105 protein-coding genes, 2 tRNA genes and 7 pseudogenes (2 of these 114 cut by a window edge) are annotated in these 112,667 nt (G+C 61.9%); 59 read left to right on the top strand and 55 right to left on the bottom strand.

Features of this window, described 5'->3' with window-relative positions:
* From V1283_RS15920 to V1283_RS15910, 3 genes are all read left to right on the top strand, one after another.
* Positions 1 to 585 carry the end of a tyrosine-type recombinase/integrase gene (locus tag V1283_RS15920; protein WP_334387406.1) on the top strand. 648 nt of this gene lie to the left of the window's left edge, so 585 of the gene's 1,233 nt are visible here — the last part of the coding sequence; its start codon lies off the left edge, out of view; it ends in the stop codon at positions 583 to 585.
* Positions 586 to 663: 78 nt separating this feature from the next.
* Positions 664 to 753: transfer RNA gene (locus V1283_RS15915), tRNA-Ser, on the top strand.
* Positions 726 to 1,073 (top strand): hypothetical protein, encoded by a 348-nt coding sequence (locus V1283_RS15910; RefSeq protein ID WP_334387405.1) that lies wholly within the window; start codon positions 726 to 728, stop codon positions 1,071 to 1,073. Before V1283_RS15915 ends, V1283_RS15910 begins: the two co-directional genes overlap by 28 nt.
* Before the next feature lie 63 nt (positions 1,074 to 1,136).
* On the opposite strand, the gene V1283_RS15905 is transcribed toward V1283_RS15910, so the two are convergent.
* The 4 genes from V1283_RS15905 to V1283_RS15890 form a co-directional block, all read right to left on the bottom strand.
* Positions 1,137 to 3,830 (bottom strand): bifunctional acetate--CoA ligase family protein/GNAT family N-acetyltransferase, encoded by a 2,694-nt coding sequence (locus V1283_RS15905; protein ID WP_334387404.1) that lies wholly within the window; start codon positions 3,828 to 3,830, stop codon positions 1,137 to 1,139.
* A 176-nt stretch (positions 3,831 to 4,006) separates the two neighbouring features.
* The gene (locus tag V1283_RS15900; RefSeq protein ID WP_334387403.1) at positions 4,007 to 4,375 is read right to left on the bottom strand and encodes a hypothetical protein; all 369 of its coding nucleotides are present in this window, start codon (positions 4,373 to 4,375) and stop codon (positions 4,007 to 4,009) included.
* A gap of 164 nt (positions 4,376 to 4,539) precedes the next feature.
* Positions 4,540 to 5,373 carry a universal stress protein gene (locus V1283_RS15895; RefSeq protein WP_334387402.1) on the bottom strand — a complete coding sequence of 278 codons (834 nt, stop codon included), beginning with the start codon at positions 5,371 to 5,373 and terminating at the stop codon, positions 4,540 to 4,542.
* 134 nt (positions 5,374 to 5,507) lie between these two features.
* Positions 5,508 to 6,410 (bottom strand): CHAD domain-containing protein, encoded by a 903-nt coding sequence (locus tag V1283_RS15890; protein ID WP_334387401.1) that lies wholly within the window; start codon positions 6,408 to 6,410, stop codon positions 5,508 to 5,510.
* Between the two features lie 319 nt (positions 6,411 to 6,729).
* Between V1283_RS15890 and V1283_RS15885 the strand changes: the two are divergent.
* Both V1283_RS15885 and V1283_RS15880 read left to right on the top strand, forming a co-directional pair.
* Positions 6,730 to 6,885 (top strand): annotated as a pseudogene (locus V1283_RS15885) (helix-turn-helix domain-containing protein); the annotation flags it as partial.
* A 44-nt stretch (positions 6,886 to 6,929) separates the two neighbouring features.
* Positions 6,930 to 7,187 carry a hypothetical protein gene (locus V1283_RS15880; protein ID WP_334387400.1) on the top strand — a complete coding sequence of 86 codons (258 nt, stop codon included), beginning with the start codon at positions 6,930 to 6,932 and terminating at the stop codon, positions 7,185 to 7,187.
* Between the two features lie 96 nt (positions 7,188 to 7,283).
* On the opposite strand, the gene V1283_RS15875 is transcribed toward V1283_RS15880, so the two are convergent.
* Complete coding sequence (locus tag V1283_RS15875; RefSeq protein ID WP_334387399.1) at positions 7,284 to 8,546, bottom strand: aminotransferase class III-fold pyridoxal phosphate-dependent enzyme; 1,263 nt, start codon at positions 8,544 to 8,546, stop codon at positions 7,284 to 7,286.
* Positions 8,547 to 8,731: 185 nt separating this feature from the next.
* Here V1283_RS15875 and V1283_RS15870 point away from each other — a divergent pair, with 185 nt between their 5' ends.
* Together V1283_RS15870 and V1283_RS15865 are read left to right on the top strand one after the other, a co-directional pair.
* Complete coding sequence (locus V1283_RS15870) at positions 8,732 to 9,367, top strand: DsbA family protein (protein ID WP_334387398.1); 636 nt, start codon at positions 8,732 to 8,734, stop codon at positions 9,365 to 9,367.
* 83 nt (positions 9,368 to 9,450) lie between these two features.
* The gene (locus V1283_RS15865) at positions 9,451 to 10,419 is read left to right on the top strand and encodes a Bug family tripartite tricarboxylate transporter substrate binding protein (RefSeq protein WP_334387397.1); all 969 of its coding nucleotides are present in this window, start codon (positions 9,451 to 9,453) and stop codon (positions 10,417 to 10,419) included.
* A 65-nt stretch (positions 10,420 to 10,484) separates the two neighbouring features.
* Here the strand turns inward: V1283_RS15865 and V1283_RS15860 are convergent, their stop codons facing one another.
* Positions 10,485 to 10,739, bottom strand: coding sequence for a PilZ domain-containing protein (locus tag V1283_RS15860; RefSeq protein WP_334387396.1), 255 nt, complete (start codon positions 10,737 to 10,739; stop codon positions 10,485 to 10,487).
* A 321-nt stretch (positions 10,740 to 11,060) separates the two neighbouring features.
* On the opposite strand from V1283_RS15860, the gene V1283_RS15855 reads away from it, so the two are divergent.
* Genes V1283_RS15855 through V1283_RS15845 form a run of 3 tightly spaced genes read left to right on the top strand, consistent with a single transcriptional unit; the run spans position 11,061 to position 14,077 of the window.
* On the top strand, positions 11,061 to 12,464 hold the full coding sequence (locus V1283_RS15855; protein ID WP_334387395.1) for an MFS transporter: 1,404 nt from the start codon (positions 11,061 to 11,063) through the stop codon (positions 12,462 to 12,464).
* An 11-nt stretch (positions 12,465 to 12,475) separates the two neighbouring features.
* The gene (locus V1283_RS15850) at positions 12,476 to 13,663 is read left to right on the top strand and encodes an acyl-CoA dehydrogenase family protein (RefSeq protein WP_334393081.1); all 1,188 of its coding nucleotides are present in this window, start codon (positions 12,476 to 12,478) and stop codon (positions 13,661 to 13,663) included.
* Between the two features lie 12 nt (positions 13,664 to 13,675).
* Positions 13,676 to 14,077, top strand: coding sequence for a VOC family protein (locus V1283_RS15845; RefSeq protein ID WP_334387394.1), 402 nt, complete (start codon positions 13,676 to 13,678; stop codon positions 14,075 to 14,077).
* 300 nt (positions 14,078 to 14,377) lie between these two features.
* Here the strand turns inward: V1283_RS15845 and V1283_RS15840 are convergent, their stop codons facing one another.
* The gene (locus V1283_RS15840; RefSeq protein WP_334387393.1) at positions 14,378 to 15,175 is read right to left on the bottom strand and encodes a Spy/CpxP family protein refolding chaperone; all 798 of its coding nucleotides are present in this window, start codon (positions 15,173 to 15,175) and stop codon (positions 14,378 to 14,380) included.
* 471 nt (positions 15,176 to 15,646) lie between these two features.
* On the opposite strand from V1283_RS15840, the gene V1283_RS15835 reads away from it, so the two are divergent.
* The 7 genes from V1283_RS15835 (at position 15,647) to V1283_RS15805 (ending at position 23,123) form a co-directional block, all read left to right on the top strand.
* Positions 15,647 to 16,987 (top strand): ABC transporter substrate-binding protein, encoded by a 1,341-nt coding sequence (locus tag V1283_RS15835; RefSeq protein ID WP_334387392.1) that lies wholly within the window; start codon positions 15,647 to 15,649, stop codon positions 16,985 to 16,987.
* A gap of 125 nt (positions 16,988 to 17,112) precedes the next feature.
* A complete protein-coding gene (locus V1283_RS15830) occupies positions 17,113 to 18,048 on the top strand; it encodes a carbohydrate ABC transporter permease (protein WP_334387391.1) in 936 nt (311 codons plus the stop codon).
* Positions 18,048 to 18,962 (top strand): carbohydrate ABC transporter permease, encoded by a 915-nt coding sequence (locus V1283_RS15825; protein WP_334387390.1) that lies wholly within the window; start codon positions 18,048 to 18,050, stop codon positions 18,960 to 18,962. Before V1283_RS15830 ends, V1283_RS15825 begins: the two co-directional genes overlap by 1 nt.
* A gap of 4 nt (positions 18,963 to 18,966) precedes the next feature.
* Positions 18,967 to 20,067, top strand: coding sequence for an ABC transporter ATP-binding protein (locus tag V1283_RS15820; RefSeq protein WP_334387389.1), 1,101 nt, complete (start codon positions 18,967 to 18,969; stop codon positions 20,065 to 20,067).
* A 31-nt stretch (positions 20,068 to 20,098) separates the two neighbouring features.
* A complete protein-coding gene (locus V1283_RS15815) occupies positions 20,099 to 21,088 on the top strand; it encodes a hydroxyacid dehydrogenase (RefSeq protein WP_334387388.1) in 990 nt (329 codons plus the stop codon).
* 66 nt (positions 21,089 to 21,154) lie between these two features.
* Positions 21,155 to 22,579: an amidase gene (locus tag V1283_RS15810; RefSeq protein WP_334387387.1), complete on the top strand. Its 1,425-nt coding sequence runs from the start codon at positions 21,155 to 21,157 to the stop codon at positions 22,577 to 22,579.
* A gap of 118 nt (positions 22,580 to 22,697) precedes the next feature.
* Entirely contained in the window at positions 22,698 to 23,123 is a 426-nt protein-coding gene (locus V1283_RS15805) for a hypothetical protein (RefSeq protein WP_334387386.1), read from the top strand.
* An 18-nt stretch (positions 23,124 to 23,141) separates the two neighbouring features.
* Here the strand turns inward: V1283_RS15805 and V1283_RS15800 are convergent, their stop codons facing one another.
* Positions 23,142 to 23,654, bottom strand: coding sequence for a DUF1993 domain-containing protein (locus tag V1283_RS15800; RefSeq protein ID WP_334387385.1), 513 nt, complete (start codon positions 23,652 to 23,654; stop codon positions 23,142 to 23,144).
* 96 nt (positions 23,655 to 23,750) lie between these two features.
* Between V1283_RS15800 and V1283_RS15795 the strand changes: the two genes are divergently transcribed.
* The 3 genes from V1283_RS15795 to V1283_RS15785 all read left to right on the top strand — a co-directional run bounded on the left by V1283_RS15795 (position 23,751) and on the right by V1283_RS15785 (position 26,053).
* Positions 23,751 to 24,527: a transporter substrate-binding domain-containing protein gene (locus tag V1283_RS15795; protein ID WP_334387384.1), complete on the top strand. Its 777-nt coding sequence runs from the start codon at positions 23,751 to 23,753 to the stop codon at positions 24,525 to 24,527.
* A 195-nt stretch (positions 24,528 to 24,722) separates the two neighbouring features.
* A complete protein-coding gene (locus V1283_RS15790) occupies positions 24,723 to 25,559 on the top strand; it encodes a DUF2147 domain-containing protein (RefSeq protein WP_334387383.1) in 837 nt (278 codons plus the stop codon).
* Positions 25,560 to 25,699: 140 nt separating this feature from the next.
* Positions 25,700 to 26,053 (top strand): hypothetical protein, encoded by a 354-nt coding sequence (locus V1283_RS15785; RefSeq protein ID WP_334387382.1) that lies wholly within the window; start codon positions 25,700 to 25,702, stop codon positions 26,051 to 26,053.
* Here the strand turns inward: V1283_RS15785 and V1283_RS15780 are convergent.
* On the bottom strand, positions 26,050 to 26,454 hold the full coding sequence (locus tag V1283_RS15780; protein WP_334387381.1) for a (R)-mandelonitrile lyase: 405 nt from the start codon (positions 26,452 to 26,454) through the stop codon (positions 26,050 to 26,052). The genes V1283_RS15785 and V1283_RS15780 overlap by 4 nt on opposite strands.
* A gap of 24 nt (positions 26,455 to 26,478) precedes the next feature.
* Positions 26,479 to 27,177 carry a ribonuclease activity regulator RraA gene (locus V1283_RS15775; protein WP_334387380.1) on the bottom strand — a complete coding sequence of 233 codons (699 nt, stop codon included), beginning with the start codon at positions 27,175 to 27,177 and terminating at the stop codon, positions 26,479 to 26,481.
* Between the two features lie 226 nt (positions 27,178 to 27,403).
* Between V1283_RS15775 and pxpB the strand changes: the two genes are divergently transcribed.
* From pxpB to V1283_RS15755, 4 genes are all read left to right on the top strand, one after another.
* Complete coding sequence (gene pxpB, locus V1283_RS15770) at positions 27,404 to 28,135, top strand: 5-oxoprolinase subunit PxpB (RefSeq protein WP_334387379.1); 732 nt, start codon at positions 27,404 to 27,406, stop codon at positions 28,133 to 28,135.
* Entirely contained in the window at positions 28,132 to 29,187 is a 1,056-nt protein-coding gene (locus tag V1283_RS15765; RefSeq protein ID WP_334387378.1) for a biotin-dependent carboxyltransferase family protein, read from the top strand. The genes pxpB and V1283_RS15765 overlap by 4 nt, the downstream gene beginning before the upstream one ends.
* A 35-nt stretch (positions 29,188 to 29,222) precedes the next feature.
* A complete protein-coding gene (locus V1283_RS15760) occupies positions 29,223 to 29,996 on the top strand; it encodes a LamB/YcsF family protein (RefSeq protein WP_334387377.1) in 774 nt (257 codons plus the stop codon).
* Between the two features lie 158 nt (positions 29,997 to 30,154).
* Entirely contained in the window at positions 30,155 to 31,492 is a 1,338-nt protein-coding gene (locus V1283_RS15755) for a metal-dependent hydrolase family protein (protein WP_334393080.1), read from the top strand.
* Between the two features lie 39 nt (positions 31,493 to 31,531).
* Here V1283_RS15755 and V1283_RS15750 read toward each other — a convergent pair whose 3' ends face one another.
* The 5 genes from V1283_RS15750 to V1283_RS15730 all read right to left on the bottom strand — a co-directional run bounded on the left by V1283_RS15750 (position 31,532) and on the right by V1283_RS15730 (position 37,364).
* Positions 31,532 to 31,684 (bottom strand): hypothetical protein, encoded by a 153-nt coding sequence (locus tag V1283_RS15750; protein WP_247777853.1) that lies wholly within the window; start codon positions 31,682 to 31,684, stop codon positions 31,532 to 31,534.
* Positions 31,685 to 31,864: 180 nt separating this feature from the next.
* Positions 31,865 to 33,457 carry a sulfite reductase subunit alpha gene (locus tag V1283_RS15745; protein WP_334387376.1) on the bottom strand — a complete coding sequence of 531 codons (1,593 nt, stop codon included), beginning with the start codon at positions 33,455 to 33,457 and terminating at the stop codon, positions 31,865 to 31,867.
* Positions 33,454 to 35,256 (bottom strand): NirA family protein, encoded by a 1,803-nt coding sequence (locus tag V1283_RS15740; protein ID WP_334387375.1) that lies wholly within the window; start codon positions 35,254 to 35,256, stop codon positions 33,454 to 33,456. The genes V1283_RS15745 and V1283_RS15740 overlap by 4 nt, the downstream gene beginning before the upstream one ends.
* Before the next feature lie 354 nt (positions 35,257 to 35,610).
* A complete protein-coding gene (locus V1283_RS15735; protein ID WP_334387374.1) occupies positions 35,611 to 36,777 on the bottom strand; it encodes a CmpA/NrtA family ABC transporter substrate-binding protein in 1,167 nt (388 codons plus the stop codon).
* Positions 36,774 to 37,364: an ANTAR domain-containing response regulator gene (locus tag V1283_RS15730; protein ID WP_057852587.1), complete on the bottom strand. Its 591-nt coding sequence runs from the start codon at positions 37,362 to 37,364 to the stop codon at positions 36,774 to 36,776. The genes V1283_RS15735 and V1283_RS15730 overlap by 4 nt, the downstream gene beginning before the upstream one ends.
* A gap of 323 nt (positions 37,365 to 37,687) precedes the next feature.
* Between V1283_RS15730 and V1283_RS15725 the strand changes: the two genes are divergently transcribed.
* Together V1283_RS15725 and rimO are read left to right on the top strand one after the other, a co-directional pair.
* The gene (locus V1283_RS15725) at positions 37,688 to 38,146 is read left to right on the top strand and encodes a hypothetical protein (RefSeq protein WP_334387373.1); all 459 of its coding nucleotides are present in this window, start codon (positions 37,688 to 37,690) and stop codon (positions 38,144 to 38,146) included.
* An 845-nt stretch (positions 38,147 to 38,991) separates the two neighbouring features.
* Positions 38,992 to 40,311: a 30S ribosomal protein S12 methylthiotransferase RimO gene (gene rimO / locus V1283_RS15720; RefSeq protein WP_334387372.1), complete on the top strand. Its 1,320-nt coding sequence runs from the start codon at positions 38,992 to 38,994 to the stop codon at positions 40,309 to 40,311.
* A 27-nt stretch (positions 40,312 to 40,338) separates the two neighbouring features.
* On the opposite strand, the gene V1283_RS15715 is transcribed toward rimO, so the two are convergent.
* Positions 40,339 to 41,250: a hypothetical protein gene (locus V1283_RS15715; RefSeq protein ID WP_334387371.1), complete on the bottom strand. Its 912-nt coding sequence runs from the start codon at positions 41,248 to 41,250 to the stop codon at positions 40,339 to 40,341.
* Between the two features lie 314 nt (positions 41,251 to 41,564).
* Between V1283_RS15715 and V1283_RS15710 the strand changes: the two genes are divergently transcribed.
* On the top strand, positions 41,565 to 42,761 hold the full coding sequence (locus V1283_RS15710) for an acetylornithine transaminase (RefSeq protein ID WP_334387370.1): 1,197 nt from the start codon (positions 41,565 to 41,567) through the stop codon (positions 42,759 to 42,761).
* Between the two features lie 64 nt (positions 42,762 to 42,825).
* A complete protein-coding gene (locus tag V1283_RS15705) occupies positions 42,826 to 43,353 on the top strand; it encodes a GNAT family N-acetyltransferase (protein WP_334387369.1) in 528 nt (175 codons plus the stop codon).
* 129 nt (positions 43,354 to 43,482) lie between these two features.
* On the opposite strand, the pseudogene V1283_RS15700 reads toward V1283_RS15705, so the two are convergent.
* The 5 genes and pseudogenes from V1283_RS15700 to pcsA form a co-directional block, all read right to left on the bottom strand.
* Positions 43,483 to 43,674, bottom strand: a pseudogene (locus V1283_RS15700) (zinc-binding dehydrogenase); the annotation flags it as partial.
* Positions 43,675 to 43,764: 90 nt separating this feature from the next.
* Positions 43,765 to 45,564 (bottom strand): AAA family ATPase, encoded by a 1,800-nt coding sequence (locus V1283_RS15695; protein ID WP_334387368.1) that lies wholly within the window; start codon positions 45,562 to 45,564, stop codon positions 43,765 to 43,767.
* A 457-nt stretch (positions 45,565 to 46,021) separates the two neighbouring features.
* Complete coding sequence (locus tag V1283_RS15690) at positions 46,022 to 46,996, bottom strand: quinone oxidoreductase family protein (RefSeq protein ID WP_334387367.1); 975 nt, start codon at positions 46,994 to 46,996, stop codon at positions 46,022 to 46,024.
* A gap of 94 nt (positions 46,997 to 47,090) precedes the next feature.
* A complete protein-coding gene (locus V1283_RS15685) occupies positions 47,091 to 47,816 on the bottom strand; it encodes a TerC family protein (RefSeq protein WP_334387366.1) in 726 nt (241 codons plus the stop codon).
* Positions 47,813 to 48,547, bottom strand: coding sequence for a phosphatidylcholine synthase (gene pcsA / locus V1283_RS15680; protein WP_442895751.1), 735 nt, complete (start codon positions 48,545 to 48,547; stop codon positions 47,813 to 47,815). Before pcsA ends, V1283_RS15685 begins: the two co-directional genes overlap by 4 nt.
* 134 nt (positions 48,548 to 48,681) lie before the next feature.
* Between pcsA and V1283_RS15675 the strand changes: the two genes are divergently transcribed.
* Positions 48,682 to 49,872 (top strand): UbiH/UbiF family hydroxylase, encoded by a 1,191-nt coding sequence (locus V1283_RS15675; protein WP_334387364.1) that lies wholly within the window; start codon positions 48,682 to 48,684, stop codon positions 49,870 to 49,872.
* 194 nt (positions 49,873 to 50,066) lie between these two features.
* Here V1283_RS15675 and V1283_RS15670 read toward each other — a convergent pair whose 3' ends face one another.
* On the bottom strand, positions 50,067 to 51,020 hold the full coding sequence (locus V1283_RS15670; protein WP_334387363.1) for an AEC family transporter: 954 nt from the start codon (positions 51,018 to 51,020) through the stop codon (positions 50,067 to 50,069).
* Between the two features lie 123 nt (positions 51,021 to 51,143).
* Here V1283_RS15670 and hspQ point away from each other — a divergent pair, with 123 nt between their 5' ends.
* Positions 51,144 to 51,476, top strand: a complete 333-nt coding sequence (gene hspQ, locus V1283_RS15665; protein WP_334387362.1) for a heat shock protein HspQ — start codon at positions 51,144 to 51,146, stop codon at positions 51,474 to 51,476.
* 70 nt (positions 51,477 to 51,546) lie between these two features.
* On the opposite strand, the gene V1283_RS15660 is transcribed toward hspQ, so the two are convergent.
* Positions 51,547 to 52,329: an invasion associated locus B family protein gene (locus V1283_RS15660; RefSeq protein WP_334387361.1), complete on the bottom strand. Its 783-nt coding sequence runs from the start codon at positions 52,327 to 52,329 to the stop codon at positions 51,547 to 51,549.
* Positions 52,330 to 52,589: 260 nt separating this feature from the next.
* On the opposite strand from V1283_RS15660, the gene V1283_RS15655 reads away from it, so the two are divergent.
* The 3 genes from V1283_RS15655 to V1283_RS15645 all read left to right on the top strand — a co-directional run bounded on the left by V1283_RS15655 (position 52,590) and on the right by V1283_RS15645 (position 57,303).
* Positions 52,590 to 54,416 carry an extracellular solute-binding protein gene (locus V1283_RS15655; RefSeq protein ID WP_334387360.1) on the top strand — a complete coding sequence of 609 codons (1,827 nt, stop codon included), beginning with the start codon at positions 52,590 to 52,592 and terminating at the stop codon, positions 54,414 to 54,416.
* A gap of 44 nt (positions 54,417 to 54,460) precedes the next feature.
* The gene (locus V1283_RS15650; RefSeq protein WP_334387359.1) at positions 54,461 to 55,966 is read left to right on the top strand and encodes a class I adenylate-forming enzyme family protein; all 1,506 of its coding nucleotides are present in this window, start codon (positions 54,461 to 54,463) and stop codon (positions 55,964 to 55,966) included.
* A gap of 92 nt (positions 55,967 to 56,058) precedes the next feature.
* A complete protein-coding gene (locus tag V1283_RS15645) occupies positions 56,059 to 57,303 on the top strand; it encodes a GGDEF domain-containing protein (protein ID WP_334387358.1) in 1,245 nt (414 codons plus the stop codon).
* A 133-nt stretch (positions 57,304 to 57,436) separates the two neighbouring features.
* Here the strand turns inward: V1283_RS15645 and mfd are convergent.
* Together mfd and V1283_RS15635 are read right to left on the bottom strand one after the other, a co-directional pair.
* Positions 57,437 to 60,956, bottom strand: a pseudogene (gene mfd, locus V1283_RS15640) (transcription-repair coupling factor).
* Positions 60,953 to 61,243 carry an FAD assembly factor SdhE gene (locus tag V1283_RS15635; protein WP_334387357.1) on the bottom strand — a complete coding sequence of 97 codons (291 nt, stop codon included), beginning with the start codon at positions 61,241 to 61,243 and terminating at the stop codon, positions 60,953 to 60,955. Before V1283_RS15635 ends, mfd begins: the two are co-directional and overlap by 4 nt.
* Before the next feature lie 204 nt (positions 61,244 to 61,447).
* Here V1283_RS15635 and recG point away from each other — a divergent pair, with 204 nt between their 5' ends.
* Positions 61,448 to 63,556, top strand: coding sequence for an ATP-dependent DNA helicase RecG (gene recG / locus V1283_RS15630; protein WP_334387356.1), 2,109 nt, complete (start codon positions 61,448 to 61,450; stop codon positions 63,554 to 63,556).
* A 2-nt stretch (positions 63,557 to 63,558) separates the two neighbouring features.
* Here the strand turns inward: recG and V1283_RS15625 are convergent, their stop codons facing one another.
* On the bottom strand, positions 63,559 to 64,347 hold the full coding sequence (locus V1283_RS15625; RefSeq protein WP_334387355.1) for a DUF502 domain-containing protein: 789 nt from the start codon (positions 64,345 to 64,347) through the stop codon (positions 63,559 to 63,561).
* A 192-nt stretch (positions 64,348 to 64,539) separates the two neighbouring features.
* Positions 64,540 to 66,366 (bottom strand): glutamine--fructose-6-phosphate transaminase (isomerizing), encoded by a 1,827-nt coding sequence (gene glmS, locus V1283_RS15620; protein ID WP_334387354.1) that lies wholly within the window; start codon positions 66,364 to 66,366, stop codon positions 64,540 to 64,542.
* A 1,001-nt stretch (positions 66,367 to 67,367) separates the two neighbouring features.
* On the opposite strand from glmS, the gene V1283_RS15615 reads away from it, so the two are divergent.
* The gene (locus V1283_RS15615; protein ID WP_334387353.1) at positions 67,368 to 67,610 is read left to right on the top strand and encodes a hypothetical protein; all 243 of its coding nucleotides are present in this window, start codon (positions 67,368 to 67,370) and stop codon (positions 67,608 to 67,610) included.
* 63 nt (positions 67,611 to 67,673) lie between these two features.
* A complete protein-coding gene (locus tag V1283_RS15610; protein ID WP_334387352.1) occupies positions 67,674 to 67,931 on the top strand; it encodes a DUF3551 domain-containing protein in 258 nt (85 codons plus the stop codon).
* A 523-nt stretch (positions 67,932 to 68,454) separates the two neighbouring features.
* On the opposite strand, the gene V1283_RS15605 is transcribed toward V1283_RS15610, so the two are convergent.
* The 3 genes and pseudogenes from V1283_RS15605 to V1283_RS15595 all read right to left on the bottom strand — a co-directional run bounded on the left by V1283_RS15605 (position 68,455) and on the right by V1283_RS15595 (position 70,136).
* Positions 68,455 to 69,033: a hypothetical protein gene (locus V1283_RS15605; RefSeq protein WP_334387351.1), complete on the bottom strand. Its 579-nt coding sequence runs from the start codon at positions 69,031 to 69,033 to the stop codon at positions 68,455 to 68,457.
* Positions 69,034 to 69,313: 280 nt separating this feature from the next.
* A pseudogene (locus tag V1283_RS15600) lies at positions 69,314 to 69,475 on the bottom strand (GMC oxidoreductase); the annotation flags it as partial.
* Positions 69,476 to 69,761: 286 nt separating this feature from the next.
* Entirely contained in the window at positions 69,762 to 70,136 is a 375-nt protein-coding gene (locus tag V1283_RS15595) for a hypothetical protein (protein ID WP_334387350.1), read from the bottom strand.
* A 284-nt stretch (positions 70,137 to 70,420) separates the two neighbouring features.
* Between V1283_RS15595 and V1283_RS15590 the strand changes: the two genes are divergently transcribed.
* Positions 70,421 to 71,239, top strand: a complete 819-nt coding sequence (locus tag V1283_RS15590) for a class I SAM-dependent methyltransferase (RefSeq protein WP_334387349.1) — start codon at positions 70,421 to 70,423, stop codon at positions 71,237 to 71,239.
* A 492-nt stretch (positions 71,240 to 71,731) separates the two neighbouring features.
* Here V1283_RS15590 and V1283_RS15585 read toward each other — a convergent pair whose 3' ends face one another.
* Positions 71,732 to 72,145, bottom strand: a complete 414-nt coding sequence (locus V1283_RS15585) for a hypothetical protein (RefSeq protein ID WP_334387348.1) — start codon at positions 72,143 to 72,145, stop codon at positions 71,732 to 71,734.
* Positions 72,146 to 72,165: 20 nt separating this feature from the next.
* On the bottom strand, positions 72,166 to 72,765 hold the full coding sequence (locus V1283_RS15580) for a TetR/AcrR family transcriptional regulator (RefSeq protein ID WP_334387347.1): 600 nt from the start codon (positions 72,763 to 72,765) through the stop codon (positions 72,166 to 72,168).
* A 99-nt stretch (positions 72,766 to 72,864) separates the two neighbouring features.
* Here V1283_RS15580 and V1283_RS15575 point away from each other — a divergent pair, with 99 nt between their 5' ends.
* Together V1283_RS15575 and V1283_RS15570 are read left to right on the top strand one after the other, a co-directional pair.
* Positions 72,865 to 73,602 carry an SDR family oxidoreductase gene (locus V1283_RS15575; protein WP_334387346.1) on the top strand — a complete coding sequence of 246 codons (738 nt, stop codon included), beginning with the start codon at positions 72,865 to 72,867 and terminating at the stop codon, positions 73,600 to 73,602.
* A 181-nt stretch (positions 73,603 to 73,783) separates the two neighbouring features.
* The gene (locus tag V1283_RS15570; protein ID WP_334387345.1) at positions 73,784 to 74,563 is read left to right on the top strand and encodes a 2-keto-4-pentenoate hydratase; all 780 of its coding nucleotides are present in this window, start codon (positions 73,784 to 73,786) and stop codon (positions 74,561 to 74,563) included.
* A gap of 17 nt (positions 74,564 to 74,580) precedes the next feature.
* Here the strand turns inward: V1283_RS15570 and glmU are convergent, their stop codons facing one another.
* A complete protein-coding gene (gene glmU / locus V1283_RS15565) occupies positions 74,581 to 75,939 on the bottom strand; it encodes a bifunctional UDP-N-acetylglucosamine diphosphorylase/glucosamine-1-phosphate N-acetyltransferase GlmU (protein ID WP_334387344.1) in 1,359 nt (452 codons plus the stop codon).
* Positions 75,940 to 76,106: 167 nt separating this feature from the next.
* On the opposite strand from glmU, the gene V1283_RS15560 reads away from it, so the two are divergent.
* Together V1283_RS15560 and V1283_RS15555 are read left to right on the top strand one after the other, a co-directional pair.
* Positions 76,107 to 77,435, top strand: coding sequence for a hypothetical protein (locus V1283_RS15560; protein ID WP_334387343.1), 1,329 nt, complete (start codon positions 76,107 to 76,109; stop codon positions 77,433 to 77,435).
* Between the two features lie 96 nt (positions 77,436 to 77,531).
* Entirely contained in the window at positions 77,532 to 77,912 is a 381-nt protein-coding gene (locus V1283_RS15555) for a hypothetical protein (RefSeq protein ID WP_334387342.1), read from the top strand.
* Here the strand turns inward: V1283_RS15555 and V1283_RS15550 are convergent.
* Positions 77,872 to 79,497 (bottom strand): glycoside hydrolase family 17 protein, encoded by a 1,626-nt coding sequence (locus tag V1283_RS15550; RefSeq protein ID WP_334387341.1) that lies wholly within the window; start codon positions 79,495 to 79,497, stop codon positions 77,872 to 77,874. The genes V1283_RS15555 and V1283_RS15550 overlap by 41 nt on opposite strands.
* A 247-nt stretch (positions 79,498 to 79,744) precedes the next feature.
* Here V1283_RS15550 and V1283_RS15545 point away from each other — a divergent pair, with 247 nt between their 5' ends.
* The 6 genes from V1283_RS15545 (at position 79,745) to V1283_RS15520 (ending at position 85,727) form a co-directional block, all read left to right on the top strand.
* Positions 79,745 to 80,311, top strand: a complete 567-nt coding sequence (locus tag V1283_RS15545; protein WP_334387340.1) for a beta-1-3, beta-1-6-glucan biosynthesis protein — start codon at positions 79,745 to 79,747, stop codon at positions 80,309 to 80,311.
* A 215-nt stretch (positions 80,312 to 80,526) separates the two neighbouring features.
* Positions 80,527 to 83,355 (top strand): glycosyltransferase, encoded by a 2,829-nt coding sequence (locus V1283_RS15540; protein WP_334387339.1) that lies wholly within the window; start codon positions 80,527 to 80,529, stop codon positions 83,353 to 83,355.
* 144 nt (positions 83,356 to 83,499) lie between these two features.
* A tRNA-Lys gene (locus V1283_RS15535) sits at positions 83,500 to 83,575 on the top strand.
* 200 nt (positions 83,576 to 83,775) lie between these two features.
* Complete coding sequence (locus tag V1283_RS15530; protein WP_334387338.1) at positions 83,776 to 83,916, top strand: hypothetical protein; 141 nt, start codon at positions 83,776 to 83,778, stop codon at positions 83,914 to 83,916.
* A 483-nt stretch (positions 83,917 to 84,399) separates the two neighbouring features.
* A complete protein-coding gene (locus V1283_RS15525) occupies positions 84,400 to 84,930 on the top strand; it encodes a hypothetical protein (protein WP_334387337.1) in 531 nt (176 codons plus the stop codon).
* A 572-nt stretch (positions 84,931 to 85,502) separates the two neighbouring features.
* Positions 85,503 to 85,727, top strand: a complete 225-nt coding sequence (locus V1283_RS15520; RefSeq protein WP_334387336.1) for a hypothetical protein — start codon at positions 85,503 to 85,505, stop codon at positions 85,725 to 85,727.
* 170 nt (positions 85,728 to 85,897) lie between these two features.
* Here the strand turns inward: V1283_RS15520 and V1283_RS15515 are convergent, their stop codons facing one another.
* The 5 genes from V1283_RS15515 to V1283_RS15495 form a co-directional block, all read right to left on the bottom strand.
* A complete protein-coding gene (locus V1283_RS15515) occupies positions 85,898 to 87,598 on the bottom strand; it encodes an amidohydrolase (protein ID WP_334387335.1) in 1,701 nt (566 codons plus the stop codon).
* A 227-nt stretch (positions 87,599 to 87,825) separates the two neighbouring features.
* On the bottom strand, positions 87,826 to 88,548 hold the full coding sequence (locus tag V1283_RS15510; protein WP_334387334.1) for a GntR family transcriptional regulator: 723 nt from the start codon (positions 88,546 to 88,548) through the stop codon (positions 87,826 to 87,828).
* Between the two features lie 14 nt (positions 88,549 to 88,562).
* The gene (locus V1283_RS15505; RefSeq protein ID WP_334387333.1) at positions 88,563 to 90,158 is read right to left on the bottom strand and encodes a GMC family oxidoreductase; all 1,596 of its coding nucleotides are present in this window, start codon (positions 90,156 to 90,158) and stop codon (positions 88,563 to 88,565) included.
* 1 nt (position 90,159) lies between these two features.
* The gene (locus V1283_RS15500; RefSeq protein WP_334387332.1) at positions 90,160 to 90,336 is read right to left on the bottom strand and encodes a hypothetical protein; all 177 of its coding nucleotides are present in this window, start codon (positions 90,334 to 90,336) and stop codon (positions 90,160 to 90,162) included.
* Positions 90,290 to 91,288 (bottom strand): mandelate racemase/muconate lactonizing enzyme family protein, encoded by a 999-nt coding sequence (locus V1283_RS15495; RefSeq protein WP_334387331.1) that lies wholly within the window; start codon positions 91,286 to 91,288, stop codon positions 90,290 to 90,292. Before V1283_RS15495 ends, V1283_RS15500 begins: the two co-directional genes overlap by 47 nt.
* Positions 91,289 to 91,381: 93 nt before the next feature.
* Here V1283_RS15495 and V1283_RS15490 point away from each other — a divergent pair, with 93 nt between their 5' ends.
* Genes V1283_RS15490 through V1283_RS15480 form a run of 3 tightly spaced genes read left to right on the top strand, consistent with a single transcriptional unit; the run spans position 91,382 to position 93,990 of the window.
* The gene (locus V1283_RS15490) at positions 91,382 to 92,152 is read left to right on the top strand and encodes an ABC transporter permease (protein WP_334387330.1); all 771 of its coding nucleotides are present in this window, start codon (positions 91,382 to 91,384) and stop codon (positions 92,150 to 92,152) included.
* Positions 92,149 to 92,967: an ABC transporter ATP-binding protein gene (locus V1283_RS15485; protein WP_334387329.1), complete on the top strand. Its 819-nt coding sequence runs from the start codon at positions 92,149 to 92,151 to the stop codon at positions 92,965 to 92,967. The genes V1283_RS15490 and V1283_RS15485 overlap by 4 nt, the downstream gene beginning before the upstream one ends.
* A gap of 27 nt (positions 92,968 to 92,994) precedes the next feature.
* The gene (locus V1283_RS15480; protein ID WP_334387328.1) at positions 92,995 to 93,990 is read left to right on the top strand and encodes an ABC transporter substrate-binding protein; all 996 of its coding nucleotides are present in this window, start codon (positions 92,995 to 92,997) and stop codon (positions 93,988 to 93,990) included.
* A gap of 200 nt (positions 93,991 to 94,190) precedes the next feature.
* On the opposite strand, the gene V1283_RS15475 is transcribed toward V1283_RS15480, so the two are convergent.
* From V1283_RS15475 to V1283_RS15465, 3 genes are all read right to left on the bottom strand, one after another.
* The gene (locus V1283_RS15475; protein WP_334387327.1) at positions 94,191 to 94,430 is read right to left on the bottom strand and encodes a hypothetical protein; all 240 of its coding nucleotides are present in this window, start codon (positions 94,428 to 94,430) and stop codon (positions 94,191 to 94,193) included.
* 318 nt (positions 94,431 to 94,748) lie between these two features.
* Entirely contained in the window at positions 94,749 to 94,985 is a 237-nt protein-coding gene (locus V1283_RS15470) for a hypothetical protein (RefSeq protein WP_334387326.1), read from the bottom strand.
* A gap of 71 nt (positions 94,986 to 95,056) precedes the next feature.
* Entirely contained in the window at positions 95,057 to 95,428 is a 372-nt protein-coding gene (locus V1283_RS15465; protein ID WP_334387325.1) for a DUF4118 domain-containing protein, read from the bottom strand.
* A gap of 265 nt (positions 95,429 to 95,693) precedes the next feature.
* Here V1283_RS15465 and V1283_RS15460 point away from each other — a divergent pair, with 265 nt between their 5' ends.
* Positions 95,694 to 96,059, top strand: a complete 366-nt coding sequence (locus tag V1283_RS15460; RefSeq protein ID WP_334387324.1) for a hypothetical protein — start codon at positions 95,694 to 95,696, stop codon at positions 96,057 to 96,059.
* 110 nt (positions 96,060 to 96,169) lie between these two features.
* On the opposite strand, the gene V1283_RS15455 is transcribed toward V1283_RS15460, so the two are convergent.
* Together V1283_RS15455 and V1283_RS15450 are read right to left on the bottom strand one after the other, a co-directional pair.
* Complete coding sequence (locus tag V1283_RS15455; protein WP_334387323.1) at positions 96,170 to 96,403, bottom strand: DUF2171 domain-containing protein; 234 nt, start codon at positions 96,401 to 96,403, stop codon at positions 96,170 to 96,172.
* Between the two features lie 937 nt (positions 96,404 to 97,340).
* Positions 97,341 to 97,643: an H-NS histone family protein gene (locus V1283_RS15450; RefSeq protein ID WP_334387322.1), complete on the bottom strand. Its 303-nt coding sequence runs from the start codon at positions 97,641 to 97,643 to the stop codon at positions 97,341 to 97,343.
* A gap of 678 nt (positions 97,644 to 98,321) precedes the next feature.
* Here V1283_RS15450 and V1283_RS15445 point away from each other — a divergent pair.
* Positions 98,322 to 98,907, top strand: a pseudogene (locus V1283_RS15445) (3'-5' exonuclease); the annotation flags it as partial.
* A 1,038-nt stretch (positions 98,908 to 99,945) separates the two neighbouring features.
* Positions 99,946 to 100,203 (top strand): PilZ domain-containing protein, encoded by a 258-nt coding sequence (locus tag V1283_RS15440; RefSeq protein WP_334387321.1) that lies wholly within the window; start codon positions 99,946 to 99,948, stop codon positions 100,201 to 100,203.
* Between the two features lie 48 nt (positions 100,204 to 100,251).
* On the opposite strand, the gene V1283_RS15435 is transcribed toward V1283_RS15440, so the two are convergent.
* The 3 genes from V1283_RS15435 to V1283_RS15425 form a co-directional block, all read right to left on the bottom strand.
* Entirely contained in the window at positions 100,252 to 100,800 is a 549-nt protein-coding gene (locus tag V1283_RS15435) for a methyltransferase, TIGR04325 family (RefSeq protein ID WP_334393079.1), read from the bottom strand.
* Between the two features lie 21 nt (positions 100,801 to 100,821).
* Positions 100,822 to 101,118, bottom strand: a complete 297-nt coding sequence (locus V1283_RS15430; protein WP_334387320.1) for a hypothetical protein — start codon at positions 101,116 to 101,118, stop codon at positions 100,822 to 100,824.
* 382 nt (positions 101,119 to 101,500) lie between these two features.
* The gene (locus tag V1283_RS15425) at positions 101,501 to 101,734 is read right to left on the bottom strand and encodes a hypothetical protein (RefSeq protein WP_334387319.1); all 234 of its coding nucleotides are present in this window, start codon (positions 101,732 to 101,734) and stop codon (positions 101,501 to 101,503) included.
* A 154-nt stretch (positions 101,735 to 101,888) separates the two neighbouring features.
* Here V1283_RS15425 and V1283_RS15420 point away from each other — a divergent pair, with 154 nt between their 5' ends.
* Positions 101,889 to 102,071: a hypothetical protein gene (locus V1283_RS15420; RefSeq protein ID WP_334387318.1), complete on the top strand. Its 183-nt coding sequence runs from the start codon at positions 101,889 to 101,891 to the stop codon at positions 102,069 to 102,071.
* A gap of 17 nt (positions 102,072 to 102,088) precedes the next feature.
* Here V1283_RS15420 and V1283_RS15415 read toward each other — a convergent pair whose 3' ends face one another.
* Both V1283_RS15415 and V1283_RS15410 read right to left on the bottom strand, forming a co-directional pair.
* The gene (locus tag V1283_RS15415; protein WP_334387317.1) at positions 102,089 to 102,292 is read right to left on the bottom strand and encodes a cold-shock protein; all 204 of its coding nucleotides are present in this window, start codon (positions 102,290 to 102,292) and stop codon (positions 102,089 to 102,091) included.
* A 154-nt stretch (positions 102,293 to 102,446) separates the two neighbouring features.
* Complete coding sequence (locus V1283_RS15410) at positions 102,447 to 103,487, bottom strand: Spy/CpxP family protein refolding chaperone (RefSeq protein WP_334387316.1); 1,041 nt, start codon at positions 103,485 to 103,487, stop codon at positions 102,447 to 102,449.
* Between the two features lie 2,086 nt (positions 103,488 to 105,573).
* Between V1283_RS15410 and V1283_RS15405 the strand changes: the two genes are divergently transcribed.
* Together V1283_RS15405 and V1283_RS15400 are read left to right on the top strand one after the other, a co-directional pair.
* The gene (locus V1283_RS15405) at positions 105,574 to 105,951 is read left to right on the top strand and encodes a hypothetical protein (protein WP_334387315.1); all 378 of its coding nucleotides are present in this window, start codon (positions 105,574 to 105,576) and stop codon (positions 105,949 to 105,951) included.
* Between the two features lie 217 nt (positions 105,952 to 106,168).
* Positions 106,169 to 106,579: a hypothetical protein gene (locus tag V1283_RS15400; RefSeq protein ID WP_334387314.1), complete on the top strand. Its 411-nt coding sequence runs from the start codon at positions 106,169 to 106,171 to the stop codon at positions 106,577 to 106,579.
* 1 nt (position 106,580) lies between these two features.
* On the opposite strand, the gene V1283_RS15395 is transcribed toward V1283_RS15400, so the two are convergent.
* The 6 genes and pseudogenes from V1283_RS15395 to V1283_RS15380 form a co-directional block, all read right to left on the bottom strand.
* The gene (locus V1283_RS15395) at positions 106,581 to 107,060 is read right to left on the bottom strand and encodes a response regulator (protein WP_334387313.1); all 480 of its coding nucleotides are present in this window, start codon (positions 107,058 to 107,060) and stop codon (positions 106,581 to 106,583) included.
* Positions 107,061 to 107,071: 11 nt separating this feature from the next.
* The gene (locus tag V1283_RS44740; RefSeq protein WP_442895863.1) at positions 107,072 to 107,701 is read right to left on the bottom strand and encodes a sensor histidine kinase; all 630 of its coding nucleotides are present in this window, start codon (positions 107,699 to 107,701) and stop codon (positions 107,072 to 107,074) included.
* A pseudogene (locus V1283_RS44735) lies at positions 107,675 to 108,427 on the bottom strand (PAS domain-containing protein); the annotation flags it as partial. The gene V1283_RS44740 and the pseudogene V1283_RS44735, both read right to left, overlap by 27 nt.
* A 48-nt stretch (positions 108,428 to 108,475) precedes the next feature.
* A pseudogene (locus tag V1283_RS44730) lies at positions 108,476 to 109,405 on the bottom strand (PAS domain S-box protein); the annotation flags it as partial.
* Positions 109,406 to 109,601: 196 nt separating this feature from the next.
* Entirely contained in the window at positions 109,602 to 110,003 is a 402-nt protein-coding gene (locus V1283_RS15385; protein WP_334387311.1) for a hypothetical protein, read from the bottom strand.
* Positions 110,004 to 110,278: 275 nt separating this feature from the next.
* Positions 110,279 to 110,824, bottom strand: a complete 546-nt coding sequence (locus tag V1283_RS15380) for a DUF5413 family protein (protein ID WP_334387310.1) — start codon at positions 110,822 to 110,824, stop codon at positions 110,279 to 110,281.
* Positions 110,825 to 111,134: 310 nt separating this feature from the next.
* Here V1283_RS15380 and V1283_RS15375 point away from each other — a divergent pair, with 310 nt between their 5' ends.
* The 3 genes from V1283_RS15375 to V1283_RS15365 all read left to right on the top strand — a co-directional run.
* Complete coding sequence (locus V1283_RS15375; protein ID WP_334387309.1) at positions 111,135 to 111,734, top strand: formyltransferase family protein; 600 nt, start codon at positions 111,135 to 111,137, stop codon at positions 111,732 to 111,734.
* A gap of 201 nt (positions 111,735 to 111,935) precedes the next feature.
* The gene (locus V1283_RS15370; RefSeq protein ID WP_334387308.1) at positions 111,936 to 112,289 is read left to right on the top strand and encodes a hypothetical protein; all 354 of its coding nucleotides are present in this window, start codon (positions 111,936 to 111,938) and stop codon (positions 112,287 to 112,289) included.
* Positions 112,234 to 112,667: the 5' portion of a hypothetical protein gene (locus tag V1283_RS15365; RefSeq protein ID WP_442895750.1), read on the top strand. Its footprint extends 121 nt past the window's final position; only the first 434 of its 555 coding nucleotides appear in the window; it begins with the start codon at positions 112,234 to 112,236; its stop codon lies off the right edge, out of view. Before V1283_RS15370 ends, V1283_RS15365 begins: the two co-directional genes overlap by 56 nt.

Genomic DNA, 112,667 nt, shown 5'->3' with positions numbered 1-112,667 from the left:
CGCCGGAACGAGCTGTTGGCGCTGCGCTGGGTCGACCTTGATGTCGAGAAGAAAACGCTTCGGATCGAGTGGACACTCGAGCAAACGAAGAAGCATGGTGTCCGGCGGAAGCGCCCCAAGACGGCCCGCGGCCGCCGCACGGTCGATCTGGACGACACCACGCTCGCGCTACTGCTCGCCGAGAAGAATCGCCACCTGCGCATCGTGGCCGGCGTTCCCGACGGCGCCGACATCATACCGGCACTGGTGCGGCTGCCGGAGGGCGCGCTGATGTTCCCGGCCGTCCCCTCGCCCGGCTCAGATTATTCATTCACGGCGTGGCGTAACCCTCGGAACTTCTCCAAGGAATTCGCTCGCCGGGCCGGCGTGATCGGCTTTGGCAGCACACGCTTCCATGATCTGCGGGGAATTCATGCGACGGCCTTGCTCGACGCCGGCATTCCAGTGCATACCGTGGCGCAGCGCATCGGCGACGATCCGGCGGTGCTGTTGAGAAACTACACGAAGCGTAGACGGACGAAGCAGGCCAACGACGCCCTCGCCGCGGCCATCAGCGCACTCGCGTCAGGTTTTCTCGGTTCGTGACGTGTTGGGTCCAACCTGGGTCCATGTTCGCATTGCGTTCGGCACCATCGCCGGCTAAGTGCTTGATTTCGCGGTAACGGAAGGGTGGCCGAGTGGTTTAAGGCTCCGGTCTTGAAAACCGGCGTGCCCGCAAGGGTACCGTGGGTTCGAATCCCACCCCTTCCGCCAAAACATTAGTTAAAGCACTGATTTTGCTTGATATTGTCGTGAGACGATTAAGCCTGCATCAATCGAACGCGCGCACCGATTGGGACGATACGGACAGCGCTGGATTGTTCGTTCTCGTGTTCGCGGTCGCAATTATTTTTTTGTCACAGCCGAGCCGGCCCGGTTGGTCCGCCGAGTCATTGCGCTTTGCCTATCTCGCATTTTGTGTGTGGGTATCCTTGCGAATGTGGACGCACATTGAAAAGCCGATGATCGCTTTGGGGCGCCGACTTGCCGCAGCTCGGCCATACCAAACCGCCGATCGCAGCGCGGCCGGTTGAACCAGATTTGCAAACGCAAAAGCGACGTCCGCTGCATCCGTGGAGAATGGCGTCTCGATTGACTCAAAGCCCCAGCCTGACATTGCAGATGTCGTGTTCGACCGGGTCCAACTTCACCTCGAAGCCGAGGCTTCGGCACATCGCGAGCATCACCGTGTTCTCGGCCAGAACGTCACCGGAGATGGCTTTCAACCCTTCCGATTTCGCGTATTCGATGATCATCTGCATCAGGGTCCAGCCGAGCCCCCTGCCCTTGAGGTCTGATCGCAGCAGGATCGCATATTCGCCGCTCTCATAGATCGAGTCCGAATGAATCCTGACCACGCCGACCAGTTCGCTGGTCGCCTCGTCGAATGCGACAAAGGCCATCGCCCTGGCATAATCGAGCTGGGTCAGGCGGGCGATGAATTCGTGGGAAAACTCCTTCATCGGGGCGAAGAACCGCAGCCGCAGATCCTGCATCGTGACGTGCTTCAGCATCTCGTGGATCAGCGGCTCGTCCTCGGGCCGGATCGGACGAACGTATACGCGCCAGCCGTCCTTGACCTCGATGTGACGCTGCCATTGCGAGGGATAAGGCCGCACGGCGAAATTCGCCGGGCCCGAACCGCGAAACTTCCGCGCCACGCGCCCGATCACGACGCGGGCGTCGACAGCGAGCACGCCGGCTTCATCGGCCAGCAACGGGTTGATATCGAGCCCGCGGATTTCGGGAATGTCGGCTGCCATCTGCGCCAGTTTGACCAGAACCATCGCGACGGCGTCTTCCTTCACCGCCGGAACGTCGCGATAGGCGCGGAGCAGCCGCGAGACGCGGGTGTGCTCGATCAGGCTGCGCGCCAGTTGCAGATCGAGCGGCGGCAATGCCAGCGCCTTGTCGTTGATGATCTCGACCGCCGTTCCGCCGCGGCCGAACACGACGACGGTGCCGAAGGTCGGATCGTCGGCGAGGCCGAGAATGAGCTCGCGCGCCTTCGCCCGCACCACCATCGCCTGCACCATCACGCCCGAAATCCGCGCCTCCGGCCGTAACGTTTCTGCGCGCGCGAGAATCTCGGCGGTTGCCTTGCGCACCGCGTCGGCGCTGGTGAGATTGAGCACGACGCCGCCGACATCGGATTTGTGCACGATGTCGCGCGACATGATCTTAAGCACGACCGTCGAACCCTGCGCAAACAGTGCATTGGCACGGGCGACCGCCTCTTCGGCATCGGCGGCGGCGAAGGTCGGCACAACGGCGATCTCATAGGCATCGAGCAGCCGTTTGACTTCGATCGGATCGAGCCAAGAGCGGCCATCGGCCAGCGCCGCGGTAACGATCTGCCGCGCCGTGTCCGTATCGGGCGCAAACTCGCTTGGCATCGCCGGCGGAACCTGCGCCAGCGCCTCCACCACCTCGCGATGGCGCACCAGATGCATAAAGCCGAGGACGGCGTCGCCGCCGGTCTGATAGTTCGGGATTCCCGCCCCGCTCAGCAAGTCGCTGATCGACTGGTCCGCCCCGACCCAGACCCCCAGCACGGGCTTTTGCAACATCCGGCGCTCGGCGCGATATTTCCCGACCACGCCGATCACGGCCGCTGCAATGTCATCGGCACGGGCGATCGCCGTCTGGACATTCATCGCCAGCACGGCGTCATTGCTCGCGTCGGCCAGCAACGCTTCGAGGGCCGCGGCGTAGCGCGCGGGATCGGCGTCGCCAACGATATCGACCGGGTTCGATTTCGACCATGTCGGAGGCAACACCGCATCGAGCTTCTCGCGGGCCGCAGTGGAGATGTCGGCGGGAGTGCCGCCCAACTCGACCAGCCGGTCAACCGCCAGTACGCCGATGCCGCCGCCATTGGTCAGGATCGCCAGCCGCTTTCCGGGCGGCGATTTGACCCGTCCCAGCGTCTCGGCGCAGTCGAACAATTCGCGCAAGTCCGACACGCGCAGGATGCCGGCGCGCTGAAACGCCGCGTCGTAGACGGCGTCAGCCCCGGCCAGCGCGCCGGTATGGGTTGCAGCCGCCCGCGCGCCCTGCGCCATCCGGCCTGACTTGACGACCACGACGGGCTTGATCCTGGCGGCGGCGCGCGCCGCCGACATGAACTTGCGGGCATCCTTGATCGCCTCGATGTAAAGCAGGATGGCATGGGTTCTTTCATCGAGCGCGAAGTAATCGAGCAGGTCGGCGATATCGACATCGAGCTGGTCGCCGATCGAAACAATGCCGGAAAAGCCGACGGCCCGCTGGGCCGCCCAGTCCACCATGCCCGCGGCAATGGCGCCGGACTGCGAGATCAGCGCCAGATTTCCCGCGGCGGGCATGTGTGCGGAAAAGCTCGCGTTGAGACTGACGCCCGGCATCATGATGCCCAGGCAATTCGGGCCGATCAGCCGCATGCCGTATTTTTGCGCGGCGCGCTCCGCTTCATCCGCCGGCGAACCCGGACCATGGCCGAGCCCGGCGCTGACAATGACGGCGCCCGCCGCACCGCGGCGGCCCGCCTCATCGATCAGGCCTGCGATGGTGCGGGCCGGCGCGGTGAGGACAACGAGTTCCGGCGCAAAAGCCAGTTTTGCGATGCTGCCGACGGTCGCGACGCCGTCGATCTCGTGATAGCGCGGATTGACGAGGCCGAATTCGCCCTTGAATCGGGTTTTGCGAATATTGTTGAGAATGGCGCGGCCGACCGAGCCATGGCGCGGACTGGCCCCGACCAGCGCGACGGAATGCGGCGAAAGCAAATTCTTCAGGCGATAGGTGGACATCGTTCTCCGGTACGCAGGTCGCGGCCTTCTGTGAGCCCCCAGGCAGTTGTTCAGCGCAACGTGACCCCTGCGCGACAGGTTAGCGTCGGAACGGTCCCCGCGCGTGAGAAATCGTGCCCCGGCCGGGGAACTCGTCGGGATCAGTGACGAATGTAATCGCCTGACTATTTGGCCGATCAGTTCGGAACGCGGCCACTGATCAGGTTCGACGTGGCCGCGATCACCCGCTCGCCATGCCTGAACAGCCGTTCGGTGTCGCGGCGCAAAAAGTCGAGCTGATGCTGGCCGCATTCCTGGCACATCGCCCTGATGTCCCTGACGGATTGCGCGCCGGCCATCTTCGTGACGAACTCCGTGAACAGATGCGTTTCGGTCCGCGTACGCTCCAGCATCTCATCGCCGAAGAACACCAGTTCCTCGAGCATCATCTTCTGCGCGCCAAGCATGAACTCCAGCGCGCTTTGGTTCAGTTTGGTGGCTTCCGCTTCTGCATTCGCGGCTGTTGGAAAGGAACCGGAAGCAGCCCGCTCAGACAGCTCTGACATGACAATCTCCGATTTCCGAGTTTCCGCCGAAAGGATATCGACCGGCGTCGGGCCGAACATTGAGGTGCATCAAACTGGCGTCATTGCGACCGCAGCCGCAGCCAAAGAACTGCAGCGCAAGGAACTCCCCGGGACGAAAGGTCACATCCCCTGCGCACCCGCGATCAGTGCGACATCAGCACCGGCACGGTCATGCTGTCGAACATGCTGCGCGTGACACCGCCCAGAATGCGCTCCTGCAATCGCGAATGGCCGTATCCCCCCATCACCAGGAGGCCCATATTGCTTTCCGCCGCGACTGACAAAATGGCGCCCTGAATCTTGCTGCGATCCGTCGTCAGCCGCTGCACCCGGGCTGCAATGCCGCGCCGGCCCAGATGCGCGACGAGTTGGTCGGAGGAAGCTTCACTCGCCTCCTCATTGGCCGCGATCACGGTCACGGCCTTCGCGCCCATCAGAAACGGTATCGCATCGCGCAACGCGCGAGCCGCAAGGCGGCTGCCGTCCCAGGCGATGCCGACATGGTTGGCGTCGAGCGGTCCTTTCTGGATATAGGGAACCATCAGCATCGGCCCACCGGAATTGAACAGGATGTGCTGCGGGACCTCATTGTCGTAGCTCGCCCTCGAGGATTCCGGCTGCAGCACGATCGTCATGTCATATAGCCGGGCAAGCGCGCTGATGGTCTGCCCGGCCTCGGCGGGGATTGCCGCGAAGATCCTGGTGCCGTAGGCGATTTTGGCGAGCTTGGCCTCGATCTCGAACACGGCGATCGCGGCGCTCGCGCTCCTTTGCGCGCGCTCCTGTTCGGCGCCCATCACGGCGGCAACGCCGGCGCCGGCACCCTCGACAAGCATCCCGGCGGCGCTCATCGATTCATAGCCGATGGCTATGGCATCGAGATGCGACCGGCGCGCAATGGTCAGCGCGACAGCGACGTCAATTACCGGCTTGGCCGGACGCTCGGAGGGAATATGAACCAGAATGTTCCTGAACATCGCCATTCTCCCAAATGTTCGAGGGGATTTGCTGCCGGCTTGCTCCCGGCGAAGGTAACCGACGGACGGCTGGCCGAAATTGAGGCATGTCAAACTCGGACAATGCCGGGCGGCTGCGTAAGCAAACGGCGACGTCAGCAGGCTCGGGCGTGCTTGAGGTCACGATGAGCCGCGATGGCGCCGTCGAGCAGCTTTTCCCTTCGATGGCGATAGCCCGGCGGATGCTTCCTATCGCGCTTGCCATTTTCGACCTGTGGCGGTCCGCTGGCAAGACCGGCGAAGCGCTCGATATCGCGCATGTCGCCCAATGCACGCTGCAATCGCTTTGCCGGCCGGTGCAGGCGATGGAATTCGCCCAGGCTCCGCAGCGAGACGGTTTCCCTCAGGGCTTCCAGCATGTAGCGGAAGCGTTTGGCCTTGATCCGTAGCCCGTGACGGCGTGATGCACCCAAAGTCTTCAGGCGCCTGCCCTTGCGCACCAACCGCCTGTGCCACCGGCTGAGTTCGCCCGCGCAATAGGCTCGCAGAGCCTCCGCATCCTTGCGCCGCTTGTAGCGCTCCAGCCACAGTCCTTGCCTGATCCAGCCCGTCATTGCCGTGATCAGGCATTGCGTACGAACGGAGCGCAGGCATCGCACCAGGCGGCGGTGGTCCCGTATCTGGCGCTGATCGAGGCGCTCACCGATCATGCGCTGCGACCATGCGAGGTATCGCTTGCGGCGCGCGTATTCCACAACGACATCGCTGTCACGCGCGGGGCCGAGCGAGCCATTCAGCCAGGCGATTTCCTGCTTCAGGCGCCGCCATTCCGCATCGACCACGATCGGCGCGAAGAACGCCACGGCGGCACGCAACCGCGTGATCGCGACCCGGATCTGGTGCACGGCCTCGGCATCGCCCGCGCACGCGCTGCTGTGATGGGCCTTGATAGCCGCGACGCAATCGAGCGCCATCTTCTGGAATGCGGCGGCACAATCAAGGCCCGCCACTTCGGCGGCCTTGCGCCGGCTGGAGGTTCTGGCTGGACTTGCGCTCATCGTCAGGACTCGCCCGGCCTCAAGCAACGAAACACGGGCGCCACGCAGCGACTGTTCCGATGTCCACAAGGCATCGATCATATGCAGTTTACCGCGCCGATCGCGAAAGTCTCTTCTGCAGACGCGACATATCGTGTCGCATCGGCCATTCTGCCACTTCTTGATGGCACGGAACAGAAGATCGCCCAATGCGTGCCGATCTGCTATAGACGCAACCTAACCGAGCGTGCTCTCGGCCAACGCGCGCATGATGTCCTCCTGCGCAACGCCGACGATGTCATCGCCTTCTCGCACCGGATAGCCCACCGCCTGACCGGCGATATGCCGCCGCGACATCGGCGACTATCTCGGCCTGACACTGGAAACCGCTTCACAGGCGCTTTCACAGCTTAGCGACCGGGGTATCCTGGTGTTTTCGAGCGCTCGTCAAATTGTGTTGCATGACCGCCAGCGGCTGGCAGACATGGACGCATGAGAGTAAGCTCGGTGAAAAGAATATCGGAAGGACGGGAGGGCTAGATGAATAATTATCGCGTCTCCTTCTACAAGGACCTCTGTAACTCCGACGGCCACAGCTTCAAGTGCCTGCAACGCCAGATCGAGGTGCAATCGGTCGGCCCCTCCCAGGCGCTGGTGTTGGCGGAGCGGTTGGTCGACAACGCACGCCTGAATGCCGATTGCGTCGAGGTCACGCACCTGGCGGGCCATCCCGAGTTCGAACATCCCGCGTGCTACACGCCCGCCCCCGGCAAGCACGCATGGAACCGCGTCGCGTGATCAACTGACGACGTGAATCGAAGCCTGAGGCGTCGTGCACCTGCGCGGTCGCCTGTTCGGCCGCGCTCATTCTCGGCTCCGGTCGATGCCGACGACCTATCGATTGGATATTGCTTCCATTTCGCGGACGGCTTCGAAGCCGTGCGAAGCCGCCTGCAGCGCCTCGTCGATATCGGCTGGGCGATGCGCCAAGGACAGGAACATATTGTGCTGGGGGTGAAAGAACGCGCCGTGGCGTAGCGCGGCCGAGCAGAACGCCCTGCCCTTGCGTACCTCCGGGTCAGCCTCGAACAGCATCAGCGGCATCTGCGGCGGGCCGCTCTGGCGGATCGCGAGGCCATGGTCGTTCGCCAGCGACGCCAGTCCCTCGCGCAACCGCAAGCCCATCGCGCGGATATGCGCAGGTACATCGGTCTCGCGCGCGATCCGCAACGTCGCCCGCGCAGCCGCCATCGCCACCGTGCCGCACCAGAACGACCCGGTGACGAAGACTTTGGTGGCGGCTTCGCGAAAGCGATCGTTGCCGGTAACGGCAGCCAGCGCATAGCCATTGGCGATCGCTTTGCTCCAGGCGCACAGGTCCGGACGCACGCCGAGCGCTTCCCAGCTCCCCCTGACATCGAGGCGGAGGCCGGCCCGCACTTCATCGACAATCAAGGCGGCGTCGGCCGCGTCGCATGCCGCACGCGCGGCCGCCGCGAATTCCTTCGCCGGCAACTCGAGATCGCGTCCCATGTCGTGGCGGAAGGCCGTCACCAGTATCGCCGCGAGATCCTTGCCCGCCTCTTCGACGGCCGCCCGCAGGCTCTGCACGTCGTTGTACTCGAAGTGCAGGAGATGCGCGCGGTCTTCGGCCGTCACCCCGGCAACACTTGGCGAACACCATGGCAGCGCGCCGTGATAGCTGCCGCGCGCGACCAGCACCTTGCGGCGGCCGGTGCCGGCGCGGGCAATTGTCACGCAGCTGGTGGTCGCATCGCTGCCGTTTTTCTGAAACATCGCCCAATCTGCATGCGGCAGCATGGCGACGAGGTCTTCGGCGAGTTCCACCATGACCTCCCCCGGGCCATTGAAGCAATCTCCTTTGGCAGCCTGCGCCTCAGCCGCCGCCTGAACTTCGGGATGCCGATGGCCAAGCACAATCGGGCCCCAGCTGCACATGAAATCGATATATTCGCGCCCATCGACGTCGCGCACGCGGCAACCTTCCGCGGAGGCAAAGAATTGCGGATAGCGTTCCGGGAGCCGCGCCGCGTTGAGATGGCCCCACATGCCGCCTGGAACCACCAACCGCGCCCTTGCGCGCAACATGGCATCCGCGGTGTGCGTTTCGCTCAACAGCGCCGTGTGCTGGCTCATCACGTTCTCTTGTCTGGTTTGCAGGGTTTGCCTTGCGCTTCCTGTCGCCGCCCATGATTGGATCGCCAACAACTCACGGTCAACTCCGATCGCAGTCAGGTTAGGTGGCTTTTGGTTCGCAAAACCAGTAGAATTGGCGGACATGACGGCTTGCCACTTCTCGCCAGTTCGTTTCGGAGTAACCGTTGAACGTTCGTCACTGCATCGCCTTCATCGTCCTCTTCGCTTTCGCATCGCCGGCTTTCCCAGGTTCAGCCATCGCGCAAAGCGCGATCGCCGCAGCGGTCGCCAAACCGGTATCGCTGCCGGACATTGCAATCGGATCTGCGAAGGCGCCGATCACCCTCACCGAATATTCGTCGATGAGTTGCCCGCATTGCGCAGCCTTCGGCCAGAATGTGTTCCCGATGCTGCGGTCGAAATATATCGATACCGGCAAGGTGCGTTTCGTGTTCCGCGAATTTCCGCTCGACATCAAGGCCGCCGCCGCTTCGATACTGGCGCGCTGCATCGGCAACGGCGATTCCGAAAAATACCTCAGCGCGGTCGAGACCCTGTTCAAGCTGCAGGACCGCCTGATGGCGCAAACCAAGGATACGCTGATCTATGTCGGCAAGCAGCACGGAATGAACGAACGGGACGTTGAGACCTGCGAGCAAGACCAGGCACAGTTCGACAAGCTGACCGCCGACCAGCAATACGCCGTTCAGGAATTGAAGGTCACCTCGACGCCGACCTTCTTTCTTAACGGTGTGCGGGTGCAGGGCTCGATGCCGTTCGAGGAGCTGGAAGAGCGGATCAAGCCGCTGTTGAAGAAGTAACGGGCGAGCGGCGCTGCTTTTCTCTTGTCCGGCGCGGCGCAGTCGCCGAAGATGGTGCCAACAAACATATTGGGGGGAATGCCATGGCCGCCGTCTTGCGCGTATTGCTCGCAGCCATGGGGGTGGTGGCCTGGGTCACAGCGTCTACGGCGCAAGGTTATCCGAACAAGCCGGTGCGCGTCGTGGTCGGGTTCCCGGCCGGCGGACCGACCGATGTAATCGCGCGTCTCGTCGCGCAGAAACTCTCCGATAATCTCGGCCATCAGTTCTTTGTTGAAAATATCGGCGGCGCGGGCGGCAACACCGCGGCCGGCCAGGTCGCGCGCGTGACGCCCGACGGCTACACCATCATGGTGATCAGTACCGGCTTCGTCGTAAACCCCAGTCTTTACGCCAAGGTGCCGTACGACCCGATCAAGGACTTCACGCCGGTCACCTTGGTCGCGGTTTCTCCGAATGTCGTCGTGGTCAATCCGCAGGTGCCGGCGAAAACGATACCGGAGCTGGTTCAGCTCATCCGGGACAATCCTGGCAAATACAGCTTTGCCGGTCCCGGTGTCGGTTCGACGCCGCATCTGGGAGGCGAACTGTTCCGGCTGGCTTTCAAGCTCGACCTGGTGCACGTGCCGTTCACGGGCGCCGCGCCGGCGATCCAGGCAACGATCGGCGGGCATACGCCGATCGCCTTCACGGCGCTGCCGCCTGCCCTTTCAGCGGTGCAGAGCGGACAACTGCGGGCGCTTGGTGTCGCCTCAGCCGAGCGCGCCGCCGGGATGCCTGACGTGCCGACCTTCGCCGAACAGGGCATCAAGGATCAGGAGGCCGACACGCTCACCGGCATTGTGGCGCCGGCTGGGACGCCGAAGGAAATCGTAGACCTGCTGTATCGCGAAATAGCCAAGGCCGTCACCCAGCCCGACGTGAAGGAGCGTCTCGCAGGGCTCGGCTTCAAGGCAGTTGCGAATACGCCGGATCAGTTCGGCGCACGCATCAAGCTGGAAATCGAAAAGTGGGGCAAGGTGGTAAGCGATGCGAAGCTGAGGATCGAGTAATCCGGGCAAGCGCCGTCGTCTCCATCCCTGCCGGATTGCGCTCAGCGTCCCTCGTTCGATTGCGGTTATTCCGCGACGTTTATGAAGGTCAGACCGATACGGTTTTTCTGGATCCAGGCGATCCTGCATTCATGCACGACCGAGGAATTCTTTGCCATCACCAGGCGAAAGCGCTGTGGGACGAAGGCGACGTTCTCGACATCGATCGCCGCGCCCTCGTGCGAGATATTTCGAACCACGCAGCGCATCACGGAACCGCCTGACGAAACATAGGCCGGCTCTTCGATCTCCGTTCGTGGATATTTTCGCTTCTCTTCCATCCCGTCCCGTCCCGGATGCTGCCCAAACGGCAACAGCTAACAACAAAACCTTAAATAAGTCGGGCGTGTGCACTGCAGAAACCAGAACAAAGGTGCGGCCTGCAGAATGGTTGCATATGATTTAAGCAGCTCGCGCAATTGTTTTCGCGCTCCGGTTTGTGCGGGGCGGCATGACCTTCTCCATCGCTTCTGCGCAGACGTGCCCCGCGTCTCCCTGGGCTTGTCGTTCGCGGCGGCCACGATACCCTTAGCGGATAGGCGGTGCGCAGGCGCGACGCCCGCTCGGAATGATCAAAACAAACAGGCGCCGGGGGGAACGCCATGTTCGAGATACTCGATCGCCGGACGAGTTTGACCGGCAACCAGATCAAGATCCTTATGGCCGCCATCATCGGCGATGCGCTCGAATTCTTCGATTACTTCCTGATTGGCTTTGTGCTGGCTTTCCTGATTGGACCCTGGAAACTGACCTTCGGGCAATCGGCCTTCGTGCTGATGAGTTCCGGCATCGGCGCTATCATCGGCGCCTATGTCTGGGGCTGGCTCGCCGATCGGATCGGCCGGCGCATGGTGTTCATCGGCACCGTACTGAACTTCTCGATCGCCACCGGCCTGCTGTACTTCACGCCTGACAATGGCTGGATCTATCTTGCCGTCATGCGTTTCTTTGTCGGCACCGGCGTCGGCGGGCTCTATTGCGTCGACCTTCCGCTGGTGCAGGAATTCATGCCCTCTTCCAAGCGCGGTTGGGTCGGCGGTATCGTGACCTGCGTCATCCCGCTTGGCGTCGGACTCGGCGCCGTGATGGGAGCCTTGATGGGCAGCGATCAGTGGCGGCTGTTGTTTGCGATCGGCGTGCTTCCGGCGCTTTTGGTCCTGCTGGTCCGGCTTTGGGTGCCGGAGAGCCCGCGCTGGCTGTGCCGCCAGGGCCGTTACGAGGAAGCGCGCAAGTCGCTGGCTTGGGCGCTGCAGATGGAACCGTCCGCGCTGCCGCTGCCGACCGCGGCCGATGCCGGCCCGATCATCAAAACGAGCTGGTTCGATCTGTTCAAATATCCGCGCAGCCTTCTGGTCTCCTGGCTGGGCAACGCCGGCGCGCAAACCGGCGTCTACGGCATCACGCTCTGGGCGCCGTCGCTGTTCGTGCTGCTGTTGAAGGTGACGCCGCAGGAAGCCGCCAAGATGATGATCCTGCTCAGCGTGTCCGGCTTCATCGGCCGCCTCTCCTTCTCCTATTTCTCGGAGTTGCTCGGACGCCGCACCTCGGGCGGGCTGTTAGGCATCGGCGCGGGCGTCCTCACCATCGTGGCCGGATACAATTACGATGCGACACTGTTCGGCCTGTCGGCGTTCTGGCTGATCCTCGCGGTGACCTTCTTCTTTGCCGATGGCGGCTTTGCCATTGTCGGCCCTTATGCGGCCGAGGTCTGGCCTTCGCATCTGCGAACCACCGGTATGGGTTCGGCCTATGGCTTTGGCGGCATTGGCAAGATCATCGGACCTGTCGGGCTTGCCTTGATCGTGGGCTCCAACAACTACCTCAAGCCTGACGTGCCGCTGACGCAGATTCCGGCAGCCTTCGTCTATCTCGGTTGCTGGTTCCTGATGGCCGGGATCGTGTATTATTTCATCGGCTTCGAAACCAGGGGCAAGTCGATCGAGCAGATCGACCGGGAACTGGCGGACGGGCTGGATCTATCGACAGCGAGAGTTCGGCAGGCATAATCTTGAATACAATGATTGCCACTTCTGCCGATCTGGCGGGCGACCTGACGGTGATCGCCCGCGCCGAAGCCGTTCGCGCCGACGTCGCGGCGGCTTCCGACGACATCGAGAATACGCGCCGGCTGCCGCCGGCGGTGCTCGACAGACTGCACGAGGCGCAGCTGTTCCGTCTGCTATTGCCGCGCTCGGCCAACGGGATCGAGACCGATCCCCTGACCTTCTTCCACGTCATCGAGACCATCGCCAAAGCCGATGCCTCCACCGCGTGGTGCCTTAGCCAGGCCGGCGGCTGCGCGATGTCGGCGGCCTACCTCGACCTGCCGGTGGCGCAGGCGATCTTCGGCGATCCGCGCGCGGTGCTGGCGTGGGGCCCCGGCCCCAAGGTTCGCGCGGTCGAATGCGAGGGCGGCTACAGGGTAACCGGGGTGTGGTCCTTTGCATCCGGTGGCCGACATGCGACCTGGCTGGGAGCGCACTGCCCGATCTACACAGCCGACGGTTCGCCCAAATCCGACGCCAACGGCGCGCCGCTCGAGCGCACCATGCTGGTGCGATCCGAGGACGTCGAATGGACCGACATATGGAACACCGTCGGGTTGCGCGGCACCGCCAGCGATCAGTTCGCGTTGAACGATTTCTTCGTTCGCTCCGATCATTCGATCACCCGGGAGTTCGACCGCGAATGCCGCGAGAACGGTCCGCTCTACCGCATGAGTAACCACACCTGTTACCAGCTGGGCTTTGCCGGCGTCGCCTGCGGGATCGCCCGCACCGCGCTCGACAACTTCGTCGAGACGATGCGCAACAAGGTGCCGCGTGGCGCAAGGCTGTCGTTGCGCGACAATGCCGTGGTTCAGAGCAACCTCGCCCAGGCGGAAGTCAACCTCCGCGCCGCGCGCGGTTACGTGCTGCAGTCGATGGCCGACACCTGGAAGGATCTTAACGCCGGCGCGACCATCACCGTGGCGCAGCGCATGAACATCCGCATGGCCTCGACCAACGCCATTCACAAGGCGCGTGAGGCGGTCGACTTTGCCTACAACGCCGCAGGCGCCACCGCGATCTTCGAGAACCACCCGCTGGAGCGCCGGTTTCGCGACATCCATACCGTGACCCAGCAGCTGCAGGGCCAGCTCAGGCATTTTGAAACCGTCGGCGCCTGGATGATGGGCGTCGATACCGACCTCAGTTTTGTATAGGGGAGAACGACCATGGGACTTGGCGGGTTGCAGCACTACACCATCGAACCATCTGACCTTGAGCGAACCAAGGATTTCTACTGCGACGTGCTGGGTCTGGAAAACGGTGATCGTCCGCCGCTCGATTTCCCCGGTTACTGGCTCTATTCCGGCGGATCAGCCACGGTGCATCTGATGGGCACGCGCAAGCCGCGCGAGGGCATCGTGGTGCGCGGCACCGAGAAGAAGTACGAGGATACCGGCCGGCTTGACCACATTGCCTTTGCAGCGACGGATGTCGAGAGCATGCGCAAGCGTCTGCAGTCGAAAGGCGTCCAATTCCGCGAGAGCATCGTGCCGCGCACCGGCGACACGCAGTTCTTCCTCTACGATCCCGATGGCGTCGGCGTGGAGCTCAACTTTCCGAAAAGCTGAGGCCTCGTGCCGCGGGGAGACCGAGCTCAATTCGGCCGCATCCATGCCGGCCGAATTGGTGTTTTCGGCGCTGCCGCGCCAGGACGCACCTGATGTTGAGGTGCAACACTACCCGTGAAAGAATGAGGTTCCCGACAACGCCGCAAGTCAGCCATCAGTAAGGCGCGAGTCCGTCAGGGTTTCTTCATCATTGCAATGAGATTGGGGAAGCCGCGCCGCTGCGGCAGAGTAGCCGGGTGCCCGCGCCTTTCAACCTACCCCAGGGCATGCGTACCCGGCTATTCGTCCCGGTGGAGCCCGCTAGTCGAGCCCTCGCTCGTGGCTCAGATTGACCATTTCCTGAATAAAAATCACCTTTTGCTTGTCGTTCAGGCTGGCAAATAGCGGTTCGGCCGCATCGGCCACGCTGCGCTGGTCGACGGCGCGATCGTTGAGGAACTGGGCCTCGTTGCGCATCTGCTCAATGATGTCGTCGGGTGGATCGCGCTTGGCGCGCGCAACGCGCAGATTGAGCCGGTCGGCGCCATTATGACCGAGATAGTGCATCGCACTGTTGAACCCGGTCCAATGCTTCTCCTGTTCGGGCGTGAGGTTTAACTCCTTCTTGATCCGTTCGATATTGGCGTCGCTGCTGGCGACGATCTGTTCAGCCGTCAGTTGCGGCGCGCCGGCCTGGGTGAGGACGGCGGCCTGCTGCTGCTGTTGCTGCTTGGCGGCCTTCGCAGCCTTGCTCCCCTTTGCCGGCTTCGGCGTGTCACCCTGCTTGGAAGGCTCACCTTGCTTGGAAGGTTCACCCTGCTTGGAAGCCTCACCCTGTTTGGCATCCCTTGCCGCCTGCGCCTGCCCGCCTTTGTTATTGCCCCCGGTCAAGACACCGGTAACGCCGCTGACCACCCCGACGACACCGCCGATCGCCCCGCCCAACACGCCGCCGACCGGACCGGCAGCCTTGTTACCCTCGCGTGCGCCCTGCTGCACGCCCTGCACCAGCCCCTGCGCGTTCGCTGTCGCAGACGCGCCAACGGCCAGCGTGAGGATGGCGCCAAGCGCAAAAAGCAATCGCGACAGTATCGGCGCAATTTGCTGAGGACGGGTCATTATCTGGTCTCCATAGTCGATCGAGAAACGTGCCACGCGCGCCATTCGCAATGGCGCGCGTGAATCCTTCGCCGCCTAAACTATCGTTTCCGCCCCGAACTCGTCCACCGTTGCGCCGCATGGTTCCACGGCAGGAAACATCTTCGGGCGAAGCAGTTAAACGTGCCATCGGTCGGCTGCGGCGCAATCGCACACCCCCCCTTCGGCAGGATCGAAGCAAAGTGTGCGGCGCAATATTGCCGCGCCCATTATTGACGATCCCAAAGGCATGACATCGTCGCTCCCGCTGCCCGGAATTTCCACGCAACGTTAGTTCAATGACGGCAGCCGCTGTGTTTTCTCGACAGATGCAAACAATTCTGGTCTGATCTGATTACAAAATCTTCGCTGGCCTGCCGTCTGCTTGCGGCTCCACGCCAGACGGAGACGAAAAACAAGAAGCAAAATCTGGCTCAGCAAAGGGGAGACGTCATGCTACGCAAGAAGCTTTCTCGCCGACAATTCGTTGCTGCGACAGCGCTGTCATCCGCAGCACTCATAACCGCGCCTTATATACGCGGCGCCTATGCCGCAGGAACCCTTTCGATGGGGTTCTGGGATCACTGGGTACCCGGCGCCAACAAGGCAAGCACCGATCTCGTCAATGAATGGGCCGAGAAAGAGAAGGTCGAAGTCAAGATCGACTACATCACCAGCAACGGCAGGAAAAACGAGATCACCATCGCCGCCGAGGCTCAAGCGAAGTCTGGCCATGACATTCTGGCGATGCCGACCTGGTGGCCGCACGCCCAAACTGAACTGCTCGAGCCGATGAACGACGTCATGACGCCGCTGATTGCGCAGAACGGCGCGGTCAACGATACGGTGAAGTATCTCGGCCAGCTCAATGGCAAATGGCATGCTGTTCCCTTCTGCATCGGCAGCCAGATCAAGGGACCCTGCACCCGTATCGATCTGATGAAGAAATTCGCCAATATCGACGTGCAGGAAATGTATCCCGCCGGCTCCCAGCCCAAGGCAGACAACTGGACGATGGACACCTTCCTGAAGGCCGCGGAAGCCTGCCACAAGGGCGGAGTTCCCTTCGGAATAGGTCTCGGCGAAACTTCGGATTCCGTCGACACGGCCGGCGCAATCTTCCAGTCGTTCGGCGCGCAGCTTGTCGATGCCAAGGGCAACCTGACGGTCAAGACCGACGAGGTGCGGCAGGCGCTCGAATACTACAAGAAGCTGATCGCCTTCCTGCCGCCCGACGCCGGCGCATGGGATGATGCCTCGAACAACAGATGGCTGGTGTCAGGCAAGGGCGCCATGATCATGAACCCGCCGAGCGCATGGGCTGTCGCCAAGCGCGATGCACCGCAGGTGGCCGAACAGTGCTGGACGCACGGTTTTCCGAAAGGACCGAAAGGTCGCTTTGCGCCGCACCTTCCCTACTTCCTGGCTGTGTGGAGTTTCTCCAAGAACAAGGCGGCGGCGAAGAGCCTCATTACGCATCTGTCGCAGCCGACCTCGATCGAGAAACTCGTTGCAGCCAGCGGCGGATACGACCTGCCGGCATACGAAAAACTCACGACGCTGAAGACCTGGGCCGAGGAAGGGCCGCCAAAGGGCACTCTTTATCACTACCCCAACCCCTTCAACCATCAAACCCTGTCGATCGCTGCCTCGCCGGCTCCGCCGAAGATCGCGCAGCAGATCTACGTGCAGGCCACGCTCACCAAAATGTGCCTGCGCCATGGTCAGGGGGAAAAGATGGAAAGCACACTCGCCTGGGCAGAAAGCGAGTGCGAAGGCTTCATGCGGAGTTGAGGCAAAGGACTTCGCTGCGGCGGCCATCCGAGCGCGCCGCCGCGGCGCGGGTTCATTACTGTGTCAGCACCAGGGAACGGCAAGCGCCGTCGTCCCGGTGATTCATCCGGCGAGGACGATGCGTCATGGTCGATGTCACACTTCAGTCGAACCGCATTGCTGGTGCCGGCACGCGAAGGCGCTCAAGCCTGCGAGCCGCCATGAAGCGAAAGTCCACCGCGGCTTTCCTCATGACTCTGCCGCTGATCCTCCTGATCGCAATTCTGGTTCTTTATCCAGCTTTCTACTCCCTGCATCTGGCGACCCTGAACAAGTCAATGCAACGCTTCGTTGGCTTGGGCAATTTTGAATTCCTGTTCAAGCGGCAAACGTTTTGGCTGGTGGTGCAGCAATCGTGCATCTTCGCCATCACCGCCGTCGCCTTCAAGGCGCTGATCGGTTTTATCGTCGCGCATTTCGTTCACAACATTCCCGCTAAAGGTCAACGCAAGTGGCGTGGAATGCTGCTGGTGCCGTGGGTTATTCCACCGGCGATGAGCACGCTCGCCTGGCTTTGGCTGTTCGATCCCTCCTACAGCGCCTTCAACTATACGCTTTCATTCTTCGGCATCGGACCGATCCCCTGGACCGGCGATGCCGCCTGGGCGCGCTTCTCGGTCATCCTGGTCAACGTCTGGTATGGTGCGCCATTCTTCATGATCATGTATCTGGCTGCACTGAAATCGGTGCCCGAGCAGCTTTATGAGGCCGCGGCGATCGACGGCGCCAATTGGTGGCAGCGGATCTGGTACGTGACTCTGCCGATGATGCGCAACATCATCGCGATCACGACGCTGTTCTCGCTGATCGTCACCTTCGCGAATTTCGATATCGTCCGAATCCTGACCGCCGGCGGTCCGCTGGATCACACGCATATTTTCGCGACCTGGGCGTTCCGCCTCGGCATTGAGGGCGGCGACATCCCGCTCGGCGCCAGCGTCTCGCTGTTCATGTTTCCGATACTGGCGATCGCGGCGATCTTCATCCTCCGCGACATCAACAAACGCGGGAATGAAGCCTGATGACAAGCACGGTTGTGATCGACAAGGCTGGGCCGACCAGAAGGGTCAAGTATGGCAGCATGAGCCGCGACCGTGCCTGGGCGCTGCGCTGGTCGTACTTCTTTCTCGGGCTGTTCGCGATCTTCTCGCTGGTGCCTCCTTTGTATATGCTGATCACCTCGCTCAAGAGCAGCGCGGAGATTTCAGCGGCAACAAACCCCTGGTGGGTTTTTCATCCGACGCTGTCGAACTATGTCGAGCTTCTGACATCGAACCAGTTCCTGAGGTTCTTCTGGAACTCGGCGTGGGTATCGATCATCGTGGTGACGATCACCATGCTGATCAGCGTGCCCGCGGCATTCGCGCTGTCGCGCATGCGGTTCTGGGGGTCGGCGACGCTTGCGACCGGCGTCTTCCTGACGTATCTCATCCCCGATACGTTGCTGTTCCTGCCGCTGTTCAAGATGTTCGCTGCATTCAGCGATTGGACGGGGATTCAGCTGATCAACACGTGGTACGTGCTGTTGATCGTGTACCCGACACTAACCGTGCCGTTCTGCACCTGGATCATGATCGGCTATTTCGCGTCCATTCCCAAGGAGCTCGACGAGGCTGCCATCATCGATGGCGCATCATGGTTCCAGACGTTGACGCGCATCTTCATCCCGGTCGCGATGCCCGGTCTGATCGCCGCTACCATCTTCGCGTTCACAGTTTCCTGGGCGCAATTCCTCTATCCGCTGGTGTTCACGACGTCGACCGACCAGCTCGTCATGCCGGTCGGCATCATCACGACCCTTATCAAGGGTGACGTGTTCAACTGGGGACAGATCATGACCGGCGCCCTGCTCGGCGCAGCGCCGCCGCTCATCATCTACGCTTTCCTGATGGACTATTACATTGCCGGCCTGACCGCCGGTGCGACAAAGGGCTGATCTCATGGCTGACGTGACGTTGCGTAAGGTTGTTAAGCGCTATGACGAGGTCGAGGCGGTGCGCGGCATCGATCTCGACATCGCCGACCATGAGTTTGTCGTGCTGGTGGGACCGTCGGGCTGCGGCAAGTCGACCACGCTGCGGATGATCGCCGGCCTGGAAGATATCTCCGACGGCGACATCATGATCGGCGGCGACGTCGTCAACGACGTGCCGCCAAAGGATCGCGATATCGCGATGGTGTTTCAGAACTATGCGCTCTACCCGCACATGACGGTTGCGGAGAACATGTCGTTCGGATTGCGGCTGAAGCGTTACCCGAAGGCCGAGATCAAGAGCCGCATCGACGAGGCCGCGCGCATGCTTGACATCGTCGAGCTGGTCGACCGCAAGCCGAAGCAATTGTCCGGTGGCCAGCGTCAGCGCGTCGCCATGGGCCGCGCCATCGTGCGTAACCCAAAAGTGTTTCTGTTCGACGAGCCGCTCTCCAACCTCGACGCCAAGCTGCGCGTGCAGATGCGGATCGAGATCAAGAAGGTGCACCAGAAAGTCCGCACCACGACGGTCTACGTGACCCACGACCAGGTGGAGGCGATGACGCTGGCTGACCGCGTCGTGGTGATGAACCATGGTCGGATCGAGCAGATCGGCACGCCGAACGAACTCTATCACAAGCCGGCGACGAAATTCGTCGCCAGCTTCATCGGCTCGCCGGCGATGAATTTCATCCCGTGCCGGCTGGAGGATCTCGCCGGCAAGTTGCACGTTCGGTTGACCGATCGCATCACCTTCCCGCTGCCGCCGGCCCGCGCCGCCCGCTATCAGGGCATCCCGCGCGCTGACAAATTGCTGCTGGGACTGCGGCCCGAGCACATCACCGAGGCCAAACAGCATACGGAGCCGGGCGTGGAGACCTTCGACACGGTGCTGGATGTCACCGAGCCGATGGGAATGGAGACGCTGATCTATTTTACGATGGAGGGCACGCTGGTCTGCGGCCGGGTCAATCCCAATGCCGGCGCGCACGATGGCGGCCCGCTTCGATTGGCTGTGGACCTCAATAACATGCACCTGCTAAACGAGGTGACCGGCGCCGTCCTTTGACGGCGCAATTGCTGTATACCAAGGGCAGGAAATGGCTACCAACAAGAAGAAAATCTTCGTCACGGAATCGATGTCGCAGCCGGGAAGAGCGTTGCTTCACGCGCGGGAAGACATCGAACTCGTCGAATTTCCCAACATGATTTCGCAAAAGGATTTTAACGCCAAGCTGCAGGAGCATGCGCCGGTCCATGGCGTCGCCCTCGGCGGCACCCGCTTCGGCGAGCCCGAGCTCGAATCCTCGCAGGACATGCTGGTGGTGACCCGGATCGGCGTCGGGTTCGACGCCGTCGACGTCCCCGCGCTCAGCCGCCGCAAGGTCCCGCTGATGGTCGCGGGCACCGCCAATTCGCCGTCCGTTGCCGAACACGCCCTGTTCATGATGCTGACGCTCGCCAAGCGCGCGGCGGAAATGCATTTGCTCGTCCGGGACGACAAATGGGCTGATAGGCTGGGGATGCTGCCCTACGATCTCTTCGGCAAGACGGTGCTGATCACCGGTTTTGGGCGCATCGGCACCCGCACCGCCAAGCGCTGTCTCGCGATGGAAATGAACGTCCTGGTTTTCGATCCCTACAAGCCGGTCGCCGACATCAAGGCCGCCGGCTGCGAGCCGGTTGCCGACCTCAACGCCGCGCTGCCGCGCGCCGACTTCGTCAGCATCCATTGCCCGAAGAATCCGGAGACGGTCGGCATGTTCAATGCGGACCGGCTGAAGCGGATGAAGCCGACCGCCTATCTGATCAACACGGCGCGCGGCGGAATCGTCGACGAGGCCGCGCTCCACGCCGCGCTGATGTCCGGCAAGCTTGCCGGCGCCGGCCTCGACGTTTTCGCGCAGGAGCCGCCGCCAGCCGGTCAGGCGTTGTTGGCGCTGCCGAACGTCATCATGGCGCCGCATGTCGCAGGCGTCACGGTGGAAGCCGTCGACCGCATGAGCGAGCAGACTGCCCGCAACATTCTGAGCGTGCTGGATGGCGATCCGGTGCGCCAGAACGTGATCAATCAGGACGTGCTCGGCTAAATCGTCCGCTGCACGTGACCCTGGGCGCGGTCCGTCCACCGACCGGCCGGCAAACGAGGTATGCGCATGGCCTTCAAGGAATACGGCAATTACGACGCGGTCGGCCTTGCCGAACTGGTTCGGAAGAAAGAAGTCTCGGCCAAGGATTTGCTCGATGAGGCCATCGCCCGTACCGCGAAGGTCGATCCGCAGATCAACGCGGTCGTCGTCAAGCATTACGACTTTGCCGAACGACAGATCGAGCGCGGCCTGCCCGACGGACCCTTCACCGGCGTACCGTTCCTCCTGAAGGACCTCGACCTCCTGGAGGGCACGCGCACGACATCGGGCGCCACGGTCCTGAGGGACTTTGTGGCCGACCACAACGGCACACTGGCGCGGCGCTTCCTCGACACCGGCATGTCGATCTTCGGCAAGAGCTCCAGTCCCGAATTCGGCCTGATGCCGACGACCGAATCCCGCCTGCACGGGCCGACCCGCAATCCCTGGAATCTTGAGCATTCCTCAGGCGGTTCATCAGGCGGCGCGGCGGCGGCGGTTGCTGCGCGCATCCTGCCCGTCGCACATGCCAGCGATGGCGGCGGCTCGATCCGGATCCCCGCCTCTGCTTCCGGCGTCTTCGGCTTGAAGCCGAGCCGGGCGCGCAATCCGCTCGGTCCCGATCGCGGCGAAGGCTGGGGTGGGTTCGCCTGCGGCCATGTCGTGAGCATCAGCGTGCGCGACAGCGCGGTCATGATGGACGCGATCCACGGCCCGGAGCCGTCGAGCCCCTACGTGGCACCGCCGCCGGAGCGGCCGTTTTCACAGGAAGTCGGCCGCGACCCCGGCCGGCTTCGCATCGCCTTCACCGACAGATCGCCGTATGGCGACGCCATCGATCCGGAAATCGCGGCAGCCACGCGCGAGATTGCGGGCCTCCTGGCGGGGCTCGGTCATCACGTCGAGGAACGGGCGCCGGTGCTTGCCGCCGACCCTGCGGCCGTCATGACCACCATCGTTGGCGCCAACACCGCGCTGTCGGTACGGCTGATCGAGCAAAGGCTCGGGCGAGCCGCAACGGAAAACGATTTCGAGATATTGACGCTGGCCAGCGCTCACAACGCGCAAAAGACCGCGGCGACCGACTATGTCGCCGCCCAGCTTGCAGCCTTCCAGATTTCCCGCGCCCTCGCGACCTTCTTCGAGAGCTGCGACGTCTTCCTGTGTCCGACGTTGTGCTCGCCGCCGCTGCGGATCGGCGAACTCAACACCATGTCGAACGACCTGTCGCATATCGCCCCGATCCTGCGCCGCTATATGCCCGGCACCTCCATGTTCAACATGTCCGGCCAGCCGGCCATGTCGGTGCCACTGGCATGGAATAAGGCCGGGTTGCCGCTCGGCATGATGTTCTCGGCCAGGTTCGGCGATGAGGCGACGCTATTCCGGCTGGCCGGCCAGCTCGAACAGGAGCGGCCCTGGAAGAACAGAATACCGCCGGTGTGCGCTTAAGCTGGCCTCGAAAGCGCCACAAATGGACAAAGCTCACGGCATTCGGTAGCGAGGAACGACGCCGGGCGGCAATCGGGACACTGATTCCGCAGACGGAGTTCGATCCGGAGGCTGAATCGTGGCTCAAAGCGACCCGACCGACCATGCCCTGGCGGCCATCGCCAGCATTCTCGACCAACCGGAAAGCCGTCGCGAACCCGAGAAGACTGCAGCCGCGGAGCAAAGGCCGGTGGCCCCGCCGCCCATCCCCGTCGCGCCGGCGCCGATCGAGGCTCACGGTTACGCCAGGCACGGTCCCGGGCCGATGGCCTCGATCCGTTTCAAGTGGACGGTCCGCCTGGAGAATGGCGACTACTATGTCGACGAGACCATCGGGGAGAATTCCGCTCCGATCGTCTTCGGCCCGATGTCGAGGGAAGCCGCGATCCAGATGGTGGACGATCGCGAAAGCGACGCGCGTCGGCGCTTCGATCAATTGAAGAGCGAGATGGCCGGAAGCGGCGCCGCCGCCAATCTGGCGCGCCAGGACAGCGGCGAAGCATAACCCGCCACTTCTCAAGCGCTATCTCGGCGGCCCCAGAAAATCCTTCTTGGCAATATCGACACCGGCGTGGCGCAGGATGTCGTAGGCCGTCGTAACGTGAAAGAAAAACTGCGGAACGCTGAACGTCAACAGCAACGACTTTCCTGTGAATGCTCGCTGGGTCCCGTTCTTGAACGTGAAGGCGACTTGCTTGTCGGCTGCAGCATCGATCTCGGTACGCGGCAAGCCTCGCACGAAATCGATCGCCGCGGATATCCGCGCCTTGAGCTCGGCAATGTCAGGCTCGGCGTCTGAAAATGTGTGAGGTACACGACCAGCCAGCAGCGCGCCGGCAACGACCGCATGCCGGTTGGCTTCGCCGACCTGCTGCTTCAGGCTGTACATGGTGGGTGAGAGCCGCATGTTCAGTAGGACGGCGGGATCGATGTTCCTGGCTCCCGCATAGGCCGAGGCGTGATCGAGAAGACCGGACAGATTGCCGAGATGCGGCACGAACACGCCGACAGAAGCTTCGTAAAGCGAGATGGTCACGATTTCAATTTCTCCGGGTGGCACCACCGCGATATCTGGTTTAAATCGGCGCCATCGCTCCAGAGTGTCATCTAATTTGTCGGCGGAGAAGATCTGATGTTTCGAGTGTTCGCTAGTCTTGCAATGGCTATCCTGTGGACCGTTGTCGCCCACGCCCAGCCGGCGAATTCCCGTCTCGACGACATCATCAAGCGCGGCACGCTGCGGGTCGGCATGACCGGCGACTATCAGCCATTCACCTATTTCGACAAGGCGACGTCGACATTTCGCGGCTTCGACGTCGACATGGCGGAAGCACTTGGCAAGGCGCTCGGCGTCAAGGTCGAGTTCGTTCAGACCGCCTGGCCGCAGCTGATGAAGGACTTTGAAGCCGACAATTTTGATATCGCGATGGGGGGCGTCTCGATCTCGCTCGACCGGCAGAAGAAGGGAATGTTCTCGACGCCGATCATGCGCGAGGGCAAGACGCCGATCGCCCGCTGCGCCGACAAGGGCAAGTATGAGACCATCGCCGATATCGACAAGGCCGGCACGCGCGTCATCGTCAATCCCGGCGGCACCAACGAACGCTTCGCCAAAGCGAACATCAAGAATGCCGAGATCAAGATGTGGAACGACAACGTCACGATTTTCGACGAAATCGCCAAGGGCAACGCCGACCTGATGATGACGGACTCTTCCGAGACCCGCTACCAGCAGAAACAGCACTCTGGCGTGCTCTGCGCGGTGCATCCGGAAAAGCCGTTCGACTTTGCCGAGAAGGCCTATTGGCTGCAGCGCGACGTCGCGCTGAAGGCCTTTGTCGATCAGTGGCTGCACATCGCCACCGAGGACGGTAGCTTCAGGAAAATCTATGCGGCCTGGTTCGATTGATTCCTGGTTGGACAAGTCTGTTTTCGCAGGAAATTGACCGTCCATTGGGGGCAAATTAGACTGCCCGGCTAAATTTGAACCAAAGCCGCTAGTACACGACTTATAGTTTGAAAGTGATTTGGATCACTTTGAGGGAAGCTGCCAGCGCGTAGTAGCTTCGGGGGAATGGGGTTCCCTGCTCAGGAGGTCGCAATAATGAAGAAGTGTCTTGCTATCGCCGTGCTCTTGCTGGCAAGCAGCCTCACCGCCGCGCAGGCCCAGTACACTTTCGAGTATGGCGGCCGCACCATCACCATCGATCCCGATCGAGGCACGGTTCATATTCCCGGCGTCTACGATAATACCGGCAAGAAGGCCAGGCGCCCGCGCGGCGAGGAAGGCGATCTTGATCGCCCGGGCAGGAAATCGCCGCAGCAGGCGAAGTCCGCCCCGCAGGCCGCACCCGAGCCGGCAACCCCGGCTGCACCTGCACCGGCCGAACAGGCTGCCGCTCCGGCGGCAGCGCCTGTGCCGTCCGCTCCAGCCACCACTTCGAGGGACGAGCCGTCGACCGCGACGGCGGCCGTTGCGCCGGCGGATACTGCTGCGCCTGCGCCAGCGGCGCCCGCGCCTCCAGTGCAACAGAATGCTGCTCCGGCTGCGCCGCCGGCCCCTGCCCCCGTTGCCGCGCCAGCGCCACCGCCGCCGCAACAGAAACAGGCCGCCGCCCCGGCAGCATCGGCGCCTTCGCCTACGAACTCACCGCTCGGCGTGTGGCTGACGGAGGAGAAGGAAGGCAAGGTGCGGATCGAAGCGTGCGGCCCCAATCTCTGCGGCTATTCCGTCGACAAGAAGTCGAACCAGAACGGCGAACAGGTTCTGATCAACATGAAGCCAGGCAAGGACAAATGGAGCGGGCGGATTTTCGATCCGAATTCCGGCAGCACCTACGATTCGACGATCGCACTGAAGGGCACCGACAATCTGCGCGTTCAGGGCTGCGCCTTCGGCGGCATGTTCTGCGGCGGCCAGACCTGGACCCGCGTCAACTGACCGGCAAGCACTGCTGCGCATTCAACCAAAGCCCCGCCGCAACGCGGGGCTTTTCACTGCGCCCTGACGGGTGATGACAGTCACAGTCTTCGCGGAACCGTTATGAGACCCTGATCGTGTCCAAACCAAAGGGGCACGTCATGATAACGTCTCGGAAATCTCTGGTCGCCGCTTCGCTGCTTGCCGCACTGGGCTTTGCGACACCATCCGCAGCCGCGACGTTCGACGGTGACTGGAATGTGCAGATCACCTCGTCGAACGCCGCCTGCAGCAGCGGCGCGTCGGTCTCGATCGGAATCAACAACGGCCAGGTCGCCTCGAACAGCGCGACTGTGACGGCATCGGGCCGCGTCGCCGACGCCGGCAATATCAGCGTAACGCTTGCAAGCGGCATGAAGCGTGCGGTCGGCACAGGCCGCCTCTCAGGTACCTCGGGCTCGGGCACCTGGCGTGCCGCCCTTTGCTCGGGTACCTGGACGGCGCAGCGAAACTAACCGAGCTTCGCCGAATACTCCGCGTCGATCACATGCTCCATCCAGGTGACGTAGCTGCCGTCGAGCGCTTCCTGCATGGCAATGTGAGTCATGGCGTTGGTCGGCGAAGCGCCATGCCAGTGCTTTTCACCGGGCGGAATCCAGACGACATCACCGGGGCGAATTTCCCTGATCGGTCCGCCTTTGGCCTGCACCCGTCCGACACCTGAAATGACATAGAGCGTCTGGCCCAGCGGATGGGTGTGCCAGGCCGTGCGCGCACCCGGTTCAAAGGAGACGCGCGTCGAGGCCAGCCGTGCCGGCGCCTCGGTCTGGATGATCGGATCCTGCAGCACCGTGCCGGTAAAATATTCAGATGGTGCCCGGCGCGTCGGCCGGGAGCCCGCGAGATGGATTTCCATGGAGTTGTCTCCCTTTTTCTGAGGTTATTTCTTGCTGGCCGCGTAGCGCGCCTTGGTCTCGGCGTTCATCGGATAGAGGCCGGGCAACGCCGCGCCATTGTTCACCTCGTTGACGATCCAGGCTTCCATCCGCTCCTGCTCCGGCCCTTCGGCCAGCACATGATCGAGCAGTGCCTGCGGGATCAGCACGGCGCCGTCCTGATCGGCAACCACGATGTCGTTCGGAAATACCGCGACCCCGCCGCAGCCGATCGGCTCGCCCCAGCCGACGAAGGTCAATCCAGCAACCGAAGGCGGCGCCGCGAAGCCGTCGCACCACACCGGCAAATTGGTGCCGAGCACGCCTTCGACGTCGCGCACGACGCCATCGGTGATCAGCGCCGCAACGCCGCGCTTGACCATGCGAGCGCAGAGAATGTCGCCAAAAATGCCGGCGTCGGCGACGCCCATGGCGTCGACCACGGCGATGCAGCCCTTCGGCATCGCTTCAATCGCGGTGCGGGTGGAAATCGGCGACGACCAGGACTCCGGCGTCGCCAGATCCTCGCGCGCGGGCACGAAACGCAGCGTAAAGGCCGGTCCGACCAGCCGCGGCTGCCCCGGCCGCAGCGGCTTGGTGCCGCGCATCCAGACATTTCGCAGGCCCTTCTTCAACAGAACGGTGGTGATGGTGGCGGTGGACACGCCGGAGAGGGTTGCGAGGGCTTCGGGGGACAGGGACATCTGGAAAGCAGGCTCCGGAGGGATGGATGAAAGGTAGCGCATCTTGCGAAGCGCGGATGTCACGTCAAGGGCCCGCGGAAAGAAGCGCGATCACAACATCTTATCATCGACATGCAGATTAATTTATTGAACTTACTGGCTGATTTCGCGCCAAGCGAATTCCACTCGCGCCCAAAACACGCTACAGGTTGAGTGAGCACGAGAGCCGCGAGACAGTTTACAGGCCATGGCCGCGACGCTTCCCCCGCCCCGCCTTTTGCCGAGTGGCGACAGCGCCATCACGGTGGAATTCAGCCGCAACATCGACGATGCCGCCAACCGGCGCGTATTGGCGCTCGACCGCGCGATGGCTGCTGAGCCGGTTACGGGCGTCACCGAGACGGTGCCGACCTATCGCTCGCTGCTGGTGCATTACGATCCCGTACTGATCGATTTCGAAAAGCTCGGTGAGAAAATTCTCACGCTGGCGCAACGTCCCGCCCCGGCGGCGACGGCCACCCGGCGCTGGCGCATTCCGGTGGTTTATGGCGGCGAGCATGGCATCGATCTCGAGGACGTCGCAAAAACCCTCAACACCACGCCCGACGAGATCGTGGCGCGGCACGTCGCCGGCGACTACCGGGTCGCCATGATCGGCTTTACGCCCGGCTGGTCCTATCTCAGCGGGCTTGCGGATTCCCTGCACATGCCACGGCGGCAGAACCCGCGCTTGCTGACGCCGGCCGGAACCATCTCGATCGGTGGCGTACAGACCGGCGTGCAATGCCTCGCCGGCCCGAGCGGCTGGCATCTCCTGGGACAGACCGCGGTCCGCACCTACCAGCTTCATCGCAATCCGATCTTCCTGCTGGAGCCAGGCGACAACGTCACCTTTGTGTCAGTTGATGCCAAAACCTTCGCGGAGCAGGACCGCGCCGCCGAAGCCGGCGAATTCATTGCCGAGCGGATCGCCTCATGAGCAAGCTCGTCATTGCATCGATCGGCCCGGCAAGCTCGATCCAGGACGGCGGACGTCCCGGCGCCCAGCGTTACGGCCTCGTGCCAAGCGGCGCGATGGATCGGCTGGCGCTGGCGGCCGCGAATGCGCTGGCCGGCAATGAGCCGTTCGCGGCCGCCGTCGAGGTCGGTCCGTTCGGGGCAAAATTCACCGCACGCGGCGGCGCGGTGCGCATCGCGCTGGCGGGAGCCCCGCGCAACGCGGATATCGCCGGCCGCTCCGTGGCGTCGGATACTTCCGCAACGCTTGCCGACGGCGAGACCCTGACGCTCGGCTTTGCCCGCGGCGGCTCGTTCAGCTATCTCGCGATCGAAGGCGGCATCGCCGGCGAGCCGATGTTCGGCAGCCTCGCCGTCAACGCTCGCGCCGGCCTCGGCAGCCCCTATCCGCGCCCGCTGCAGGCCGGCGACGAACTACAGACGAAGGCGGCAAGCGGCGCGCCGGAGCAGCGGATCGAGCTGCCGGCTGTGACCGATGCGCCGATCCGCGTCGTCTGGGGTCCGCAGGATGACGAATTCGCAGATGAGACCAAGAAGCTGTTTGTCGACAGCGAATGGAAGATCTCCGCGACCAGCGACCGCATGGGCTACCGGCTCGAAGGCCCGGTGCTGAGGCATCTCCACGGCCACAACATCGTTTCCGACGGCGCGGTGAATGGCAGCCTGCAGGTGCCCGGCAATGGCCAGCCGATCGTGCTGATGCCTGACCGCGGCACCAGCGGCGGCTATCCCAAGATCGCGACCGTGATTTCGGCCGACTTCGGACGGTTCGCGCAAATCCCCGCCGGGCGCGCGTTTCGCTTTCGGGCCGTCAGTATGGCGGAAGCGCAGGTGGAAGCACGCAAATTTGCCGAGTTGCTCCGCACCCTGCCCGAGCGGCTGCGATCGATCGAAAACGTTGATCTCAACATCGATGCGCTGCACGATGCCAATGTCGCGGGCCACGCCGTCAGCGCCGTCGATGCCGGAACCTGGCACGCAGTCACTCTGGCCGACATAGCAGGCCCGGACTGATCAACCAATCCACTCACCAGAAGCGGACCAGCAACATGACAACCATCGACCTCAATTGCGATCTCGGCGAAGGATTTGGCGCGTGGGAAATGGGCAATGACGCCGCGATGATCGAACTGGCGACGTCGGTGAACGTCGCCTGCGGCTTTCACGCCGGCGACGCCGACATCATGCGCCATACCGTTGAGCTTGCGAAGGCGCGCGGCGTCAGCGTCGGCGCGCATCCCGGCTATCGCGACCTGCACGGTTTTGGACGGCGGCCGATGCCGGGCCTGAAATCATCGGAGATCGAGAACCTGATCGCCTACCAGATCGGCGCCCTGCAGGCGATCGCTACCGCGGCGGGTTACAAAGTCACACATGTCAAGGCGCATGGCGCCATCTCCAACGTCGCCTGTGAGGACGACATGACCGCGAAGGCCATCGCGAACGGCATCAAGGCCGTCGATCCCAACCTGATCTTCGTGGTGCTCGCCAATTCAAAGCTGGTACAGGCCGGCGAAGCCGCCGACCTGCCGATGGTGCACGAGGTGTTTGCCGACCGCGCCTACGAAGACAATGGCTCGCTGGTGTCGCGCAAGAAGCCCGGCGCGGTGCTGCACGATGCGAAAGAAATCGCCGACCGCGTGGTGCGGATGGTGCAGGACGGCGCGGTGGTGTCGGTCACCGGCAAGGTGATCAAGATGCGCACCGATACCGTTTGCATTCACGGCGATACGCCGGGTGCAGTCGAGATCGGACGTGGGGTCAGGCAGGCGTTGAAGAATGCCGGGATCGACGTCGCGCCGTTCAAAGTGAAGCCGGCATGAATACGCAAGTCCAAAAGCCCGGCCGGACTTCCGCTTCGGCGCCTTAAGCCCTTCAATAACTTGTTGGCGCAACCAAAGGGGGAAGATATCATTATCTGCTCCCTTGGACTAGCCGGCTTCCTTGGAGGGTTAAAATGGTCTCCATGCATCTTCGCGGATTGATATCGGCGACAGCAGTCTGTGCACTGATTTTTTCAGCAAGTGCAGCGCAAGCCCAGCAAGCCAGCGGCGCGGTAACGCTGTTCAACAATGTCAGGGTATTCGACGGCAAGGGCACATCGTTGTCGGAACCAACCAATGTGTTGGTTCGAGGCAACCTGATCGAAACAATTTCCCGGACGCCGATTTCGGTCGATCGAAGCGCGACCACCACGATCGTCGATGGAGGCGGCCGCACCCTGATGCCCGGCCTGATCGACAATCATTGGCACGCAATGCTGGCGCGGGCGACGCCGGCGCAGGCGTTCGGTGATGTCGGTTACAACAATCTCATGGCAGGCGACGAAGCGACGGACACCCTGATGCGCGGATTCACCACTGTTCGCGACGTCGGTGGGCCGGTGTTCGGTCTCAAGCACGCCATCGATGAGGGCATCGTCAAGGGCCCGCGCATCTATCCGTCCGGCGCCATAATCACGATCACCAGCGGGCACGGAGACTTCCGTCAGTTAACCGACTTGCCGCGCACGATCGGCGGCATGCTCACCCGCATGGAGCAGGTCGGTGGCTCCATAGTTGCGGACAGTCCCGACGAGGTGCGCGTGCGTACGCGCGAACAGCTCATGCAGGGCGCCTCCCAAGTCAAGCTGACGGCGGGCGGCGGAGTGTCGTCACCCTTCAGTCCGATCGACGTGACCACCTTCACCGAGCCCGAACTGCGCGCCGCGGTAGAAGCGGCCGAGAATTGGGGCACGTACGTCGCCGCACATGCCTTTACCTCGGCTGCGATCCGGGGAGCCATTGCAGCCGGCGTGAAGTGTATCGAGCACGGCTTCCTGATGGATGAAGCCACCGCCAAACTGATCGCCGAGAAAGGTGTTTGGCTGAGCCTGCAGCCGCTCCCCGAGGACTTGAGGCTGGGCTTTCCGGTGGGCTCCGTCCAGCGAGCCAAGGCGGATGAGGTCTGGCCCGGCATCGCCAGGACCTACGAACTGGCGAAGAAGTACAAGATCAAGACGGCGTGGGGCACCGATGTGCTGTTCTCCCGCGCGCTGGCGCAGCAACAAGGGGCAATTCTGGCCTCGCTTGTCCGCTGGTACACCCCCGCCGAAGCGCTGGCCATGGCGACATCCACCAACGCCGAACTGCTGGCGCTGTCCGGAAAGCGCAATCCCTATCCGGGCAAGCTCGGCGTCGTGGAACAAGGGGCGCTTGCGGATTTGCTGCTTGTCGACGGAAATCCGTTGGACAACATCAACCTGATTGCCGACCCCGCCAACAACTTCAAGGTCATCATGAAGGACGGCAAGATCTACAAGAACACTCTGACCAAGTGAGGGCCCGTTAAGCCGGGCCTGCTCGTCCGAGGTAAAATTTCAGAACGGGTGAACCGAGAGTGTGCCGAACACGATGGCGGCAATGAGCGCAAACGCACTGTAGAGCGCAGCGGTATGCAGGCCGGTCCCGGAACGGCGGGACACCGAGCGTGCGTATAGGTGCAGGCGGGCTTCCGCCGATAGTTCGCGCATGATCGATCTCCAACGCGGCATGGGCTGCATATGGAATATCGTTTGCGTCCGGATTCAAGATATCCGCCGAAATAGTGATATGGGCGCTCCGGCGCACACGGTTTCGAGAGGAAAATTCCCCTTCTCCTGACCAGACCAAGAATTTTATTCGGGTCGATTTGAGCTGGTTGGAACCCGGAATTAGTAAACGTCCTGCTGGAATCGGCCCTTCTTCTTGAGTTCACCGACAAAATTGACGGCCTCGTCGGTGGTTCGGGCGCCGAACTGGGCAACGATATCGACCAGGGCGCGCTCGACATCCTTGGCCATCCGCTTGGCGTCGCCGCAGATGTAGATGCTGGCGCCCTCGGCAAGCCAGGTCCACAATTCGCGGCCGACCTCGCGCATGCGATCCTGCACGTAGAACTTCTTGTCGCCATCACGCGACCACGCCAGCGACAACCGCGTCAGCAGGCCCGACGTCTTCAAGGCATTGAGTTCGTCGGCATAGAAGAAATCGCAGTCGCTGCGCTGATGGCCGAAAAACAGCCAGTTCTTGCCCGGCGCGCCGGTGGCGCGGCGATCGAGCAGGAAGGCGCGGAACGGCGCCACGCCGGTGCCGGGCCCGATCATGATGATCGGGGTTTTGGGATCCTGCGGCAATGCAAAGCCGTGCGCCTTCTGCACATAGACCTTCAGCTCATCGCCGGGATTGATGCGCTCGGCGAGGAAGGTCGAAGCCAACCCCAGGCGTCTGCGCTTGTTGATCACGTAGCGCACGCAGTCGACCGTCAGCGACAATTTTCCGGGTGTCGCGTTGTGCGAGGACGAGATCGAATAGAGCCGCGGCTGTAGCGGTTCGAGCGCCTCGACAAAGGCCTCGGGGTGCGGGCGCACGCCGGAAAACTTCTGCAGCACCGCCATCACGTCGAGCGTTGCCGCATCGCCATCCGGATCCTCACCCTGCGCCAGCGCCCTCGCCTTTTCGCGGGTGGCGCCGCCGGTGATGAAGGAGATCAGCTCGAACAGCGAATCCGGCGCCGGCGCCAGCGAGACATCGTCGATCAGGACCTCGCGCAGCGTCTTGCCGTTGACCTTGGTGGTGGGGGAGGCGCCGAGCAGTGCGATGATCTGGTCGACCAGCCCGACATCGTTACGCGCGAAAATGCCGAAGGAATCGCCGACGACATAATCAAGCCCGCAACCGGACAGGTCGAACTCGATGTGCCAGGTTTCCTTTTCCGAACCCTTCTTGTTGAGGAGGCGGCGTGACAGAAAGGTCGCTGCGATCGGGTTGTCGCGCGATCGACCCGGCTCCGCTACCACCACAGGCACAGCCGGCGCGGCCGCGGCCGCCGATGAGGTCACGGCCGGCACCTTGTCGATATCCTCATAGAGCGACTTCAGCATCCGCGCGGTTTCCTTGCCGCCGGGGACGCAGAGATTGAGGCGCGCTTCGCTCTTGCTCGCGATCGCTTCCGAATAGTTATGACAGTCGTAGCCGCATTGGCCGCAATCCTGCTGCGCCATCGCCGCCATCATGCGCCGCCGCAGCGGCCGGCCTTCTGCAAGTTTCATGCGATCGGCCATCGGCATGGTCTGGTCGTGCCACGGCGCCTCGCCGTCATCGCCGGCCGCGCCTTGCATGACGGCCGCGCCCTGCTCCGCCGACAGCGGCGTCGCATCCGACAGAAGTCCGGCGAAGAACCCGTTCAGCCACGAGCGTTGCGCTTCAGAGAATGGCGCGCTGGACGGGATGATCTCGATCTTTGACGGGGGCGTAATCTGGTTCATGAGGACACCTGAACTTCAGCGACTTGGGCGTCGGCGAGCTTGCGCAGCGTCTCGCCGTCATGGCGGCGCGCAAATGTCAGGAAGGTTTCTTCGGTCGAAACGCGATGCGCGAGATAGGCTTTCAACAATCGCTCGACCGTCTGCGGCGCGTCTTCCGCCTTGAGGTCGTGATAGACCTCCTGCCCGACATCGGCATCCGGTCCAAAGCCGCCGCCGGTGAACAGATGATAGCCTTCGACCGGATCGACATCCTCGCCGACATCCACTTTCGCCGCGATCAAGCCGATATCGCTGATGTAATGCTGCGCGCAGGAATGATGGCAGCCTGTGACGTGGATGTTGATCGGCGTGTCGATGTTGACGCGCGGCTCGCACCAGTCACCGATCTCGGCGGCGTGGCGCTTAGTGTTCGAGGCGGCAAACCGGCAGCCGGCATTGCCGGTGCAGGCGATCAGGCCGGCCCGGATTTGCGAGGCCTCGACCGCGAGCCCGATCTTCCTGATCGCAGCCACCGCAAGCTCGACATTCTCGTCGCGCACGCCCGGAATAAGAAGGTTCTGCCAGACCGTCAGGCGGATATCGCCGTCGCCGAGATCGTGCGCGATCTTGGCCAGCCCGCGCATCTGATCGCAGGTGACTTTTCCGAGCGGCAATGAGACGCCGATCCAGTTCAGGCCTTCCTGCTTCTGCCTGTGCACCCCGATATGCGCCATGCGATCGAACGCCGGCCGCGGAGCGAGCGCTTCCGGCGGCACGCGGGTGAAGGGTTTGCCGAGCCGCTCCTCGACCAGCGTCAGAAATTTGTCGTGCCCCATCCCGTCGAGCACATATTTCAATCGGGCCTTGTTGCGGTTGGTGCGGTCGCCGAGATCGATGAATATGCGCACGATGGCATCCGACACTTTTGTCGCATCGGCCGGCTTGACGATGATGTCGCCATATTTGGCAAAATCCTTGTGGCCGGTGATGCCGCCGAGCCCCAGGCGAAACCAGACGCCGGGCTCGGCGCCGAAACCATCCTTCACCTCGACCGCAGAAAACGCGATGTCGTTGGTATCTTCCAGCACCGCGATCTTGCCGGCGCCGTCGAAGGCGACGTTGAACTTGCGCGGCAGCCCGTACAGCGAGCGATCGTTGAGGATGTGATAGTGCCACTCCCGCGCATATTCGCGGGTATCCAATAGCTCCTGCGGATCGATCCCGGCCGTCGGCGTGCCCGTGACGTTGCGGATGTTGTCGGCGCCGGTGCCGCGCGAGCACAGACCAAGGTCCTGGATGCCCTCGATCAACGCCACTGCATGCTTCGGCGGAATCTCGCGCACCTGCAGATTGGCCCGCGTGGTGACGTGGCAAAACGGTCCGCAGAGTTTTTCGGCAAGATCAGCCAGGCCGGCAAACTGCCAGTGCTTCAGGATGCCGTTCGGGATCCTCAAGCGGCACATGTAGGAATCCTGCGCCGGCGCGACATAAAACAGGCCGTAATAGCGCCAGCGGAAATTGTCCGCAGGGTTCGGCGGCGCATTGTCGAGCGCCTGCTGCTTCAGCCGTGGATAGGCATCGAATGGATGCTCGTCGCGCTTGAATTTTTCCTGGTCGGCGAGCTTCTTGCCGGAAGCCGAAACCCTGTCCTGCGCCCTGATATGCGCGGCATCCGGCCCTGCCGGTTCGGCATTCGTCTTGCCGGCGCCAGCGCCGCCGAGGCCGCGCCCTACCCGGCTGATCTGCAGGCCGGTGGTAAAGCCTTCGAGATAGCGCTTCTGTTCGTCGGTAAAATCGACTGTGAGCGTTTCGATCTTCATGGTGCGCGACGAAGCTCCTGCGGCCACGAGGGGTGGCAATCAACGAATGGGAAAGACCGCTGCGGAAACCGGCTCGGCGCGCTGCCGGGCTGTGATTCTGCTATGCGGTCCGACCAGCTTCGTTGCTGCGGAAATCCATCTTGGACGTAGGTCAGCAGGCTTCAGCGACGAGCCGACCGCACTGCAACATACAAGTTGCGTGCCAGACGGGTTCAAAAAGAATATCTCGGTATTTCAGGCAGTTCCGAGGATGAACTCGAAACTATGAAGCTGGCTTCATTGCTGTGCGACAGGCAGGCCGCCCAATAATTAGACACATTCGACTTTTGCCTAATATCGCTTCAGCGAGCTGGCTCAAGGCTTCCAATGCCCGATTTTGAAGGCCGCCAGATGGCCCGAGATGTCGCCGGGGTCAAACGCGGGACCGGCAAAGGCACCGATGGCATCGGAAGCGCTGGGGGCCTTGCCCTTTTGCCCCATGGCAGCGTCGTAGAGGTCCGGCCTGAAGACCCCCATGGCGGTTCGGAGCGCGTCCGGCCGCATCGCCGTCTGCCCCCAGCGCACCATCTGCGCGTAAAGCCAGGCGGCTTGCGCGGGATCGGGCCGGCCCGCCCCCTCGCGCCCGACCAGCAGATAGCGGCCGCTCTCGCGCCGCTGGCCGTCGGGCGAAATCTTCAGCCGGCCGTCGAGGGTGCGCTGGATCACCTCGGCGCCGACCCCGATCCGATCGGGCCGCGACAGCACATGGGCGGTCTCGGCGCGGTTTCCGGGATCCTCGATATATTCGGCGGCGTGGGAAGCCGCCCGGACCAGGGCTGCCAGCACGTCCGCATTTTTTTCCGACCAGCTTTGCCTGACCGCCAAAACCTTTTCTGCCGCACGTACCAGGATATCAGAGACGAAATGCAGGATGTGGCCGACGCCGAGATCAACCGCGACCGAGTTCCAGGGCGCGCCGACGCAGAACGCATCCACATGGCCGTTGGCGAGGCTGTCCACCATGTAGGGCGGTGGCAGCACCACCAGGCGAACGTCCTCGTCCGGATCGACCCCGCCTGCCGCCATCCAGAACCGAAGCTGGTAGTTGTGGGTGGAGAACGGGAATGTCATGCCAAAAGTCAGCGGTTCCGCGCCGCTCTTGCGCCTGTTGGCCACGACGCGCGCGAGCGCCAGCGCGGTGGCCATGGGATCGACGGCATCGCCCTCGATCTCGCCCATGATTGCCGCATGCAGCGCCGGTGATACCGTGATCGCATTGCCGTTGAGGCCCAGATTGAATGGCGCCACAATCGGCACCTTGACGTGTCCAAGCCCGAGACTCGACGCAATCGCTACCGGCGCCAGCAAATGCGCGGCGTCGAACAGGCCGATATTGAGCTTGTCGCGGACATTGGACCACGACACTTCCCGCACCAGCGTGACGTCGAGCCCTTCGGCGGTCGCAAAACCCTTGTCGACGGCGATGATCAGCGCGGCGGCGTCGACCAGCGGAATGAAACCGATATGCAGCGGTGTCGTCATTTCAAGAGCTCCGAGGCAGTCAGGATCGACTGCGCGATCTCGCCGATCTTCTTTTTCTCGCGCATCGCGGTGGAGCGCATGAGAACATAGGCCTCGTCTTCGGTGAGGCCCTTCACCTTCATCAGGATTCCCTTGGCACGGTCAATTACCTTGCGTTCCTCGAGTGCGGACTTGGTACGATCGAGTTCGTCCTGCAACTTCGAGAAGGCGTTGAAGCGCGAGATGCAGAGGTCGAGGATCGGCTTGATCCGCTCCTTCTTCAGGCCATCGACGATGTAGGCGGAAACGCCGGCATCGACGGAGGCCTGAATGGAGGCCGCATCGCTCTGGTCGACGAACATCGCGATCGGCCGCCGCACCGCGCGGCTGACCTGGAACATCTGTTCCAGGACGTCACGGCTGGGGTTTTCCAGGTCGATCAGGATGACATCGGGATCGAGCGCATAGATCCGCGCCAGCAGGCTCTGCATTTCGCTGATATGCACGACGCCGGTAAAGCCCGCCTCCCGCAACCCCTCTTCCAGGATTGCGGCCCGGATCGGGCTTTCGTCGACAATGACGATTTTCGGCGAGGACTCAGCGCTCATCGATCAACTCTTAACCCGGCCGGGCATCCATAGCACGGAAGAAGCCGGCGCAAAGCCTTGTAATTGTGGGCAATTGGGACTAGTTCGTGCTGATCAATCAGGCAAATTAGATATGCAACAGGCCGCTGCGCCCACAGTCAGCCTTGTTTCGTTCGGGTGCTCGTAAGACACGAATGTAGACTTTTTGAGCCGCCCACTCTCAAAGAAAATGCCGCACGAAGGCGGTGTCACCTAGACTATCCTCACGCGCAAATCCGGTGGTCTCTCGCAAATCCCTCATGCTATTGACGGGCCTTAGCTGAACTCAGATGGATTGCAGAGAAATGTCTACGGCTATCAGAGAGCTGATTGCCTCGCTCAAAGTGAAGCACGAAGATGAAGTGGCGTTGCTGAACTCATTGGCCAAGGGCCAGGCTGAACTTGATGGTCCTAAGCTGTCGCGCTTGGTCGCGGAGGCCGATCTTGAGAATTGGAGCGCGCAGAGCACCTTGGCAAGGAACAAATTGCTGGATGCTTTCGCACTCGAATTGGCCTTAGGATTTAGCGAAAATGCACTTGATTTCGACTTCTGCAACAGGGTCGTCAACGAACTTCTTGGTGCTCTGAATTTGCAGGAAGAAGAGCCCGCCCTATTCTGGAGTGTCTTCCTAGCCTTCGACGCAGGAGAGTTCTATCACGACAAGGACCGAAGCATTCATCCGGTAGACCGATATACGCGGCCACAGATTGCGGAGATCGTTAGGGGGCACACCACAGATCTGGCTGAACACGCCGCATCGTGAATTCCGAGATATGCCCGTTGATAGCGCAGAAGCGGAGGGGCCCCCAAGTTCCCGGTCGTTTGAACCCGCGCAGCGGTTGAATTTTTCTATCGGATCAATTAGTTGGAACGCATATCCGAACAATTCAGAAGCAGGTTCCAAGCGATTACATGGAAAGAGCGCCGCGTATATCATTCACGTCACTCGGCTGCTCCTGAGCAAACGAATGTAAACTTTCGAGCCAAAAAAATGCCGCCCGAAGGCGGCTTCCATCTGGATCGTCAAGAGGACGCCCAGTCGTCTGGATATGGCTCATGGTCAATTGCGAAGTCGGTTATATAAGTACCCAAACCTTGGTGATCATAATAGATCGTCATAGCCTCAAAGTGGCTTCCAGCCGCGAACGTATGAATGAGCCGCGCCGGTCGATCTAGAGCCTCCCGGCAACCATCTCCATGCGGGCCTGCCAAACATAAGCTCGGCAATCCATTTGCATCCTCCCATATTTCGTGAATCAGCGTTGCCATAACGACGACGGCCGAATGGCCGACCTCCTCATAATGTTCTGTCCGAATTTGCTTTCGGTGGACCCGCAATAAAGTTTGACAGCATTGTCAGCATCACCTCCTGCTCACTATCAGATTGTCCTGGTGAGTTGCTATCTCAAGTTGCTTTAAAGCGACGCGCCAGACTTTTGCGGCGGGATCGCTCCCATCAAGCATTCCGCAATCGTGCTTGGGCATTGGTGGATTCTGGGTCGCAGCACTTTATCGTCGGCGGAACTGAGCTAGGGATTGAATCTCGCCATCAGATCAACTACTTGATCGCATATCCGAACAATTCTAAAGCAAGGCTCTGGCGATTACATGGAACGCGCGCCGCGTATCTCATTCACGTCCCTCGGCTGCCCCAAAGCACTGGTGGATTCCGAGCGCATCATCACCCGGCTGCGCGCCGAAGGCTATGAGCTGGCCCGTAGGCATGACGGCGCCGACATCGTGATCGTCAACACCTGCGGCTTCCTCGACAGCGCCAAGCAGGAATCGCTCGGCGCCATCGGCGAGGCGATGGCGGAGAACGGCAAGGTCATCGTCACCGGATGCATGGGCGCCGAGCCTGAGCAGATCGAGGCGGCCTATCCCGGCGTGTTGTCGATCACGGGCCCGCAGCAATATGAGAGCGTGCTGGAGGCCGTGCACCGGGCCCTGCCGCCGGTTCATAACCCGCATCTCGATCTGGTGCCGCCGCAGGGGGTCAAGCTGACGCCGCGGCACTACGCCTATTTGAAGATTTCCGAGGGCTGCAACAACCGTTGCAGCTTCTGCATCATTCCAAAGCTGCGCGGCGATCTGGTGTCGCGTCCGGCCAATGACGTGCTGCGCGAGGCGGAAAGGCTGGTCACCGCCGGCGTCAAGGAACTGCTTGTGATCTCGCAGGACACTTCGGCCTATGGCGTCGACATCAAATATGCCGACAGCCCGTGGAAGGACCGTCAGGTCCGCGCCAAATTCTTCGACCTCGCCAAAGAACTCGGCGAATTCGGCGCCTGGGTGCGGCTGCAGTATGTCTACCCCTACCCGCACGTCGACGAAGTCATCGGCCTGATGACCGAGGGCAAGATTCTGCCCTATCTCGATATCCCCTTTCAGCATGCAAGCCCGGACGTCCTGAAAGCCATGAAGCGCCCCGCCGCGCAGGAAAAGACACTGGCGCGGATCCAGAAGTGGCGCGAGCAATGTCCTGACCTGACGCTGCGCTCGACCTTCATCGTCGGTTTCCCCGGCGAGACCGATTCCGACTTTGCGTACTTGCTCGACTGGCTCGAAGAAGCCGAGATCGATCGGCTCGGCTGCTTCAAATACGAGCCGGTGGCGGGCGCGGCTTCCAACGCCATCGGCAACGCCGTACCCGACGAAATCAAGCAGGAGCGCTGGAATGCGCTGATGGCGCGGCAGCAGAAAATCTCCGCCCGCCGCCTGAAGCGCAAGGTCGGCACGAGACAGCAGATCATCATCGACGAAGTCGGGCCGACGGTCTCAAAGGGCCGTTCCAAGGCCGACGCGCCGCAGATCGACGGCGCGGTCTATCTATCCAGCCGCCGTCCGCTGAAAGTCGGCGAGATCGTCGCCGCGAAGATCGAACGCGCGGACCAGTATGATCTGCACGGGAGCGTCGCGGGGTTCTGACCGTTCATTGCCCTGCTGATTGGACTCCTACCCCAGACTCAGGCGGCAAACTTTCTCGGCGTCAAAGTGGTAGAGGCTCCTCCCGCGCGCCAGCAACTGTCCTTCGGATCGGCTTGATCCGTCCGGCATCAAAAGACGCATCCGTCTGGCGTCCGACAGCTCTCCTGGAGCCATTCTGCCGAGATACGCAGCATCGGGAGGGTCGTTGTATTGGCCGGAGAAGAGCACTTCCGTCTCGGACATTGCGAACGTGTGGCACCCCGCTAGACTTGTCTTCCAATAAGACAGTTCATAGTCCTTGCCGATCTTGCAGAGCGGAAAATCAGCGTAGAAGAAAATCGCTGCTTCAGAGCCTGATACGTTCAACGCGTAACAATCTAAAATTGCATAAGCTGCATTCGTCGGGAACTGCCAGATTTTCTCTCCCGAAGCAGAGAAGCAAGTGAGCCCGGAGCAACCACCGAACAGACCTTCGTCGAAATAGCCAACCCAGATGCGGCCAAGGCTGTCGATCTGGGTCCCGCTGATGCCGTCCCCAAGCAGTATTCGCGTGACGTGGCCGGTGTCGGCCTGAATAACGGCGCCGTTCAGATCGTAGTCATCTTCGCTCCGCCAGTCACATCTGGGCCCGACAACAAGGATTCGTCCATCGGGAAAGACGTCGACCAGCGGAGAGGTCAAAGCGAGCGTGGGAAGCTCAATCACGTGCGAGATTCCGGACGTCATTCTCAGAAGGCGAAGCCGCGGCGGTGTCTCGGCCTGCGTCCGCTGGAATATACCGATGCCCTGTTGGTGGGCCTCAAAGAGCGAGCTGCTTGCGGACTTCTCGGCAAACAGGAACAGCAGTGAACCGTCATTCGCAACCGCGTTCCTGATTAGCGAGAAACCCGGCAAAGCTGGGATCGCGCAGACCTCGTGGAATTGGATCGATGATGCCAAATGCTCCCCCAATGCTGGTTCACCCGAATATCGGATTGGCGGTCGCCAGCAAACTGCGAACCGCCTTGTGTCTGCGAATGCTCCAGCTTGACACCGCCCACCATTCGGCTGTATGGCCCTGCGCCATGAAACTGAACCGGACCACCCGCCGCGCCTGCCTGCGTCGTCGCTCCAGCGACGATGGGTTGCGCCGTGTCCGACGACAACGCTGATCAGCTAGTTTCAGCCAAGTTTTCGAGAAGGCCGCACCCTCAAAAGTGCGGCCTTCTTGCGTTTCGGCCTGCTTTCTCACCCCAGCACCAGAGGAGATCGACATGACTGACACTACCCATCCGTTCGACGCGCTGATGGAGATCACCGCTCGCCCGCCGGTGGTGTTCGTCCGCGGTGCGGGCTCCTATCTCTGGGACGACTCGCGCAAGCGCTATCTCGATTTCGTGCAGGGTTGGGCCGTCAACGCGCTCGGCCATTCGCCGCCTGCCGTCGCTGAAGCGCTTGCCGCACAGGCCAAGCTGCTGCTGACGCCAAGCCCTGCCTTCTACAACGGTCCCAGCCTGAAGCTTGCGAAAGCGTTGGTCGAGAACAGCTGCTTCGATCAGGTTTTCTTCGCCAATTCCGGCGCGGAAGCCAATGAAGGCGCCATCAAGCTCGCGCGGAAGTACGGCGCGAAATACAGGAATGGCGCGTTCGAAATCATCACCTTCGAAGGCGGCTTTCACGGCCGCACGCTCGCGACCATGTCGGCCTCGGGCAAGAAGGCGTTCGAGCCGCTGTTCGAGCCAAAAGTATCCGGCTTCCGGAAAGCGCGGCTCAACGACCTCGATTCAGTGAAGGCGCTGATCTCGAACAACACAGTCGCCGTGATGCTGGAGCCGATCCAGGGCGAAGCCGGCGTGTGGCCGGCAACCGATCAGTTCATGAAGGAGTTGCGTGCGCTGACGAAAGAGCACGGCCTGCTGCTGATCGTCGACGAGGTCCAGACCGGCATGGGCCGGACCGGAAAGCTGTTTCATTACGAACATGCCGGCATCGAGCCCGACATCATGACGCTCGGCAAGGGCATCGGCGGCGGCGTGCCGCTGGCCGCCCTGCTCGCCACCGAGCACGCCTCCTGCTTCGAGCACGGCGACCAGGGCGGCACGTTCAACGGCAATCCGTTGATGTGCGCCGCAGGGCTTGCCGTGCTCGAACACGTCGCCGAGCCGGAATTCTTGAAAGCGGCCGCGGATGCCGGCCTGTTTCTGGAAAGCGAACTGCAAAAACTGTCGGCGCGCCACGGTCTCGGCGAGGTGCGTGGCCGGGGTCTGTTGCTGGCGCTCGATCTCAAACTGCCGATCGGCGCCGCGATCGTGGCCGAGGCGCTGGCGGAAGGCGTGCTCATCAACTCGCCGCAGCCCAATGCGCTCCGCTTCATGCCGGCGCTCAACGTCACGCGCGAGGAGATATCGCTGATGATCGATTGCCTTGACGCGATTTTGGTGAAGGCAGGCGTCGCGAGACAGGTCGCATAAGCCGCGACGGGAGCCGCGCGGCGTTGCTCGTGCGGCTCCCGGACACGTAACCGGAGAGATAGACGTGACCAGACCTGATCCGGAGATCAGACTACTCACTTGCACCGATGCCTTGGCTTACAGGGACATCCGCCTCGAGGGTCTGCGTCAGAATCCGGAAGCGTTCGCCTCGACGTTCGAGGATGAACGAGACAAGTCGCTGGACTGGTTCAAGGAGCTGATCACGCAGTCGCGGATCTTCGGCGCAGTGCTCGCGCAAGGGCTGGTCGGCGTCGTCGGGCTGCGCTCGCATGCCGACGCAAAGCTGCGCCACAAGGCCATGATCTGGGGCATGTATGTGCGGCATGAAGCCCGCCAGTACGGCATCGGCGAACGCCTCATCGATGCTGCCGTGGCGCACGCGTCCAGCCATGTCGAGCAGCTTCAGCTCGCCGTCGTCACCGAGAACGAGGCCGCGCGCCGGCTCTATACCAAGGCGGGCTTTATCGAGTACGGCCATCAGATCAACGCGCTGAAGCACGGCGGGCGCTACTACGACGACATTCTGATGGTGAAATTCCTGGAGTCCCCCAATAACGATATGGTTCCGTAGCTCAATTGAGAGAGCATCGCGTTGCCACAGCCGTCATTGCGAGGAGCGTAGCGACGAAGCAATCCATCTATCCCAGCGCGGAGACGTGGATTGCTTCGCTTCGCTCGCAATGACGGCAAGAGCACTCTACTACGGCCTCAAAATCGCCGCCCCCGTCGTCGCCCGGCTCTCGAGATCGATATGCGCCTTCGCGGCATCCTTCAGCGCATAGGCGTGGTTGATCGGCACGTGGAGCTTGCCGTTGATGACGGCGGCGAACAGCGTGTCGGCCTCTTCGAGCAGCTCCTTGCGGGTTGAGACGTAGTCGTTGAGCTTCGGTCGATCCCATCAACGTCTCGCATTGCCCAAGGTGGCGCGGATCGGGCTACCTGGCAAGGAACGCCGTGCTCGTTTGAGCTTTTCTTAAAAGACTCAATGAGTTTGGACTTCGCGCAGCAAACGGGCCACATCAACGGGGACAAGACGACAGCGCTTCAAAGCCTTGATGAGGCGGACTTGATTTACGAGGCGATGGCCGCCAAATGCTCGCTGTGCGATCGGTAGAAGATCGTGGCCGCGCTTATCGACGACCCACTTCGGCACGGTAACAGTCTGGCCGGTAGTATAGCCAACTTGCACCATGGCCGCTCCAGCGAGACTTTGCTCCGTTGCAAACATTCGCGCACAGATCTCGTCGGCTATCGATTGAAGTACCGCGCGGCTCATGGTTCTAAGTAGGTGCTCGTCTCCCGCAGTAATCTGAAGGTTCGGTACCATCGGCGCCGTACCTTCCTCAACGAGGAGACTAAATATCACCATGGGATCGAGAAGGTAATTTTCGAAGCTATAACGATCGAGCACGCGAATTCGCTGGCTTGCGGCGTTGCGATTATCCTGATCGATGATTCCCAAAAACGTCTTGTCGAGCGGCTCCGCGTCCAGCTTGTTCACCCATTTCGCCACCACCGATGATCCCCCCGCGACCTTGGTGGATCCCGAGCCGATTGAAGCTGGTATGAAGGCAATGGATGGGGATGTATTAAGAGCCATAGGGTCCTTGCTCGGCCCATAATCAGAGAGAATATCTCGGACCGCTTCGTAAAATGCAACGTCGTCCTCGTCCTCGACGAAACAGAACTTGCTTGCGCGAGAGACGGTAACCAGACCCGCGGTCAGTACCGAAATTATGTCGGCGCGGGAAGTAACGGGCAATATTGCGGGCTCCCCACGCTCCATCTGGAAGACGGAATTTTCGGGGGCGAGCGCCACAGTCGAAGGCGAATGAGTAGACAAGATCACCCGCACGCCGTGCTTTTTTACAAGAACTTCCGCAATGACATCGAGGAACTGTTGACTCATCGACGGATGCAAATGTGCGTCGGGCTCGTCTAGGATCAGCAATCTCGGAAAAACACCTTCCTTGCCAGCTGTAAAAAGCCAGAGCACCAATTGGAGCAGCACCTTCTCTCCCGACGAAAGATCGTGCGCCGCAACCACAGTGCCGGTACGGCGGTCTTTGAGACGCAGAGTATAAGTCTCCACTATCGGCGTCTCTGATGGCGAGATCACCTCATACGGAAAACCACCAGCGATGAGGGATTCATTCACGACATCCCATGGCGCAGGTCCCAACGGCTTTCCATTGCGATCCATACCTGGTGTATTTCTTTCTAACCCTTCGAGCAGCCTAAATCGGTGGGCCATAAACACGTTGCAGAGACCATCGGTTACATCAATGTCATCCAGCGCGAAGTAAAAGTCATCCTTCAGAATTTCAGCTAGCTTGGAGGGATCGATTTGATGAGCATTCTCACCTTTGATGCGGTTCAGCATCTTTTGGGCGCGAATGGTTTGACCAATGTCGTGGCGGTAAGAGTGAACATTTTGAGCATATTGGAGGGTCTGCTGACGAATGTTTGGGAGGTTGGCTATTGATGCTCCTCCAGCTCCCGAAAAGCGGCCGCCACTAGGCACGTAGCCAATCTCATCGGCACGATAGATAGCGCCTGACGTGTTGACTGATACCTGCAAAGCTGTGGCAGGCGGCGGCGGTATAGCTCCGCTGTAGTAATACGCGAGTATTTCGAGCAATTGCGTCTTACCGGCACCATTCCTTCCGGTTAAAACAGCAAAGCCGGGAATGTTGTCCCACCTTACGTTCGAAATGGACTTATAAGCACCACCGTTTTTCGGTGAGATCATGATCGAGAACGGATCGATTTTCGGATTCATAGAATTCTCGGAGCGACTTGGATGAGAGGACTTTCCCACAACCACAATGCTGCGCTTTCGCTCACCACTCAACCCATGGTGAGACTTGATACCGGGAAAATTGTTTCTCTGAAGGGCTCGATTGCCGCGCTAGCTGCCTCCGTAACCTCCGCTCGATGGACCCCCTGCCTCCGCCAGGCGCATCCCCTTGCCCAGCTTCTTGCGTAAGGTCGATCCGGCGCCCGGCCATCGTTAAAGTGAGCAACCGAGGTAACCGTGGCAACGCAGTTCGAGCAATAGTGCCTCTGTAATGTTGACAAAGACGACGCCGACGGCGCCGTGCCTTTAAGCTGCTGCGCAATCGCTACAGGTAGTTCCCGACAGTTCGCGCAACTTCGATCGCGCGGATCGCATTCATTCTGCCCGATGCCCGGCACAAGTCGGGCATGATGAGGCCTGAGATGCGATGTCGTATAACCTACGGCCTCAAAATCGCAGCACCCGTCGTCGCCCGGCTCTCGAGATCGATATGCGCCTTGGCTGCGTCCTTCAGCGCGTAGGCATGATTGATCGGCACGTGCAGCTTGCCGTTGATAACGGCGGCGAACAGCGTGTCGGCGCCTTCGAGCAGCTCCTTGCGGGTTGAGACGTAGTCGTTGAGCTTCGGCCGCGTCGCAAACAACGAACCGTGGTTGTTGAGTTCGGCGAGCGGGAATGGCGGTACCGGGCCGGAGGCGTTGCCAAAGCTCACGAACAGGCCGCGCGGCCGCAGGCACGACAGCGAGCCCGGGAAGGTGGTCTTGCCGACGCCGTCATAGACGACGTCGCAGAGCTCGTTGCGGCTGATCTGTTTGACCCGCGCAACAAAGTCTTCCTCGTTATAGAGGATGACGTGGTCGCAGCCATTCGAGAGCGCGAGGTCCGCCTTCGCCTTGGAGCCGACGGTCCCGATCACATGCGCGCCCAGCGCCTTGGCCCACTGGCAGGCCAACAGCCCGATGCCGCCGGCGGCGGCATGGATCAGCACGCGGTGGCCAGGCTCGACCTTGAAGGTCTTGTGCAGCAGGTACCAGACCGTCAGCCCCTTGAGCATCAGCACGGCGCCCTGCTCGTAGGTAATGTGGTCGGGCAGCTTGACCAGCTTGTCGGCCGGGATCACCCGCTCGCTGGCGTAGCCGCCAAGCGTGAAATAATAGGCGACGCGGTCGCCGGGGTGAAAATTGGTGACGCCCGGGCCGACGGCCACGACCTCGCCGGCCGCCTCGTTTCCGGCAATGAACGGCAGGCCCGGCGCCTTGTAGAGGCCGGTGCGGAAGTAGACGTCGATGAAATTCAGGCCGACGGCGTGCTGACGGATGCGGACCTCGCCCGATCCGGGTGCCGCCACGTCCACGTCCTCATACACCAGGGCTTCCGGACCCCCCACCTTGTGCACGCGCACGGCCTTGGTCATGACAATCTCTCCCTTGGTATGGGCTCAGGCGCCCAACCTGAATGCGAAACGAAAGCCATCGCCGCCGCCTTGTCAACTGATCGGTTCAAACCGGCTATTTGGCGGCTTTTCGGCGGTTGCGCCTGGCAAGCACATTGAACAGTTCAACGGCCGCCGCAAACAGGATGGCAAAGTAGATATAGCCGCGCGGGATGTGGAATTTGAATCCGTCCGCCACCAGCGCCACCCCGATCAGCACCAGGAACGCCAGCGCCAGCATCTTGGTGGTCGGGTGATCGGCCACGAACTTCGCCACCGGCCCCGACGAGACGTACATGACCACGCAGGCGATCACGACCGCCGCGATCATGATTTCCAGATCCTGCGCCATGCCGATCGCCGTGATGATGGAGTCCAGCGAAAACACCATGTCGATGACGATGATCTGCATGATCGCCCAGAAGAACACGCTGGCTTGGGATTCAGTATCGGGCTCGCCATGGCTCGCCTCGACTTCGGCATGGATTTCATGTGTTGCCTTCGCGATCAGGAAGGCCCCGCCGGCGATCAGGATGATGTCGCGCCACGACAGTTCGACGCCTCTCACGATGACGACGGGCTCCGTCAGGCCGATCAGCCACACCAGCAGGCTGAGCAGGACGATGCGGAACACCAGTGCCAACAGCAGGCCGATCTGGCGTGCGCGCCTGGCCTGCGCCGGGGGAATGCGCGAGACAATCACCGAAATGAAAATCACATTGTCGATGCCGAGCACGATTTCCAGCGCCGTCAATGTCAGCAGCGCCACCCAGGCTTCCGGGCTTGTCAATAATTCCATCATGCCTTGAACGACTTCATTCGCCGGATCACGGCGTCACTTCCTATGATGTAGACCGCGATAGCGCACAACCCGGCGACGATCGGAGCGCCTACGTCGAAGTCGCGGACGAGCGCATATATCGCGAGCACTGCTCCGATGGCCATCAGCCACAGGGTCAGCCAGCGCAGACGCACCACCCGGACCGGGTGCACGACATGAAACGACGCGAATGTGAGCGCGATCAGTACAGCGATGCCGAAGCTGGAAAGCGCGGGCGGCAAGTGCAGCAAGAACAAATAAAACGCTGCTACGTTCCACAGCGCCGGGAAGCCGCGGAAATGATTGTCCGACGCCTTCATGCGCCGGTCCGCGAAGTAGAGCGCACTCGACACCACGATGCCGATGCCGAGCAGCGGCGCCGCTAAAGGCAGCAGCATCCCGCTCGCGGTGATGGCATAGGCCGGCACGAAGACGTAGGTCACGAAATCGACGACGAGATCGAGCACCTCGCCGGACCAGTTCGGCTGCAGCCGCACGACATCCAGCCTGCGCGCCAGCGGGCCGTCGATCGCATCGATGATCAGGGCCACGCCGAGCCAGCCGAACATGTTGGCCCAGTGTTCGCGCACGGCCTCCAGCATCGCCAGCAGCGCGATGCCCGCGCCCATCGCCGTGAAGATATGCACGGCGAGTGCGGCGGTTCGCATTCGGCTGGTCGCGGGTGCGGAATCTGGCTCTGTGGTCTGGTCCATTGCTCCGGCAGTGCTATCAGGAATCGCTCCGATTTGCATATCGGCGCTTGCGGCGTTCCGCCGCGCGATTGGGTGGAAACATTTCGGCCGGTTGATGGCTTGAAAATGCCGCTCCGACCGTCAATTGTCCCGGTATGGACAATGCATCGCAAATTTATGACACCGCCGTGATCGGTGGCGGGCCGGCGGGGTTGACCGCGGCCATTGCGCTGGCCGCAACCGGCGCGAGAACCGCCTTGCTCGCCCGCCGCGTGCCCTATGCCGATAACCGCACCACGGCGCTGCTGGGGGCTTCCACCGACCTGCTGGAGCGCCTGGACGTCTGGCCCCGCTGCCGCGACAAGGCTGCCGCCTTGCGGACCATGCGCCTCGTCGACGATACCGGCCGGCTGATCCGCGCACCCGAGGTGCGCTTCACCTCGGATGAGATCGGTCTCGAACAGTTCGGCTACAACATCGACAACCGCTCGCTGATGGTCGCCCTCGAAGAGCGCGCGGCTGAGCTATCTAACCTGACCCGATTTGACGACGAGGCGGTAACGATCGATCCGCAGGATGCGATCGTCATCGTCCATACCGGCAAGGGCGAGCAGCTTGCCGCGCGGCTGGTGATCGGCGCCGACGGGCGGCAGTCGCCATCCCGCGCGGCGGCCGGGATCGGGATCAGCCGCCGCGACCTGCATCAATCGGCGCTAACGTTCAATATTTCCCATTCGCGGCCCCACAACGGCATCTCCACCGAGTTTCACACCCCGCAGGGTCCGTGCGTATTCGTGCCCCTGCCCGGCAACCGATGCAGCGTGGTATGGGTGTCGGAGACCAGGGAGGCCGAGCGGCTGATGTCGCTTGGCGACGACGAATTGTCGGAGGCCGCGGAACGGCAGTCGCACTCCATTCTCGGCCGCGTCCAGGTTGAAGCCGGGCGCAACGTGTTTCCGCTGACGATCGAGCGCCCCGACCAATTCGCCAGCCATCGTGTCGCGCTGGTCGGCGAATCCGCCCATGTGGTGCCGCCAATCGGCGCGCAGGGCCTCAACATGGGTTTGCGCGATGCGGCCGATATCGCCGACATCGCAGGCAGTGCAATCTCGCTCGGTGAGGATCCGGGATCGCCGGCGGTGCTGGCGCGCTATCAATCCGCCCGCCGCGCCGACGTAGCCAGTCGGCTGATCGCCATCGATGTCGCCAACCGGTCCCTACTGAGCGATTTCGTAGGCATGCAATCGCTGCGCGCTGTGGGCATGCACCTGCTCGGTTCGTTCGGCCCGCTGCGTCGGCTCGCGATGCGCGAGGGACTGGCGCCGACCTGGAAGCGCGTCAGCTGACTATATTTGCCGTAGCCCGGGCGAGCGAAGCGACCCCGGGGACCGGTCCCGCATATCGCGGCGCCTGTCATCACTGCGCGAGCGCAATTGCGCTCGTCGTCGGGCGCGCATCCGCGCGACTCATGCGGGCTACCCTTTTCTACTTTGCATGGGGTTGTTTTCGAAATTTTGTGTTTCGAGACCCCTCGCCCGCTTTACGGAAACACCAGCCGCCCGCTCTGGATGAACCACATCACGCTGGTCAGCGTGACCACAGAGGCGAAGGTTCCGATCAGCACGGCGACAGATGCCGGCTCGATCCAGGTATTGTTCTGCCGCGCGATCACGAACACGTTCAGCGCCGGCGGCAGCGCCGCCATCAGGACGGCGGTCGCCGCCCAGGGCTGCGCGAACGGCCCGAAAAACAGCATCAGGCCGAACACGATCAAGGGGTGGATCAGCAGCTTGATCGCGATCACGCCCGGTACTTCCCAGGGCACGCGGTCAAACGGCCGCAACGCCACGGTGACGCCAAGCACGAACAGCGCGGTCGGCGCCGCTGCGTTCTGCAGAAACAGCAGCGTCCGGTCGAGTGATGTCGGCAACGGAATATGGAAGGCTGCAACGAGGGCTCCCAGAACGGCCGACATGATCAGCGGGTTCATCACGATCTGCCGTGCGGCGATGCCGATCGCATGCAGGAACGACGGATGCTCGCGATCGGTCAGCGCCATCAACAGCGGCACGATCGTGAACAGGAAAATGCTGTCGCAGCAGAAGATCAGCGCGGTCGGCGCCGCCGCCTTGGCGCCAAGCACCGCCAGCGCCAGGCCGGGGCCCATATAGCCGATATTGCCGTAAGCGCCGGCAAGGCCCGCCATGGTGGCCTTGCGCAGCGACAGCTCGCCGATGATGCGGCCTGCTACCATGGCGAGCACGAAGGCGCTGACGGTCGCAAGCGTGGTTGCGATCAGGAATGGCGGGTTGTTCAGTTCGGAGAACGGCGTCTCCGACATGATGCGAAATAGCAACGCCGGCAGAGAAACGTACAGCAGGAAGAAGTTCATCCAGGCGAGGCCCGATTCCGGCAGCCCCCTGGTCTTGCCGCAGGCAAAGCCGATGAAGATCAAGCCGAAATAGGGAAGCGCGAGGTTGAGAATATCGACCATCTCGAAAACGTCTTTTCGTCAGTGATTTCGGGGACATGGCGCCGGACGTGGCCACCACCTGTAAAGGTTAATTCGTCCTAATGCCCCTAGCATCGGCCACAATCATGGTCTATTCGACGGAACATGATCAAAGCGCGCACCGCCAAATTTCAGATCGGGCAGATTGTCCGCCACCGGGTGTTTTCGTTCCGGGGCGTGATTTTCGATATCGATCCGGAATTCAACAACACTGAGGAATGGTGGTTGTCGATCCCCGAGGACGTTCGGCCTCACAAGGACCAGCCGTTCTATCACCTGCTTGCAGAAAATTCGGAGTCCGAGTACGTCGCCTATGTCTCCGAACAAAACCTGCTGCCGGACGATTCCGGCGAGCCGATCCGGCATTCGCAGGTGGCCGAGATCTTCGTGAAGGACAAGTCAGGCGGCTACCGCCCGCGCAATCCGTCGCTGAATTAGTAACCTTCACCCGCAACAAAAAAGGCGCCCTGCTCGGGCGCCTTTTGTGTTTTGTCGAGCGATGCGGCTGTTACTTCGCCGCCGGATTGGCGCCGGCGCCACCCGCTCCCTCGAGCTTCTTGCGCTGCTCTTCAGCCCGCTTCTGCAGCTCTTCCTGCAGCTTCTTCTGGTTTTCCTCGAACACCTTCGGATCGGTCGGCGGACCGTCATAGGCCTTGGCGAATTCACCCGCGAGCGGCAGCGGCAGCGTCAGCGGCGCGCCGTTGGAATTGATCGCCTGAACAACGAGATTCTGGCCCTTCTTCAAGCTGGCGATCAGCTCAGGCGTTGCTTCGTAGTCCGACATGCAACCGTTCTGGAAGCAGATGACGTAGGGCCCTTGCAGCGGCGCATTGCTGTCGACGATGATTCGGGTTCCGTGCACGAGCTGCATGCCGAGCGGCAGGGTCACGCGCAAGAGCTTCTTCGGCTCGCCTTCCGGCTCGATGATGACGGCGGCGATGACGGGCTGGCCGGACTCGATGCGGCCGTCCTTGCCGGTGAAGCAAACCTGCTTGGCGCCAGCTTCCTGACCCTTGAGGCAGAACTTGGTCCAGGGCGCGTAGATCAGCTGGACTTGCTGTTCCTGCGGCTGCGGGGCAGCGGCGGCGGGAGGAGCGCCAGCCGGAGGAGCTTGCGGGGCCGGAGCCGGAGCCTTGGGAGCCGCCTTCGGAGGCGCTTTCGGAGCAGCGGGTGCAGGCGCCTGGGCCTGCGCACCCGAAGCGATCAACGTTGCCGACAATGCCGCGGCCGCCAACAGGGCCAAGATCTGCCCACGCGGCCGGATCGACCCGGCCAAGATACGGAAATTCATTGCGGAAAACCCTTTCTGAACCGCAGCGCCCGAAACCGCTACAGGCACCGACACCTAGCCGCGCTGAGGCGGCTGTCTCGTTGGCAATTGAGGCGGATACGTGACAGGTGTTCCCGCCGTCATCAATTGCCCGCCTTCAATACAGCGGCAGGCGAAAAGATCAATGCCGACAGGCATCTTTGGCATTCCCCGAAGGTCTAGGCGGAAGCCTATGGTAAAGCTTTCGGGTGCGCATTTTCGAATCAAATCCCTGCCCGCCTATGACCGTCTGCGGGCGTATCCGCCTGCGTGTGTTGGCATGTGTTGCCCTCGCGCTGGGTGTAACGCTGCTTGCGCCGTTCTGCGAGGCAGAGGCGGCCGAAAGCCACGCGCTGGCGATGCACGGCGCACCGGCCCTACCGCCCAGCTTCGCGCATATGCCCTACGCCAACCCCGACGCGCCGAAGGGCGGGCGGCTGATCTGGGGCATCCTCGGAACTTTCGACAGCCTCAATCCGCTGATCGTCCGCGGCATCGCCGTTCAGCAGATCAGGGGCTTTGTGCTCGAGAGCCTGATGGCGCGCGGCAATGACGAGGCTTTCACGCTCTACGGCTTGCTGGCCAGAAGCGTCGAGACCGACGACGCGCGCAGCTACATCACCTTCCACCTCGACCCCAAGGCGCGCTTCGCCGATGGCAAGCCGGTCACGGCAGACGACGTCATGTTTTCGTGGGAATTGCTGCGCGACAAGGGCCGCCCCAATCACCGGCAGTATTATTCCAAGGTCGCAAAGGCTGAGGCGCCCGACCCGCTCACGGTGCGGTTCGATTTCGGCGGCGCCGGTGATCGCGAGCTTCCGCTGATCCTGGGCCTGATGCCCGTGCTGCCGCGGCACGCGGTCGATCCCGCGACCTTCGAGGAAACCACGATGACCGGGCCGATCGGTTCCGGCCCCTATCGCGTCACTGCCGTCAAGCCGGGAGCCAGCGTCACGCTGACGCGCAATCCCGATTACTGGGGCCGCGACCTGCCGGTCAATCGCGGGCTCTGGAATTTCGACGAGATCAGGCTCGACTTCTATCGCGAGTCCAACGGCCAGTTTGAGGCGTTCAAGCGCGGCCTCTATGATTTTCGGGTCGAGCACGAACCGCTGCGCTGGCACAACGGCTACGATTTTCCGGCGGCCCGCAGCGGCGAAGTGATCCGCGATACCATCAAGACCGGGATGCCGCAGCCGTCGGAATTCCTGGTGTTCAACACCCGGCGTCCGATTTTTTCCGATATCCGGGTACGTCAGGCGCTGACGCTGCTGTTCGATTTCGAGTGGATCAATCGCAATTACTTTTTCGGGCTCTATGCGCGCTCGGCGGGCTTCTTCGCCGGTTCGGAACTGTCTGCCTACGGCCGTCCGGCCGACGAGCGCGAGCGCGAGCTTTTAAAACCGTTCACTGAGCGCATCCCGCCGGATATTCTCGACGGCAGTTATCGCCTGCCTGTCACTGACGGATCGGGGCGCGATCGCACCACGCTGCGCAGCGCGCTCAAATTGCTGTCGGAAGCCGGTTACGAGCTTGACGGAACCGTGTTGCGGCAGCGCGCGACCAAAATCCCCTTCACCTTCGAAATCCTGGTGACGACACGCGATCAGGAGCGGATCGCGCTGGCCTATCAGCGCGACCTCAAGCGCGCCGGCATCGAGGCCAGCGTTCGCGCGGTCGATCCCGTGCAGTTCGACCAGCGCCGGCTCGGCTACGAGTTCGACATGCTGCAGAACCGCTGGGATCAATCGCTGTCTCCCGGCAACGAGCAGTCCTTCTACTTTGGTAGCCAGGCCGCCGACGTTCCCGGCACGCGGAATTACATGGGGGCCAGGGAGCCCGCCATCGACGCCCTGATCGCGGCGCTGCTCGAGGCGCGGGAGCGTTCGGCCTTCGTCTCCGCGGTGCGGGCGCTCGACCGCGCCCTGATATCTGGCTTCTACGCTATCCCCGTTATTAACGAGCAGGAGCAATGGATCGCGCGCTGGAATCGGGTAGAACGGCCTGTAGCGACCGCGTTGACGGGCTATCTGCCGGAAACCTGGTGGCAGAGGCCGGGAACGAAATGAACTCGCCAAGTGGTGCAACCCCGTGACAGAGCCGAAATAACGCCGTGACCCAGCCCACCGCTTCGCCCACGCTCGACACGTTGTTCAAACGGAACCTGGCCCGACAGCCGGATGCGCTGGCGCTAGTCGATCCCCTCAACAAGCAGCGCATCACCGGACAGCCGCCGAAGCGTCTTACCTTCGCGCAGGCTGATCGCATGATCTCGTCGCTATCAGCGCATTTCATCGAATCCGGCCTGCCGTCCAATTCCGTGATCGCGGTTCAACTGCCCAACACCATCGAATTCGCGCTTACCGTGCTCGCCGCCTTCCGCGCCGGCCTCGTCGTCGCGGTGCTGCCGCTGCTCTGGCGGCAGTCGGAATTGACCATGGCGCTCAACCGTACCGCGGCGCGGGCGATCGTGACCGCGGGCAAGGTCGACGGCGTGATCTATTCGGACATCGCCATGAACGCCGCCGCCGAAGCGTTCTCGATCCGCCATGTCTGCGGCTTCGGCAGCGACCTGCCCGAAGGCATGGCCTCGCTCGACAACGCGATTTTCCGGGAATCCCTGACCACACGCCCCGTGATCCAGGACGGCCGCAAGGCGGCGCTGATCTCCTTCGACGTCACCCCGGACGGGTTCCGGCCGGTCCCGCGCGCCCATCTCGGCCTGATTGCCGGCGGCCTTGCGATGTCGCTCGAAAGCGACGTGCCGCAGGGCGCAACGGTCCTCTCGGCCTTCTCGCCGATGTCGTTTGCCGGCCTCGCCTCGTCGCTGGCGGTCTGGCTACTGTCGGGCGGAACGCTGGTGCTGCACCATCCGTTCGACGAGGAGGCGCTGGAGCAACAGATCAACGAACAGGCCTGCGATACGCTGATTGCACCGGCTCAACTGGCGTTGCGGCTGGACGAAATGGACCTCGCCGCGCGGATGCCAAGCCTGCGTAATGTCGTCGGCCTGTGGCGCACGCCGGAACAGGTCGGTTCCAGCGCATCCTGGTCCGCACAACAGGCGACGCTGACGGATGTCTATCTGTTCGGTGAGGCCGGATTGTTCGGCGCGCGCCGGATCGCGGAAGACGGTTCGCCGGCCCTGATCAAGCCCGGCCCTCACGGTGCGCCGCGCGAATTGCCGGGATCGTCGATCGCTGGCGAGATTCTGTTGACGCCGCGCGGCACGCTCGGATTGCGCGGGCCGATGGTGCCGGTCGCGGCCTATGCACCGCCTCCACCGCCGAGCGACTCGCTGATCGCCTCGCCGCCGCGCGACTACGTCGATACGGATTACGCGGCGCGGCTCGACCGCGTGACCGGCGCGATCAATATCACCGCGCCGCCGTCCGGCGTCATGGCTGTCGGTGGCTACCGGTTCCTGGCGCAGGACCTGCAGGAATGGGCGCGGCGGCTCGGCCAGGGCGCGCTCTTGACCGCATTGCCCGACCGCCTCAGCGGCCACCGGCTCGCCGGCCGCGCGCTCGATAATGCGCGCGCCCGCGACGCGCTGACAGAGCTCGGTCTTAACCCATTGATGGTGGAAGCGTTTCGCGATCGAAGCGGCGCGATCTGAGAGCCTCGGACAGGGGTGGCGTTGACGCCGCATTAAGCGGCGCAAACTAGAATCGCCGGTTCCAGATGCGCGCCTCACCCGAGTTTTAGAGAATGTCCCAGCAAGGTCCGATCCTCGTCGTGTCGACCGCGAGACGGCCGTCCTTTGCCGCCACGCTCGACCTCGCGAGGCTGTTTCCGGTGGTCGAGACCGAGTGGGCGGACGCGGCGCGTGCCGTCGAGCAGGTGCAACCGGCCGCCGTGCTGGCGGCAACCTCCGACACCGATGAAGCCGGACTGGCGGAGCTGGCAGCACGGGTTGCCGCACGCCAACCTTATCTGCCGCTGATCTCGGTCGATCCGCAGGTCCCGCATCCGGACAACGTCATTCCCTTCTTTCAAACCCAAGGCTTGCAAACCCAAGGCGGCTCCTCCGACCGTCTGGTGGCCCGCCTGCGTGCCGCGCTGCGCGTGCGGTCGTTGCATGCGACCGTGATGCGCCGGCTAGAGCCGGCAACGCCGATGGCGCTGTCGCATATCGATCCGGCGCGCGACGCGACCGTGCTGCTGATCGGGCGTGGCGGCGCCTATCCGACGTTGTCGGTCACGCTTGGCGAGCGCACCGGCGTGGTCGGCGCGCTCTCGATTGAGGCGGCGGCGAAGCATCTCAACATCAGAGACATCGACGGCATCGTGCTCGGCGAAGGTTTTAGCCCCCGCGTGATCGACGCCTTCCTCACCGTGCTGACGGAAGATGCCCGTTTCCGCAACCTTCCCGTCGTCGTGACGGCAGGCGATCCGGCGCGGGCCTACGACCTGCCGAACCTCGAGGTGGTCTCCGACGACGTCGTCCAGGTGGTCGCGACGGCACTGCCGCTGATCCGCCAGCATGCCTTCGAAGCGCATCTGAGCCGCACACTGAAGGCCATCGACGCCGACGGCCTGATCGACGCGCGGACCGGCCTGCTCACCCGGGAAGCCTTCGAGCGCGACTTTGCCAGCTCCATCTACCAGACGCAGCAACGCGGCGGCGGATTGTCGGTCGCACGCTTTGCGTTCGATCCCGAACATCCCCGCGCGCAATTCGACGGCGCGCGGATCATCAGCCGCCTGATGCGGCAAATGGATTTCGGCGCCGCCCAGGAAGACGGCTCGGTTGTCGTGGTATTCGCCGAAACCGACCTGAAGACGGCGCACACCATCGCGCGGCGGCTGTCGAGCGTGATGCGCCATACCAGCCACGGCAACCGCGACGAGCGATCGGAGCCGGCCGTCACGGTCGCAACGCTGCTGCCGAACGATTCCGCGAAATCGCTGCGGTCGCGGCTCCAGGAAGAGGCGCATCGCGCCGCGTCGTGAAACCGACTTGGCGCCAACCATTCCGTCATTGCGAGCGTAGCGAAGCAATCCATGGCACGGCATAACGGATAGGTGGATTGCTTCGTCGCTTTCGCTCCTCGCAATGACGGGGATAGGCTGTTGAACGGCTCGTCTACGCCGCCTTCTTGCTCTCCGCGAGATTGGCGAGTTGCCGCAAGATCTCGGTTGTGCCCATCAACCGCTCTTCCGGCGTTTTCCAGGTCTGCAGGAACACCACCTTCATGTCGGGCCGCACCTTCGCGGCCTGGCCGTGCTGGCGGATGAAGAACACCAGCCGATCCGGCTGCGCGAACTTGTTCTCGCGGAACGAGATGACCGCGCCCTTCGGTCCGGCATCAACCTTCTCGACGTTCGCACGCCGGCAATAGGCCTTGATCGCCGCGACCTTGAAGAGATAGCGGACTTCGTCGGGCAGCACGCCGAAGCGGTCGCGCATCTCGGCGGCGAAATTGTCGATCTCCTCGTCGGTCTCGAGATCGGCCAGCCGCCGGTACAGCGACAGCCGCACCGCGAGATCGTTGACGTAGTCCTCGGGAATCAGCACCGGCATGCCGATGGTGATCTGCGGCGACCAGCGGTCGGCGGCGGGCTCCACCACGCCGGCCTTGAGGTTGAGGATCGCCTCCTCCAGCATCGATTGATAGAGTTCGAAGCCGACTTCCTTGATGTGGCCGGACTGCTCCTCGCCGAGCAGATTGCCGGCGCCGCGGATATCGAGGTCGTGCGAGGCGAGCTGGAAGCCGGCGCCCAGCGTTTCCAGCGACTGCAGCACTTTCAGCCGCCGCTCGGCCTGGGCTGTGATCTTCTGCTGCGCCGGCAGCGTGAACAGCGCGTACGCCCGGAGTTTCGAGCGCCCTACCCGGCCGCGCAATTGATAAAGCTGCGCCAGCCCGAACATGTCGGCGCGGTGCACGATCAGCGTATTGGCCGTGGGAATATCGAGACCCGACTCGATGATCGTGGTCGAGAGCAGGATGTCGTATTTGCCGTCGTAGAACGCCGACATGATGTCTTCGATCACGGTCGGCGCCATCTGGCCGTGGGCGACCGCGACCTTCATCTCCGGCACGTTCTTGTCGAGAAAATCCTTGACGCTGGCGAGGTCCTCGATCCGCGGCACGACGTAAAACGCCTGACCGCCGCGATAACGCTCACGCAGCAGCGCCTCGCGGATCATCAGCGGATCATGCGGCGCCACGAAGGTACGCACCGCGAGGCGATCGACCGGGGGCGAGGCGATGATCGAGAGGTCGCGGACGCCGGTCAGCGCGAGCTGCAGGGTGCGCGGGATCGGGGTGGCGCTCAGCGTCAGCACGTGCACCTGCGCGCGCAATTGCTTCAGCCGTTCCTTGTGGCTGACGCCAAAGTGCTGCTCCTCGTCGACGATCAGAAGGCCCAGATCCCTGAACTTGATCGACTTGCCGAGCAGCGCATGGGTGCCGACCACGATATCGACATTGCCATCGGTCAGCCCCTTCTTGACCTGCGTCAGCTCCTTGGCCGGGATCAGGCGCGAGGCCTGGGCGACATTGACCGGAAAACCGCGAAAACGTTCGGCAAAATTCTTGCTGTGCTGCCGCGCGAGCAGCGTGGTCGGCACCACGACGGCGACCTGCTTGCCGTCGAGCGCCACGGCAAACGCCGCGCGCAGCGCCACCTCGGTCTTGCCGAAGCCGACATCGCCGCAGATCAGCCGGTCCATCGGCCGGCCGCTTTCGAGGTCTTTCAGCGTGGAAGTGATGGCCCCTAACTGATCCTCGGTTTCCTCATAGGGGAAGCGCGCGCAGAACTCGTCATAGACATGCGGCTGCACCGGCATTTTTGGCGCTTCGTGCAAATGCCGCTCGGCCGCGATCTTGATCAGTTCGCCGGCGATCTCGCGGATGCGGTTCTTGAGCTTTGCTTTCCGCGCCTGCCAGCCGCCGCCGCCCAGCCTGTCGAGTTCGACATTGGCGTGGTCGGACCCATAGCGCGACAGCAGTTCGATGTTCTCTACGGGGAGAAAACAGTTTTGTTTCGGCGGCATAGTGCAATTCGAGACAGTCGTGCGGCGCGCCGCCGACCTCAATCGTCTGCAATCCGACAAAGCGTCCGATGCCGTGCTCGACGTGAACCACCAGATCGCCAGTCGCGAGGCTCGTGACTTCGGAGATGAAGTTGTCGAGCTTGCGGCTCGATTTGCGCGGCCGCACCAGGCGGTCGCCCAAAATGTCCTGCTCGGTGATGACGGCGAATTCGTCGGTCTCGAAACCGCTCTCCATGCCGACAACCGCCAGCATGGCCTCGTTGCGTGGTGTCGCCTGCACCGTGCGCCAGGCGTTGACGCTGGTGAGATTGGCGAGCTTGTGATCCCGCAGCATGCTGCCCATGCGGTCACGGGAGCCTTCGCTCCACAGCGTGATCACCACCTTCTTGCGTTGCGCCTGCAACGCCAGTACGTGCGCCACCACGGCTTCGAACACGTTGACCGAACCATCGGCACGCTCGGGCGTGAAGTTACGGCCCTGCCGCGCGCCAGCGTCGAACACATCGGCGCTGCCCTCAGGCACCGCAAATGGCGTCAGCCGCGCTACCGCCGCCTCACCGAGGCGGGTGGTCCACTCGGCTTCCGTCAGGTAGAGCCGGTCCGGCGGCAACGGCTTGTAGATTGCGCCGGAGCCTGGATGTTCGAGCGCCTCGCGCCTTGCTTCGTAATAATCCTGGATCTGCTTGAAGCGTTCGCGGGCGGCATCCTCGCTCTGCGGCTCGATCGCGACCGGCGCGCCGTCGAGATAGTCGAACAGCGTGTCCATCCGCTCCTGGAACAGCGGCAGCCAATGCTCCATGCCGGGATGGCGGCGGCCCTCGCTGACCGCTTCATAGAGCAGATCATCGCGCTGCGGCGCGCCGAAGGTTGCGACATAGCCCATGCGAAAGCGGCGGATGGTTTCGGTGACGAGCTGGAATTCCGAGACCGGAACCAGATCGAGCGCGCGCATGTCGAGCAGCGTGCGCTGGGTTTCCGCGTCGAACGTACGGATCGATTCGAGAGAGTCGCCGAAGAAGTCGAACCGCACGGGCTGGTCGAGACCGGCCGGAAACAGATCGAGGATACCGCCGCGCACGGCGTATTCGCCGGGCTCGCGTACGGTCGAGGAGCGGTTGTAGCCATTGTGCTCCAGCCAGGCCACGATCGAGTCCATCGGCACGACGTGGCCGGGCGCCACCGACAGCGCCTGCGCCGCAACCACCTCGCGGGCCGGCACGCGCTGCACGATGGCGTTGACGGTGGTGAGCACGATCAGCGGTTTGTCGCTGCCCTGCAAGCGCGACAGCCGCGCCAGCGTTGTCAGTCGCTGCGCCAAGATGCCGCCATGCGGTGACACCCGGTCATAGGGCTGGCAGTCCCAGGCCGGAAACTGCATCACGGGCAAATCGGGGGCGAAGAACTCCAGCGCCCGCGCGAGCTGCTGCATGCGCGGGCCATCGCGACAGACGACCGCAAGGCTCACCGCCGGCGGTTTTGGTCGTGCCGCCACCGCGCGGGCGAGGTCGGAGATGACGAGCCCCTCGGCGCCTTCGGCAACGTTGGCAAAGGTCAGCGCGCGGCCGGGGGCCAGCAGCGTGGCAGGCGATTTGACAGGCGACTTCATGCGTCGTGATCCACCGCGCGAAACGTCTTGATGCGGTCGAACAGCGCGGTCGCATATTCCGGATCGAGCGGCGTGTCGCCGATCAGCGCGGCATAGAGATCCGGATCGGGCACCTCGATCAGGCGTTCGAGCTCGGCCAGTTCGTCATCGTGCATGCCCGATATCTCGGCGTCCGCAAAGCGGCCGAGGATAAGGTCCATCTCACGGGTGCCGCGATGCCAGCAGCGGAACAGAAGCCGCTTGCGACGGTCGTCGAGGCCGCCGCTTGATCGTGTCGTACCCGTCATTGTCGCCAATCCCATCCGAACGCCAAAAGCCCGGACGTGCCGGGCCGGGTTGATATAGCGGTCGGGACGGCCAATGTCAGCCCTTTGTGTTCGCGATTATCAACTGTCTCGTCAACGCCGGGCTTGACCCGGCAATCCATCCTCTTTTGAAGATGGATGCGCGGGTCAAGCCCGCGCCTGACCACTATGTGCGACGGAAGGCTGATGCGCCCCACCCTGCTCAATCCGCTGTTTGCGCCGGTCACGACCCTTCCGGGCGTCGGGCCGAAGCAGGACAAGCTGCTGCGCTATCTGCTGTCGCGCGATGAGACGCCGCGGCTGGTCGATCTGCTGCTGCATTTGCCGGCCAGCGTGATCGACCGCCGGGCGCGGCCGAAGATTCGCGAAGCCGTACAGGGAACCATCGTGACGCTGGAGGTCACCGTGGACCGCCACCGGCCGCCGCCGCCGCGAAATTCCCGGGCGCCTTACCTTGTCTATGCCAGCGACGATACCGGCGACGTGGTGCTGACGTTCTTCCGCGCCAAGCCCGGTTATGTCGAGAAGCTGCTGCCGGTTGGCGAGAAGCGCTACGTTTCCGGCACGCTGCAGATGTATGACGGCGTCCCGCAGATCGTGCATCCCGACCGCGTCATCGACGAGGCCGGATTTGCAAAACTCAGCGGCATCGACCCGGTCTATCCCCTCACGGAAGGTCTCGCTTTGGGTTCGCTGCGCCGCGCGATCGCGCAGGCGCTGCAAAAATCGCCTGAGTTGCCCGAGTGGATCAGCCCGGAAGTCATTCGCCGCTGCAGCTTTCCGCCGATCAGCCAGGCGCTGAACCGCGTGCATGTGCCGCTCGAACTCACCGACATCCTGCCTGATCGCCCGTTCTGGTCGCGTCTCGCGTTTGACGAACTTTTGGCCGGTCAACTGGCGCTGGCGCTGGTGCGCGCGCAGCTGCGGCGTCCGGCTGGCGACCGCAACGCCGGCGACGGCCATTTGCGCCACAAGATCATCGACGCCCTGCCCTACGCCCTGACGTCCTCGCAGCGCGAGGCGGTCGCCGCCATCGCCGAGGATCTGCGCCAGCCAGTGCGGATGTTGCGGCTGCTGCAAGGCGATGTCGGCTCCGGCAAGACAGTGGTGGCGCTGCTTGCCGCCGCGGCCGTCACAGAGGCCGGCAAGCAAGCCGCGCTGATGGCGCCGACCGAAATCCTCGCGCGCCAGCACATCAAGACCATCACGCCGCTGGCCGAACACGCCGGCTTGCGCGTGGCGATCCTGACCGGCCGCGAGAAGGGCAAGGAGCGACGCGAAATTCTGGCGCGGCTGGAAGCGGGCGAGATCGATTTTCTGGTCGGCACCCATGCGCTGATCCAGGACGACGTGATCTTCAAGGCGCTCGCGCTGGCCGTGGTCGACGAGCAGCATCGCTTCGGCGTGCGCGAACGGCTCGCGCTGACCAACAAGGGCGAAGCCGTCGACGTGCTGGTGCTGAGCGCGACGCCGATCCCGCGCACGCTGGTGCTCACCTACTTTGGCGACATGGACGTCTCCGAGCTGCGCGAGAAGCCGGCCGGCCGCCAGCCGATCGAAACCCGCACCATATCGATGAGCCGCCTCGACGAGGTGACGGACGGCGTCGGCCGCGCGCTGCAGGCCGGCAAGCTGGTGTACTGGATCTGCCCGCTGGTGGAGGAATCCGAAGCCGAAGGTACCGAGCACCTCACCAACGCGACGGAACGGTTTGAAAAGCTGAGGCAACGCTTCGGCGACAAGGTTGGTCTCGTCCACGGGCAGATGAAGGGCACGGAGAAGGACCGCGTGATGGCGCAATTCGCCGCCCACGAGATCGGTCTTCTGGTGGCGACTACGGTGGTCGAGGTCGGCGTCGACGTTCCCGCCGCGACCATCATGGTGATCGAGAACGCCGAGCGCTTCGGACTCGCGCAACTGCACCAGTTGCGCGGCCGGATCGGGCGCGGCTCGGAGGCGTCGACCTGCCTGCTGCTCTACAGGGAGCCGCTCGGCGAAATGTCGAAGGCGCGGCTGAAGGTGATCCGCGAGACCACCGACGGCTTTCGGATCGCCGAGGAGGACCTGAAGCTGCGCGGCGAAGGCGACGTGCTCGGCATCCGCCAGAGCGGACTGCCCGGTTACCGGATCGCGCGTTCAGACGTGCATGCGCAACTGATCACGCAGGCGCGTGACGAGGCGCTGCGGATCATGAAGGACAATCCGAAGCTGAAAGGCGAGCGCGGCGAAGCGCTGCGCTGCCTGTTGTATCTCTATGAACGGGATGAAGCCGTACCGCTGATCGGGGCGGGATAGCCTCACTCCACCTTCACCTTTGCCGGAACCGGCTGCAGCGCGGCGGCCGAATTGGCCACACGCGCCGCGTTCGCCATGCCGGCCAGCGCAGCGGCGTTGCGTTTCTGCGGATCGGAGCCGGGCTGCACCACGCCGGCCGACATGATCAGGGTCGCGGCGTCCTCGGTGGTCATGTCGACCTCGATGATCTTGCTCTTCGGCACGTAGAAGAAGAAGCCCGTGGTCGGGTTCGGCGCGCAGGGCAGGAATACCGAGATATGCTCTTCCTCGCCGGGAAGCTGGCTCGCAATGTTGGCACTCGGCGATTGCGAGATCAGGACGATCGACCACATGCCAGGCGAGGGAAACTCGACCAGGCCGACCCGGCGGAAGCTCGACCCCTTGCCCGAGAACAGCGTCTCGAACACCTGCTTGAGGCCGCGATAGATCGCGCGCACCACCGGCATGCGGCCGAGCAGCCGTTCGCCGAGATCAACCAGCGTCCGCCCGATCAGGTTGGCGGTGAGGAAACCGAGCAGCGTCAGCGCAATCACGGCGACGATCAGCCCCGAACCGGGCAACCCGAACGGCAGGTAGGTTTCCGGCCGGTAGACCGTCGGCACGAAGGGGCGGACGATGCTGTCCACCCAGTTCACGAACCACCAGGTCAAATAAAGCGTGATCGCGACCGGCCCTGCGACAATCAGTCCGGTCAGAAAATAGTTCCGGAAACGGGCCATTAGCCCGGCGTGGTGCGCCTCCGGCAGGGGTTCCTCCGGGGACGCGGTCGGGGGCAGTTCTTCGCGGTTCATCGTGGTTCCAGGTCGGAGCAGCCGGCTTGACCCCAGCTAAGCCATCCTAGCAGGTTTTTGAAGACCCGGAGTGACAGCCGTTTGACTTGACTAGAGCCTTTTCCGTTTCGATTGGATCGAAACGGGGCTCTAGATTCCTTATCTTGACGCGTTTTCTTAACGCGAACCGGGTCCACTTCGCTGGAAAACGCTTTATTCGACCGTTACCGATTTGGCGAGATTTCGCGGCTGATCCACATCGGTCCCCATCACCACGGCGGTATGATAGGCCAGCAGTTGCACGGGTACGGCATAGACCATCGGGGTGAACGCCGCCGCCATGTCGGGCAGCACGATGGTGACCAGGGATTCGATGGTGGCTTCCGCCGCCCCCTTGGCGTCGGTCATCAGAATGATGTTGCCGCCGCGGGCCGCGACCTCCTGCATGTTGGAGACGGTCTTCTCGAACACCCGGTCGAACGGCGCGATCACCACGACCGGCATGTTTTCGTCGATCAGCGCGATCGGCCCGTGCTTGAGTTCGCCGGCGGCATAGCCCTCGGCGTGAATGTAGGAAATTTCCTTCAGCTTCAGCGCGCCTTCCAGCGCCAGCGGATAGCTGGTGCCGCGGCCGAGATAGAGCACGTCCTTTGATTTCGAGATGTCGCGGGCGAGCTTCTCGATCTGCGGTTCGATGGTCAGGGCCGCGGCCATCAGGCGCGGAATCTCGACGAGGCCATGGATGAGTTTTGTCTCGTCCTCGTCAGACAATTCGCCACGCGCCTTGCCGGCGGCGACCGCGAGCGAGGCCAGCACCATCAACTGGCAGGTGAACGCCTTGGTCGAGGCGACGCCGATTTCGGGGCCGGCCAGGGTCTGCAGCACGGTTTCGCTTTCGCGCGCAATCGTCGAGGTCGGCACGTTGACGACTGACAGGGTGTGGACGCCCGCGGCCTTGGCGTAGCGTAGCGCGGCCAGCGTGTCGGCGGTCTCGCCGGACTGCGAAATGAAGATCGCGAGATCGCCCTTGCGCAAGGGCGCCTCGCGGTAGCGGAATTCCGAGGCGACATCGACTTCGACCGGCACGCGCGCGAACCGCTCGAACCAGTATTTGGCGACGTAGCCGGCATAGCTCGCCGTGCCGCAGGCCGTGATCGAAACGCGCTGGATATCCTTGAAGTCGAAGGGCAGCGTGACCGGCAGCATGACGCGTTCGCTCGCCATGTCGATGTAGCGCGCCAGCGTGTGGCCGACCACTTCCGGTTGCTCGTGGATTTCCTTGGCCATGAAGTGGCGGTAGTTGGCCTTGTCGACCAGCGAGGTCGAGGCTGAGTGCTTGACCGCCTCGCGGTGCACGATCGCGTTGCTCTTGTCGTAGATGACGGCGCCCTTGCGCGTCAGCACCACCCAGTCGCCGTCTTCGAGATAGCTGATCGTATCGGTAAACGGCCCGAGCGCGATCGCGTCCGACCCCAGATACATTTCACCGTCGCCATGACCGATCGCCAGCGGCGGACCGTTGCGGGCGCCGATCATCAGGTCGTCGTCGCCGGAGAAGATGAACCCGAGCGCGAACGCGCCACGCAGTTCCGACAGCGCCGCCCTCACCGCCTCGACCGGCTTGATGCCCTTCTGCAGCAGGTCGTCGACCAGGTGCAGAACGATCTCGGTATCGGTCTCGGTTTTGAACACCGCTCCCTTTTTCTCGAGCGCTTCGCGCAGCTCGCGAAAGTTCTCGATGATGCCGTTGTGAACCACGGCGACGCGATCGGTCGCATGCGGATGCGCGTTGTTCTCGGTCGGCTTGCCGTGGGTGGCCCAGCGGGTGTGGCCGATCCCGGTGTGCCCCGCGAGCGGTTCGGCCTCCAGCCGCTTTTCGAGGTTCTTCAGCTTGCCCTCGGCGCGGCGACGCGCGAGGCGACCGCCTTCCAGCGTGGCGACGCCTGCGGAATCATAGCCGCGATATTCAAGCCGTTTGAGTGAATCCACCAATTGCTCCGCGACCGGAGCGCGTCCCAAAATGCCGACAATGCCGCACATGCGGTTCAATATCCCCAAATCGACGAATAGCGTCGCAACCCGCGCCACTCTTAACGAAATAAGCAGTCCTACAGATACTCAATAATTATTGCGGATTGAGACAGTTTTAAGCGGAAAGCTTAACGGACCGGCTAACCCGGGATTAACCTGCCACATCCGCGAGGCGCGTGGAATACGCGTCCGCAATCTCGCGGCATGAACTGCCCGAGGCTTGGCATTGGTTCCCCCTGAAAAGAGGGAGCAGGGAATGCCGGATGCACGCTGCACCCGCGGTCTCGCGTGCAATGGGTAGAAGGAAACGCACACGAGCATACAGGTTCAGCGGAGGCACTCCGGCATTCCCTGCGCAATGGCTTTACGGCTTACTTCGCGCTCTCCCCGGCGACGAATTCCTTTTGTCACCGTCACCAGCGGATTGAGATTTGTCTAAGCCCGGTCGGGCCGACGCGTCTCCGCTGGCTTGACATCAGCCACGGATGCCAGGACCACACGACTTCGCCGTACGCAGCGCCCTCGCCGCCACTCCGGTCGGCGAGATGCCGACTGAGGTTAAAGGCGAAGGCCTTGAAACGCCGGTCGTCTGCGCAAACGTAGGATCACTCACGGGAGAACCCGCCCCGCGACCACGATCGCGCCCGACGCCGCTGCGTCCACCGCATCCAACCCCGCGTCCGTGACGATCGCGATACGCCCCTCTCGTCGGGGTGGATGGGCGGAGTGATAGCGGTGATTTGGCCTGTGGGGAAAGCGGAATATTTTTGGGGAGGAGACTGGACTGGTAGCATCAGGTTGATCTGGTTCAACAATTTTTCGCTGAACGCGCGGGGCAAATTAGCGGACGCCTCGTCCGCTTGCGACATCACAACGGACATCAGGACTTGCGGCAAGCGGCTCGAAGCCAGCCTCTATCAATTCACTCAGTTGGCCTGATACGATGCCCCACTGGGGTTAACAGTCCACGGGCGCTGACCGAAGGCGCCATCCTGCAGGAGGCCCCTGGAATGAAGAAAACATTTGCTGCCTTCGTCGCGGTGGCCACGATCGCTGGTTCGCTCGCCGCGACGCCCGTAAGCGCACAGCGTGGCGTCGCTGCGTGCGTCGCGGCTCCGGGCCGCTATTGTGCGCCCGCCCCTTACGGAGCAAGTCCCGGGCCATACGACGATTTTGGCAGTTGCGAATGGGTGAACCAGCGTTTCTGGGACGGCCATGCCTGGCGGGTCCGCCGGGTGCGAGTCTGCGGCTGATCCGCGATTGCGGCGAGATTAACGGCTGTTCACAGCGGTTTGGTATCAAGAGGAGTAATCCAAATGCGCAGGTCCATTGGAGCCGCAGCGTTTGTAGCCATAGTGTTCACCGCGCTATCGGCATCTGCTCAACCCAACGATCCCTACGATTATCCCTACTGCCTGCAAGGCAAAGATTACGGCCTCCCGGGCTTATGTCAGTTTGCAAGCTACCAGCAGTGCCAGGCTTCGGCCCACGGAACATTTTCGTATTGTGGTGTGAATCCTCGATTCGCTCACGGATGGCAGCAGCGCAGCTGGCGACCTTACCAAGTGCGATGATCGACCCTTACGCCGCAAGTGGTGAAGGTCAACTGAATTGACACAAGAACCATCGGTGCTGAAACGGATCAGCAAGTAGCCCGCATGAGCGCAGCGATATGCGGGGATGAACCACAACCCCGGATGTCGCTGCGCTCATCCGGGCTACGCTTGCTGTTTGGTGTTGTTAGACCTTGCTAACCCACGTCACCGATCACCAGTCGTGGTGATGGAATGTACTCGACATCAATGCTGATGCCGTCTCCGCTTAGGGGGTTCGCCGTGTAGACCGCGGACACGGACAGCTCCAATGGGCTCGCGATTGACAGAATGGCGATGGTGAGCGGGGTCTCTCCGCGCGGGGCCGGCAGCATCTCCGCGATGCGGCAACAATCGTCCATCGTCGCCGCCAGCGGCGGAAGTATGATGGAATTACGGTGACAGTGCACTTAATCGCTGCAGACGAAGTGCAATTGAGTGCACTGTCACCGTAATTCGGTGCAGAGACGCATCAGCGGGGCTCGGACTTTGGCGGCGGTGATGCTCATCGGGTTTTTATTGCCGCGCAGAACTGTTCGGTGACCGCTGTCGTTTCCTCGGTGACGTTCCAGCCGTTCGTCTCGGCGTTTTCCCTGGCCACCTTTTGTTCGTTCTGAAGCATCTTTTTGATGAGCGCGTACGGTTTCCAGTCGGCCTTGGACAGCTTGACGGGGGGCGCACCGCAGACGTTGTGGGCAATCGCTTTCTGCACACTTTTGCTGACGTCGCTCATGTGGTCCTCGACCACGGCGGTAAAGCGCGCCTTGGCGTATTGGCTGTTGGCTGCGATGAAGTCCCTGCAAAAGGCGACCCGTTGACCTCCATCGCGGGCCTTGATGTAGGCCGTCTGCGTTTCGTAGTGCACGCGGTAGGCGAGTTTGTTGGCGTTCGGGTCGGACTTCGCCGCTTCGAACATGGCGCGATGGTCACCCGAGGCGGCGTCACTGATCCTGAGGTCACATACTTTGGCGAGGGAGACGACCGGAACGTAAGCCCGCACCTTGGCTTCCAAGGCGTCGTTGGCGTACGCAACTGGCGCGAACAGGCTGGTGGCGATTGCGAAAGGAGCGAGACAGCGCTTCATTGGTGATACACTCCAGATCACCGGACCGGAAGCGGTGGCGGGGTTAGGGTCGCGGTGGTCCACCACACGCACCAGCGCGGCGACCCAGCCGCGAAGCGTCCAGCCCGAAAAACGGGTTGAGCAACTTACTGCGCGAATTCATTGGGCGGCAGTAGAGCGGCAGCATTGATCTAGATCATGTCCTTCCGCATCCGGGACCCGGTCGTCGGTCGTGCCCATCAATACCGCGCCGCCACTCGCCATCCCGCCCCCCGGAGCCGGGGTCTGGCAGGCAACCCATTTACCCTGCGAGCACCAGATCGCTCGCCTTCTCGGCCAGCGCAATTGTGGCGGTGTTGGTCATTGCCTGCGGGATTCCGGGGAAGACTGACGCGTCGATGACGCGCAAGCCCGAGACGCCTTTTACACGCAAGGCATTGTCGACGACGGCGCCCATGCGGCAGGTGCCGACAGGTTGTTATTCTGCAACATAGAATAGCACCGCTATCAGGAGCGCAATAGGCAGCGCCGCTCCGATTACCACCGCGAATACATTGAATGCCGCGTCTCTACTCATCATCGCAGAATGCGCGCAGCCCGATTTTGTTTCTGCGCGCGTTGTCGCACGTTGCGTTTTTTGTGCCGCGGCGGCTGCAGACGGGGCGCGGCGCAGCAAGTAGCCCGCACGAGTGCAGGGATAAACCACAACCCCGGACGCCGCTGCGCTCGTCCGGGCTACGCTTGCTGAATTACCGGATATTCGATCGTCTCAATGCCTTGACAATCGTGCGATCGACGAACTCGATGAGTGCCTTCACAGCGTCATCGTCGGATACTCGTTCTTTTTGCACGATCACCACCGGTTGCTGATGTCGATCCTGAAATAAGCCGTCTGTGGACAATCCTCCGGCAACCACGACATTCCTGTCTTGCCCATCCACCTTCGTGGTTTGCCTCTTGACGGAGAGCATCAGCATTAGCTGACGATCATAGCCTGGCTGGTCCGCCTTGATGATGCAGTTTGGCAATGCTCGAACGATCCTGCCCGGCGATACGACTTGGACCTTGTTCTGTATGGCGCTACCGACCTGCGCGGCAAGCTCATTTGTTTCATCGATTACCACCGCGCAAAACCGATCAAAGCAGAGGGTTGCTGTCGGTATCGCACTTAGGACGATACCACAATTAGGGCTTTCCGACTCGTGCTTGAAGAAGCCGTCATCGCGCAGGTGATGGTGGCGGCGCCGAGGCTAGAATTCACGCCGACACGGGCGTCGCCGACATGAGCAAAGCGGACATTGAATGGCAGGCGGCGCCTGCAGACTCGGTCGAAAATGTCTCATGGTCGACATCGCTGCATTGAGATATGCATTTAGCGCAGGAACAAACGTCCTTTGGCGAGCATTCGATGAGTCAGCAAGGACAGTGGCAGGTCGCCGGTAGTGCGCCCGAGATATACGAACGGGAGCTGGTTCCGGCTGTTTTTGGACCATGGGCCCCCATACTGGTAGAACTTGCTCATCCCAAACCGGGCGAACGCGTCATCGACATCGCTTGCGGCACTGGAATAGCGGCGCGCATCGCAGCACCGCGGGTGGGACCAAGCGGTGCGGTCGCCGGTGTCGATCTTAATCCTGGCATGTTGAACGTTGCGCGATCTCTCAAGACCGCAGATGACGCTGCTTCGGTAGAATGGCGGGAAGCCAGTGCCGACAAGCTGCCGTTTCCTGATGGCTCGTTCGACGTCGCTTATTGCCGGCTTGGACTCCAGTTCTTCGCTGACCGGCCGGCTGCTTTGCGCGAAATGCGCAGGGTTCTGTCTACAAAGGGCCGGCTCGCGGTGATGGTATGGTGCGGCATTCACGACAGCCCGGGATTTGAAGTATTTGCGGAGATCCTGGAACGAAACGTTGGTCCAGCAGCCGCCAGCATCATGCGCGCGCCATTTGGATTGTCCGATGCCAACGAGCTGAGCCGACTGGTTGCAGCCGCAGGCTTTCTGAATATCGTCGTCCAGCGAACGGTCGGTGCCGTCGAATTTCCTTCCATTGAACGATTTGTATTGAGCTACGTTGCGCGTTCGCCACTTGCTGGTCATGTCTCGCAAGCCGGCGATGTTGCGCGCGAAAACCTGATAGCCGATACCAAGCTGGCCTTGGATAAATACGTCGGCAGCCGCGGGTTAGCGTTCCCGATAGCTGCTCACCTGCTCACGGCAACGGCCTAGGCTGAGACATCGGCTTTTGGCCGATATTGTTGCAAAAGTCGTTTTGGGAGGACGAACGAAGTTAGAGCCGCTGATGCGCTTGATGAGCGGCAACGTGAGGGACCATATCGTTTCACCTGGAATCGACTAGGGACCTCCGTAGTGGCGTTGAAAAGCGACACAGCGGCGGAGAAGCCAAAAGATCAACTTTCGCGAGATTTTCCGGGTCGTTCGATTTTCGACTTTTACAACAATATCGGCACTTTTCGGACCTACCGAAGCAGCGGCGGCGCGGTTTCGCTAAATGTTTAGCATTCTGGGACCCGAAGGGTTGATAGATATATATGCAACTAATTGCACTCAGGCGGGTAGCCAGCAGGAATGTCGATGAGGCGATTTTTTCAACGCGTTATTGTTACGTCCATATTGACACTGTGTCTCACCGGACGCGACGGAAGCGCCCAAGAAGTTCTTTCGCCATGTGCGTCGCGCGAACCGCCACTTTCAACATGCTCAGAACTTGCTGCCGCGTGCGTTGCCTATTTCAACAGCCCCGTCGCGCCGAATGATACCCTCCGAAGCAAGATGGTCGATCTGGATGCCAACTCCTGCATCGGATGGAAAAACAAATGCTTGAATAGCGGGATGTGGCAAGGTCCAAATTGCGTAATCATCAATATTCAGCGGAGGTAAGGCCGCACGTTCAGACGATCTGAGTGCTCTTTTCGGACGGTTGCGATACGTCAGCTTTGTGGCCCTTCGCGTCGACATTGGAATGTCCGCTTTTCCGCCGCTTACGGGGGGCGAAGCAGACATGAGCCGGAACCGGCTGATCGGTTGAAAATGACTCACAAGAGAAGCAAGCAGCCCGCATGAGCGCAGCGACTTGCGCGGAAAAACCACAACCCCGGATGTCGCTGCGCTCATCCGGGTTGCGCTTGCTACCTCTAGCCGTCGCCCGGCCAAGCCGCCATGGCCGCTGCGGCTACGCCTCTCAACTCCGCCTGTGTGGCGCCGTCCCGCGCCTGAATCGCCATTCCCTGGTAGACGCTCAGATAGAACCGGCTCAGGCCATCGATATCAGTCGCGGCGAGCAGTTCTCCGTTGGCCACTGCAGTTTCCAGCCGCGAGCGTAACGTGCCCAGCATTTCCAGCCGCACCTTCTTCATGACGCGGGCGATCGCGGCCGGCCATTCGTCGCCGACGGCCGCCAGCGCGGCCATGCAGCCCGCCGGTTTGGCCCGGGACTTCGGCAGGTTCTCGGTCGCTGCGATCAGCATGTTCTCAATGCCGGCGCGAGCCGTCGCGCCTTCCGCAAGCTTGCTCCAGATCGGCGGTCCCTGGGTCTGGACGTAACGCTCGACCGCTTCGAGATAGAGCGCCTCCTTGCTGCCGAAGGCCGCATAGAGGCTTGGCGAGCGGACGCCCATCGCATCGCACAGGTCGTTCATCGAAGTTGCCTCGAAGCCCTTGCGCCAAAACAGGAACATGGCGGCCTCGAGCGCCGCGTCGCGATCAAATCCCCTTGGCCGTCCGATAACCGCCATCACCGTTCTTTCTGTAATGAATAACACATAAGTGAGTTGAAGCCGTCGATCAAGTAGCCAATTACTTCTGTGTCGATCATTACAGAAATGGAGATTACAATGGCACTGACGGGAAAACGGGCTCTGGTGACGGGAGCAAGCAGAGGTATCGGCGCGGCGATCGCAAAGGCGCTCGCCGCTGAAGGCGCGGATGTGGCGATCACTTATGAGAAGTCCGCGGAAAGTGCCGCGGAGGTCGTCAGCGCCATACAGGCGAAGGGGCGCAGAGCCGTGGCGATCCAGGCCGACAGCGCCGATGTTGCCGCCGTTCAGGCCTCGGTCGACAAGACGGTCGCCGAACTGGGCGGGCTTGACGTCCTCGTCAACAACGCAGGAATTCTTCGATTGGCCGGGCTCAAGGACATCTCGCTCATCGACATCGACGCGCTGCTGAACGTCAACGTGCGCGCGCCAATCATTGCAAGCAAGGCAGCCCTCGCCCACCTTGCCAAGGGCGGTCGCATCGTCACCATCGGAAGCTATTTCGCAGATCGCGTTCCTGCGCCGGTCCTCGGCGTGTACGCGGCATCGAAATCGGCGCTGGCCGCGTTCACGAAGGCGTTGGCGCGGGAGCTCGGCGCAAGGGAGGTCACGGTCAACCTCGTGCAGCCCGGCTCGATCGACACCGACATGAACCCGGCGCATGGCCCGGTCGCGGACACGCTCCGGCAGTTCATGGCATTGGGCCGGTATGGCAGAGCGGACGACATCGCGAACGCGGTGGCGTTCCTGGCGAGCGCCAAGGCCCAGTACATCACCGGCTCGACGCTGACCGTTGACGGTGGCGCGAACGCCTAGACGCCAAAAGGGTTCGGCCGGACGTGGTGCCGCCCGGCCGACCCCCTTGGTCGCTTCAGCCAGCCCAATGCAGGGATAACCGCAACCCCGGATGTCGCTGCGCTGATCCGGGCTACAAAGCGCCCATCCGAGCGGTTACTATGAGATGCTCTCACGACGTCGGGGATAGCGGAGAAACACCATGGATGGGAACGATCGCTTGGATTCGATGGCGCGATGGATGTGGAACGCGAGACAGCGGCGCCAGACCTTTTCCAACCTGCCCAACGAGTTGCGGCCGTCATCCATCGCCGAGGCCTACGAAGCCCAGGAGGTTTATTATCGGCTTGCGGAGCCGGTATATGGCCCCGTTGCCGGCGCCAAGATTGCCACCACAACCAAGGTGATGCAGAAATTGATGGGCATCACGCATCCATGCGGTGGAGCGATCTTTGCACGAACGATCCATACGTCGCCGGCGAAGCTGCGGACGGCGGATTTTGTCAATCTGCGTGTCGAAAGCGAGATTGCGCTGAAACTCGGGGCTGATTTGCCCGCAACGGGCGCACCTTGGACGCGCGACACTGTCGCGCCAGCTGTCGCGAGCGCGATGCCTGCATTCGAACTGATCGAGGACCGGCACGCGGACTACAACAATACCGATGCCTCGTCGTTGATCGTCGAGAATTGCTGGAACGGTGGAATAGTCCTGGGTAACCCTCAGGCAGTTCAGGCCGGAGACCTTGTCGGCATCGCCGGTCGGCTCAGCATTAGCGGCAAGACGGTTGGCGAGGGCAACGCAGAGGATCCCTACGCAACGCTTGCCTGGGTCGCCAATCACCTCGCCGAGCGTGGTCGTGATCTAAAAGCCGGCATGGTGGTCATCACCGGCAGCGTTATTCCAACGGTTTCAATTGCGAGCGGCGACCGCGCGCTGTTCACGGTTGATGGATTGGGCGAAGTCGCCATGGAAGTCTTCTGAATGTGCTGCCGCCGCGCTCACCCCTCTTTCGGCTTCTTCGCCCGCATCTTCATCTCGCGGTAGCGCGCCGCGCCACCCTCGCGGTTGCTCTGCGGGCTGCGTTCCACCGCCATCGCGTCGTCGGGCACGTCCTTGGTGATGACGGAGCCTGAGCCGATATAGGCGCCGTTGCCGATTTTCACCGGCGCCACCAGCGAGGAGTTGGTGCCGACGAAGGCGCCCTCGCCGATCGTGGTCTTGTGCTTGAAGAAGCCGTCGTAGTTGCAGGTGATGGTGCCGGCGCCGAGATTGGCGTTGGCGCCGACATGGGCGTCGCCGACATAGGACAAATGGTTGACCTTGGCGCCCGCCTCGATCGTCGCGGCCTTGGTCTCCACGAAATTGCCGATCCGAACGCCCTCGCCAAGCGAGGTGCCCGGGCGCAGGCGCGCATAGGGACCGATCGAAGCCTTCTTGCCGATCGAGGCCTGCACGATGTGCGAGAACGAATGGATCACCGCGCCGTCGGCGATGGTGACGCCGGGGCCGATCACCACGAAAGGCTCGATGGTGACGTCGCTGCCGAAAATGGTATCGGCGGCGAGATAGATCGTCTCCGGCGCGATCAGCGTCACGCCGGCTTCGAGCGCCGTCTTGCGCAGCCGCGCCTGCATCACGGCTTCCGCTTCGGCGAGCTGCGCCTTGTTGTTGATGCCGCGCACTTCGTCTTCGCTGGTTTCGATCACGACGGCCTCCAATCCCATTTCCCTGACAATAGCGACGGCATCGACCAGATAATATTCGCTTTTGCTGTTGGCATTGCCGATCCGGTCGAGAATCTCCAGCGCGCGGTGGCCATCGAACGCCATCACGCCGGCGTTGCACAGCGTCACCTTGCGCTCTTCTTCTGTCGCGTCGGCATGCTCGCGGATCGCCATCAGGCGGTCGCCCTCGAGCAGCAGCCGGCCGTAGCCGGTCGGATCGGCGGCACGGAAGCCGAGCACGGCAAGGGCTGCGCCCTGCTCCAGGGGCGCGCGCAGCCGGGCAAAGGTTTTTGCCGAAATCAGCGGCGTATCGCCGAACGCCACCAGCAGATCGTCGGCGCCGCGCGCGATCGCGGCGCGGGCGGCCAGCACGGCATGCGCCGTGCCAAGGCGCTCGGCCTGAACGAAGGTCGAAGCATCCGCGCGGACGCGCTTGGCCTCGTCGGCGACCGCCTTGTGGTCCGGCCCGATCACGACGGCGAGCGAGGCGCCCGCGCCGTGCGGGGCCGCATCCAGCACATGCGCCAGCAGCGACTGGCCGGCGACGGGGTGCAACACCTTCGGCAGCGAGGATCGCATGCGCGTCCCCTCACCGGCCGCAAGCACGACAGTCAGGCTGGATCGAGCGGTCATTCTATTTCCTAACGGACAATTCGGACGGCGCCGGGCCGTCTTAATTGTTTTCCCCCGGAGATCAAACCGATTCGCTGCCCTGAAAACGTCCGGATTCAAGTGGCCGGCGTTTTTCCTGTTAATGTTTACCCTGTGATTCGGCGGGCCTTGAGGAGGGCCAGGGGCGCTTGGCCAGGAAAACAGACCATCTCGCAGACCTCGAGGCGGATGACACCGGTGGCGTGCTGAGCAACCTGCTGGCCGAGGAAGACGAGCTTGACCGCCGCGCGCTGTGGCGGCTCGGATCCTGGGGCGTCGGCGCAACCGTCGCGGTGGTTCTGGCCGTGATGGCCAACCAGTCGTCGCTCGGATTGAAGCAGGAACAGGTCGCCGCCGCGGATATCGCCCGGCAGGCGCAGCAAATTCAGTCCGTCGCCAAGGAGACCCACAACGAGGCGCGGCGGCTGGCCGCCGCCATCGATACGCTCAACAGCGATCGCGACAGGCTGTATTCCCGTGTCACCAGCCTGGAACAGGGGCTCGATTCCGTCACCGGGGCCATCGCCCGGCAGGGTTCCACGCAGGCTCCGCCACCGGTTGCACATCAGGAACCGCCGGCCGCCACCCAAACCCCGCCGTCGCCGGCGCCGGTAGCGACCACGGCGACCGCCACCGACAAGCCCGCTGCCGCCACCGCGGAGCCCGCCCCGGCTGCGGTTTACTCCGCCGCCAAGGATGCCGCGAAGACCGACGCCGCCAATGCGGAGAGCGCCAGGCTGGAAGCGGCAAAGGCGGAGATGACAAAAGCGGATCTGGCAAAGTCGGACTTGGCAAAGGTCGAGGCGGCAAAAGCGGACACCTTCAAGCCGGAGCCCGCAAAACCTTCACCCGCCACGCCACTGATGGCCGCGCCGTCGATGATGGCTCCGCCCGATCCCGCAGCCAGCAAGCTGATCGAGCCGGGCAAGGCTCCAAACCCTGTCATCGCGAGCCCGATCCCTGATGTCGTGGCGTCGGCGGCAGATGCGGAAGCCGACGATGACGCTGCGCCAAAAGTCTCGCTGCAGCGAACCGAGTTCGGGGTCGATCTTGGCAGCGCCAATTCGGTGAACGGGCTGCGCGCGTTGTGGCTCGGGCTGTTGAAATCGAGATCGAACGCCCCTCTGACGGCGCTGCGTCCGATCATCGTCATCAAGGAGAGCACCAACGGGCTCGGCATGCAGCTTCGCCTGGTCGCCGGTCCGCTGAACGACGCCGGCGCCGCCGCCAGGATCTGCGCCGTCCTGACTGAAAACACGCGGCCGTGCGAGACCGCGATCTTCGACGGCCAGCGGCTGTCGCTGAAGGCGGATGATTCCCCGCCCACCATCACCAAGCCTGTGCCGCGCCGGCGCGGCATCGCCAAGCGGGCGGCGGCCGCGGCGGTCGTCGAGGAGGCGCCGAAAAAGCCGGAAGCGCCGCCTGCGGCAACGCAGACGACATTGTCCTCCTTCTTCAGCCGGAAAAATTCGCAATAATCTTTTGACTACATAACGTTACGCCGAATTTTTGACATGCCTGCGCGGCATTGGCGAACGCTTGTCCCGGCAGCCAATCCCGACCATATTGCCCCCATGAAAAAATCCCCGTTTCGGCTCACGCCCTATCAAGTGCAATTCCTGCTGGTGGTCGGCTTCGTCACCGTCGGCTACGCGCTCTATCTGCGCTACCTCGCGGTCGAGCTCTCAACCGTAGCCCTGGCCTGCGACGCCGGCCTGCAGACCATGCTGTGCAAGTCGCGGACGCTCGCCACCTATTTGTTCAAGAATTCGGTGTTCGGCATCGTCGCGCTGATCATTGCGACGCTTCACGTCATGCGGCCGTCGATCGTGCTGCTGACCGGCGGGCTGATCGCGGCGGGATTGGGGATCGTGCTCTACAACATCGTGCTGTCGGGAATTGCGATCGGCCTGCTCATTTTGGGATTTGCACGGCCCGCGCCCGCCACAGCGTAAGCGCCAGCAAGAGATAGACCGCACAGGTCCACATCGACTGCCAGTTCTGGTTGCCCTCGTTGAAGCCGGTGAACAGCGCGGCCGCCACCAGCAAGCCGGCAAAAGCGGATTCGGCGATCGGGCGCACGCCCTCTTTCGGCCGGTTGAGCAGCATCAAGGCCGCGAACGGCACCACCGCCATCGTCAATGAGGCGAACGGAAAATCGCGGTAGCGCGGATCGAACGCAAAGCCGAGCGCGGTTCCCGCCGCGATCACCGTGGTGACAGCGAGCACAAAGCCCAGCAGCGCCGTCAGCACCGATTTGGTTCTGATGTCGCGCGGTCCGAGCAGTTCGAGGAATGTCGGCAGCGGCCGTCCTGACATCGCGGCGTAGGCGCACAGCATCGGCGAGGCAATGCCGGCGGCCAACAGCGCGCCCCATTGCAACCAGCCCCCTGCCCCGTAGCTCTCGTAATACATCTTGTCGGCGGCAACCCCGAGCAGCATGCCGGCCGTCGTCGCCGAGGTCCCGACCGCGATCCACGCGGCGAGTCCCGGTTTCCACGGCCGCCGCCGCAGCGTCAGCCAGCCCGCCAGGAATACGAAGGCGCTCAGCGCCATCCCGCATCCCATCAGCCATTTCCAGAACGGATAATTGCTGATCGGCTCTCCGGGCGGATATTTCACCGCCCGCCGCGCGTCATCGATCATGCCCCAATAGCCGCCGACGGTGCCCTCGAGCTGACGCTTCCAAGGCTGGTCATAAGCCTCGATCAAATTGACCCGAAACTTTTCGCGCTTGGCCAGATCAAGGATTTCAGACACGACGCGCGCCTGGTTGGTGCGCGACGGCAGCGCGCCTTCGCGCATCCGGCCCGCGCTCGGCCAGCCGGTTTCGCCGATCAGGATTTCCTTGTTGGGAAACGCCACCGCCATCCGCTTGCGGATATCGTCGACATGACCGGCGGCGAATTTCGCGCGCACCGGGATGTCTTCCCAGTACGGCAGGATGTGGATCGTGACGAAGTCGACGGCGTCATAGACTTCGCGATTGCGCAGCCAGAATTCCCAGACGTCGGCATAGGTGACGGGCACGGTGACCCGCGACTTGACCGAGCGGATATGGGCCGCGAGATCCGACGTCGTCATCTCGCCGCGCAGCAGCACCTCGTTGCCGACCACCAGCGCCGTAATGACGCCCGGGTGCTCCTTGGTCAGCTCGATCGCAACCGCAATCTGGGCGAGGTTCTTGATCCGGTTGCTGGAGAGCCAGATCCCCTGGATCACCTTCAGCCCGACCTTGGCAGCCAGTGCCGGAACCTGGTCGAGCCCGTTCTCGATCGAATAGGTCCGCACGCAGTCGGTGATCTCAGCGAGCTGCGCCAGATCCTGCGCGATCTGTTCGGGGGAGATTTGGGTGGTCGGGACCAGGGGCGTCTGCGCGCCACGGAACGGGGCGTAGGAAACGCATTGCAGCTTTGCGTTGGGATCGATCGGCGCGCGCGCGAGCGTAATCGGCGTGGCCAGCCACCACCAAAGGGCCGCGATCATACCTAGCGATGAAAGGAGAAGCGCCAGCGGCGTACGAAGAGAAATCGGTTCCATCCTCCGGGCGGGGACCGTCGATTACCCGTTCAACGGCGTTCTGCCAAGATGCACGGTACCCCTATTCCGCCGCGCCGCCTTCGGCAGTTTTGCCACCGCCACGATAAAGTTGTGAGTTTGCTGGACAAAATCCGAAATACCCGGCATGTGAATCACCTGATGTCTCCGCCGCATTGGGGACCAATTTGGGCGGCAACAAGCCAGACCACCACCCCAGCCGCGTGGCTGGAAACTAATCGGGGAATGTATGCGTCGACGGTTGCTTGATCCAAGAGTTGCGGTTTTGTGGCGCTTCGCCGCTGCCGGCCTGGCCCTCCTGATCGGATCCGCTGGCGCGTTTGCCCAGAGCGGCACCCCCGCCCCCCAGGATCAGTCCGGCAAGCCGCCGGCCAATGCCGCCGACGCCAACAAGGAAAACCAGCGCAAGGCCGACGAATTCGTCGAGGCCGCCCAGGCCATCAACGGCCCGGGCGGAAACCCCGAATGCGTCTGGCTCGGCCGCCGGGTGGTTCGCCTGATGTGGCGCGACGACCTCGACACCGCATTCCGGCATCTCGATCTCTACGACCGGTTCGGCTGCCCCGGCGGCCATGTCCAGGCGGCCTTCCGCTGCCTGACCCGCTTTGGCGGGCAGATCGATCCCAAGGTGGCCGAAACCCTCGACAGCCGCATCCACGTCTGCTGGATCAATCCGGGCGCCCAGCCCCAGGCTGCCGCGGCGGCAAGCCCGGCGCCGGTGGCGGTACCTGCGACCGCCGGCAATGCATCGCCCTCGCCGGCTCCCGGCGCAGCACCTGCCGCCCCGGCGAAATAGACGCCCGGCATTCAGGCTACGTTCAGCGGAACGTTCCTATTGATCCGGCGTTTGGATTGGTCGCGCCCTGGAAACGCCGTCCTTAAAAAAGTCACGGCGTCATTCCAGTTGTGAAATTGCAGGGCAGGACTATCCTTATGATGCCGCCGTGTCGGTCGAGCCTAGGGGACGGGTTCGCTTACCTCAAATTGCAGCCCCGTATGGTTTAGCCCCCGATGCGTGCCGTCGTCGCCGTTCTGCTGTTTGTGACCGCAGCTCACGCCGGGCTGTGGGGCCTGTTCCAGGAAAAGCAGCCGGCCCCCGATTTCCGCGGCATCCTGCCCAGCCTCTCCTACACGCCGTTTGAACCGGGTCACACCGTCGCTGACGGCGATGCTGAGAAGGTTCGCGCCGACCTGAAGAAACTCTCCACCCTGACGCGAGCGATCCGCCTGTACTCCTCGACGGAAGGCAACGAACTGGTGCCGCCGATTGCCGCGGAATTCGGCGTCAAGGTCACGGTCGGCGCCTGGATCGACAAGGACAAGGACCGCAACAAGCGCGAGATCGAGGCGGCCATCAGCCTGGCTCGACGCAACAGCAATGTCATCGGGGTCGTGGTCGGCAACGAAACCGTGTTCCGGGGTGAAGCGGTCCCGCTCGAGAACCTTGGGCCGATCGCCGAAACCGGGCTCGAACCCGCGGAGGCCGCGCGGATACTCAACGAGGAAAACCAGCGGGTTCGGGAAGCGGAAGCGCAGCCTGACGACAAGCGTGCCGAAGCATTGAAATGGACGCTTGCGGAAAACAACGTCTATCGGCTGGGAAAGCTGATCCAGCGGATCAAGAAGTCCGTCAATGTTCCCGTGACAACAGGCGAAATCTGGAACATCTGGCGCGACCATCCTCAGCTCGCCAATTCCGCGGATTTCATCGGCGCGCACGTGCTGCCCTACTGGGAGAATTTTACGGACAAGCAGGCCGTCGATCAGGCTGTCGCCATGTACCAGCTGTTGCGCGACCAGTTTCCGGGAAAACGGATCGTCATTGCCGAATTCGGCTGGCCCAGCGCCGGGTATAATCTGCGAAACGCCGAGCCTGGCAGGTTCGAGCAGGCCTCGGTGCTGCGCAATTTCGTCGCCCGCGCCGAAGCCATCGGCATGGACTACAACATCGTCGAGGCGATCGATCAGCCCTGGAAATTCTTCGAAGGCGGCGTCGGACCTTATTGGGGCATTCTCGATGCGTCGCGCGAGCCGAAATTTTCGTGGACCGGGCCGATCGTGAACGAGAACTACTGGAAGCTAGCGGCGATCGCGCTCCTGGTCGGCATCCTGATGTCCCTGCCGATCCTGCGGATCGAGCAGCCGACCATCATGCAGGCGCTGGTGCTGTCGGCGGCGGCCAACGGCGTCGGCGCCTGGACTTCCACCGTGTTCGCCTACTGGACCGGGCACTATTTCGTGTTCGGCTCGGCGTTTGCGCTGACGCTCGGCCTGATCCTGCTGGTGCCGCTGGTTCTTATTGCGATGGCGCGCATCGACGAAATCGCAGCCGTGGCCTTCGGCCACGGTCCGCGCCGGCTGGTTGCCAAGAGCGCCGAGCCGATGCCGCCGGCGACGATCGGCGACGCCGTCGCCTTTCCAAAAGTCTCGATCCACATTCCCGCCTATTTCGAGCCGGTCGAGATGCTCAAGCAGACGCTGGATGCGGTGTCGCGGCTCGACTATCCGAATTTCGAATGCGTCTGCATCATCAACAACACGCCCGATCCGGAGTTCTGGCAACCGATCCAGGACCACTGCCGCACGCTCGGCGAACGCTTCAAGTTCATCAATGCCGAGAAGGTGCAGGGCTTCAAGGCCGGCGCGCTGCGCATCGCCATGGAGCGCACCGCCGTGGACGCCGAGATCATCGGCATCATCGACGCCGACTATGTCGTGCATCCGGACTGGCTGAAGGATCTGGTTCCTGTGTTCGCCGACCCGCGTGTCGGCCTGGTGCAGGCGCCGCAGGAGCATCGCGACGGCGACCGCTCGCTGATGCACTACATCATGAACGGCGAATATGCCGGGTTCTTCGACATCGGCATGGTTCAGCGCAACGAGCATAACGCCATCATCGTGCACGGCACGATGTGCCTGATCCGCCGCGCGGCGATGGACATGGCCGGCGGCTGGTCCAGCGACACCATCTGCGAGGACACCGATCTCGGCCTTACCATCCAGCAGCAGGGCTGGCTGACGCACTACACCAACGTGCGCTATGGCGAGGGTCTGCTGCCCGACACCTATGAGGCGTTCAAGAAGCAGCGTCACCGCTGGGCCTATGGCGGTCTCCAGATCGTCAAGAAGCATTGGCGGCGCTTCATGCCCGGCGCGAGCCGGCTATCGCCGGACCAACGCCGCGAATTTTCGCTGGGCTGGCTGAACTGGCTGGGGGCCGAAAGCCTCGGCGTGGTGGTCGCGATCCTCAACCTGATCTGGGTCCCGATCGTGGCGTTTGCCGACATCGCGATTCCCGACAAGATCCTGACGCTGCCGATCATCGCCTCCTTTGTCGTATCGCTCGTGCATTTCATCGCGCTCTATCGTCTTCGGGTGAAGATCAAGGCCGGCCAGATGCTGGGCGCCATGATCGCAGCCATGAGCGTGCAGTGGACGGTATCGCGCGCGGTGGCGCAGGGCTTGATCACCGAGCATATCGCCTTCGCCCGGACCTCCAAGGGCGGGTTGTCGCGGATGTCGATCGAATTCCAGGCGTTCTGGGAAGCCGTGATCGGCGTGCTGCTCCTGGTCGGCGCCACGGTGCTGGTTGTGACGAACGGCTACAAACAGGTGCGCGAGATCTACATCTTCGCGGGCGTGCTGGTGCTGCAAAGCCTGCCGTTCCTCGCGGCGGTTGCGATTGCGCTTTTGGAAAACTCCCGCACCAATTCCTTCGCCTTCTGGCGCAACAGCGCGGTGCGGACGGCGGAACTGATCGGGCTGCGCCCGGTCCGCCTGCCGGCGGTCGGCAGCCAGTCCCAGCCGGTAGCGTCCGAAATTCGCCGCGAGGCGAACTGACGGTGGATGAACGGGCCCCCGTCCGCTTCAACAAGCCTTGCTAAGCATCACGGGCACAAGGAAAATTCGACTTACGCGAGTGCCGTTTTGTCGCGCCGGCACTATTGACCCGCAGGGGCCCGCCCCCTACACAGCGCGGCGAGTGAGCGCGTAGCTCAGGTGGTAGAGCACGTGACTTTTAATCATGGGGTCGAGGGTTCGAGTCCCTCCGCGCTCACCAATGAATAATCAATACCTTAGCAGGTATTTTTAGCCCAAAGCCCCGATCTGGAAATCCTCGGCAGCAGCATTGATTGAAGCGGCCCTGACTATTGCGAACATGGGGGAACGGCTCCGACCCGGGACCGGGCGCAAATGCCCCACCTTCACCATGATTTGTGCATACATCCGTCCAACGCCTGCTGGGGCAGGACAGCGCCAATGGCAGCTAGTTTCCGTGAGACAACGGATGAGGAATTCGAGGTGCAGATTCGCAACCTCGTGCGCGTCGTATCCGTCTGCACCCTGGGGCTTTGGTCCTTTTCCGCGGGCCTGCTGATCGGGACCTTCTATCTGTTTTGAACAGTGTTGCGGACGGGCGACTTCCGCTTTAGGTCGGCCGTTACGTCAGCGCCCCTACCCAACCCGTACGGCTTGTTGAGAAAGTAGTCGCGGTTGCCCAGCGCCTTCTCTGCGCACTGATCAATCGCCACGGTGATCGCCTGGACGTGCTGATAGCCGTAACCCTCCCACGTGGCCTGCTGGCGCAATCAGCGCGACTGGGCAGAGAGGAAGTATGCGGCACGGTTGCGCGGCGAGAAGGCATCGACTGCCCGATGAAAATTCGGGTGCGAAGTTGATCTCGTCGAACCAATCATTGCCGGTCGGCACGGTTTCGCCGGTGGTGGAAACGCAGAACTACAGCGTTTCTGGCATAGTGCGAAGACGGGGTGGCGGACTGACCTAGCGTGTCTGCTGACGCTGCCTGGGCCGCCCGTTCGGCTGCCGCCACCTCGGTCCGCAATGTCCAGAGTTCTTCCATAGCGACTTTAAGATCATCGTCGGATGCAGGTGCACGGCGAAATAGCATTGAACTCAGAGGAACTCTCATGTGGTTCCACTCCCTCGGCGCTGCGCCATGACACGACGCACTACAAAAAGCACAGCGAGAAGAGTCGTTCCAACTACGGGAAAAAATGGCAATTTGGCTGGCGCCTTGATACTTCTAGGCACCTGGCCTTGCTCCCGAGATTGACTTTGCCCTCCCGGGGCGGAACACCCAAGATCATTGCCCCGAGTAATTTATTGCCCTGGTCTGCCCTGTTTGAGGATCCGATACCGTTTCCGGATGGCCGGCAGCTTCTCACCCTAAGGGATGCCGCCAACCACATCATGGAGCTGCCGAAGGCGGAGCACTCCGCGCCCGAATGGCAGACCGCCATGGAGGCGCTGATTCTCGTTGGAGGGACCGGCGGCCCTACGATGTTGGCTCGGATCGGTGTCATGCGGGCTTTAAACCGCCACGTCGAGCGGGTGTTCAATCCCGGGCGCAAAGAAACACATTGGGGCAAGCGCAAGCTGAAGAGAGACCAATGACCGTTTTGTCTATATCAACACCAGCAAGCAGGTCGGCGATGCCGAGCACATCAGGGTGTTCGCAAATGTGGACGCCGCGGAAACCTGGTTTGCGGAGAACGATCCGGAAGGGGTGGCCTTCGACTATGAGGTTTTAGGAACCGAAGGCGGCTAAGGCACGTTAGATGTAAGAGCATTGTTCGCTCCAAGGCGACGAACTAAACTAACGGCCCCGAGCCTCCCCCCGTTCCGGGGCCGTTTTTTGTTGAGGGTGCAGAGCCAGCTTTTTGGCCTCCAACTCTGCGATTAAATCCGCAATGCCATTGAGCGTTTGCTGATCCGATACCCGCAACGCGAGCGTTCTCAGATGCTCAATCTTTCGGTCGATCTGGATGCACTCGCTACACATGAAGTCCCGCATTTGCGCGAGGGTTAATGTTCATGAACAGCCTTATGACTGCTTTGTTTCAACGGGCGGGTACGAAAAAGCCGCCGCCTGCGGCCAATTGCCACTTTTTCCCGAATACGTGAACTAGATCACAACACCTTGCCCGTGCCGGTCGGAGAATGCAGGGCGTGGGAGGGTCCACGTCATGACCGAACCTGCGAAGCGCGTACCGAATTGGCTCAGGCTCGATATTGCGGTCCTTGTGGCTGGCGCGGCCATCATGATCGCAACCGGCCTGTGGTTAGAACCTAACCGGGACGGTGTTGTTCAGCGCATAGCTCACAGCGCTCACTCAATGAGCCACGTGGTGTGGCACTACGTGACCGAGCACAAGAAACCAGTCGTGCCAAAGCTAAAAACTCCACTTTAGGGCGCGGGGCCGAAACCTCGCGCCCATTATCGTCAACGCGCCCAATCATGGGGTCGAGGCTGGTGGTGGAGCGCGGCAAGAGACCCGATAGCATCCGGGCAATCAGATCATTTTGCTCTTTTCATCATGATGCGGGTCGCGTTGCGAGGATCGCTGATCGACGCAGCCGCTTAACGTTGAAACACGACTTTGCCGCCCACCATCGTCATATCGGCCTTGATATCCTTGATCTGGTCCTCCGGGATGCTCATGATATCGGCGGAGAGGACCGCAAGATCGGCCAGCTTTCCGGCTTCGAGCGTGCCCTTGCGTCCTTCGTCGAACATGTATCGTGATGCGGCGCTGGTATAGAGGCGGAGAGCCTGCTCGCGGCTGATCGCTTCCGAGGCGCCGTAGACGTTCCCATTCGGGTCCTTCCGCGTCACCATGATGTAGATGTTGAGGAAGGGATTGATCGGATTGACCGGGAAATCCGTGCCCGCGCCCAAATTGTCGAGGCCCATCCTGTCGATCAGGGTTTTGGTGGGAAGCGCGCGATCGGCGGTTGCCCTTCCGAGGAAGCGTTCGACGGTAGCGGCCTTGTCCCACATGAACACGTTTTGAAAGTCGACCCGAACGCCCAATGTACGCGCGCGGTCCATCTGCTCCGGCCGGATCAGGCTCGCATGGATCAGGATGAATCTGCGATCCCGGATCGATTTTTCCTTGTCGGCAGCTTCGAAGGCATCGAGCACCTGATCGACGCCGAGATCGCCGACGACGTGAACGCCGACGCGCCAATTCGATTTGTTGGCGATCGAAACCAGCTGCTTCAACCGTTCCGGCGTCTGCTGGGCGATGCCGCGATAGTTATCGTGGGAATCCGGATAGACGTCCCGCATCATCGCGGTCCTCAGCGTCATGCCGCCGTCGTAGAATATCTTGATGCCGCCGAATTTGAGCCAGTCGTCGCCGAAACCGGATGTCGCACCGCCGCCGCTCATGATCGCTTCCCAAGCCGATAGTTCGGCTGGCGGTTCGGGGCGATACATAAGGCCGACGCGCAGTGTCGCGGCGTTCGACAGGGCGATCTTCTGCAACGTCCGCGTATCACGCGCCGTCGTCGCGCCTTCCACCACGCTGGTGATTCCGTAGCTGTTCAGCACGCCTTCGGCGATCTTGTACTGCCGGATCTCCTCATCCTCGGTAAAGGGAGGCACGAGATTCTCGACCAGCGGGATCGCCGTCTCGACGAGAACGCCGGTCAATTCGCCGGACGTATCCTTTTCGAACGAGCCACCGCTCGGGTTCGGCGAGGTTTTGTCGATCCCGGCCTTCTGCAGGGCGAGACTGTTGGCCATCGCAAAGTGACCAACAGTACGCAGATAGACCGGATTGTTCGGCGCGACGCTGTCGATTTCCTGGCGGGTTAGATAGCGCTTTTCCACGAGCTGTGACGGTGGATGCCAACCGCCAGTGATGATCCACTCGCCGGGCTTTTTCCTGGCGACGAACGCCTTCAGCAGTTCGAGCGCCCCTGCGACGCTTTTTGCCGGACCGAGATTGACGACGTAATCGCCAAGACCCGCCGCACCGAAATGCGCATGGGTATCAATCAAGCCGGGAACGACGGATTTTCCGGCAAGATCGATGACGCGTGTCTGCGGTCCGGCCATCGGCCTGACCGCCGCATCGCTTCCAACCGCCAGTATCTTTCCATCACGGACAGCCAACGCTTCAGCCACTGACGACCGGCTGTCCATGGTGAGGATTCTCCCGCTCACCAGGACGAGGTCAGGCGAATTCAAATCCGCCTGCTGGGCGGCCGCGTGCTCCGACAGCGCGCAGCCGGCGATAATTCCAACGATCAACAATTTCCTGGCGTGTCGCATGTCGTTTGCGCCAATCTCATTTGTTCAATAGGCGAACAATTGCCCGACCATTGACCAGCATGCATTCAAACTACTTTCCAGCGCAAGCCTCAACGAAGCTTCATGCCTCGCAAGCGCAATCGAAGCCGCTCAGAGGCAATCTCGCGCCATGACCAGGCGTCGATGAGCGATGCCGTACAGTTCAGAAACCTGGGGCGAGGGCATCGATCGATCGGCGGCGGCGCTGTTCAGGGGCGCAAATCCATGTCGATCCGGATAAAGTCGCCGCGATAGGTGACTTCGCCGAGATAGATGACTGTGCGGTCGGCCGTGGTGAAGACTCGCCGGACTTCGGCAACCGGTGAGTTCAACGGTATCTGCAGCAGCCTCGCCGCTTCCAGATCGGCCGTACCGATCGTCAGCGTCTGCCACGCGCTGCTGATCGCGGGATCGCGCATATCCTTCAGAATCGGAATTACCGTCTCCTTGCGGAAACGCTTCGGGTATTTCCGGAAGATCTTTTCATCGAGATAGATCGAGATCACGCAGTAAGGCCGGCCGTTGCGCGAATGTACCCGGCGCATGAACACGTAATGCGCCGCCGCCTTGCCATCCCCGGCCAGCAACGGTGCGTCGGTTCGACTCTCAGAGATATTTATGATTTCAGGTGACGTATCGCGGTAGACCTCGGCGAGATCGGACAGCGTGGTCTCAACCCTGAGCCAGCGATCCTGCTTCAGCGTACCCGTCACGAAAGTTCCGCGTCCCTGCTGAGCCTCGATCACCCCGTCGCGCGCCAATAGTTCGACCGCCTGGCGGATGGTGACGCGCGAGACGCCAAATTCGGCCGCGAGCGATTCGTTGGCCGGCAGCCGCAGGCCCTTGGCCCATATGCCGCGCGCGATCCGTTGCCGGAAAATGTCGGCGATCTGCGCATATTTCGGAACGTGACTATCGGAGATCAAATCCATGGCACGGTTTCCGGTCAGGACAGGACAAGGGCGGCGCCGCGCTCCCCGATCATCAGGCTCGTGGCATTGGTGTTGGCGGAGGTGATCTGCGGCATCACCGACGCGTCGATCACGCGCAATTTGTCGACACCGCGAACGCGCAATTGCGGATCAAGCACCGATTGGTCGTCGCTTCCCATTCGGCAGGTGCCGACGCAGTGAAACACCGTACCACCGGTGGTGCGCGCGAAATCCCACAGGCCGGCGTCGCTGTCGACGGCTTCGCCGGGGACCATTTCGATATCCCAAAGCTGTCGAAAGGATTTCTGCCGGTAGATTGCCCGCAACATCTTGAGTCCGCTGACCATCGTTTTTCGATCGATTTCCGCCGCAAAGTAGTTCGGCTCGATAAGCGGCTGATCGAACGGATCGGTCGAACGGATCGCCAGCCGGCCGCGCGATTGCCCATGGCATTGCCACACCGACGCGGTAAATCCCGAATAGTGGTGCAAGGGGTCGCCGGGCTTGTCGACCGACAGCGGCATCACGTTGAATTGCACATCGGGACGTCCGCCGACCGCGTGCTCGGTGCATGCCGCGCCGCCGACCTGCCCGGCGCCGACGGTCAATGGCCCGCTGCCATTAAGCATCCATTGCAGACCCATCTTTGCGAGTTCGACGGGGTTTCTGACCTGGTCGTTGAGCGAGATTTTCTCCTTCAGCCGGACAATCAGGCGCGCCTGATAGTGGTCCTGCAGGTTGCGTCCGACTTCAGGGGCATCGGCGATCACGGGAATGCCGAGATCCCGCAGCAAGCCAGCAGGGCCGATGCCCGAGAGCTGCAATATTTGCGGCGACTGCAGCGCGCCGGCCGACAGGATGACTTCGCGGTCGGCGGAGGCCATGGCAATCTTCCCGTCCTTGACCCACTCGACGCCGGAGGCCGCACTTCCCTTGAACACGACCTTGCTGACCTGCGCGCCGGTCACGATGGTCAGGTTCGGGCGATCGGCAACCGGCTGCAAGAAGGCCGACGCGGAGCTGGAACGCCAGTGCCGGCCAATGCCTAGTTGATAACTGCCGACGCCCAGGGTCGTCTCTGCGTTGAAGTCGGGATTGCGCGGCAGTCCGAACTCGACGCCGGCATCGACCCATGCTGCTGAAGCGCGGTTGTCGTTGCGCAACTCCGACACCTCGAATTCGCCGAAGCCGCCATGATACTGGCTGTCACCACCCCGGTAGCGTTCGTAGCGGCGGAAATACGGCAGCACGTCGCGATAGCTCCACCCGGTCGCACCGAGCCGTTCCCAATCGTCGAAATCCTCATGCTGACCGCGGATGAAGATCAGACCGTTGATCGACGATGACCCACCGATCACGCGGCCACGCGGCCAGATAATCGCCCGCCCGCCAGTGCCTTCGCACGGCTCGGTCCGGAAAAGACGCGAGAAACGCTCATTATAGATCGTGCGGTAGTAACCGACCGGGAGTTTGAGCCAGAAATTCCGGTCCGACCCGCCGGCCTCCAACAGCAAAACACGGCACGAAGGGGCAGCCGACAAGCGATTTGCGACCACGCAACCGGCCGAGCCCGCGCCGACAATGATATACTCATACCCCTGCGCAGCCATGTCACGCGGTCCGGTACTGTGTGATCGACGACAGTTCCGGCTCGATCCCGAGCCCCGGGCTGTCGTTCAACGTGATGGCGCCGTCGCGCACGTCAGCGACGGGACCGCAGAAACCCTCGCGTAGCGGATTGTCATTGGCATCGACCTCGAGCAGGCCATCGCCGCCAACACCCGGCAAGCAGGTGTGCCGATGCCAGCAAGCCAATGCCACCGCCGAGATAATGCGGACAAAAGATCTTGCCCGAACCGATGATGTCGCGCGCAATGCCGGTGCACGCACTGAGCCCGCCCCATTTTGCGATATCGGGCTGAACCACCCGCAACACGTCGTCCCCGAGCGCCTGCGCAAACCCGGCTGGGCTTGCGATGTTTTCGCCGGCCGCAAGCGGCACGCTGATGCGTTCACGCAAGCGTTGCCACTCCTGCCACGGCCGGTCGGCGCGGATCGGCTCCTCGAGCCAGGTCAGATTGTATTTGGCCAGCCGAGGGCCAAGCTCCAGCGCCTGCTCGATCGACCAGCCCTGGTTGACGTCTGCGGCCAGCATGCCATCGCCAACGAGATCACGAAGCGCAGCCAGATTGGCATCGTCGGCCGCGGGCTCGAAGCCGATCTTCAGCTTCAACCCACGATGCCCCCGTCGCAAGGCGGCCTCGGCCATTTGCCGCGATCCGGTCGGGTTGATTCCGCTGGCATAGACCTTGACCTGACGGCGTTGCCCGCCGAGCAACTTCCACAATGCCGTCTGGCGCCGCCGCGCGTAAAGGTCCCAGATCGCGAGGTCGATGCCCGCGATCGCCTGCGCGAACGGGCCCGGCTCGCCCGATTGCAGCGCGAGTACCGCGGTATCCTGCGTCAGCTTTTCGAAGATCGTTTGGGGTTGGCTGGCCACAAACCCGATGATTGCCGGCGCCAATACTTCGTTGACGAGCCGGGTGCGGTGCTCGGCGCCGCTCGATGGAAAATTCGACCAGACCTCGCCCCAGCCGACATGGCCGTCCTCATCCTCGACGCGAACGAACACGACGGGACGATTGAGCATCTTGCCGAACGACGTCACGACCGGCGTCGATAGTGGATAGCGAAAGCAGAACGCTTGAACGCTGTGAACGATGAATGTCGCCGATGCCATGTCTGGAGATCCGAGCTGACGCCTCTTGTATGGTCATCCTATTTATAATATGACCTGATCAAGATCAACTGCAAACGCCGCTGGAAACGTCGAATGGAAGGCAGTGTCACAAGACGCTTTTTGTTGGGACTTGCGCCGTGGGTCGGCGCTGTCCTGCTGTGGTATGCCGTGCGCTGGAGCGGGTTCGTCAACGCATCCCTGATCCCCGCCCCGCATCAGGTTGCGGCGAAATTCTTCGAACTGCTGACACGGGAGAACTTGCTGCTCGACATCTACACGTCGACGCGCCGGGTATTCCTGGGCGTCATTCTCGGCATCACGGTCGCGGTGCCCGTTGGCTTCCTGCTCGGCTGGTACCGGCCTGCACGCACCTTCGCCGATCCGATGATCAACTTCTTCCGCGCGCTGCCGCCGATCGCGCTAATCCCGCTGGTTATCGTCTATTTCGGGGTCGACGAGGTCGCCAAGCTGGTCATCCTGTTCTACGCCGCGTTCTTCTCGGGCGTGATCGTGATGTATGAAGGCGTGTCGCAGATCACGCCCCTTTACATCCGCGTCGCGCAGACGCTGGGGGCCCATGAGTTCGAAATCTTTCGCAAGGTCATCATCCCCCTGACGGTGCCGCATATCCTGACCGCGCTGCGCGTCGCACTGGGCGTTGCCTGGGCAACGCTGGTCGCCTCCGAACTGATAGCTGCGCAACGGGGGCTTGGTGCGATGATCCAGAATGCCTCCACCTATTTCCTGCTCGACGTGATTTATGTCGGAATCATCTGCATCGGCTTGATCGCGCTGATCATGGACCTGATCCTGCGCAAGATCAGCGCCCGCCTGTTGGTATGGCAGGAACGGGCCGTCGCATGACCGACACCATCAAGCGCGCCCGGTTCGACCATGTTTCGCTGACCTTCGAGACGCCGAAGGGCAGCCTCAAGGTGGTCGAGGACGTCTCCTACGACATCAATGACGGTGATTTCATCGCCGTCATCGGACCTTCCGGGTGCGGCAAGACCACGATGATGAGCATGTTGGCCGGCTTTCAGAAGCCCACGACCGGCAAGGTTCTGTTCGACGGCCATCCGGTCGAGGGACCGGGGCCGGAACGGGGCGTGATCTTCCAGGAGTACGGCGTATTCCCGTGGCTGACGGTAAGGCAGAACATCGGTTTCGGGCTGCAATTGAAGGCCAACCGCGTCGCCGCCTCCGAGCGTGACGCGATCTGCAACCATTATCTCGAACTGATGGGGCTGGCGGACTTCGCCAATTCCTACCCAAAGCATCTGTCCGGCGGGATGCGGCAGCGGCTGGCAATCGCGCGCGCCTACGCGGTGAAGCCGCAATTCCTCCTGATGGACGAGCCGTTCGGCGCGCTCGACGCGCAGACGCGGGCCAATATGCAGAATTTGTTGCTCAAGGTGCTCGCCACCGAGGGCAAGACCGTCATGCTGATCACGCATTCGGTGGAGGAAGCAATCTACCTTGCTTCCCGCATCGTGGTGGTGACCGCGCGCCCCGCACGCATCAAGGAGATCATCGACATCCCGTTTGCCTATCCGCGCGATGAATCGCTGCAGGAACGACCCGAGTTCGGCGAGTTGAGAAGCCATATCCGGGAACTCGTAATGAACGAATACCGGGCGCAGCAGGCGCAAATGCGGCCAGCTTCATTTTCGGAATAATCAACAAACAAGCGGAGGAGAGACGCCATGGATCGACGACAATTCCTGACCACGACCGCCGGAATAGCTCTCGGCGGATTTGCGGCTGCCGCGCCCGCGATCGCCCAGGCGAAGACCAAGGTCCGTGTCGGCTATCTCCACACGGTCGCCGTCGACGGCCAGATCTGGACCGGCATGGACCGCGGGACCTTCGACGAGCAGGGCCTCGATCTCGAACTGCGCCAGTTCAACACCGGCCTCGAAATCTTTCAGGCCCTGATCGGCGGCAGCCTCGACGTGCTGGCAACCGGCGCCGTGCTGTCGAACTTCCCCGCGCGCGGCCAAGGCAAGGTGTTCCTCATCAACGACATCGAGGTGGCGACGGCGCAGCTCTGGGTGCGCTCCGATCAGGGCATCAAGTCGTTCGACGACCTGAAAGGCAAGCGGATCGCCACGGCGACCGGGACCACGGCGCATGTCTTCCTCGACAAGGCCCTGCGCGCCAACAAGATCGACCCGAAGGAGGTCGAACTCGTCAACCAGACCATGCCGGCGGCCGTCACGGCGTTCATTTCCGGCGCCGTTCCTGCCGTAGCGCTCTGGGTGCCGTTCAACGTGACGGTCCGCGACAAGGTGCCGGGCGCCGTCAAGCTGGCGGACGCTTCCGCCTATTATCCCCAGGCCGCGATCATCGGCGGCTGGGCGGCCGCCAACGACTATTACGAACCAAACAAGGAAACCCTCGGCAAGCTGATCAGGGGGTGGGCGGAAGCGAACGACTACATCCTAGCGAACAGTGCGGAGGCCATGGAAAAGCTGCAGAAGGCGCATTACAGCCAGACGCCGCTCGCCGACATCAACGAGTCGTTCAAGGCCCAGAAGATGTTCACCTCGCGCGAGTGGAAGCAGTATTATTCGGACGGCACGGTCACCAACTGGCTGCAGCAGTCGACCGACTTCTTCATGGCCAATGCCGGCGTCAAGGATTTCACGCCGGCAAGCAAGTACTTCGATCCCAGTCTCTATCTCAAGACGATTACCTGACAGGTCGCGCTCAGCAGGCAGGCAACGCTGACCGACGGCCGGGCTTGGGAGCAGCCCGGACGATAGGGCCGCCATAGCACTCCAATGCGTTTGCGCGTCAGGTGAGTTAAAGGGCAAGCGTCCAGCGGAAACCACGCCACTCCCCTTGCGGCATACGAAAGAGGTCAGCGCCCCGCCTGCCCCTCCGCGCTAAGCATCAGTCAGTGCTTAGTTCTATTACGCAGTAATTCATCCAGAGCTGCGAAATGCTTTTGGATGAGCTTCAACCAGCGCATCTCTTCCGGTGCCGCCCAGTCGATGGACGAAAGCGTTTTCCCCTCATTGATCCACGCAAGCAAATCCGTAAGTTCGAAGAACTCCCGCGTCTCTTCGACCGTCAAGCCGATCAGGACACGGTTGCCATCATCATCCAAGACATAATTTTTGTCGCCAATAAGCACAGCCTCGTCATACCGCACCTCGAAGACGGGGCAACGCTTCCATAGATTTAACCTCACCTGTAAAGGTTACGCAGCGCCGGGATTGCGCCCGGTGCTTGCCCCCGCGGCTCGGAGCGCGCGCGGCGGATCTACATCAAGCTTAACGCGCAAGCCTAACGAGCGAGTTTGATTGCGTCGGATCAAAGCAGAATGTAGCCCGGCAGGTGGTCCCCTCGCGGGATATCAAAGAGGTCAGCGCCTCGCGCCTGTTTCCCGTCTTCGAGGACGCAACGGCTTCCGGCTCTGCGAGGCGCGCCGCTACGTCCTGGGGCGGCCCTATCAATTGATTGGCTTGCGGAGCTTCTTGAGGATTTCCCGTTGGTCGTTGGCGTACTCTTCGGCGGCCTGCCGTGCCTGGTCGGTGCGCCACGGCTTGTCTTTTGATTCGTCTGCCGGGGGCGGCGGATGCTTCTGTCCCATGACTATAGGAACGGACTGGGCTCGCTCCGGTTTCAAACAAATTTGGTCAGGCTCCCGGCGGGTCTTTTCAACTGAATTGCAGTTCGGTATCTGCACGGGAAAAAGCTTCCTGTTTGGAACGCGCGCCGGAGGCGAACAGCTTCCGGCCGCCTCACGCGTTTTCCAGATCATCTCCGCAAGATGGCGAGAGCCTCGCGGTAGAGACTGCAGGCGGAAATTGCCAGTCCACCGAACACCAGAAAAATCGCGAAACGATGATAATCGTCGCCATTAAGCGGCGAGAACTCAAACTGCGGCGGTAGAAATCCCCACCAAACGATAGGAATAGCGATCGCGGCAACAGAGGTGCCCGCCGGAGCGCCCGCCAAAAGACTTACTACGATGATCGCCACGAAGAAGGTCGCGAAGTACAGCGTAACGCCAAACGTGGCGATCGCCTCCTGGACGATGCTCGCGGCGATGGTCGCCAGCAAGGCCACCACAAAGGCTTCCGAAGACCACGGTCTGAGCCTGAGAAGAAAATCTGTGCTTTTGCGCACCGGTGCCCTCCGAATCTTCCTGAAAATTTAGCGGAACGCCCGGTTACGGACAACTCATGGACGTTGCCATTCGAGAGGAAGGATGGATTTCCGGTGGGCCCACCCCTCGCCCCGGTGCCCGTAGCCATGCCCTCGCTGGTCCCCCGGCTTGGGTGCAGTGCACGTAAAGTACGCCCAAGCCCTCGCGAGCGGATTTCGCGGGTCCAGGCTTGCTCTCCGCCGGCGGTTGCCGTTGGGTATGCCAGGCTTTTGCGAGGATTAGTGCGTGCGGCATCCGATCGATATCGCGGTCATGTTTGCGGCCCTTTGGTTGTTGGGATCAATGGTGGTTGATTTTTTGACACCCAAAGAATTGACGTTTTACTTGATCGCTGCAGCAACCGGTCCAGCGGCTATCGGTACCGCGCTTTGCTATTTTCTTCGAATTCCCAAGATCGATTTCGCGATGATACTTGTGTCGCTTTGGCTGGTGGCGTCGATGGCGATCGAATGGATTTCACCAACGCCGTTGCCAGACTTCATGATCGGCGGCGCATTGGCGCCGCCGCTGATCGTCGGCGCAGTGTTGCACTGGCACCGTTATCGATTGAACGAGCGTCGGCGGACCATTGAGGAAAAAATCGAAAGCTGAAGTGGGATGCGCGCACCCAATAGAAATCCAGGTTTGGGGCCGGCCCGCTTTCGACATCGGACAGAACGATGGCGTACGGCTTCATCACGAACCGAATTGCCGTGCCAACTTCATTTTTCCTCTTCCATCGTCACCGCGACATCTGCATTCGCCGAGAGCCTAACCCTGTTGCCCTCCACTTCGGCAACCAAGCCTTTGTCGATGAAGTGATGATGGCCCTTATGAGAGCCCTCGCCACTGTCCTTTTTCGTCAGCTTGATGCGACCGCCTTCGACCTTGTCGACGGTACCGACATGAACGCCGTCGGCGCCGATGACTTCCATGTGCTCTTTGATCTCGGTCATTGGATACCCTCTGTGAGGGAGAGTAACTCCCTAGAACGTCAAACGTTCACCGAACGACCGACTGCCTGGTACGCCAGCCACCATGCGAGTGACCTCAAAAACTCACCAAGCCGATAAGCCGGGTTTGACTTCGCGTATTCTGAGATAGCGCGGTGCGATCCCTATCCCGCTTCCCTGGACAACTCCGCCGTCCGCGCCGCGGGGGTTGCGTTTTTGAAACCCTCATCGAACGAGGCCGCCCGCCAGCAAATAGGAACGAATTGCAATCCGATCGATTGAATCCGGGACTTACGTGAAGTTCACGGCGGCCGGCACGGATTCCTTTGCCTGCCCCCGTGCCGGATCTTTCAAGGATGGTTCGATTTGAGGCTTCTCAGGTGCAACGGGCCACAATGCCCACGCGAGAATCAGCGCGTTCGCGATCAGCCAAATCTGCAAGCAAGCCATAATTCCCACGTGAGCCCCTTCACGTATCGGCGACAGCTTTGAGTTGTCTTGATTTGGGGCGATTCTGTGCGCGTGCGGCGCGAAAAGAACCGGAATTTGCACCCGTAAGATCCCGGATATTTCGCGCGTTTCGTACCTCGCAAGTGACATAGCGCGCCCATCGCGAGCAGACCGCCGCATTTCCGTTCGTTTTGCGCCGCAGCGACACCCCAGAAAAGTCTAGAAAGCGAACGACTTTGGGCGATCCCTTATGCTCGCATAATTAGTCCATGCAGCTCTTGTGGCGCGATCTTTAAACTTAGATTTTGGAATTTGCGCAAATGCGAATGAAATCTATCGCCCCGCCCTCGCCGAAACGAAAGCTGAATCTTTCAGCGAAGCCAGTCAGGCCGTTCCCGAACCTCGCAAAGCAAATGGCCGAAGTGCAAGCGCTCCGCGAAAAAGTTCGCAAAGTAGAAGCGCGGATCGCGAGATCTATAAACTAAACGCCTTACGCGGCCACCCGATCAATTCGAAAGTCGTCGATCCGCTTACCAGTTTTCAACTGCGCAGTAAGCCAGCGCGGCTGTTTACCTCGTCCGGCCCAGGTTTCCGATGGGTGATCGGGATTCCGAAACTTTGGGAAAACTTTTGGGTACCGCCGGCGCGCTCCCGATGGTTCGTTTTGCCTGCTGAGACCAACGCAATTGAGTTGTTTCAATCGAAGCTCAAGCGCCTCTCTCTCAGCAATCAACCTTGCCGCAAGGTCAGCGGCAATTCTTTCGTGAAGCGCCCATAGTTCGTCGATGGACATTGCGTTCAAAGTGCTTCGTGTCACGACAGTCCTCATCATGATTGATTAGAACATACCAGTTAATCGTTGTTTTAAATCGTGCGCAGACTAAGGCGATTCAATAGCGCAAATTTGATTACGCGCGACTAATTGTGTTCTTGTGTTCTATGCAGGCAGTATTTTACCGAATGGATATTGTCCCGCTGATCGCGTTTGCAGGCTTGGGCCAAGCGTACCGCAATTGGGCGCCTATCCCCTATCCTCGCACTCGCCGATGTAACGGCTGTACGCCCTGTGGATCGCGGTGGACAGCGGGGACAAAATTAAGACCACAATTGCAAATTTCCGAACTGGGGCGCTCACGATTAGCGGTGCACCTTGGAGGTCCGATATGGTTCGTCCCAGCGATTTAGCGGTGCGAGTTTCTGACGCGCAGCTCCGAGATACATTTCGGCTGCCCATTGATGCGGCTCGCCGCAAAGCACGCGAGATTATCGATCAGAACCCGCGGGATGGCTTAACACCAACCATTGAGAATTGGAGGCAACTTCCCGACGGTCAGATTGAATTTGCAATACGGTACTTTTCGGCGGATTGAATGAAGTAATTAATTGCAACCAGGGCATTAGCGCATAGCCGGCTAATACTTGGAAGCCAGGCTTTCAGTCGATCCCCTTCAGCGCGAAGGCCGTCAATCTGCAACTCGTCACGGTGCGCGATGAAGCCGGCCACGCACGCTTCATCGTCGAACGTATCCTGGAGGGCCGCGAGTCCGGAACGCTTCTCAAGGAGCAGGCCGTGCTGTTTCGGACATCGAGCCACAGCGGTCCGCTCGAAATCGAACTGACGTGTCGGAACACCCCATTCGTAAAATTCGTTGGACTGGAGTTTCTCGACGCCGCTCACATCAAGGACATGCTGGCGTTGCTGCGTTTCGCCGAAAATCCGCGCGATCGCGTCGTCGGGTTTCGCCTTCTGCATCTGCTGCCCGGTATCGGATCCGCAACCGCGCAGCGCGTGCTCAACCGCATGGCCGAGGCCGCCGACCCGATCGCGGTGCTCGCGAACATACCGGTGCCACCGCGCACCGGCAGCGACTGGAAAGCCTTCGTCGAAACTATGGACAATCTCCGATATTCCGAATGGCCCGTTGATCTGGAGCGCGCGCGCCTTTGGTACGAACCGCACCTCGACCGCATCCATGAGGACGCGGAAACGCGACTGGCAGACCTGATCCAGCTAGAGCAGATCGCTTCAGGATATTCTTCGCGGGAACGCTTCTTGCGACGGCCGGAAGCTGCTCACGCTGAAGGACGCGGCCGACTACGTCACGAAGCATTGACTAAGCGTGCGTCGATTACGTCCGGAATCAAAAAGGGCCGCATTCGCGCGACCCCTGCCGGTCAAATTTGTTCGGAATGAAATCCAGCCCCGGCAAGAGCCAGCATACAGTTTTCCACAGGATTGAGGATTCCGTAGAAACACGGTAGAGCGCTTTGGCGTTATCCAACGTCTCCTTGCCCACCAACACCGTAGGGGCTGTTCAGGAAGTAACGCCGCAACTGAGCTGTGCAATCGACGGATGACACAATCTCTGAAAATGGCAGTCCTCGGTTTTGGACTGATCTGTTCGACAGAAGTGCAGGCAAGATGTGCTTGCCAGTGCATCAACGGATGGATGCAGTCCGTTTGTTCGAGTCCTGGCGATACGGTTCCGGCAGTCTGCCCAATGACGGCGTGTTCGATGACGGGCCCTACAGTCCTTCCAGTCCAACCTCCGCAACTTCCACGGCCCGGGACGGCTGTGTGTTCGCAGCAGCAAGGGCGCATCGTGTGTCGTTAAGGAGCCAAACAGGTTCGCCGACGGCCCGCCGGCATGAACCGGCGAACGCGGGGCCTCTCGATACCGTGAACTGACTTCGCCGCGACGGTTCCGAAGAAACCGTCCTGCAGCCATTTTCCGGTTTGAACGAAGACGCCCGGAAACAATCTCCTGCCATTGTGTGCGTGTGACGGGCTCAAGAGGCGCTTTGCTTCTCAGCGCGTTCCTCCCAAGACTTGGGCCGCCGAACGCCGGCGGCCCTTTTTTGCGACCGGAGCTGTCGTCGGTCACGTGCTCTGCCATGTTTCTCCCATTCTCACGTTGGAGCCCGCCCTGTCAGGAGCGCGGGACCGAAGCCATGCTCCTTAGGCCACCGAGCGGAGCGTTAAGGTTGTTCCCTACAATTTTAAAAGGTTAATCGGCCTTACTTTTAAAGATCGCTCGACGGTCTAATCTGCGCCGATTACTGCCCCGGTTATTTAATTTTTTGGGGATGGTCTGATGTTTGAACGTCGAGCCCTGGAACGCATTGCAATCAACCAGCCCGCGCTCCTTTCCGTTGATGGTATTCGCGGCTGTTATCCCTGCCTGGTGGTGAACTGTCACCGCGACGGAGCCATGCTTCATTCACCGACGCATCACACTGCGGCCTTCAAATTCGCTCTGTCATTAGATGGCTTCAAAACGACAGAGCGCTGCCGCGTGGTGTGGCGCAACGGAAATACCTGCGGCGTCAAATTTTTAAGCCCCCCTGAATGATGCCTAAAAAGGCGGAAGCTCGGAACGCGCGAGCGCGGCCAGCCGCGGTCAGTGCGTAAGGCATGACTGATCGTGTAGTCCCATCGCCTCCCTTGCGCGCGTTGCAACGGTGAGCGCGTCGGTCCTCCAGCAATCGGAGTCTACTTCGCCGAGACAGAAATAGAATCCATAAAAGCGGGTCACGCGGCATTCTGGATGAAACGGAATAATGATTTCGTGATCTTCATACCAACCGTCGATCAGGTGATAACCGAGCTGCTCCAAAGAACCGATCAGTTCCAGGTGATTCTGGATACGGTATGGAACGAAATGCCTGACCACGTTCTGCAGCGTAAAGAACGTCTGTTCTTCAATCAGGGGAACGCGGTTCACAAAGACATGTTTTGGTAACCGCCGCAGGTATCGTAGATATATGGGCAAGTCATGCTCGAAGTATTGCATGGCGCCGCAGGTAATTACGATGTCCGCATCCGCGCCGGCGATCTCGGATGTGAAATGGAGCCCCGGCACTTCAAGGGTTTTCCTCATCTGCTGCCCAAATGCGACTGTCTGCGGCAACTCCCAGACGGTCCATTGAACATCGTTTGAGAGATTGATGAATTGCCGGTAGTAAAGAATTCAGAGCCTGCATTGCCGCCGAGATTGAGGATCTTCCAGCCAAAACAGGATCGGATAATCGCGGCGCCGAATGTGCGTCGTTTCCGCGATAATTTCCGGCGCCACGATGACGTCGCCGTAACCGGTGTCAGCAATCCTTGCAGCAGCCAAGTGGGCCTCATCAAAGGAACGAAAGACCCCGCGGCAAGCCGTGGTCTGCCGGAAGAACGTATAGTGATAGCGATAAAGATCCGAGACTAAAGGTGTTGATCGCACGATACTCCGCATCAGCTCGGATACTCGAACATTACGGTACATCGCGTTTTTCTAGATGTTTGTGCCTCTTGCAATTCCTTGGAGGATTCCGACTCCATTCCGGCAAGCATACGTCACGGCAGGATCGGCAGGTCTCGTCGGACTGGTCCTCAACGGTAGCAACCGTCACCGCAAAATAAATCCGCTGCGGCCTCCCAGCCTCAAAGGCAGGGCGGAGATTAGCAACTTTCTGTTTCGGGTAAAAGCGGTAATTCGGTACTACGAGGGCTCTTCGCCAGCATTCCCGATAAAGCATTATTTCAAACGCGACGAACCGGGCCCGAGATTGACGTGACCCCCGTTCCAGCTGGCGCTCGATCTCTCCCTTCTGCGCCCGACGCTCGTGCGCCGTGAGCGCGGGACCGAAGCCGGCGACCCGGAAACTCTAAAGCGGCAGGGATCCTTGTCCCTCAGCCCAATCGATGACCTCGAATAGCATGCCCCGCCTGAGCATTTCGGATTCCAGGTCCGCTGCGTGTTTCTTCCACTCTGGCGTATCGCGGACCTTGAACTTGGGTTCGCCGCCCTGCCGTTCAGCCTCGTCGTCGGCAGCCAAAGCACCACGGACGGCGGCGTACATCATCGTGAGGCTGTCATTCGTGAAAGCCTGAAAATCCATCGACTCACCTGCAAAAAGCCGTCGCAGGTATTCCCGGCGACGGCCCTACTCAATACGCGTGACCCACCAGAAGGTCACCAGGACCGTGGTGGATTGTGGTTAACAAAACAGCAAGGCCGCCGTCGTAAGGTGTATTTACACGCCGGAGGCCGGAATGACCGAATACGTCATCACGGAAGTTGGTCATCATCAATGGCTCGTGTTTGCGGATCGGCAAAGCATTGCTTTTTGCGCCGACGAGACCGAGGCCGTGAAAGCGATGACCGAGCACAGCGCACGCAACCGTCGGTCACGTGAGCCTGCGGACAATTCGCCGGAACAAAGCCCGCCGGCGTGAACCAGCGGGCTTGAATTTCACCCGACTCTTAGATTTTCCGCGGACGTTTTGCCCCGGTTGCTCATTTCTTCATAGCTCACCTTCGCACCCTCATTGAGGCTGCTCAGGCCGGCCTTCTCAACGGCTGAAATGTGCACGAAGACATCCTTGCCGCCGTTGTCCGGCTGGATAAATCCGTACCCCTTGGTTGCGTTAAACCACTTCACTGTCCCTATCGCCACTTCAGTATCTCCCGCGAATGAAAAAGGTGGAATTCTAACACGCGCGATTCGTCGGCCAAACTGGTGGCAGTTTGGTGGCAAAAAGCCGCCGCTATAACGATTTAGCGACGGCTACCTGGCCTTAGGCCTTAAGAGATCATTACCGGCTGATCCGTCAGCTCGTGCGCTTTGCCCCGATGGTCTCGAATTGAGCCTTTTGCTCGTCGCTCAGCGTCGCAAGGAAATCGTCCAGGGCCGGCCGCAGCAGCTTGATCGCGTCCAGCATGGCGTCGAGCCTTGTATCGGCTGTCGCAAGCCGGTCGGGCGGAGCGAGGTTCTCGTCCGGCTGGCAATTGAAATTCAGCGTGTTCCTGGCGAGCACGCTCATCCGCTGAAGCGCGTCCAGTCCCCCACGTTGTGAGTCGTTCAGATGCAGCCTCGCCTCGATCTCGCTGCCGGGCCATGGCAGCACCTCGGGCGGCGCGCAGCTCTGAGCGGCGGGAACCTTGGGCGCAAATGGCGCGCGCTGACCGGACACCTCGACGAGCTTGCCCTTCTGGTCGTTGTCCAACAGTTCGTAGAATGTCTCGAATGGCGTCGTTACACTTGAGATCGCGGATTTCATCGCCTCCAGGCGCTGTTGCATCGCGGCGAGTCTGCCAGACGGCGTTAACGCAACCTCGGCCGGGCAGGCCGCGCGGATGATCTGGGCGGCCTGGACTGACGCGTTGGCAAGATCGTCGAGCGCCGCGCGCTGCTCCTCGCTCAACAGGATCGCCTGCCGGATCTGTTTGATCGGAAGACCGGCAAACTCGCTTGCGTCATCGCCACAGATTTGTGCGAGCGAAGGGAGCCTGCCATGCCGCCGATTGCGCGGGGGCGCCATATAGCGGGTGAGGTCCTCATAGCCATAGGGCGTGAATATCGCGGCATAGATATCGCGATAGCCATAGCCCCAGAAGCCGATGCCGTCGCCCCAGACCGTGTAGTCGTAGATATCGTAATAGGCGAACGGCCAAAACAACGGGCCCACCCATCCATACCCGCCATCGCCATGCTGCCACCACCCGCTCGCGCCACGGCGGCCGTGCCAGCCCGCCAGCGCGGCGGCGGCTCCCACCTGCACCCGCGCCACCGGCTTCGTGACCCAGTCGGCGCCGCGGGTGACATCGGCGCGCGGCACCGCGCCGGTCGCCTCGTCATGAAGGTTTGCCATTCTGACGCGCTCGCCGCGACGGCCATGCAGGCCTCGGAAAGGCAGCGAGGCAATGGATCTCACGATGCCGATGGGGCCGCCGCCAATCCGAATGTGCAGGCCTCTTGCCTGAGCGGTGCTCGACGGCTCGGTGGCCAGAAACAAACAGGACACTCCAAGAACGAGGATTCCAACAGGGAATTTCGACATGGCACGCTCCCGGCGCCGCCGATTTCTGCGAGACAAGAACGCCCGATGGAACCAAAAGTTCCGGAGGGGAACCAACCAAGGCTGGTTCACGCGAAATAACCGAGCCACCCTCCCCAATCATCCCCGCCTGTTTTTCCTTCGGAATGAAAGTCCGCGACAGGCTGTGATCTAGATCACAACTTGGAGCCTGCGATAGATGATAGTTTGGAGTTGATGGTGCAGATCAACTCCAAACAACGAGATTAGATCATGCCCGCTTTATTCGACCTCCTCTACCGCGAATACTGCCGTGCCCGCCTCGCAGAAATGCGAAGGCAACTTTTGATCTCGCCGCCTGAAAGGCGTGAGATCCCGGAAGCAATTTGCGATGCTATGGATGATGTCGATGGCAGCCCGGTTAGCGCGAGCCGACGTACTGAGCCTCATCCAGGCGATTCCTAGAAGTCGATAATGCAGCGGCCGATTGGAGCCGTGCGGGTCGGCTTTGCTTCCGCGCTCCACAGTGAACGCCGCGGCGAGTCGCAGGCTTCGTGCGCTCGGTGAAAAAGCAAAGGGCCGGCGTCACGCAATCCGATCGAGTCCCCGGGCGTCCATGGAGAACAGGAACCCTTACGACCAATCGCCGTTAAAGTCGCAAACAGGAAACAGGCAAGGCTGCGATGACGAGACCAACGATCTTGCTTGGCGCTGTTGCCTTATCGTTCCTGTCCGCGCTCGCCAGCCCGGCATCGGCGCAGCACGTCATTACCAATCCGGGCTGGTGCGCCCAGTTCTATCCGAACGCAAATTGCCAGAACTACGGTCGCGGAAACCCCTACACGAGCTATGGTTGGTGGCGAACGGGACATCGTCACTACGGGGGCCATCGTCATCACCGCCGCCATTGGCACTGATGGTGGCGGCGCGAAGCCTGTATTTTCTGCTTTAGGGCGGTGACCACCTGGTGACCGGCCTGTGCTTGCGGCAGAAAAATCCCCGCCATGACAAGCCGTCCAGCCCGAAAGGCATGGCTGACGGGTCACACCTCAGAGGCGCGTGACAACCTCGTGCCGGCGCTACTCGCGGCAACGATCCGCACTGAACCAGAACCACGCTATCCTCTGCGACGACGCATCCCGAGCAGGTCGAGGCCCCAGAAGGCAATGAGGATCAGGGCGCACGTGCTCACGCCCAGCAACAATACGATGGCTTCCAGCATGACCGAATCACTCCGCTGGTGTCACAAAAAGCATGCACTCCCGCCGCGAAATTGTCATCATTCAGTTGCCGCCAACGTCCCGACGAAACCATTTTCCCGAGCCGACGAAAACGTCCTGAAACAAAGAGCTGCGTACCTGGTTGTCAATAAAACAGGGACGGCCAGCATGCAGTTCTTCTTCGATTTCATTTGGAATCAGTCAGGCAGCAGATTCCTGGCGACAATCCACGAGCGGGAGGCCGGTCAATGATCGAACTCTCAGCCGCTATCCTCGCCCTGATCAGCGTGGGCATATTCGCCGCCCATGCACTGGATGCCTACCGCGCGGGCTAGGCTCGCAGCTTTTCGCCTCGAGCGCCGCAGGCGTTGCCTCAGTGCGTCAGCCGGACGCAGGCGGCCTGTTGTCGCCCTCCCCGCTTCCCGAGCTTAAATCAGGCCGCCTCCGGGCGGCCTTTGGTTTGCACGCCTGGGGGGGCGGTGAATTGCCCGTCCAGCCGCCATTGCGCGATGGTCTATGACTGTGTCGGCATTGCCGGCTGCCGCAGGAACGTCGCGCTTGAAGGGATGTCCTGATTTCGCGGGCTGGCCTTCCCGACGGCACACACGGCATCGATATGGAAACGTATAATCCCCGCAGCCATTGTCCGTAGCGGACATCGGCCGCAGGGGAGATTCCGTGTTCACTGGAGGGACCGAAAGATGTTCGCCAGCATTGCCGGCGTAGCCCTCGCGCTACAATTGGGGGTACCGGCCCACCCGGTGAACGAAAGCATCCCCCTGGCGCAGGAAATCCGGTACCGCCGTCACGGCCATCCACCGCCGTGCGGCCACGGCTACGATGTCGATGAGCGAGACGGCAAGTGCTACCCGAACGGGATGGTGCCGCCGCAATTTCAATCGGGCCGCTATTATCCCCTTGAGTACGGCGGCGGCCGGCGGCCGGTCCCGTGCGGTCACGGCGCAGACGTCGATATTCGCGATGGGCTCTGCTACCCGACGGGCGCGGTACCACGGCAGTATCAGGAAGGCCGCCCGGGCTATCACTATCGACGAAACGGTTACTTCGAAATGCGATAGCGCGGCGACGCTGAACATCTGTTCGCCGAGTAGCGGCTCTCTCTTAGCGACCGTTGCAGGGATTTGCGCTTCCGATACTTGAAATGCGTTCATCGGATATTCAGGGCATGTTTTGATATATTTGCATCAATGCAACAGCAGCCCTCGATCCTGATCGGGCGACCGGTCGGCGTGTCGCGGAAACGCCGGCAGCTTCTGGTTTGATCGGAGAAAGAACATGATCGTCAGCATTGCCGCCGCAGCACTGGCTGTTCAGTTGAGCATGGTGCCCGGAAGCGCCGTTGCACCTGACTTTGCTGCACCTGTGTTGCCTCAAACCGTGCAATACGGTGTACCCGTCCATCCGCCGCCATGCGGCCACGGCTGGGATGTCAGCGCGCGAGATGGCCTCTGCTATCCGAACGGCTATCTGGCGCCGCAAGATCAGGCTGCACGGCAATATCCGCGTTACTATCGCGGCGGCCGTTACCCCGTTCCGTGCGGGAATGGCGCCGACGTCGACGTCAGGGATGGCCAATGTTACCCGAACGGGATGGTGCCGCCGCAATATCAGCAGGGGCGTCAACAATATTACGGCGACGGGTACTACCAACGCCCGCCGCGGGGCCGGTACTACTATCGGGACTGAGCTACGGCCGGCGCAGCATCGCGACAGCTTCGGCAACCACCGCGACAAGCGACGCCATGGTGTACGGCTTCGGCAGCCATCCGAGCGGGGCATAGGGTTCGGCGCGTCCGCGCGTGTGGGCATCGTCATGCGCGGTCGCAAAGATGCAGCGAATGGCGAAGTCCTGATACAATTGCCGTGCGGCATCGATGCCATCGCGGGTGCTGGCGAGACGAATGTCCATCACGGCGAGCGCCGGCTGCGCCTCGCCGGCCAGCGCGACGGCTTCCTCGGCGGTCGTGGCCGGGCCGACGACCTCGAAGCCGGCCGTGGTCAGCGCGACTTCGGTTTGCATGGCGATGAGAAAATCATCCTCGACGACGAGAACGCGCAGCGGGCCCTGCTTGTCTTCCATCCGTCGGGCCTCTTCAGCGGGCAGCGGCCGGTTGCGGTCCGGCCCGGACGGCGGCGCGAAATGCCCTGCGCTGTGCTGTGGCGTCATCGATGACCGCCCTAGATTTTTGAAGCGGGGAACTCGAGGCACGCCCGCGACGGATTTTTCGTGATGCAAAGCGTCCCGCGCAGCTGGCGCGCGAGGCCGAGGACGAGCTGCAGTCCGGATGAGTTCTTGCGCGCCTCTTCCAGGTCGAACCCCTCGCCCTCATCCTCGACGCAGAGCGCGAGCTGCCCGTCATGCTCCGTCAAGCTGACCCGGACGCACTCTCTCGCATGATCCTTGATGCCGTGCTTAACGGCGTTTGTCAGAAGCTCGTTCAGTATCAGCGCGAGCGGCATCGCCACGTCGTTGGACAGCACGCCGTGCGCTGCGCCACACTCGATGCGCGCCTCCGGCGGCAGCAATTGCCGGATGGTCTGGCAGACCGCCGGCAGAAATTCTTTCGCATCGAACCGACTTGCATCGCTGCGGCCGTACAGCACGCGTTGCGCCGCCGCCATCGCCGCGATCCGCGCGCTGGCTTCGTTCAGGACCTTCCGCGCCTCCTCGCTGTGCGCGGTTCTTGCCGCGGAGAACAGCAGCGACTGCAGCATCTGCATGTTGTTCTTGGTGCGGTGATTGAGTTCATCGAGCAGAAGCCGCTGCTGGGTTTCCGCCTGCCGCCGTTCACTGATATCCACCAGCATGTTGATGGCGCCGTTGATCTTGCCGGAAGAGTCCCGCAGCGGCGTCGGGAAGGGAATGAAGGGCACCCGCGTCCCGTCCGGCCGCTCCGCGACCGCTTCGGCGCCACGCACGGCGCGCCCTTCCTTGAGCGCCACCGCCATCGGGCACTGGTCGTGCGGAAGCGGCGTGCCGTCCGGCAGGAACAGCTTCCACGTGACGCACCATTCGTCACTGCCGAGCACGGGCGTCCGGCCGGAGAATTCGGCGGCCGCCTCGTTGAAGTAGGTAACCTTCCCCTGCGCGTCGGTCGTGTAAATCGCCGCCGGTATAGCCGCCAGCAATTCGGAGAGACGCTGCTCGCTCTCCCGGAGTTTTCGTTCGGCTTCCTTGCGATCGGTGATGTCGCGGGCGATCTTCGATGCGCCGACGATGCGTCCTGCGCCGTCGCGCACTGGCGAGACGGTCAGCGAAATGTCCAGGAGGCTGCCGTCCTTCCGCCGGCGAACAGTTTCATAATGGTGGATTCGTTCACCATCCCGTACACGCGCCAGGATCCCGGGCTCCTCGTCTTCGGATCCTGGCGGGAAAAGAATGGTCACCGGCTTGCCGATGGCCTCGCCGGCGCTATAGCCGAACAGCCGCTGGGCGCCTGAGTTCCAGGTCCGGATGATCCCGTCGAGGTCCTTACTGATGATCGCATCATCGGAGGATTCCACGATGAACACGAGCTGCTGCGCACGCTCTTCGGCGGCGCTCCGCGCCTGTTCCGCCCTCAGCCTCGCGATACCGAAGCCGAGTTGCCGCGCGAGCGTCAGCGCGACGTCGATCTCCGGTTCGGTGAAGCGATGCGGCCTGTCGTAATAGGCCATGAATTTTCCGGCGAGCCGGCCGCCGATCAGGATCGGAATGAAAGCGACCGCTGCAATGTGTTCTCGCGCAATCGTTTCCTTGAGCGCAACCGAAAGAGCCGAAACGCCGATATCCTCGAAGTAGACCGGACGCGGATTTCTTTCGTCCCTGTCCCATGGCGAATGGCCTTCGACGGCGCGTCGGTAGCCGTCCGACAGGCCCCGCCATCCGACGAAACGCATCACGTCGCTATTATCAAACAGCAGAATGGAGGCGCGCTTGCAGGCCAGTGCGGCGAGGATGGCATCCAGGCCGGCGTCGTAGACGTCTGGAAGTGACGTGGCGTATTGGAGCTTTTCGGAGAACCGGAATAGTGCCGCCTGCTCTTCGCTGCGGCGTACCAGCGCCTGTTCGGTCTCCTTGCGGGCGCTGATGTCATGCTGAACGCGCACCGCGTAAAGGAAATTTCCCGACGCATCTCGAACGCTAGAGGACGTCACCTCCGCCCAGAAGTATGAGCCGTCCCTGCGGGCGAGACGCTTTTCAATGGTGTAGCGATCAATTTCGCCCGCGACCTGCCGCCTGAACTGCGCAAGATCCTGCGCGACGTCCTGTGGCGAGGTCTCGTCAAAGATGCAGCGGCCGAGCAGGTCGGCCGCCTCGTGTCCCATCAGCTCGCTGACCTTCTGGTTGACGCGCAGCATCCGTCCGGCCTCGTCGACCTCGACGATGCCCACGCCAACGCGTTCGTAGGTGACAGCCAGCCTCGCTTCGCGCGCGCCCAGCCCTTCATCGCGAGGCGTTGGAGCGAGTTCCGGGGTGGTGGACAGGCCTGGCGGGGAAAGAATCTCGGCCGTCCGTTGCTGGATGTTCATTCCCGCCATCCCTGCCCCGAGGGCAAAATTCGTTACGCGATACCCGGCATCACAGGATGCAAGACCAGCACGCTTGGCCGCTGAGCTAACCTTGCATAAGTCGGGCAAGAGAAAATCGTTCCCCGCGAAGGCCGGACATTGAAACGCCCGTCTTTTTGCGTGGTCGCTCCTGGTGGGGTGAATCGCAGTTTGACGGCTAGCACCCCCGGCAGATCCCCGTGAAGCTGCTCACCTCGGGTCGCGCCCGCCGCCGACCCGGCGGCTTTCGTGGCTGACCTTGGCGCGCGCTGATGATCCGCTGCGAGGCGCCGGTATAGGGCGATGTCGCGAGCCGTGCGCGCGGCGATGGCGTATCGACCGCGCCGTAGGAAGTTACCGGCGGCGGGGTGTAGGGACGCAGCGGTGGGACACTCGCGGCGTTGCCGATGCCGCTGGGATCGGAGAGCGCGCGGGGATTGGCCGGGCCGAACGGCACGCCTGATATCGACGAATTGCCGGCCCCGGCCGAGCCGGCTGGCGGCGTCAATTGCGCAAATGCCTTGGCGGGGACGATCAGGGCGAGCGCCACGAAGAGAACAAGCGACGAATTGCGGGACATCGAGGTCTCTCCAGGAGCCACCCTTGCAACGATCATGTGGCGCGCACGTTCCCCTGCTTCCAGGTCCACCTGCTTCCATGTGAGCGGTTTTTCCTGCCGTCCGCATTGCTACGGAGTAGGCGGCGGCGCGAGAATCAGGCCTAATTGTGGCGCGATCACGTTTTGAGATTCCGGCGGAATGAACCAGCCTGAGGTGCTCGATTCCGATATCCGCGCCATGCAACAGTGGCTGCGCGCTGCCTGGCAGCAGCTCAGCGATCACTCCCTCACCACTTTCAGCCGGCGCGAGTTGCGCAACCAGATGAAGCAGTGCAGCGCCGACCTGCGGGCGCGACTGCAGATGGCGGCCGAACAACAGTCCGGACCGCTCCAGCAACCGATCCCGGACTACACCCGGCCAGAGCTGCGAATACTGTCATGGTGACGGAACAAAGGTCAGGCGCCTGCCGTTCCGCGGCGAGCCAGGAACACACCGCTGACGGCACCGCGCCGATGAGGCCGAACAGCAGGACATACGGCCCATGGCCGAAGCCTATCCAGAACGCTACTGCCAGCGGCAGGTAGCTGATCGCGTAGCCGAACGGCGCCGTGAGCGCGATGCGGTAAGAGACGTTGCGCCTCGCCAGCGCATGGTCGAACCACCCAGCCAATAGCGCCGGGATCAACCCGACCAGATATATCGTCGGCAGCATCATGATTTGGGCGACATCGAACGTGATCGGGCTGCCCGCAAGCCAGTTGGCAATCTGCAGCATCACCCAGAACGCGACGACGAAGCCGAGTGGCGGCGCGATGGCGGCGAAGATCAAAAAGCGTTTCATGCTGGTGGGGTCCGTGGTGGCTGGCGTTGGCCCGACCATAGCGCTGCGTCGTTGGTTGCCGATGTGACGCCTCTCACGTCACGCGCGTCTCATCGATCTTCGGCCAACTCGTCACGTTCTCGATGCCGGCCGATCCGCTTCTGTCCGGTCGTCCCGGGCGAGGCCGCGCCCTGCCCGAGTTGCGCCGCCAAGGGTTGGCTGCGCCAGTCCGCCCTGTTGATAACCCCGGCGCTCCCGGGCCAGCGTCGAAACAGGCCGCCATGGTGTGCTATCGGCATACCGGCCTGATTAACGACGACGGACAGAACACATGCGGATCACCCTGGTTGGTTCCCGCCATTTCGGCGTGACGACATTCAACACGCTGCGGCAACACGGGGTCGATATCGTCCGCGTCGTTGTTCACGATGGCGAGGACCGGCTTGCCGCCACCGCGCAGGCCGCCGGGATCGAGGTTGTCGTGCAGGCCGATCCGAAACGCGTCATCGCGTCCGAGATCGCGCCCAATACCGACCTGATCGTGACCGCCCATAGCCATGCCCGCGTCACCCGGGAAGCACTGGCCGTCTCCAAACTCGGCGGCGTCGGCTATCACCCCTCGCTCCTGCCCCGGCATCGCGGCATCGCCGCGGTCGAATGGACCATCAAGGAGGGCGACCCAATCGCCGGCGGCACCGTCTACCACCTCGCCGACCGGATGGATGCCGGCGCCATCGCCGCGCAGGAGTGGGTATTTGTCAGAAAAGGAGAGACCGCGCGCGAACTCTGGGAGCGCGCGCTGGCCCCGCTCGGCCAGAAGCTGCTCGCTGACGTCATCTTTCACGCCAGGACCCACAACAGCCTGCCTGCCACCCCACAGGACGAGGAATTCGCCACCAAAGCGCCGGGTCTGTCCGACGCTAAACATTGATCCCTATCCTGGTACCTCAAGCGGCCGAATCATGCGCGAATCGTGGCCAAAACGGCAAATTTCTTGTTCCCCATCCGGAACCGGATTCACCTTGATGTGTTTGAAATTCGGGAACTTTCCACAGTGTTGCGGCGCACCCAAGTTTGGACACATTGTGACCAGATAAGGCGCGTCATCACACACATCTCAAGGAATTGATCCATGCGTTCCAACCGCATCCGCGACATTTTGTTTGCTTCGTTTCTTGCCTCCGCCGCGACCGTTGCCGCAGCTCCGGCCTCCGCTCAGTCGCCCTATGACGGCCTTTGGCAAGTTACCGTTGTCACAAAAACGGGCAGTTGCGATGCGCAGACTACCTCGACCGTGAACGTCACCGACGGCAAGATTTCGGGCGGCCCGGTTTCCGGCAGCGTCGGAAGCGGGGGGCTTGTGAAAGTCTCGATCAATGGTGCATATGCGAACGGTCAACTCAGTGGCAACTCCGGATCGGGGAAATGGAATGGCGCTTCAGCGGGTGTCGCGTGCAGCGGTCGATGGGAAGCGTCCCGTCAGTAAGACGAGCCAGGTTTCAGAATTTTTCGCCAAAGCGCGGCGGCTGACATTTGCAGCCGTCGCGTTTTTTTTGACGGCCTTCGCGGCCTCCACCAGCTACGCCCAGTCCAGTGCGTTCGCCGGCATGGCCGGCACCTGGTCCGGCCCCGGCACCGTGACGCTGGACGACGGTTCGAGCGAGCGGATCCGCTGCCGGGCGACCTACAAGGTGGCCGGCGCCAGCATGGACATGAGCCTCACCTGCGCCAGCGACGCCTACAGGTTCAATCTGTTGGCAGCGGTGGTCGCACAAGGCGGCGAGGTTACCGGCAACTGGAGCGAAACCAGCCGTAATGTCGGCGGCAACATTCAGGGTCGTGGCGCCAACGGCAGCTTCCAGGT

The organism is Bradyrhizobium sp. AZCC 2262 (assembly GCF_036924535.1).
GTDB lineage: Bacteria > Pseudomonadota > Alphaproteobacteria > Rhizobiales > Xanthobacteraceae > Bradyrhizobium.
This window is presented reverse-complemented; position numbering and strand designations above follow the sequence as displayed.

Excerpts from the sequence above, each read along its gene's own strand:
- V1283_RS15905 (WP_334387404.1), bottom strand. The coding sequence starts at position 3,830 with ATGTCCACCTATCGCCTGAAGAATTTGCTTTCGCCGCATTCCGTCGCG.
- V1283_RS15900 (WP_334387403.1), bottom strand. The coding sequence starts at position 4,375 with ATGTCAGAGCTGTCTGAGCGGGCTGCTTCCGGTTCCTTTCCAACAGCC.
- V1283_RS15895 (WP_334387402.1), bottom strand. The coding sequence starts at position 5,373 with ATGTTCAGGAACATTCTGGTTCATATTCCCTCCGAGCGTCCGGCCAAG.
- V1283_RS15890 (WP_334387401.1), bottom strand. The coding sequence starts at position 6,410 with ATGAGCGCAAGTCCAGCCAGAACCTCCAGCCGGCGCAAGGCCGCCGAA.
- V1283_RS15880 (WP_334387400.1), top strand. The coding sequence starts at position 6,930 with ATGAATAATTATCGCGTCTCCTTCTACAAGGACCTCTGTAACTCCGAC.
- V1283_RS15875 (WP_334387399.1), bottom strand. The coding sequence starts at position 8,546 with ATGAGCCAGCACACGGCGCTGTTGAGCGAAACGCACACCGCGGATGCC.
- V1283_RS15865 (WP_334387397.1), top strand. The coding sequence starts at position 9,451 with ATGGCCGCCGTCTTGCGCGTATTGCTCGCAGCCATGGGGGTGGTGGCC.
- V1283_RS15860 (WP_334387396.1), bottom strand. The coding sequence starts at position 10,739 with ATGGAAGAGAAGCGAAAATATCCACGAACGGAGATCGAAGAGCCGGCC.
- V1283_RS15855 (WP_334387395.1), top strand. The coding sequence starts at position 11,061 with ATGTTCGAGATACTCGATCGCCGGACGAGTTTGACCGGCAACCAGATC.
- V1283_RS15850 (WP_334393081.1), top strand. The coding sequence starts at position 12,476 with ATGATTGCCACTTCTGCCGATCTGGCGGGCGACCTGACGGTGATCGCC.
- V1283_RS15845 (WP_334387394.1), top strand. The coding sequence starts at position 13,676 with ATGGGACTTGGCGGGTTGCAGCACTACACCATCGAACCATCTGACCTT.
- V1283_RS15840 (WP_334387393.1), bottom strand. The coding sequence starts at position 15,175 with ATGACCCGTCCTCAGCAAATTGCGCCGATACTGTCGCGATTGCTTTTT.
- V1283_RS15835 (WP_334387392.1), top strand. The coding sequence starts at position 15,647 with ATGCTACGCAAGAAGCTTTCTCGCCGACAATTCGTTGCTGCGACAGCG.
- V1283_RS15830 (WP_334387391.1), top strand. The coding sequence starts at position 17,113 with ATGGTCGATGTCACACTTCAGTCGAACCGCATTGCTGGTGCCGGCACG.
- V1283_RS15825 (WP_334387390.1), top strand. The coding sequence starts at position 18,048 with ATGACAAGCACGGTTGTGATCGACAAGGCTGGGCCGACCAGAAGGGTC.
- V1283_RS15820 (WP_334387389.1), top strand. The coding sequence starts at position 18,967 with ATGGCTGACGTGACGTTGCGTAAGGTTGTTAAGCGCTATGACGAGGTC.
- V1283_RS15815 (WP_334387388.1), top strand. The coding sequence starts at position 20,099 with ATGGCTACCAACAAGAAGAAAATCTTCGTCACGGAATCGATGTCGCAG.
- V1283_RS15810 (WP_334387387.1), top strand. The coding sequence starts at position 21,155 with ATGGCCTTCAAGGAATACGGCAATTACGACGCGGTCGGCCTTGCCGAA.
- V1283_RS15795 (WP_334387384.1), top strand. The coding sequence starts at position 23,751 with ATGTTTCGAGTGTTCGCTAGTCTTGCAATGGCTATCCTGTGGACCGTT.
- V1283_RS15790 (WP_334387383.1), top strand. The coding sequence starts at position 24,723 with ATGAAGAAGTGTCTTGCTATCGCCGTGCTCTTGCTGGCAAGCAGCCTC.
- V1283_RS15785 (WP_334387382.1), top strand. The coding sequence starts at position 25,700 with ATGATAACGTCTCGGAAATCTCTGGTCGCCGCTTCGCTGCTTGCCGCA.
- V1283_RS15780 (WP_334387381.1), bottom strand. The coding sequence starts at position 26,454 with ATGGAAATCCATCTCGCGGGCTCCCGGCCGACGCGCCGGGCACCATCT.
- V1283_RS15775 (WP_334387380.1), bottom strand. The coding sequence starts at position 27,177 with ATGTCCCTGTCCCCCGAAGCCCTCGCAACCCTCTCCGGCGTGTCCACC.
- pxpB (WP_334387379.1), top strand. The coding sequence starts at position 27,404 with ATGGCCGCGACGCTTCCCCCGCCCCGCCTTTTGCCGAGTGGCGACAGC.
- V1283_RS15765 (WP_334387378.1), top strand. The coding sequence starts at position 28,132 with ATGAGCAAGCTCGTCATTGCATCGATCGGCCCGGCAAGCTCGATCCAG.
- V1283_RS15760 (WP_334387377.1), top strand. The coding sequence starts at position 29,223 with ATGACAACCATCGACCTCAATTGCGATCTCGGCGAAGGATTTGGCGCG.
- V1283_RS15750 (WP_247777853.1), bottom strand. The coding sequence starts at position 31,684 with ATGCGCGAACTATCGGCGGAAGCCCGCCTGCACCTATACGCACGCTCG.
- V1283_RS15745 (WP_334387376.1), bottom strand. The coding sequence starts at position 33,457 with ATGAACCAGATTACGCCCCCGTCAAAGATCGAGATCATCCCGTCCAGC.
- V1283_RS15740 (WP_334387375.1), bottom strand. The coding sequence starts at position 35,256 with ATGAAGATCGAAACGCTCACAGTCGATTTTACCGACGAACAGAAGCGC.
- V1283_RS15735 (WP_334387374.1), bottom strand. The coding sequence starts at position 36,777 with ATGACGACACCGCTGCATATCGGTTTCATTCCGCTGGTCGACGCCGCC.
- V1283_RS15730 (WP_057852587.1), bottom strand. The coding sequence starts at position 37,364 with ATGAGCGCTGAGTCCTCGCCGAAAATCGTCATTGTCGACGAAAGCCCG.
- V1283_RS15725 (WP_334387373.1), top strand. The coding sequence starts at position 37,688 with ATGTCTACGGCTATCAGAGAGCTGATTGCCTCGCTCAAAGTGAAGCAC.
- rimO (WP_334387372.1), top strand. The coding sequence starts at position 38,992 with ATGGAACGCGCGCCGCGTATCTCATTCACGTCCCTCGGCTGCCCCAAA.
- V1283_RS15710 (WP_334387370.1), top strand. The coding sequence starts at position 41,565 with ATGACTGACACTACCCATCCGTTCGACGCGCTGATGGAGATCACCGCT.
- V1283_RS15695 (WP_334387368.1), bottom strand. The coding sequence starts at position 45,564 with ATGAATCCGAAAATCGATCCGTTCTCGATCATGATCTCACCGAAAAAC.
- V1283_RS15690 (WP_334387367.1), bottom strand. The coding sequence starts at position 46,996 with ATGACCAAGGCCGTGCGCGTGCACAAGGTGGGGGGTCCGGAAGCCCTG.
- V1283_RS15685 (WP_334387366.1), bottom strand. The coding sequence starts at position 47,816 with ATGATGGAATTATTGACAAGCCCGGAAGCCTGGGTGGCGCTGCTGACA.
- pcsA (WP_442895751.1), bottom strand. The coding sequence starts at position 48,547 with ATGGACCAGACCACAGAGCCAGATTCCGCACCCGCGACCAGCCGAATG.
- V1283_RS15675 (WP_334387364.1), top strand. The coding sequence starts at position 48,682 with ATGGACAATGCATCGCAAATTTATGACACCGCCGTGATCGGTGGCGGG.
- V1283_RS15670 (WP_334387363.1), bottom strand. The coding sequence starts at position 51,020 with ATGGTCGATATTCTCAACCTCGCGCTTCCCTATTTCGGCTTGATCTTC.
- hspQ (WP_334387362.1), top strand. The coding sequence starts at position 51,144 with ATGATCAAAGCGCGCACCGCCAAATTTCAGATCGGGCAGATTGTCCGC.
- V1283_RS15660 (WP_334387361.1), bottom strand. The coding sequence starts at position 52,329 with ATGAATTTCCGTATCTTGGCCGGGTCGATCCGGCCGCGTGGGCAGATC.
- V1283_RS15655 (WP_334387360.1), top strand. The coding sequence starts at position 52,590 with ATGACCGTCTGCGGGCGTATCCGCCTGCGTGTGTTGGCATGTGTTGCC.
- V1283_RS15645 (WP_334387358.1), top strand. The coding sequence starts at position 56,059 with ATGTCCCAGCAAGGTCCGATCCTCGTCGTGTCGACCGCGAGACGGCCG.
- V1283_RS15635 (WP_334387357.1), bottom strand. The coding sequence starts at position 61,243 with ATGACGGGTACGACACGATCAAGCGGCGGCCTCGACGACCGTCGCAAG.
- recG (WP_334387356.1), top strand. The coding sequence starts at position 61,448 with ATGCGCCCCACCCTGCTCAATCCGCTGTTTGCGCCGGTCACGACCCTT.
- V1283_RS15625 (WP_334387355.1), bottom strand. The coding sequence starts at position 64,347 with ATGAACCGCGAAGAACTGCCCCCGACCGCGTCCCCGGAGGAACCCCTG.
- glmS (WP_334387354.1), bottom strand. The coding sequence starts at position 66,366 with ATGTGCGGCATTGTCGGCATTTTGGGACGCGCTCCGGTCGCGGAGCAA.
- V1283_RS15615 (WP_334387353.1), top strand. The coding sequence starts at position 67,368 with ATGAAGAAAACATTTGCTGCCTTCGTCGCGGTGGCCACGATCGCTGGT.
- V1283_RS15610 (WP_334387352.1), top strand. The coding sequence starts at position 67,674 with ATGCGCAGGTCCATTGGAGCCGCAGCGTTTGTAGCCATAGTGTTCACC.
- V1283_RS15605 (WP_334387351.1), bottom strand. The coding sequence starts at position 69,033 with ATGAAGCGCTGTCTCGCTCCTTTCGCAATCGCCACCAGCCTGTTCGCG.
- V1283_RS15590 (WP_334387349.1), top strand. The coding sequence starts at position 70,421 with ATGAGTCAGCAAGGACAGTGGCAGGTCGCCGGTAGTGCGCCCGAGATA.
- V1283_RS15585 (WP_334387348.1), bottom strand. The coding sequence starts at position 72,145 with ATGAGCGCAGCGACATCCGGGGTTGTGGTTTTTCCGCGCAAGTCGCTG.
- V1283_RS15580 (WP_334387347.1), bottom strand. The coding sequence starts at position 72,765 with ATGGCGGTTATCGGACGGCCAAGGGGATTTGATCGCGACGCGGCGCTC.
- V1283_RS15575 (WP_334387346.1), top strand. The coding sequence starts at position 72,865 with ATGGCACTGACGGGAAAACGGGCTCTGGTGACGGGAGCAAGCAGAGGT.
- V1283_RS15570 (WP_334387345.1), top strand. The coding sequence starts at position 73,784 with ATGGATGGGAACGATCGCTTGGATTCGATGGCGCGATGGATGTGGAAC.
- glmU (WP_334387344.1), bottom strand. The coding sequence starts at position 75,939 with ATGACCGCTCGATCCAGCCTGACTGTCGTGCTTGCGGCCGGTGAGGGG.
- V1283_RS15555 (WP_334387342.1), top strand. The coding sequence starts at position 77,532 with ATGAAAAAATCCCCGTTTCGGCTCACGCCCTATCAAGTGCAATTCCTG.
- V1283_RS15550 (WP_334387341.1), bottom strand. The coding sequence starts at position 79,497 with ATGGAACCGATTTCTCTTCGTACGCCGCTGGCGCTTCTCCTTTCATCG.
- V1283_RS15545 (WP_334387340.1), top strand. The coding sequence starts at position 79,745 with ATGCGTCGACGGTTGCTTGATCCAAGAGTTGCGGTTTTGTGGCGCTTC.
- V1283_RS15540 (WP_334387339.1), top strand. The coding sequence starts at position 80,527 with ATGCGTGCCGTCGTCGCCGTTCTGCTGTTTGTGACCGCAGCTCACGCC.
- V1283_RS15530 (WP_334387338.1), top strand. The coding sequence starts at position 83,776 with ATGGCAGCTAGTTTCCGTGAGACAACGGATGAGGAATTCGAGGTGCAG.
- V1283_RS15525 (WP_334387337.1), top strand. The coding sequence starts at position 84,400 with ATGCAGGTGCACGGCGAAATAGCATTGAACTCAGAGGAACTCTCATGT.
- V1283_RS15520 (WP_334387336.1), top strand. The coding sequence starts at position 85,503 with ATGACCGAACCTGCGAAGCGCGTACCGAATTGGCTCAGGCTCGATATT.
- V1283_RS15515 (WP_334387335.1), bottom strand. The coding sequence starts at position 87,598 with ATGCGACACGCCAGGAAATTGTTGATCGTTGGAATTATCGCCGGCTGC.
- V1283_RS15510 (WP_334387334.1), bottom strand. The coding sequence starts at position 88,548 with ATGGATTTGATCTCCGATAGTCACGTTCCGAAATATGCGCAGATCGCC.
- V1283_RS15505 (WP_334387333.1), bottom strand. The coding sequence starts at position 90,158 with ATGGCTGCGCAGGGGTATGAGTATATCATTGTCGGCGCGGGCTCGGCC.
- V1283_RS15495 (WP_334387331.1), bottom strand. The coding sequence starts at position 91,288 with ATGGCATCGGCGACATTCATCGTTCACAGCGTTCAAGCGTTCTGCTTT.
- V1283_RS15490 (WP_334387330.1), top strand. The coding sequence starts at position 91,382 with ATGGAAGGCAGTGTCACAAGACGCTTTTTGTTGGGACTTGCGCCGTGG.
- V1283_RS15485 (WP_334387329.1), top strand. The coding sequence starts at position 92,149 with ATGACCGACACCATCAAGCGCGCCCGGTTCGACCATGTTTCGCTGACC.
- V1283_RS15480 (WP_334387328.1), top strand. The coding sequence starts at position 92,995 with ATGGATCGACGACAATTCCTGACCACGACCGCCGGAATAGCTCTCGGC.
- V1283_RS15455 (WP_334387323.1), bottom strand. The coding sequence starts at position 96,403 with ATGACCGAGATCAAAGAGCACATGGAAGTCATCGGCGCCGACGGCGTT.
- V1283_RS15450 (WP_334387322.1), bottom strand. The coding sequence starts at position 97,643 with ATGTCCATCGACGAACTATGGGCGCTTCACGAAAGAATTGCCGCTGAC.
- V1283_RS15440 (WP_334387321.1), top strand. The coding sequence starts at position 99,946 with ATGTTTGAACGTCGAGCCCTGGAACGCATTGCAATCAACCAGCCCGCG.
- V1283_RS15430 (WP_334387320.1), bottom strand. The coding sequence starts at position 101,118 with ATGTACCGTAATGTTCGAGTATCCGAGCTGATGCGGAGTATCGTGCGA.
- V1283_RS15425 (WP_334387319.1), bottom strand. The coding sequence starts at position 101,734 with ATGGATTTTCAGGCTTTCACGAATGACAGCCTCACGATGATGTACGCC.
- V1283_RS15420 (WP_334387318.1), top strand. The coding sequence starts at position 101,889 with ATGACCGAATACGTCATCACGGAAGTTGGTCATCATCAATGGCTCGTG.
- V1283_RS15410 (WP_334387316.1), bottom strand. The coding sequence starts at position 103,487 with ATGGCAAACCTTCATGACGAGGCGACCGGCGCGGTGCCGCGCGCCGAT.
- V1283_RS15405 (WP_334387315.1), top strand. The coding sequence starts at position 105,574 with ATGTTCGCCAGCATTGCCGGCGTAGCCCTCGCGCTACAATTGGGGGTA.
- V1283_RS15400 (WP_334387314.1), top strand. The coding sequence starts at position 106,169 with ATGATCGTCAGCATTGCCGCCGCAGCACTGGCTGTTCAGTTGAGCATG.
- V1283_RS15395 (WP_334387313.1), bottom strand. The coding sequence starts at position 107,060 with ATGACGCCACAGCACAGCGCAGGGCATTTCGCGCCGCCGTCCGGGCCG.
- V1283_RS44740 (WP_442895863.1), bottom strand. The coding sequence starts at position 107,701 with ATGCTGGTGGATATCAGTGAACGGCGGCAGGCGGAAACCCAGCAGCGG.
- V1283_RS15385 (WP_334387311.1), bottom strand. The coding sequence starts at position 110,003 with ATGTCCCGCAATTCGTCGCTTGTTCTCTTCGTGGCGCTCGCCCTGATC.
- V1283_RS15380 (WP_334387310.1), bottom strand. The coding sequence starts at position 110,824 with ATGAAACGCTTTTTGATCTTCGCCGCCATCGCGCCGCCACTCGGCTTC.
- V1283_RS15375 (WP_334387309.1), top strand. The coding sequence starts at position 111,135 with ATGCGGATCACCCTGGTTGGTTCCCGCCATTTCGGCGTGACGACATTC.
- V1283_RS15370 (WP_334387308.1), top strand. The coding sequence starts at position 111,936 with ATGCGTTCCAACCGCATCCGCGACATTTTGTTTGCTTCGTTTCTTGCC.